Source organism: Streptomyces sp. NPDC048639, assembly GCF_043199075.1.
GTDB lineage: Bacteria > Actinomycetota > Actinomycetes > Streptomycetales > Streptomycetaceae > Streptomyces.
Genome location: NZ_JBICVP010000007.1, coordinates 309082 through 422699 on the forward strand (window position 1 = coordinate 309082; position 113618 = coordinate 422699).

The window sequence follows — 113618 nt, forward strand, 5'->3', positions numbered from 1 at the left end:
GGCACGGATCGGCCTGACACACACGCCCGTTACGGGCACCTTGTCCGCCTTCACTGGTGCCGGTCCGGGTCGTTGGGGCACGGGGCCCGGACCATGGCGCAGGACCCCGCCCCGGTCCCAGGCCTCGGACCCGGCCCCCGAACCCGGCCCTCGTCACCGGGCCGTCTCCGGACGTCGGGCCGTCCTACCCGCGCGGCCCGACGTAGCTGGAGGAGGCCGAGCGGCACAGCCGGGAGATCTGCGGCTCCTCCGAGATCGACGACGAGCGGGAGCAGTCGGCAGCTGCGCGGCGCGCGGACCGTACGGCCCCGGAGCCGGACCGCGATGCCGTGCTGGAGGAGCTCGACCGGTTCGAGAGCGAGGCGCGTACGCGCGGTGTCACGCACACCTCGTTCCTCCGGATCACCGAGGTGCTGGGCGTTCCCGGTCCGGCCCGCCGCGCTGCGGGACCTGCTCATCGGGGCCCGCCCGGAGCAGTACGCGGCTCCGCCGTGGCGGTTGCGCCGGTCGGCCCGACCACCGGCGTCCACAGCCCTTGACACCCGGCGCCCCGGCTGGATTACTGGGCCGCACCCACCCGAACGGTCGGTCGGTAGGGAGCAAGGTGGTGGACCGCATGACGAACTCATCGGCCCGGTCAGGAGCCAGGGCGAGGCTCGGGGCAGCGCCGGACACCGGCGAGCTGGACGCCGCGGAGCGTATGAGCCCGGGCGAACTCCAGGACCTGCAACTCACCCGTCTGCAGGCCACGTTGCGTCATGCGTACGACCATGTGGAGCTGTACCGGCGGAAGTTCGACGAGGCAGGGATCCGGCCCGAGGACTGCCGCACGCTCGCCGACCTCGCCCGCTTCCCGTTCACCACCAAGGCCGATCTGCGGGACACCTACCCCTTCGGCATGTTCGCCGTGCCCGAGACCGAGATCCGGCGCATCCACGCCTCCAGCGGCACCACCGGCCGCCCCACCGTGGTCGGTTACACCGAGGGGGACGTGTCGGTGTGGGCCGACGTGGTGGCCCGGTCCATCCGCGCGGCCGGCGGCCGCCCGGGCCACAAGGTCCACATCAGCTATGGCTACGGCCTGTTCACCGGCGGGCTCGGGGCGCACTACGGCGCCGAGCGCCTCGGCTGTACGGTCATCCCGGCCTCCGGCGGCATGACCGCCCGCCAGGTGCAGATCATCCAGGACTTCAGGCCCGAGATCATCATGGTGACGCCCTCCTACATGCTCACGCTCCTGGACGAGTTCGAGCGCCAGGGCATCGACCCGCGCTCCACCTCCCTGCGCGTCGGCATCTTCGGCGCGGAACCGTGGACCGAGGAGATGCGCTACGAGATCGAGGAGCGGCTGGATCTGCACGCGGTGGACATCTACGGCCTCTCCGAGGTCATCGGCCCCGGTGTCGCGCAGGAGTGCGTGGAGACCAAGGACGGCCTGCACGTGTGGGAGGACCACTTCTTCCCCGAGGTCGTCGACCCGGTGACGGACGAGGTCATGTCCGGGGGCGAGAGGGGCGAACTCCTCTTCACCTCCCTCACCAAGGAGGCCATGCCGGTCATCCGCTACCGCACCCGCGACCTCACGCGGCTGCTGCCCGGCACCGCCAGACCGGCGTTCCGGCGGATCGAGAAGATCACCGGACGCTGCGACGACATGATCATCCTGCGCGGGGTGAACCTCTTCCCCAGCCAGATCGAGGAGATCCTCCTCCGTACACCCGGCGTCGCCCCGCACTTCCAGCTCCATCTGACGCGCCAGGGGCGGATGGACCACATGACCGTACGGGCCGAGGCCCGTCCCGGTGCCACACCCGAGCAGCGGGCCTCGGCGACGGCCGCGATCGTGCAGGGCATCAAGGACGGGATCGGGGTGAGCGTCGAGGTCGCGGTGGTCGAACCGGAGTCGCTGGAACGGTCGGTGGGGAAGATCCGCCGCATCGTCGACGCCCGGGGGGACTGATGCGGGGAGGACTGAGGCCGCGGGGGGACTGACGCGCGAGGGGCATGACCCCTGCGCGCGGAGACCCTGACGCCCCCGGCCCGCCTGCCTACGGCGTGCCGTGCGTTCGGCCCGCTGCGTTCGACGCGCGGTGCGTCGGTGCACGGACTCCGCCCGACGGCCCCCGCGCGCGGAGGCGGTCCGTGCCGAAGCCTCCGCACGCGTGCTCCAACAGGCAGCGACCGGGCGTCGGTTCAGGGCCGCCGGCCGGCCGACCGCCGGACGATGCGCATCGCGGTCGTCGTACGGAGGCACGGTGCCGAGTCGTACGGCGGCGCGGTGCCGAGTCGTACGGCGGCGCGGTGCCGAGTCGTACGGCGGCGGCACGGCTACGACCTCGGAGACCTGACCCTCGCTGCCTGCCGGGCCGCCGGTTTCTAGCCGACCTTCACGGTGGACGGCGGCGAGATGAACGCCGTGCCAGCCTTCGTCCGGGCGTGCCTGGGCATCGCCGTCCCTGCCGACCATGGTGGCCGAGCGCGCGGCCCCTGGACTGCGCACCACCCCGTTCGCCCGGCCCCGCCTACGACGCACCATCGCCCTCGCGCACCGTACGGATGTGGCCCCGCCGCGCGGTGCCGGTCCCTGCGCAGGTGCGGCCGACCGTACTAAGGCCCGTCCGCCCGTCCGCCCGTACGACCGGGTCAGTCGTCCGCCGCTGCGTCCGACTCCGCTTTCCCGACCGCCGACTCCGCGTCGTCGACGAGCTTCTGCATCCGTGACACGTCCGACGGCTCGCCGGCCGGAGCCGTATCACCGCTCGCGGGCGAGGACGGGGCGTCGTCCGCTCCGGACCGCTCGCCCCCGCCGCAGCCGGTGAGGAGCACCGCTGCGGCGGCCAGTGCAGGCAGTACGAGGGCGGCGGCCGTACGGTGCCGACGCGCAAGCGCGCGCATCAACTCCCGCTCCCTTCACTCCCGTTGCCCCCGGCCTTGTCACCGCTCTTGTCACCGCTCTTGTCCCCGTCCGTCCTCTTGCCGTTGTTGTTGGCGGCGCACCACGTCCGGACCTCCTTGAGGTCCTTCCGGCGCTGTTCGAGGGTCGGCACGAGCGAACGCCGGAAGGTGAGCTTGTGGTTGAGGAAGGTCTCGATCTCGCTGTGCCCGGCCTTCTTCGCGTTGGCGACACGCTTCTCCAGCCGGGCGATGGAGCCGCGCCTGGCCTCTCCGGCCCCCAGCCGGTCCAGAGCGCGGTCGAGGCGCTTGTCGATCTTCGGGGCGCGCTTGCACAGCCGCTTGGCGCCGTCGCCCTCGGGTGCGGACCGGTGCGCGCGCTTGCCGTGGTCACCGCCCCCGGATCCCGCCTCCGCGATTCCGGCTCCGGCGATCAGCACGCCGGCAGCGGTCACGGCGGTGACGGCGGTGACGGCGGTGACGGCGGTGACGGCGGTGACGGCGGCGGCAAGTGTCTTCTTCCTCCTGCCGTTCCGCGGCATCTGGCTCAGCGAATGCGTGTTCCGCGACGTACGGGATGTTCCGGGCTCGCCCGGGGTGTTCGGCGTCGTGGGCATGGCGGTCCCTCCGGTCCGGTGGGGTCGGTCGTCCATCGCCCGGAACGCTAGGAACCGTCTTTGTGGAAACCTTGTGGCCGCCCGTCGGGCTGCGGCCGGGCGGCCGTGCCGATCATCCAGTCCCGCCGCAGCGGCAGCGTCGCCTCCGCCGCCGAAGGCCCGTCGCGCAGCGGCAGGCGCACCTCGATACGGGTGCCGGCGCCCGACGGCGGGTCCAGCACCCGTATCCGCCCCCGGTGCAGCGCGATCTGCTGGGCGACCAGGGTGAGTCCGAGACCGGAACCCGGGCTGTCGGGGCGCCGCCGGAACCGCTCGAAGACCGGCCCCCGCGCCTGCGGCGGAATGCCGGGGCCGCGGTCGTCCACGGTCAGTACCGCGACCGGCCCGCCGGGCGTGGCCGGGCCCGGCTGCTCGACCGCCGCGCGCAGGACGGCTTCGACCTCGGCGGGACGGCCGTCCCGGCGGCCGTGCACCAGGGCGTTGGTGAGGAGGTTGTCCACGACGCTGCGCAGTCCGGGCTCCCAGCCGTGCACCAGCACCCCGGGCACACCGTCCACGCCGATCCGCGCCTCGGGATGGCGGCGGCGCAGGTCACCGGCGGAGGCATCGAGCACCTCGGCCAGGTCCAGCGGGCCGAAGGCCTCGGCCTCGACCAGGTCGCCGCGGCCCAGTTCGCGCAGCATGACGAGCAGGCCCAGCAGACGGGCGTGTTCGCGCCGGAGGTCGGTCACCACCTCGTCGCGCTCCTGCGCCTCCAGGCCCGGGTGGTCGGCGAGGATCTCCAGATTGGTCTGCATGCTCATCAGCGGGGTGCGCAGCTCGTGGGACGCCGCGGCCGAGAACGACCGCGCGGTGGCGAGTGCCTCCTCCGTACGTGCCGCCTGCTCGTCGTACCGCTCCAATACGGTCCGGAGCGTGCCCGCCAGGTCGTCGACCTCGCCGACGCCCGTGGGCGCGTGCCGCGGCCGGGCCGCGGAGGAGCGGGGGTCCAGCCCGCTGGTGCGCTGCTGGAGCAGGCGCAGCGGGCGGGCGGCACGGGAGGCCACGGCCCAGGCCAGAAGTCCGGACAGGGGTGCGGCGAGCAGCGCCACGGTGACCACCCGCCTGCGGACGAGGCCGAGTTGGGCCTCGCTCGCGGTGTCGGGGGAGAACAGCCACAGCGTGCCCGCGATGTTCTGCCGCGCCCCGGTCACCTCGACGGACATGACCCGCCAGCCGGCGTCCCCCGCGTGGAGGGTGACGGGTGCGGGGGCGGCCTCGGGCAGGGCCACGGACGGTTCGGGCTGCGGGCCGCCGGACGCGGTGCCCTCGGGGCCGACGAGCCGGATGCCGACGTCGAGCGCGGAGGTGTAGAGGCGGCGCTCGCGGGACTGCAGAGCCGCGGGCGGCCGGTCGTTGGCGGTGGCCCGCAGCAGCCGCCGGGCGTCCTGGGCCACGGCCGCCGCGCGCTCGCGCAGATGCGCGTCCTGCTGTCCATGCAGGTCGTCGGCGACGAGCCGGAGCAGCAGCCAGCCGGACGCCAGCACCAGCAGGGGTACGGCGACGCCCACGGCGAGCGCGATCCGTGTGGAGAGCTTCACCGGGCCTCCCCGCGTCCGGCGGCGGCGTCGCCGCCCGGCCCGTCCGGATCCCCGTCGTCGCGCAGGACGAAGCCGACGCCCCGCACCGTGTGGATGATCCGGGGCCGTCCTCCGGCTTCGAGCTTGCGCCGCAGATAGCTGACGAACGTGTCGACGGCGTCGGTGCGCACCTCGAAGTCGTAGCCCCAGACCCGGTCGAGGAGCTGGTCGCGGGTGAGCACGCTCCCGGCGTTGCGCGCGAGCGCCTCCAGCAGCTCGAACTCGCGGCGGGTGAGGATCAGTTCCACGCCGTCCAGTCGGGCTCGCCGGGCCGCCGGGTCCATGGCCAGGGCGCCGACCCGTACGCCGTCGGTGGTCCGGGGCGGGCGGCGGCGCAGCAGAGCCTGGAGCCGCAGCACCAGCTCCTGGAGCGCGAAGGGCTTGACCAGATAGTCGTCGCCGCCCGCCTGGAGCCCCGCGATCCGGTCGCCGGTCTCGTCCAGCGCCGACAGCATCAGCACCGGTACGTCGTTGCCGTCATCCCGCAGCGCGCGGCACACCTCGATCCCGCTGAGACCGGGCATCGAGATGTCGAGCACGATCACATCGGGGGGCTGGGACCGCACGCTGCCCAGCGCCGCTCGCCCGCCGTCTGCCAGGGCCACCGAGAAGCCGCGCAGCCGCAGCCCGCGCTCCAGCGACCTGCGGATCGCCGCGTCGTCGTCGACCACCAGGACGCGCCCCTGGACCTCGCTCCCGGCCATACGGTCCTCCCTCGCCGGCTGCCCCTCCGGGCGCACCATCGTGCACCACGGGGCCGTGCCCGGGGCAGGGAGGAGCCGGTACGGGTCGGGGCCGGCGGTCAGCTCCTCACGAGTTCGGCCGCACCGAACGAGACGTCGAAGCGGTCGCACCAGATGGAGACGCTGGTGTACTCGTTCAGGTCGGTGCCGGGCGGGATGCGGTAGTTCTGGTCGCCCTTGTTGCCCTTGAGCTCGCCCAGATCCTCGTGCGCGCCGTCGTCGAAGACGTGCCATCCGTCCTCGCCCTTCTTCACCGGGGCGTCGGTGAGCCAGACGTGCAGGGCCGGGCCGTCGCTGGTGTCGAGGTTCTCGAGCCGCAGGAACCGGTCGCCGTCGGCGCCCTCCAGGATCTTCACGGTGCCGCTGGTCCGGTGCTCGTGGCTGATCAGCTCGCCGGTGGCCAGTGTCCTGACGCGCTGCGGGCGGGACGACTCCTCGCCGGGCCGGGGCGCGATCTCCGTGGGCAGATCCTCCTCCACGGTCTGGCTCGTGGCCAGCTTCCACGGCTGGAACCAGTACAGCCCGAATCCCACCCCGGCCGCCCCGAGGAGCAGCACTCCGATGACCACGGGGTTGCGCAGCAGCCGCAGCAGGCGATGCATGAGTCTCTCCAGTCTCCTCCGGGGGCGGTCGAGCCCCTGGGTTCTCCTCTTGTCCGCATCAACGCCGCAGCTGCGCCGCACGGTCCCAGCCGACCGATGACGAACTTCTTACGGATCTCCTTGACTGTGACACCGTGTGAGGGCCTGCACTCGGAGACACCATGTTCACCATCGGAGATTTCGCCCGGCACGGCCGCGTGTCGATCCGGATGCTGCGCCACTACGACGCCATCGGGCTCCTGCGCCCCGCCCGCGTCGACCCTGCCGGCAACTACCGCTTCTACGCGGCCGGCCAGCTCGCGCGACTCAACCGCATCATCGCCCTCAAGGACCTCGGCTTCTCCCTCCAGCAGGTGCAGTCGATCCTCGACGAGGAGGTGAACGCGGGCGAGCTGCGCGGGATGCTGCGGCTGCGGCGCGCGCAGCTCGAGGCGGCGATGGCCGCCGACGCGCTGCGGCTGTCCCAGGTCGAGGCGAGGCTCCGGACGATCGAGAGTGAGGGACACATGCCTGCCGACGACGTCGTCATCAAGCGCATCCCGCCCGTCCGTCTCGCCGAACTGGCGGGCACGGCGGCCAGCTTCGGGCCCGAGGACATCGGCCCGGTCATCCAGCCGCTCTACGAGGAGCTGTGCCGCCGCCTCGAAGCCGCGGGCCTGACACCGGCGGGGCCGAACATCGCGTACTACGAGGACTCACCCGACGGCGGTGACGCGGTCACCGTGCACGCGGGCGTCACGGTCGCGGCGCAGCCGGAGGAGGGCCACGACTTCGCGATCGTGGACCTGCCCGCGATCGAGAGCGCCGCGACGATCGTGCACCGGGGCTCCATGGAGCGGATCATGCCGACGGCACAGACCCTGGCGCGCTGGATCGACGCCAACGGGTACCGCTCCGCCGGGTTTGCCCGCGAGCTCTATCTGAGCTGCGAAGGAGGCCCGGACCACTGGGTGACCGAGCTTCAGGAGCCGGTGGAATCGGTCTGACCGCGTGGCGGATGCGGGCGCGGGTGGCCGTACGGGTACGGGACCCTCCTAGGGGACGGTGCACGCGGCCGCCCGCCCCGGCCTGCACACCCCGCCGATCCGGCCCTGTCCGGCCGCTCATGCCCGGCCGCTCATGCCCGGCCGCACGCCCGGCCGCACACGCACGCCCGTCTACGTCCGCCCGCGCAGCACCAGCGCCCAGGTGAGCGCCCCGAGGGCCCCGGTGTTGAGGACCGCGCGGACGATGTTCCAGCGGACCCATCTCGTCTCGAACCGTTCGCGGACGGCCGCCACGTCGGCGATGCCCTCGGCGTCCCCGGCCGCGTCCAGCTCGTTGTTGAGCGGCACGTTCACCGCGAAGGTGATGACGAGCACCGCCCCGTACAGCACGAGCGCGGCCACGGTCCACGGCAGGGGCTCCCGCCCGTCCCCGGGGATGTGCAGCGCCATGGCGAGGGCCGTCAGCACGAGCGCTCCGCCGAAGGCCAGGGCGAACCAGCCGTTGAGGATCGCGGCGTTGATCTTCTGCATCGCGTCCACGAAGACCCGGTCGCCTGTCCGGCCGAGGCCGGGCATGACGGAGACGGCGAAGGCGTAGAAGAGCCCGGCCATCAGGCCCGTCGCGAGGGTGGCCGCGATCAGCGCGGCGTTCCGGGCGAGTTCCAGCATTGCTACCTCCAGCGCCCGTCCGGGCGGCTCGTCGTGGCCCCTGCCGTTGCCGTGCGGCACGGCATCCGCCGTTCAGTGAAGCGCCGCCGCCCGGGACGATCCATGGCCGAACCGTCCTCGCTCCCCGAACGTCCCTGCGCACCCCGGGGGTTGCTCAGGTGCCGTCGTCCCCCTCCGCCTGCACACGCGGCAGGATCCGGTCCAGCCAGTGCGGCATCCACCACGCGCTCTTCCCGAGCAGCGTCATGACGGCGGGTACGAGCAGCAGGCGGACGATCGTGGCGTCGACGAGCACGCTGACGGCCAGGCCCAGGCCCAGCATCTTCACCACGATGTTGGTGCTGATGATGAACGCCGCGAAGACGCTGACCATGATCAGCGCGGCGCAGGTGATCACTCGCGCGGTGATCTCCAGGGCGTGGGCGACGCTGCCGCGGCTGTCCCCGGTCCGCTCCCACGCCTCGTGGACGCGGGAGAGCAGGAACACCTCGTAGTCCATGCTCAGACCGAAGATGATCGCGAACATCATCATCGGCACATAGCTCTCGATCGGCACCGTGCCGTTGACCCCCAACTCGGGCCCGCCCCAGCCCCATTGGAAGACCGCCACCACGACGCCGTACGAGGCGCCGATCGACAGCAGGTTGAGCACGGCGGCCTTCAGGGCGACCAGGAGTCCGCGGAAGACGATCAGGATGATGATGAAGGCCAGGCCGACGACGACGGCGATGATGAGGGGAAGCCGGTCCGCGATGATGTTGCGGAAGTCGACCTGCGCGGCGGTGGTGCCGGTGACGTAGCCCTTGGCCTCGGTGCCGGAGGCGGCCTTCGGCAGGACGTCGTCGGCGAGGTGGTTGATGAGGTCGGTCGTCGCCTCGTCCTGCGGGCGCTGGTCCGGGATGACGGTGCTGAGCAGCACGTCGCCGTCGCCCGGGGTCTGGAGCGGGGAGAAGCTCGCGCTGCCGGGGACGCCGGTGAGGTTCTTCTGGACGCTGTCGGCGAGCGCGGCGCGATCGGCGTTCGGGACCTTCGACTGGTCGATGACGGCGGTCACCGGGCCGTTGGTGCCGACGCCGAAGCCGTCGGTGATCAGGTCGTAGGCGCGCCGGTCGGTGTAGCTGGTCGGGTCGGCGCCGTCGTCGATGTGCCCGAGCTGGATGGAGAACAGGGGGACGGTGAGGACGGCGAGCACGGCGATTCCGCCGCCCAGGAACCACCAGGGGCGGCGCTCGACGTGCTGTGCGTACCGGTGCCAGGTGCCCTGTGCCTCGGCCGCTCCGGCCCCGGCACCGGCCGTTCCCGTCCCGCGCGTTCCGGCGGTGGCCCCGGGCTTCGCACTCGCCGGGGCACCGGACTCGGCGACGGGCGTCCGTACCGTGAAGCGGTCGATGGCGCGGCCGATCAGACCGAGCAGCGCCGGTACGAGCGTCAGGGCCCCCAGGACGGCGGTGACCACCGTGATCGCCGCGGCCACGCCCAGCTTGCTGATGAAACTGACGCCCGAGACGGACAGCCCGGCCAGCGCGACGATGACCGTGCAGCCCGAGACCACCACCGCGTGCCCGCTGGTGGCCACCGCCCGGCCGGCGCTCACCACCGGATCCTCGCCCTCCATGACCTGCTGGCGGTGGCGGGTCAGCAGGAACAGGGCGTAGTCGATGCCGACGCCGATCCCGATCATCGTCGCCAGCGTCGGCGAGACGGAGGCGAAGGTCCACGCCGCCGCGACCAGGCCGAGGCAGCTCACGCCGACGATCACGCTGAGCAGGGCGGTCAGCAGCGGTACACCGGCGGCGATGAGACTGCCGAACCCGATGACGAGCACCACGACCGCGACGCCGAACCCGATCGCCTCGCTGAGCAGGTCGTTGGCCTTGGGCCGGGCGAGTTCACCGAGGCTGCCCCCGTACTCCACGTCGACATCCGCCTGGCGCAGCGGCTCGACCGCGCCGTCGACGTTGTCCAGGTACGAGGTCCCCAGGGCCTGGGGGTTGGTGTCCCAGCGCACGGTGATGTACGCGATCCTGCCGTCCTTCGACAGCGGCGAGGAGGGCTTGGGGCCGTCGGTGGAAGGCGCGGGCTGCGGCGGCGGCTGCGAGGAGGACGGCAGCGGGTTCTGCACGGCGATGACGTGCGGGAGCTTGGAGAGGTTGTCCACCACCTGGTCGACCTGGCTCCGGTCGTCGGTGAGCGGCTTGGCGGAGTCGTGCAGCACGATCGTGGAGCTCTGCCCGCCCAGTTGGGGAGCGTGCTCGTCCAGGACGTCGACGCCCTCCTGGGACTGGGTCCCGGGCAGGGTGAAGTTGTCGGCGTACGTGCCACCCCAGGTGCTGTTCGCGGCGTGCACTCCCCCCAGCGCGACCAGCCAGAGGACGATGACGAGGTAGTGGTGGCGTGCGCACCACTCGCCGAGTGGCCTGAGCAGCCCCCGCCGGGGCTTGTCCGGCGCCGCGGCGGCGCTGGTGTGTCTGCGCGACGGCATGGGGGTGCTCCCGAGGCTCGGTCATCCGTTTTGTGACGATAAGTCAGCTACGGACGCCCGGTGCGGCGCGACACAGGGGCCCGCGCCCTTCGCCCGGCCGCGCGGGGCCGGGCGAGGCCGCGCGGGGCCGGGCGAGGCCGCGCGGGGCCGGGCGAGGCCGCGCGGGCCGGGCGAGGCCGCGCGGGCCGGGCGAGGCCGCGCGGGCCGGGCGAGGCCGCGCGGGCCGGGCGAGGCCGGGCGAGGCCGGGCGAGGCCCGGACGCAGGGCCGGGCGGGACCGGGGCCCTGGCGAGCCGGAGCCCGGCCCGGGGCGCGGCGGTGGTCCGGCACGACTCAGCAGGGCCGCAGAACGCGGAGGTGGGAGACCTCGTACGACATGGCGGTGACGGAGGCGTCCGGCGCGGGGTGATGCCCGCCCGCGCAGACGGAGAGATTCACGATGAGGTACGCGCTCCAGCCGCGGCCCACGCCCGTACCGTCCGCGAAGACCTGTGATCCGTCGACCCACCAGACGACGGAGTCCGCCCCGAACGAGACCCGCAGGGCGACCCGGGCGCCGGGCCGGATCGCCGGGCCGGCGTGGTAGTGGCCGCCGCCGCGCACATGGTTCGACAGCTCCAGCACATCCGGGTTGTCGGGGTGGTACTCGAAGACGTCGATCTCGTTCCCGCCGTCCCGCCAGGTCCAGATCGCGGGCCAGGCCCCCTGCTCGACCGGCAGCCGGACATGGGCCTCGAGCACGTCACCGGTACGGACGGTGAACTCCTCCGCGCTGCCCTCCGTCGTCAGCAGACCGGTGCTCCAGGTGCCTTCGGGGCGGCGGGTGGCGCGGAAGACGCCGCCGCGGGAGTGGTCCGGGTCGGAGACGAGATGGTCGAGCTTGTTGTCCCCGGCGTTGGTCGGGCCTCCGTCCGGATACGCCCAGGAACGCCCGGCGACCCACTGTTCCTTCGAGCCGAAGTCGGCGGTGAGGACGGTCCGGTGGCCGTGCGGCCGCCCGTGATCGCGGTGCATGGCGCGACCTTAGGCGGGTGCGACAGCGGTCCGGCGAGCGCCGCGCGGGTGGAGCGGCGGGGTGACGGCCACCGGGGGAGGACCATACCCCTGGGTGGTATGTTCGGGAGCCCCGACCCGCGAGGGAGGCGGTCCGGTGCGCGGAGGCGGTACGGCGAAGCGAGCCGGTGTCCTGGGACACCTGCTGCTCGTCGTCGTGCTCGCCTTCTCCGTCTTCACCATGCACACCCTCGGCCATCCGGACGGGCGGTCCGGCGGGCACGAGAACGCCCCGTCCTCGCACGCGGCTGCGGCTGCGGCCGCCACCGGGCCGATGGCGATGGCCGCGCACGGGAGCGGCGAGGCGTACGGCCACCGGGCCGGACGCGACGCGGCGATGGGCGCTCACGACGCCGGACGGACAGCCGGGCAGGCAGCCGGGCTGTCAGCCGAGCAGGCCGGTGCAGGGGCCCGCGAAGGGGCAGCGCATCCCGCCGGGCCGGCGACTCCCGCGGACCCATCGAAGGCGAACGGTCCTGCCGGACACGGCATGGACCCGCTCTCGGTGTGCGTGGCCGTCCTCGGGTCGCTGCTGATCGCCGGCCTCGTCCGTGTGCTGCTCGCCCGCCGGCGTGCGTGGCGTACGACGGTCCCGGCAGCCGCCGCGGCCGCCTCGCCCGCGCCCCGCGCGCCACCTCCTCGCGCACCCCGCCTCGCGGAATTGTCCGTCCTGCGGATCTAGGCCGCCCGGCCACGCGGGCGCGCGGACACGGCATCACATGTCGCGTACCCCGTGCTCGGGTGCCGACCGTCGGTCGGCGCCCCTTCCTCGTCCGTCAACGCCCGGCTTCTGCCTGCCCCATCGGCATGCGCTGCTGCCGGCGTGCCCGGCCGAGCCGCGTCCGCGTACCCCGTCGCACCCTTCATCCGCAGACCGGACCGACACCCATGAGGTGCACCACCATGCAGGCATTCCTTCGCACACCCCGCCGTGCCCGGCGCGGCCGCCTCGCCCTCGCGGGCGCTGCCGCCGCGACGCTTCTGCTCGCCGCGTGCGGCGGCGCCGTGGACGACGCGTCGCACGGCGCCCGGCACGGGGAGCGCCCGTCCGCCGCCCCGGCGACCGGCAAGTCCGCCACCGGGACCGGCGGGTTCAACGACGCCGACGTGGCCTTCGCCCAGCAGATGATCCCGCACCACCGGCAGGCGCTGGAGATGGCGCGACTGGCCGAACGACGCGCCTCCGACCCGGAGATCGGGAAGCTGGCCGGGCGCATCGAGGACGCCCAGGGCCCCGAGATCGCGACCCTGCGGTCCTGGCTCACGGCGTGGGGCAAGCCGCAGTCGCCGGGCGGCGGCAGCGGCGCCGACCGCGGGGACATGGACCACGGAGACATGGACCACGGGGACGGCAGCGGCGCCTCCGGCATGATGGCGGCAGACGAGATGACCCGGCTGGAGAAGGCCGAGGGGGCAGGTTTCGACCGCGAGTTCGCCCGCCTGATGATCCGTCATCACGAGGGCGCCATCACGATGGCAAGGGACGAGCAGCACAACGGCCGCAGCGCGAAGGCCAAGGCCCTTGCCGCCGCCGTCGTCAAGGGCCAGTCGGCCGAGGTCGTACAGCTGAAGCGGCTCCTCGACGGGAGCTGACCCCCCTCGACCGGGGGGGCAGGTCGCTCCCCTGAAGACCGCGTCCCCCGTGAGCTCCTGGAGCTCACGGGGGACGGGTTCGGGGCATTCGGGCCCCGCGGGCTACTTCCGGTTGTAGAGCCGCATGGTGATCGTGCCGAAGACGGTGACGCAGACGGCGCCCCACCCCAGCGACCAGGCGACGTCCGCCGCGGGCCAGTCGCCGGCCATCAATCCCCGTACGGCGGAGGAGAGATGGGTGATCGGGCTGTTGTTCACGAACGCCTGCAGCCAGCCCGGCATGGTCTTCGGTTCGACGAAGATGTTGCTGAGGAAGGTCAGCGGAAAGATCACCATCATGCTGACGCCCATGACCGACTTCTCGGTGCGCAGCATCAACCCGAACATCGTCCAGATCCACGAGAACGCGAACGAGAAGACCAGCAGCAGCGCCACCCCGGCCAGGACGCCGATGACGCCGCCGTCCGGCCGGAAGCCCAGGATCAGGCCGACGCTCAGCATGACGGCGGAGGCGATGGTGTAGCGGAGCATGTCGCCCAGCAGATAGCCGACCATCGCCGAGGGGCGCCAGATCGGCAGGGTGCGGAAGCGGTCGAACACGCCTTTCTCGATATCGGTGTTGACCGAGACACCCGTGTACATCGTGATCATCACGACGCTCATGACCAGGATGCCCGGCAGCAGGAACTGCAGGTACTCGGTGGTCGATCCGGCGAGCGCGCCTCCGAAGAGGTACGTGTACATCAGCACCATCATGATCGGGAAGGCGGTGACGTCGAAGAGCTGCTCGGGGACGTGCTTGATCTTCAGCATGGCCCGCCAGCCGAAGGTGAACGACGTCGACCAGGCGCTCGGCCGCGGCGGCCGGTCCGTCGCCACCAGGACGGCGGCGAGGCTGTCGGCGGTGACGGGCGCAAGCTCTTCGGTCCGGGAGTCCGTGGTCGTCGCGGTGGTCATACTGCTGCCTCTTCCTTGGCGGCGGCCGACGAGCCTGCCGGTGAGTCCTTGGCCGTCCCGGCCGAGGCAGGGCGGTCGGTGAGGGCGAGGAAGACCTCGTCCAGACTGGGCTGCCCCAGCGAGAAGTTGTCGACGGTGATGCCGGCCCGGGCCAGCTCGGAGAGCGCGCGAGCGGCCTGCTCGGCCGCCCCCAGCCCTCCGACGGCCTCCGCGCCCGAGCCACCAGGAGCGCCCGGCGCACCGTTCGCCCCTGCCGCACCGTTCGCCCCTGCCGCACCGTTCGCCACCGCGCCCACGGCACCGACCGCGCCGCCCCCGCCGACCCGGGCCGTCAGCGCGACCGGGTCGGCCTCGAGCTGCACCTGCGCACCGAGGTGCTCCGCGAGCACCCGCTCGGCATCGGGCCGCTGCGCCGGGTCCCGGAGGCGTACGTGCACCGAGCCCGCGCCGACCGAGGCCTTCAGCTCGCCCTTGGTGCCCTCGGCGATGACCTTGCCGTGGTCGATGACGGCGATCCGCGAGGCCAACTGGTCCGCCTCGTCCAGGTACTGGGTGGTCAGCAGAACGGTGGTGCCCTGCGCGACCACGGCACGTACGACGTCCCACACCTGGTTGCGGCTGCGCGGGTCGAGGCCGGTCGTGGGCTCGTCGAGGAAGAGGAGGTCGGGGGTGTTGAGGATGGAGGCGGCGATGTCGATCCGCCGCCGCATGCCGCCCGAGTAGTTCTTGACCTGGCGGCCCGCCGCCTCCGTCAGGCCGAAGGCTTCCAGCAGTTGGGCGGCGCGCGTCCGCGCCGCGGGCTTCCGATGGCCCAGCAGGCGGCCCAGCAGGACCAGGTTCTCCGTGCCGGTCAGGTCCTCGTCGACCGACGCGTACTGCCCGGTCAGGCTCACCCGGCTGCGTACGGCGTCCGGTTCGCGCCGTACGCAGTGGCCGAACACGCGGGCCTCGCCCGCGTCCGGTCTCAGCAGGGTGGCCAGCATCTTGACGGCGGTGGTCTTTCCCGCGCCGTTGGGGCCCAGTACCCCGTACACGGTGCCCGCGGGCACCGCGAGGTCGATTCCGTCGACGGCGCGTGTCTCGCCGAAGGTCTTCACCAGTCCCGCGGTCTCGATCGCGAGCCCGGACGTGCGCTTGCTCATGGCCGTTCCGTCCTTCCACTCCTCCGTTGAACACAGAAGACCCGAGCCGGACCCAAAAGTCATCGCTCGCGACGGGATGCGTCCCGGCGCTTCTCCCGCTGCCGCCGCGCGGAGCCCAGGAGGTAGGGCACGTCGGTGACCATGACGCCCGGCATGAACAGCAGCCGGGCCTTGAGCCGCAGGGCGCTCTGGTTGTGCAGGAACTGTTCCCACCAGTGGCCCAGCACGTACTCCGGGATGAAGACGGTGACCACATCCCGCGGGCTCTCCCTGCGGATCCCGCGCACGTAGGCGAGCACGGGGCGGGAGATCTCGCGGTACGGGGAGTCCAGGACGACCAGCGGTACGCCCATGTCGTGGGCCTCCCACTCGCGCCGCAGCTCCTCGGCCTCCTCGCGGTCGACGCCGACGGTGACCGCCTGCACGCTCTGGGCGTGGATGGACAGCGCGTAGCCCACCGCCCGCAGCGTCGGGGCGTGGACCCGGGAGACGAGGACGATCGCGTGGTTGCGGGCGGGCGGCTCGGGCCCGGCGTCCGGAGCCACGCTCAGCTCCTCGGTCACGTTGTCGTAGTGCCGCCGTACGCCCTTCATGGCGAGGATGAGCAGCGGCATCGCGATCACCACGAGGTAGGCGCCGTGGGTGAACTTGGTGACCACGACGATCACGAGCACGACTGCCGTGAAGGTGGCACCCACCGCGTTGATCGTCTGGGAGTGACGCATACGGCGCCGGGCGGCGCGGTCGGTGGTCGTGGCCAGTTCCTTCTGCCAGTGCCGGACCATGCCGGTCTGGGACAGCGTGAACGAGACGAAGACGCCGACGATGTACAGCTGGATGATCGCGGTGACGCTGGCGTCGAAGGCGACGATCAGGGCGATGGCGGCGAGGGCCAGCAGGATGATGCCGTTGGAGAAGACCAGGCGGTCGCCGCGGTGGTGCAACTGGCGCGGCAGATACCGGTCCTGGGCGAGGATCGAGGCCAGCATCGGGAAGCCGTTGAAGGCCGTGTTGGCGGCGAGGATCAGGATCGCGGCGGTGGCCGCCTGCACGTAGTAGAAGAACACCTCGGCGCCGCCGAAGGACGCCCGGGCGATCTGCGCGAGCGCGGTCGGCTGGGCGGTGCCGGGGGGCAGCCCGAGCTGTGCGGGGTCGGTGGCCACGTGCACGTGGTAGTTCAGGGCCAGGGCGGTGATCCCGACGAACATGGTCACCGAGAGCAGGCCCATGATCGCGAGTGTCGTGGCGGCGTTACGGCTGCGGGGCTTGGCGAACGCGGGCACGCCGTTGCTGATCGCCTCCACGCCCGTCAGGGCCGTACAACCGGAGGCGAACGCGCGCATCGCCAGCAGGACCAGGCCGAGCCCGGCGAACGTCCCCGTCGCGTCCACGGGCAGATCGGCCGACTCGGCGCGGACGGTCTCGCCCGTGGCCAGGCGCACCGCGGCGAAGGCGAACATCAGGTAGATGCCGGCCACGAAGCCGTAGGTGGGGAACGCGAAGGCGCGGCCCGCTCTGCGGATGCCGCGCAGGTTCATCAGGGTCAGCAGCGCCACGAACCCGACCGACAGGCCCACCGCGTGGTCGGCCATGGCGGGCGCGGCCGAGGTGATCGCGGCGACCCCGGCCACGACGGACACCGCGACGGTGAGGACGTAGTCCACGAGCAGCGCGCTGGCGGCCGTCAGCGCGGCGCCCCGCCCGAGGTTCTCGGAGCTGACCACGTAGGCCCCGCCGCCGTTCGGATACGCGTGGCAGGTCTGGCGGTAGGACGCGACGACGACGATCAGCAGCGCCACGATGCCTGCGCCGACGTACCAGGTGAAGTGGAGCAGGGAGAGCCCGCCGAGCGCGAGGATCAGCAGGATCTCCTCCGTCGCGTATGCCACGGAGGAGAGCGGGTCGCTGCAGAAGATCGGCAGGGCCAGCCGCTTGGGCAGCAGGGTCTCGCCCATCCCCGTCGTGGGCAGCGGACGGCCCAGAAGGACCCTTTTGCGAAGGTCGTTCACATCAGGAGATTACGGAGGCCCGCGCCGTTCGGGGCCCGGCGATGGGCCGAATGGCCGAGGCCGGCGGGGCCCTGGCAGGGAGGCCGACGGGCGCGGGCGGCGGTGGGCGGTGGGAGCGGGACGCACAACCGGAGCCGCTGGGGCGGCAGTTGCCATGTCCGTGGCCCGGATCGCGGAAGAGGGTCGCAGGGGCGCTGATCGTTTCATGTCACCGTTTTGAGGATCCCGCCCTCGGCCCGGGCACGGTCCCGTCCACCGCGAACAGGGGCTTCCTCATGGTCGGGCCGGCTCCGCGGACCGCTCCCGGACTGCCCCGCCCGGCCGGCTCCCACGACGGAAGGCCCGATGAGGTTCGGGCCGGACGGTTCGCTGCCGCACCGCTCCGACGCCCGTCCGTGACCGCCTGTCCGTGACTGCCCGTCCGTGACCGCGGGGCCCGGCGACGGGGCCCCGGCCTACGGGGCGGCGCGCGGGTCAGAGCCAGTCGCGGCGTTTGAAGACCTGGTAGAGGCCGACACAGACCGCGGCCATCAGCAGCAGGGCGAAGGGATAGCCGAACACCCAGCTCAGCTCCGGCATGTGCTCGAAGTTCATGCCGTAGATCGTCCCGACGAGGGTCGGCGCGAAGAGAATGGCCGCCCAGGCCGAGATCTTCTTGATCTCCTCGTTCTGCGCATGGCCCGCTTCGGCCAGCAGCTTCATCTCGGCGTTCTGCTGCTGGGTGACCAGCGTGCCGTTGACGACGAGGATGTCGGCGAGCATCTGGCGGAAGCCGTCCACCCGCTCCACGACCGTCGTGGCGTGGTCGGCCACGTCGCGCAGATAGCGCTGCAGTTCCTCGTCCGTCCCGTACTTGGCGAATCCGGCCGAGAGCCCCTGGAGCATCCGGAGCAGGGGCCGGGTGGCGCGCTGGAACTCCACGACCTCCCGGGACAGTTCGTAGATACGGCGGGAGACCCGGGGGTCGCCGCCGAAGACCTCGGTCTCGATCTCGTCGATGTCGTTCTGCAGACCGGCGACCACGGGCGCGTAGCCGTCCACGACGGCGTCCAGGATCGCGTACAGGACCGCCTCGGTGCCCAGGCGCAGCAGATCGGGGTCGGCCTCCATGCGGCGGCGCACCGCGGACAGGTCGGGGGCCTCGCTGTGGCGCACGGTCAGCACGAAGTCGGGGTTGAGGAACACATGCAGCTCGCCGAAGTCGACGTCCTCGGTCTCGTCCCGGTAGCGGGCGGCGCGCAGCACGACGAACAGGGTGTCGCCGTAGCGTTCGAGCTTGGGGCGCTGGTGGGCGACGATCGCGTCCTCCACGGCCAGCTCGTGCAGTCCGAAGACCTCGGCCGCGGCGAGGAGCTGCTCCTCCGCCGGCCGGTACATCCCGATCCAGGCCATGGCGTCGGGCGCGTCGGGCAGCCGCTTGTACGCCTCGGCGAGCGAAGAGGGGGTGCTCACGCGCCGCCCGTCGCGGTACACCGCCGCGTCGACGACGCTGGACTCCGCGGGCGGTACGGGCTCCTCGTCGCGGTGCCGGGGCTCCAGCTCGTGCTCGGGCGCGGGCTCGGGACGGCGGCCGTTGCGGGACTGCGTGGCGCGCTTGTACGGGCGGAGCGCGCGGGAACGCCAGTCGGACATGGCAGACCCCTTTCCGGGCGGGACAAGGGCCGACCGGCAGAGGTGGCGAGCCGGTCAGCGCGGGCAGGGACTGGGAGGCTGGCTACTACTCATGGCGGCCTCACCTCCAGCTGTCCCTGTTGCCCGACCGGGTCGCTGCCAGGGTAGCCCCCCGGGCCGGGTGGCGCGCGCCCCGCACGCGGCGCCCGGCACCGGCAGGGCGCGGGGCCGCCTAGAGGTCGAAGATCTCACCTTCGGGCGGGGGCGGCCCGGACATGGGGTAGGCGAGGACCTTCTCGTCCTGGAGCGTGGCCCGGATCTCCCGGCGCAACTCCGCGGTGTCCTCGTGCCGGTGGACCGAGACCGCGTGCTCGGCGGCGGCGCGGACGACCTCGTCCTCTTCTCCGGAAATGGTGAGCGTGCAGTTCATGACGCTGGGGAATCTGCGGCAGTCGGCGACTTTCCTGACCATCACGACCTCCTCCTGAACCTCCTGGAGACGGCTTCTCCCCTCAGGCTAGACCCGTATGAAACGTGACATATATCCGCTCCCGGCATCGCCCCGTCCCCGCCCGGTTCATGCGGCGTCCGGCCCCATCGACCGCAGGAGCAGCAGCGCGATGTCGTCCGTACGGTGCCGGGCCGCGTGGGCGCGGGCGATGATGACGTCCGCGAGGTCCTCCAGGGGCAGGCCGACGTCGTGCGACAGCTCGTCGGCCAGACCCGACAGCGCCTCGTCCATGTCGATGCCCGGTGTCTCGATCAGCCCGTCGGTGTAGAGCGCGATGGTGGTGCCGGCGGGCATCGGGGTGTCGGCCTGCGGGAAATCACCGCCCCTCTCGATGCCCAGCAGCAGGCCGCCGGGGGCGTCCAGCGGCCGGACCCCGCCCCCGGGCGTGCACATCAGCGGGCGGGGGTGGCCGGCCCGTGCCAGCGCGGCCCGATGGTGGCGCAGGTCCAGGCGGAGGCACGCACAGCTCGCGAAGAGACCGGGGTCGAGGTCGGAGAGCAGGCGGTTGGTGGCCGCGAGGATCCGGCCCGGGTCCGCGTCCGCCGTGGCATAGGCGTGGACGGCCGTACGGATCTGGCCCATCAGCGCGGCCGCCGTGACGTTGTGGCCCTGCACATCGCCGATGACGGCGGCCACGCTGTCCGGTCCGAGGCGGATCAGGTCGTAGAAGTCGCCGCCGATGTCCATGCCCTCCGTGCCGGGCAGATAGCGCGCGGCCGCCGCCAGCCCCGGCACGCTGGGGAGGGCGTGCGGGAGGAGACCGGCCTGCAGCCCGTGGGCGACCGCCACCTTCTTGTCGTAGAGCATCGCGCGCTCCAGCGCCTGGGCGATCAGACCGCCCAGGGAGGTGAGCACGGCGCGCTCCGTGGTGGAGAAGTGGTGCGGCCGGATGTAGCCGAGGACGCAGGTGCCGATGCTCCGGCCGGAGGCGATCATCGGCAGGAACACCCAGGAGGCCATGCCGTCGTGCTGTCCGGAGCGATGCGGGAAGGCCCGGTCGAGCTGCTCCCGTGACTCGTAGAAGCCGGGCTGGCCCGCGGCGAGGGCGCGGGCACCGGCGGTGAAGGAGAACCGGGGGCTGTAGCGGTACCGCGCGATGACCTCGGGCGGATAGCCACGGTGGCCGACCAGGCGCAGTCTCCCCCGGTGCACGGTGAGCATGGCGACGGCCTGGGCACCGTACGCGGGCACGATCTCCTCGGCCACCAGGGCCACCACGTCGTCGACGGTGACCGCCTCGGTCAGGGCCGTCGCCAGGTGCAGCACGTGGTACAGCGCCCCGGTACGGGTGAGCTGCGGCAGGTCGGCCGTCACCTCCGCCCGCGGAGTTCCCGCCGCGGGCACCTCGGCCGGCGTGATGCGGACGCTGATGCCCGAGGCGTCGGGGTAGAGGTCGAAGGCCAGCCACTGGTCGGGCGGGCGCACGCCGGTGTCCGACGTGGGCCGGCCGCTGATCACCGCGGCCCGGTAACGGTCGTAGAGGGGGTCGTGCAGCCAGGGCAGCGCCTCCCAGAGCCGGCGGCCGACCAACCCGTCGACCGGGGTGCCGAGCAGCCGCGCGGCGGTGGGCGTCACCGAGGTGACACGGCCGTGGATGTCCAGCGCGCAGACGCCCTCGGGCAGGCGGGCGGCCATCAGCTCGGTGGCGGAGGGCGTGCCGGGGGCGGGGCTGGGCGGGTTGCGGATGAGCACCTCGCCGCCGTGCCCGGGCGCGCGGAGTTGCCCGGCCGTGGCGGCCCGTTCCATGGCGCGCCCCACCTCGAACGCGAGATGGCCGAGCCCTTCGCGCAGTGCGCCCGGCATGTGGTCCGGCTGGACTCCGGGCCAGAGGACGAACATCGCCCCGTGCACGCCGGGCGCGCCGTCGGCGGAGGCGGGGCGGGGGATGGGAAAGGCGGCGAGCGCGAACTCGTACGGCACGGCGAGGGCGATGCGCGGATAGCTCCGCATCATCACTTCCTCGCTGCAGACCCAGACCGTCTCGCTGCCCCGCACGGCGTCGGCCACGGGGATGGGGGCCGCGAGGCCCACGCGCTCCCACGGGCCGATGAACTCGTGCGGCAGGCCGACCATGACGACGAGCTCCAGCACGCTCTCGGCCCGGTTCAGCAGATAGAGCGCGGCGGCGTGCGCGCCCAGCGCGGAAAGCTCCCGGTGCAGGTCCTCGGCAAGACTCTCCAGGACGTCGTCATCCAGGTCGTCGCCGCCCGATGCGCCGGGAATTCGTCCCGGGCCGGCGGGCGCGAACTCCCCGCCACTCATATGGGGACGATACGCCCCTGATCGCCCGGAGGCACCCTCACGCCCGGTCCGCCCGGGACCCGGTCGGGGTCGCGCGGGACGAACCTGCCGCCCGGCTGCCCGGTCCGCCCTGTCCGCCCTGTCCGCCCTGTCCGCCCTGTCCGCCCGGGTCCCCGTCGGGGTCGCGCGGCGGAAGAGCCGGCAGCAACCCGAGCGTGAGCCATACGTAGGTGTTGGCGCCGAGGAAGGCGCCGAACCCCGTCGAGTCCCAGCGCCACAGCCGGACGACGCTGCTTGCACAGCACCGCGTACAGGCCGGCGCACAGAGCGATAGGACCGCGCCGGCCGCCGCGGAGCGCCGTGTCGGCGAGGACGGCGACGGCGGGGATCAGCCAGTCCAGGTGGTGGACCCGGGTGACGGGACCGACCAGGCAGGCGGTGAGCCCGGTCAGGGCGAAACCCGCCATGTCGTCCCCGTGCGCGGCCGCCGCCCGGGCGCGGTACGCCCAGACCGCCAGCACCGCGAGGACGCACACCAGCCACGCCGTACGGCTGGGGGCCTCCGGCTGGAGGCGGGCCAGGACGCCCTGGAGCGACTGGTTGGAGACATGGGCGAGCGAGCCGACGCGGTCGGTGTTCCACAGGGCTTCGGTCCAGAAGGTCCGGGAGGCGCGCGGGTCGCAAGGTCGGCGATCACGGTGGCGGCCGCGGCGGTTCCGGTGGGCATGGCCGCCTGCCACCGCCTTCCGGTGATCAGCAGATGGCCGATGAACAGGGCGGGCGTCAGCTTGATCGCCGTGGCCGGCCCGGTGCCGATGCCCGTGTACCGGGCGCGCCCGGTGGACAGCAGCCGGGCGTCGGCGAGGACCGGGGCGACCAGCACCAGGTTGACCATTCGGCCGCAGCGGGGCAGGTGGATGGGGGCAGCGGGGCAGGCGGTTCGGGGGCTCGGAGCGATCGCCCGGCGGGATGCGACCGCGCGGCCCGGCTCGTCGTACGGCAGTGCCGGCCGGGTCTCAACCGCCCTGCCGGACACGGTGGTTCGGGCCGGTGTCCGCCGCGTCCCGCACATCTCGCCCTGCACGCGGGCGAGGAGAGAGTGCGGGCCCCGCGCACGACATGCCGGGCACCCGGCAGGCGCGTAGCGTGACAGACGTGGACACCGCAGCCCTCGCCGGTCTGCGTGACAGCTTCGCGGGCAGCGTCCTCACGCCCGGCGACTTCTCGTACGATGACGCCCGCACGATCTTCAACGCCATGATCGGCCTCCGCCCCTCGGTGATCGCCCAGTGCGAGACCCCCGAGGACATAGCCCGGGCCATCCGCTTCGGGCGCGAACAGGACCTGGAGATCTCGGTCCGCGGCGGCGGGCACAGCGTCTCCGGCATGGCCCTCACGGACGGCGGGATCATGATCGATCTGCGCCGGATGCATGCGGCCGTCGTCGATCCCGACGCCCGTACCGTACGGATCGCGGGCGGCGCCACGATGAGCCATCTCGACCGGGCGAGCGAGCCGTTCGGCCTCGCGACGACCGGCGGGCGGGTGTCGACCACCGGGGTCGGCGGCTTCACGCTGGGCGGCGGATCCGGCTGGCTGGACCGCAGGTTCGGGCTCGCCGCCGACAACCTGCTCTCCGTCAGCCTGGTGACCGCGGACGGCAACTGGGTGCGCGCGAGCGACGACGAGAACCCGGAGCTGTTCTGGGCGCTCCACGGCGGCGGCGGCAACTTCGGGGTGGCCACGTCGTTCACGTTCCGCCTGCACCCGCTGCCCGGAGTCACGGCGATGCTCCTGCTGTGGCCGCCGGAGGCGGGGCCCGAAGTGGCCCGCGCCTACCGGGACTTCTTCGAGTCGGCCCCGGACGAGATCGGTGGCGGGCTCATCTACCTGACCGGGCCGGACGAGGAGTGGGTGCCCGGTCATCTGGTGAATCGGCTGGCCTGCGCGGTCCTCGTGGTCTACACGGGCCAGGAGGCGGAGGCGCGGACGGTTGCCGGGCCGCTGCTGAGCCTCGGCCACCAGGGCTCGATGGCCGCCGAGATGCCGTACGCCGAGCTGCAGTGCATGCTCGACGACCCGCCCGGCTACCGCAATTACTGGACCGCGGAGCATCTGAGCCGTCTCCCGGACGAGGCGGTCGACCTCTTCTGCGCACGGGCGCACGACATGATCGTCCCGTCCCCGTCCCAGCACGTCCTGTTCCCGCAGGGCGGAGCAACAGCCCGCGGGAACAAGGGCTACCCGCTCCCCTGGCGGGGCGCGGCATGGGTGGCCCACCCCTTCGGCCTCTGGGAGGACCCGGCCGACGACGCGCGGGGCAAGCAGTGGGCACGCGATGTCAGGACCGACCTCAAGCCCTGGTCCACCGGCGCGGTCTTCCTCAACTTCATCGGGGACGAGGGACGGGAGCGGGTCGTCGCCGGACTCGGCGCGGATCACGTGGACCGCCTGGAGGCGGTGAAGACCCTGTACGACCCGGACAACGTCTTCCACCGCAACCACAACATCAAGCCGCACGCGGCCTAGCCTCGGCACGTGACCTGGCCTCGAGACACGTGACCTGGCCTCGAAGAGCCTGCCCAGCCCGGCCGCCCAGCCCATGAGGCCCTCGAAGAGCGAAGGCATCAAGTCCCGCCACCACAGCGGGCGTTCACTCCCGCGGCGGCATCGCGCCGCCGTCACCGCCGCTCGGGCCGCCGCCCGTCGAGCCGCCCGAGGGGCCGGAACCGGAGGTGGCAGGTGCCGGGGCTCCGGTCGCCCCGCCCTGCAGCCGCTCCAGGTCCGAGGCCCGCACCTGGATGACGACGAGGGCGATCAGCGCGGCCAGGGCGCTCAGCGCGGCGGCGACGATGAACGCGGTGGTCACACCCGCGGTCAGCACCTGGTCGGCCCAGGGTGGTGGCAACTGTCCTGTGCGCTGGAAGAATTGGAGCTGCTCAGGGTTCGCCTCGCGCAGGAACTGCGGTACGACGTCGGTCGCCTCGTTGCGGCTGGCCGTGCCGAAGGCGGTGACCAGGATCGACAGACCGAGCGAACCGCCCACCTGCTGCGTGGCGTTGAGCACGCCGGAAGCGGCGCCCGACTCGTTCGGCGCGACGCCGGAGACCGCCATCAGTGTCAGCGAGACGAACTCCATGCCCATCCCGAAGCCGAAGAGCAGCATGGGCCCGAGGATGCTGCCGAGATACGTGCTGTCGATGTCGGTCAGCGTCAGCCACGCCAGCCCGCCCGCGGCGAAGATCCCGCCGGTCACCATGAACGGCTTGGGTCCGAATCTCGGCAGGAGCTGGGACGCGAGCCCCGCGCCGAGGGCGATGACCGCGCTGACCGGCAGGAAGGCGAGACCCGCTCTCAACGGGCTGAAATCAAGCACGTTCTGCACGAAGAGCGTCAGGAAGAAGAACATCCCGAAGATCGCCGCGGCGAGGCTGAGCATCATCCCGTACGTGCCCGCGCGGTTGCGGTCGCGGAACATCTTCAGCGGCGTGATGGGCTGCCGCGAACTCCGCTCGATGAGCAGGAAGGTGGTCAGGAGCACGACAGCCGCACCGAAGGCGGCCAGAGTCAGGGAATCCCGCCAGCCGTCCTCCGAGGCGCGTATGAACCCGTAGACGAGCGCCACCATGCCCAGCGTGGAGGTGATCGCGCCCAGGAAGTCGAAGTTGCCGGGGCGGCGTTCCGACTCGCGGATGTAGCGGGGTGCGGCGAGGGCGATCAGCACGCCGATCGGCACGTTGACGAAGAAGATCCAGCGCCAGTCGAGCCACTCGACGAGGATGCCGCCCATCAGCAGCCCGATCGCGCCACCGCCTGCCGATACGGCGGCGAAGACCCCGAACGCCCGGTTGCGCTGCGGCCCTTCGCGGAACGTGGTGGTGATCAGCGCAAGCGCGGTGGGGGAGGCGATGGCGCCGCCGACGCCCTGGAGCGAGCGGGCGGCGAGGAGCTGAGGCGCGTTCTGGGCGAGCCCGCCGAGCAGCGAGGCCAGGACGAACAGCAGCACGCCGATCATGAACATCCGTCTGCGGCCGAGGATGTCACCGGATCTTCCGCCGAGCAGCAGCAGGCCGCCGAAGGTCAGGGTGTAGGCGTTGATCACCCACGACAGGTTCTCGGTCGAGAAGTCGAGCGAGGTCTGGATGTGCGGGAGCGCGATGTTCACGATGGTGATGTCGAGCACCACCATGAGCTGGCACGAGGCGATGACGAGTAGGGCTATCCCGCTCCCCGGGCTGCGCTTCGCAGAACGGGCAGTCGCTGAAGGCATCGGCTGAGAACTCGTCATGATGGGCCTGCGCTCACCGCGGCGTTCACCCTGCGCGGCGTTCGTGAACGGTGATGTTCACATTCCGACCCTAAAACCGTCGGTCAGGCGTCACCAGTCGATCTACGAACGGGGCCGCGAACCGGGCGGCCGGGCCGCCGGATTCCCCGTCGCGAGGATCCCGCCGGCCTCACGGCGCACCGCGGTCGCCATCCCTCAAGCGCGGTCGCAGTCCCCTCAAGCGCGGTCGCAGTCCCTCAAAGCGCACTGCCGCGCTCCTCACACGCACCGCCATCGCGCACCCCTCGCGTGTGCCCCGTCCCGCAATCCCCTCGCCCGCGCCCGTCACGCGATCCCCTCAGGGCGTCGCGGACGGTGACACATGAGCACGGTACGGATGCAGACCGCCCAGCCGCGGCAGGTCGACCGTGCGCCACCCACGGGCGTACGGCGGTGCGGCCCGGTCGCCGGCCACCAGCACCACGACCGGTTGCGTACGGGCCGCCGCCGCGAGTCCGGCCCGCGTGATGGACCCGTCGTGCCCGCCCGCCTGGCGGGAGGAGCACCCCGAGCGGTAGGCGATCCGCACCGCCTCCCTCCCGGTCACCATGCACGGCGGCCGTACGCCTTCTCTGCGCAGTTCGGCGGAGATCCGCCCGACGGCCTCCCGCGTCGCGCGACTGCGGTCGACGACCCCGTGCAGCACGGCGTACTGCAGGGAGAGGTGCCCGAAGAGCACGAGTGCGACGGCCGCGGCGGCGACCGGCATGAGCAGCCGGTTCCGCAACCCCGTGACCAGCCAGACCACGCAGACCGCGACCGGCAGCGCCAGCAGCGCGTAGGAGGGAAGCAGGAAGCGCGGAGCGGCGTAGTCGAGCATGAGCAGATACGGGATCGCGAGGGAGACCGCGGTCAGCGTCGGCAGCAGCACCGTGGCCAGGCGCCGGGCGCGAGCCGCGGCAAGCAGCCCGCCCGCGGTGAGCAACGGCAGCAGGAACCACCAGGCCGTGGACGCCGGATGCTGCCACTGCACGTCGCACGGGCGGCACAGGGTCCGGCCCTCCAGCGCCCGCACATGGTGGTCGAAGGCGACATGCCAGCCCATGCCGCCCTGGATCTCGCTCGCCCTCTCCAGTCGCGCGGCGAGACCGCCGTAGCGGACATACGCCTCGACGACCCACTCCGCGCAGCCCGCGGCCGCACCCAGGACGAGCGCCACCAGCAGGGCGGGCCGCCGCCAGTCCCGTACGAACACGGCGGCGGCGGCCAGCGGCAGCGCGAGCCAGAACGCGTCGGAGAACCGCATGAGCGCGGCGAAGGCGACACCGGCGGTGAGGCCGAGGAGCGCGCGGCGGTCGGTGCGGTCCCGGGCGGCCCGCAGGAAGCAGCCGGTGGCGAGCAGCGCGGCGTAGGCCACCCACAGGTTGGGCATGACCTGCGGACCGTAGAAGAGGGTCACCCACAGCGAGGCGAACAGCGCACCGGCGAGCGCGAGCACCGGGGCGGGGATCAGCCGCCGCCACACCCAGAGGGAGAGGAAGAGCCCGGCGCCGGAGAGCACGGCCAGATACACGCGCAGGACACCGGTGGAGGCGGTCAGGATCGTGACGGGGGCGACGAGGAAGGAGATGCCGCGGGCACGGGGCGCGCTGAAGAAGGCGGTCGGTGCGTGCGGGCTGACCTGGCTGACGTACACGGTCTCGTCCCAGCCGAGTCCCTCACCGGGCACCACCAGGACGAGTTGCAGGACGGTGAAGAGGATGGCGACCCCCGCGATCCACGGCAGCGGGCTGCCGAGCGGACCGACGCGTCCCCGGGCCGACCGGGACTGCTGCTGCCGTGCTGCGGGAGCGACTTGTGCTGGCTGCATGCCGCCACGCTCGGGTGCCCGGGTCCCCGCCACCACGCGAGTGGGGGCAGTCGGCCGAACGATTCTCCCCGAACGGGCGGCCCGGCCACGGCCCGGACGAACCGGGACTGCCCGTCCTGCTGATGACGACGGGTTCCGGCGGCGTGCACGCCGTGGTGCCGCTGAACCGGACCGCACCGTTCGACGACGTCCGTGACTTCGCCGCCTCCACGGCCCGTCTGCGGGCGGACCGTCACCCCGGCCGCCTCACCACAGCAGCGCGAGGCCGCCCGAAAGGGGCGGGTCCACCTGGACGTACAGCCGAACACGTACGCGCAGACGGCCGTGGCGCGGTATGCCGTACGTGCCCTGCCCCGGGCGCTCCCGTCGCCATGCCCGTCGCACGCGAGGAAACGGCGACCCCGAACTGTCCGCGCGCCGCTGGACGATGACGACGGCGGGCGAGCGGATGGCCGGCCGCGACCGGTGGTCCCCCGGCGTCGCGCGGCCGGTCGATGCGCGCTGCGGCGCCGCCCGGACCCTATGCGGTGAGCCACGGGTATGCGGTGAGACACGGGTATCCGGTGGGACACGGGAAGCCCGCCCCCCATGAGACGGGCTTCCCGTGGTTCCGTGGTCCGGTTCTCCCCCGGCGGCTGCCGGGCGGGGTCGAACGGCGACGTCGCGGCCGGCGGTCGGACGCCGATGTCGTAGGGCCTGTCGGACGCCGCATCGCGGCGGCCCGTCAGACGCCGACTCGTGGCGGCCCGTCAGACGCCGATGTCGCAGCCGTCCTTGCGCCAGACGCTGACGACCGACGGCCGGACGATCCTGCCGGGCCCGTCGGGCCAGGTGGAGGCGGGCTTCTCAACACTCGCGCCGTCGACCTCGCCCGGATGCTGCACGGAGACCAGCACGCGCCGGTCCTGGATGATCGGCCCGCAGGTCTCCGCGCCCTTGGGGACGGTGAGGAACTGCTTGACCTCACCGCGCCGCGAGCCGGCGGTCGCGACGCCGAACAGACCGTCGTGCGAGCCCAGCGCGTTGCCGTCCGTGGAGATCCACAGGTTGCCGTGCGGGTCGAAGGTGACGTTGTCCGGGCAGGAGATCGGGCTGACCTCGCCCTTGGGGAATCCCGCGAAGTACGTGCCCGGGTCCTCCGGGTCACCGGCGACCAGGAACAGCCGCCAGGCGAAGCGGTCCGCGGACGGGTCGTCGAAGAACTCGGCCAGTTCGAGGATCTGGCCGTGCTTGTTGAGGTTGCGCGGGTTGGCCTCGTCGGCACCCGCCTTGCCCGTCTTGCCGCGGTCGGTGTTGTTGGTGAGGGCGATGTAGACGCGGCCGGTCCGCGGGCTGGGCTCGACGTCCTCGGGGCGGTCCATCTTGGTGGCGCCCGCCTTGTCGGCGGCGAGCCGGGTGAAGACGTAGACCTCGTCCGCGGTCATGCCCTCGACGTGCGAGGTGTTCCCGGTCGCCAGCGGGATCCACTCGCCGCTGCCGTCGAACTCGCCGTCGGCAGGGAGCTTGCCGGTGCCGTCGATCTCGCCGGCCGGGCTGTCGCCGGTGAGCTTGGCGACGTAGAGGGTGCCCTCGTCGAGCAGGGTGAGGTTGTGCTCGCGGGCCGCCCGGCTCGTGCCCTTCATCATCCGCTTCGAGGAGACGAACTTGTAGAAGTAGTCGAAGCGCTCGTCGTCACCCATGTAGACGACGGGGCGGCCGTCGGCGGTGAGGCGGGGCTGCGCGGCCTCGTGCTTGAAGCGGCCGAGCGCGGTGTGCTTGCGCGGGGTCGACTCCGGGTCGTACGGGTCGAGTTCGACGACCCAGCCGAAGCGGTGCGACTCGTTGGGCTCCTTCGCGGCGTCGAAGCGCCGGTCGAACCGCTCCCACTTGCGCTCGGTGGCGCCGGTGGACAGGCCGTACCGCTTGTCGGTGGCGGAGCTGCCGCCCGCGAAGTACTGGTTGAAGTTCTCCTCGCCGTGGAGCGTGGTGCCCCACGGGGTGGTGCCGCCGGCGCAGTTGTTGAGCGTGCCCAGCACCTTGGTGCCGGTCGGGTCGGCCGAGGTCTTGAGCAGGGCGCTGCCCGCGGCGGGTCCGGTGAGCCGGAACGCGCTGGTCGCGGTGAGGCGGCGGTTGAGGCGGTGCCGGGTGACCGCGGTGAGCTTGCCGCTCTTCCGCTCCTCCTGGACGACCACGACGGACAGGCCGTGCGCCGCCCACCCGATCTCCGCCTGCTCGCGCGTGGGGTTCTCGGGGTCGTAGCCCTTGAACATGAGGACTTCGTCCGTGTACTCGTGGTTGGCCACGAGCACCTGGCGGCCCGGCTCGCCGCGCAGCGGCAGCAGGCTCAGGAAGTCGTTGTTGTAGCCGAACTGTCCGGCTTGGGCCTTGGCGGTCTGCTTCTCGGGGTCAAAGGCCGGCGCCCCGCGCAGGATCGGTTCTCCCCAGCGGATGACCACGTTCTGGGCGTAGCCCTCGGGGACGGTGACGGCGTCGGTGGTGTTGGGCTCGACGGAGCCGAAGCGCAGTCCGCGCGCGGCCCTGCCGGTCGCCCCCTTGCCCCGACCGGCCGCAGGGGCGGCGCCCGGCGCAGCGGCCTGCGCCTGCGGGGCGCCGTCGACGGCGGCGGCACCGGTCGCGGCGGCCACGGTCACCACGGCACTGGCGCGCAGCACATTGCGGCGTGAGAGCGCACCGGCTATGACATCACCGGCGTACGCGTTGTCGCTGGTGTTCGGGACCTCGTGGAAGCACGCGTCACCGCAGCGGTAGCGGCAGGTCATCGCGGAACGTCCGCCCGGGTGCGAGCTGATCAACGGCAGCAGTCTGCGCACGTCTTCCCCTCCGTTTGGGCTGTCCACCGTGCGCAGCCTGCGCCGACACGATGTCGGAATATGTCCGCGGTGACGCTATGGGCGCATGTGCGCCGGGTGGAGGACTCCAGGTGAACGGAGCATGAATCCCAGGCCGACTGCACAAGTTCCCACGCCCGTACGGTCCTTGAGGAACGGCCCCTCGGCGTCTTACTCCGGGTGGCGGCAGGTGCCCACCACCTCCCTGACGTCCCCGAGATGAGGGACTAGCATCCGGGCCCATGGCCGATGACTTGGTGGTCGATCTGCGCGGCCGCGACCTGGCGGACCTTGACGCCTTCTGGGACGCGGTCGCCGAGCCGTGCGCCCTGCCCGGCTGGTTCGGCAGGAACCTCGACGCGTGGTGGGACACTGTGGAGTCCCGCGGGGTGTCACCGCTGATCGACGCGCACGGCGATCTCGTCGTACGTGCCGAGGCCGCGGGCGTCTTCGAGCCGGGAAACAGGGACGGCGAGAGACTCGTGCGGCTCTTCACGGAGGCCACGCGCGCCCGGCTGGAACTGTCTCAGTAGCCTTACGTGTCCGCGCCGGTCAGGAACGATTCCCCCACCTCGGACATTCATCGCACCGATAGCACCGATACGTGAAGGACCTCTCCCATGGGCATTCGGAGTCTGCTGCGGAATGTATTCGGCCTGTCGCGGGCGGATCGGGACGAACCGACCGTGCCCGAGGCGCGCGTCGCCGAGCCGGAGGCGCGGCCCGACGGGACGGAGGCGGCCACGTCCGGCCCGGCGGACGACACATCCGCCGCCGCGCCGTTCCCCGCCCAGCCCGCCGGGGGCACCACGAAGGCGTCGGCCGGGAAGCCGGAGCCGTCGAAGGACGCGAAGCAGCCGCCGTCGAGGACGCAGAAGGCCGCGAAGGGTGAGGACGCCGAGGCGGATTCCCTGCTCGCCGCGTTCGACGCGGCGGCGGCCAAGCCGGTGCAGAAGCAGGAGCGGGGCCGGACGGAGCCGGAGGACGGCGGCGCCGCGGACGACCGTACGACTCCCTCGTGGGCCGCCGAGGCGACGACGGAGACTGCCGGAGGCGACCGCGCGAAGGCCGACGCGGGCTCGGGCAAGGGCAAGGGCACGGCGGCCGGGGAAGCCGCCGAGGCCGAGGCCGCCCGCACCGTGGACGCCGGAGCGGCGAGCATCTCCGTACCCGCGCAGTCCGCCCCTGAGGGACAGGCGGAGCCGGGGGCGACCGAGGCGGCACGGCCGGAAGCGGCCGTACCTGCGCAGGCCAAGGCGGCGGACGAGGCTCAGTCCACCACGGTCCCGGCCCAGGCGTCGGCGAACGAGCGGGACAAGGAGCAGCGTTCGGAAGCCGCGACGGAGCCGAAGAAGGCGGACTCCGCGCCCGCGGTCGGCATCCCGCAGCAGCCGGAGCGCGACGGGGCGGCGGAGGCCAAGCCGGACTCGGAGTCCCCGGCCGCGGACGGCGATGCGGCGAAGCCCGCCAAGACGGCCAGGACCTCCAAGGCCACCAAGACCGCGAACACCGCCAAGACCGCGAAGAAGCCGGCGACGGCCGCCAGGACCACCGCCGCCAAGAAGGCGGCCGCCACCTCCGGTGACGCCAAGCCCGCCAAGCGCGCCGCCTCCCCCAAGGCCGCCTCCCCCAAGGCCGCCACCGCCAAGTCCACCGCGGCGAAGCCCGCCAAGGCGGCGGCCAAGACCGCGACCGCCGCCAAGACCGCGACCGCGGCGAAGCCCGCGGGCGATCCGGCGAAGGCCGTCGCCCTCGCCGCCGTCGAGAAGTCCGCCCCCGGACTCGCCGGCCTCCACCGTGCGGCGGCCGCCGCACTCGAAGCCCAGAAGGTCACCGGACAGCTGGCGACGGTCTACCTCGTCCTCGACCGGTCCGGCTCCATGCGCCGCTACTACAAGGACGGCACGGTCCAGCGCCTCGCCGAGCAGGCGGTCGCCCTCTCCGCGAACCTCGGCACGGGCACCGTCCCCGTCGTCTTCTTCTCCACCGACGTCGACGGCACCGCCGACGTCTCCCTCGACGCGTACGAGGGCCGGATCGAGGCGCTGCACGCTGACCTCGGCCACATGGGGCGTACGAACTACCACTGCGCCATCGAGGCCGTCCTCGCGCACCGCGAGGAGTCCGGCGCCACCGGCCCGGCGTTCGTGATCTTCCAGACGGACGGCGCCCCGACCTCCAAGGCAGCGGCGGAGAAGGCGCTCTGCGATGCGGCGAAGCTGCCTGTCTTCTGGCAGTTCGTCGGCTTCGGCGACCCGGAGGCGAAGGGCTTCGACTTCCTCCGGAAGCTCGACGACCTCACCGTCCCCGAGCGCCGCCCGGTCGCCAACGCCGCCTACACGGCTGCCGGCGAGGAGCCGCTCGAACTCGCCGACGACCAGCTGTACACACAGCTGCTCGCCGCCTTCCCGGAGTGGCTGAAGCAGACGCGTGAGGCGGGCATCCTGCGCTGACCCGCAACCGCCGCAACCGCGCCGCGAAACACGGCGCTCAGGGGCCGTCCGCGCGCAAAAGGGCGCGCGGGCGGCCCCCTGCCGTCCAGTACGATATTGACAGCCTGTAGATCAAAAACTCACTCCGCGTAACGACTTGGGAGCAGCCGGCAATGGCTCGACACCTCATCACCAGCGCCCTTCCGTACATCAACGGGATCAAGCACCTGGGCAACATGGTGGGGTCCATGCTCCCGGCAGACGTCTACGCCCGCTACCTCCGGCAGCGCGGCCACGACGTCCTCTACATCTGCGCCACCGACGAGCACGGCACCCCCGCCGAGCTGGCCGCCAAGGAAGCCGGGCTGCCCGTCGGCGAGTTCTGCGCCCAGCAGCACGAGCTGCAGAAGTCGATCTACGACGGCTTCGCGCTGGACTTCGACTACTTCGGCCGCAGTTCGTCGCCGGAGAATGTGGAGATCACCCAGCGCATCGCCCGCAGCCTCATGGAGCACGGCTTCATCGAGGAGCGCTCGATCCGCCAGGTCTTCTCCGTCACGGACGACCGCTTCCTCCCCGACCGCTACATCGTGGGCACCTGCCCGCACTGCGGCTACGACAAGGCGCGCGGCGACCAGTGCGAGAACTGCACCCGCGTCCTGGACCCGACGGACCTGATCGACGCCCGCTCCGCCGTCAGCGGCAGCAGCGACCTCGAAGTCCGCGAGACCAAGCACCTCTTCCTGCTGCAGTCGAAGCTGCAGCCCGAGGTCGAGGCGTGGCTGGAGAGCAACGGCAGCAAGGACTGGCCGACGCTCGCCTCCTCCATCGCCCACAAGTGGCTGACGGAGGGCCTCAACGACCGGGCGATCACCCGCGACCTGGACTGGGGCGTGCCCGTCCCTGCCGACACCTGGCCCGAGCTCGCCGCCGAGGGCAAGGTCTTCTACGTCTGGTTCGACGCCCCCATCGAGTACATCGGCGCGACGAAGGAGTGGGCGGACGCCGACCCGGCCGGCCGCGACTGGGAGTCGTGGTGGTACGACGCGAAGGACGTCCGCTACACCGAGTTCATGGCGAAGGACAACGTCCCGTTCCACACGGTGATGTTCCCGGCGATGCTTCTGGGCACCCGCGAGCCGTGGAAGAAGGTCGACTACGTCAAGGCCTTCAACTGGCTGAACTACTACGGCGGGAAGTTCTCCACGTCCCAGAAGCGCGGCATCTTCACGGACGCGGCGCTCGAGCTGCTGCCCGCCGACTACTGGCGCTACTTCCTGATGGCCAACGCCCCGGAGTCGGACGACACCTCCTTCTCCTGGGAGTTGTTCTCCTCCGTGGTCAACAAGGACCTCGCGGACACCCTGGGCAACTTCGTCAACCGCGTTCTGTCCTTCTCCCGCAAGCGCTTCGGCGACAACGTCCCGGAGGGCAAGGAGGCCGGGGAGGCGGAGGCCCGCCTGGGCGAGGAGATCGCGCGCCTGCTGGGCGAGTACGAAGCCCACATGGAGTCCCTCCAGTTCCGCAAGGCGGCGGCCTCGCTGCGCGCCCTGTGGAGCGCGGGCAACGCGTATCTGGAGGAGAAGGCGCCCTGGCTGGAGATCAAGACCGACCAGGACGCGGCCGCGCTCACCCTGCGTACGGCGATGAACCTGATCCATCTCTACGCGGTGGTGTCCGAGCCGTTCATCCCGGCCTCCGCCAAGGCCATGCGGTCGGCCTTCGCGCTGGAGGGCGACACCAAGCCGTGGGTGACGGCCGAGGAGGCCAAGGCGCTGTCCTCCGTCCCGGCCGGGACGGCCTTCACCGTTCCGCCGGTGCTCTTCGCGAAGATCACCGAGGACGACCTGGAGACCTACCGGGACCGCTTCGGCGGCGAGGAGACTCCGGAGGACTGATCCGGCCCCCGTACCGGATCGCTCAGGCGTACCGGATCCTCAGGACCACGCGCCCGGGCCGCCCCACCGGCGGCCCGGGCGCCGCTGTTCCCCGGAGCATCCCTCAGAAGCGACCGGCCGCGACGAAGAGGCACAGCGCCAGGATCACCAGGTTCGCCGCGACGTTCTTCGCCTCCGCCGAGCCGCGCCCGGCCGTGCGATCGGCTCGCAGCAGCGAGCCGTGGCTCGTCACGGCGCCGATCATGACGACCGAGAGGCCCACGGCGGCGACCGGGGTGAGCACCGGGGCGATGCCGGTCGCCCACGGCAGGATCAGCCCGGCGACGGCGAGCAGTTCGCACACCGCGGTCGTCCGGATCACGGCGAGCGGGAACGGTGCGACACCGGTCTGGCCCGAGGCGATCAGACGGTCCTTCGGCCAGCGGGACTTGAGCGTCCCGGAGACCAGGAAGACGACGGCGAGCACGGCTTGCGCGGTCCACAACGCGGCGTTCATGGCTGCTTCTCCCCTGATCCCCTGATCCGCTGATCCGCTGATCCCTGCCGATCCGCTGACGGCGGGGCTTCCCGGGGGAGACGGCACAGGCGCCCCGAATGTGACACGGGCGGCCGTCCCCCCCGGGGGGGGGGGGGACGACCGCCCGCGACCGAGCTGTCCGCGTTACTTCGTGGGCTTGTACGGGGTCGGCTTCGCCGGACCCTTGTAGAGGCTGAGGTGGAGCTCCTTCAGCCGGGCGTCGTCGACCTCGCTCGGCGCGCCCATCAGCAGGTCCTGCGCGTTGCCGTTCAGCGGGAACGCGATCGTCTCGCGGATGTTGGGCTCGTCCGCCAGCAGCATCACGATGCGGTCCACGCCAGGGGCGATGCCGCCGTGCGGCGGGGCGCCGAAGTGGAAGGCGCGCAGCATGCCGCCGAACTCCCGCTCCACGTCCTCCTTCGGGTACCCGGCGATGCGGAAGGCCTCGTACATGACCTCCGGCTCGTGGTTCCGGATCGCGCCGGAGGACAGCTCGACGCCGTTGCAGACGATGTCGTACTGCCAGGCCAGGATGTCCAGCGGGTCCTTGGTCTCGAGCGCCTCGAGACCGCCCTGCGGCATGGAGAACGGGTTGTGGGAGAACTCGATCTGCCCGGTGTCCTCGTTCCGCTCGAACATCGGGAAGTCGACGATCCAGCAGAAGCGGAAGACGTTCTCCTCGAACTGCCCGGTCCTGCGGGCGGCCTCGACCCGGACCGCGCCCATGATCTTGGAGACCTCGTCGAACACGCCGGCGCCGAAGAAGACTGCGGTACCCGGCTTGCCGTCGACCTCCGCGACGAGCTTCTCGGCGTCGTCCTCGGTGAGGAACTTGGCGATCGGACCGGCAAGCTTGCCGTCCTCGCCGATCCGGACCCAGGCCAGGCCCTGCGCGCCCTGCTGGACCGCGAACTCGCCCATCTGGTCGAAGAACTTCCGCGGCTGGTCACCGGTGTCCGGCACGGCCAGGGCTCGTACGTGCTTGCCCGCGAAGGCCTTGAAGCCGCTGTCGGCGAAGATGTGGGAGACGTCGACGAGTTCGAGCGGGGAGCGCAGGTCGGGCTTGTCCGAGCCGTACTTCAGCATCGCCTCGCGGAACGGGATCCGCAGGAACGGCGACGTGACGTGGCGGTCGCGACCGAACTCCTCGAAGAGCTCGGTCATGACCTTCTCGATGACCTGGAAGACGTCCTCCTGCTCGACGAAGCTCATCTCCACGTCGAGCTGGTAGAACTCGCCGGGCGAGCGGTCGGCGCGGGCGTCCTCGTCGCGGAAGCAGGGCGCGATCTGGAAGTAGCGGTCGAAGCCCGAGATCATCAGCAGCTGCTTGAACTGCTGCGGGGCCTGCGGCAGCGCGTAGAACTTGCCCGCGTGGATCCGCGAGGGGACCAGGAAGTCACGGGCGCCCTCGGGGGACGTCGCCGAGAGGATCGGGGTCGCCAGCTCGTTGAAGCCCTGCGCGGTCATCTTCTGCCGGATCGCGGAGATCACCGCGGAGCGCAGCATGATGTTGCGGTGCATGCGCTCGCGGCGCAGGTCGAGGAAGCGGTACTCCAGGCGCCGCTCCTCGTTCACCCCGTCCTCGGGGTAGACGGTGAAGGGCAGCGGTTCGGCCGTGCCGAGCACCTCGACGTCGCCCACCTCGACCTCGATCTCGCCGGTGGGCAGTTCGGGGTTGACGTTCTCGGCGCCGCGGGCGAGGACGCTGCCGTCGACCCGGAGCACGGTCTCCTTGGGGAGATGGCTCAGCTTCTCGTTGACGGGGCTGTCGGGGCGTACGACGAGCTGGACCAGGCCGTAGTGGTCGCGAAGATCGATGAAGAGGATGCCGCCCAGGTTCCGGCGATTGTGCAGCCAGCCGCTCAGCCGGACGTCGGCGCCGACGTCGGTGGCACGGAGCTCGCCGCAGGTGTGTGACCGGTACCGATGCATCGTTCATCCAAGTCGTCTGGTCGGGGTCGGTTGCCCTGGAGAAGCACCCATCAGGGACTCGTGCAAGGGTACCGGGAGCGCCGGGGCGCCCCGGCTGACGTCCGGCCGGTCGTCAAAGCCGAGGAATCCACCATAATGTGGTGCAATGCGCACCGAGGACGTCCTGTCGGCCATCGCTACCGGCCTCTGGCGCTGGAACAGCGCGTCGGGGGAGGTCTCCCTGGATGCCGAGGCCGCCCGGCTGCTCGGTCTCCCCGCGGTGCCCGTACGCCTCACCGAGTCCGCCGTCCGCTCCCGCTTCCACCCGGTGGACTGGTTGGAGATCCAGGGCGTGATCAGCCTGTCACTGGCCGAGGGCACCCTCGCCGAGGCCCGGCTGCGGATCATGTCGGACGACGGCAAGGTCCGGCGGATCGTCCGCAGCCGCTCCCGCCAGTACCTGCGCGGCGACGGCTACGAGCTGGTCGGCACCCTCCAGGAGGTCCCCGAGCCGCAGCCCGGGACCGCCTCCTCGGCCCCGCACAGCAGGGTCACCGGCGACTGGCGGCGCTCCCGCGAGGCCTTCCTGCTCGACGCCGGCCGCGCCCTGGCCGAGGCCCGCTCCACCGCCGAGGTGCTGCGGGTGGCCGCCACCCTCTCGATGCCCGGCTTCACGCCCGACGGGCTGGCCGTCTTCGGCGTCGAGGGAGACCGGCTGAAAATCATCGGTTACCACGGCTACCAGCAGGGGGACGAGGGCCCGTTCCTGCACATGTCCGTGGACACCGAGTACCCGGCGGCCGAGGTCGTACGGAACGGCCGGGCGATCTATCTGCCCAGCCCCGAGGACTACGCCAAGCGCTTCCCCTCCACCTGGCCGCTCGCCCGCCGCTTCCACCGCAAGTCCTGGGCCTTCCTCCCGCTCATCGTGGGCGGGCGCACGATGGGCGCCTGGATGGCGGCCTTCAGCTACCCGGTGGCCTTCACACCCGACGAGCGCTCGGTCCTCACCACGGTGGCCCGGATGCTCGCCCAGGCCCTCTCCCGCGCCGGCGTCCAGGAGACGGAGCGCGAACTGGCCACCGGCCTGCAGCGCAGCATGATGCCGACCGTCCAGCCGGACATCCCCGGGATGAGCGTGGCGGCACGCTACGTGCCGACGGGCGGCGGGCTCCAGGTCGGCGGTGACTGGTACGACATGATCCCGCTGCCGTCCGGCCGCATAGCCCTCGTCATCGGGGATGTCCAGGGGCACGACGTACGGGCCGCCGGCCTGATGGGCCAGCTCCGGATCGCCCTGCGCGCCTACGCGGCCGAGGGGCACCATCCCGACGCCGTGCTGTCCCGGGCATCCCGCTTCCTCGCCGGGCTGGCCGAACAGTGGCCGGACGGCGAGGACGGAGAGGGCACCGGAGGCGGGGCGGGTGCCGGCGGGGAGGGGCGCTTCGCCACCTGCCTGTACATCGAGGTGGACCCGGAGACCGGCACGCTGGACATCGCGCGGGCCGGGCACCCCGACATCGCCACCCGGATGAGCGACGGGACCATGCTCGTGCGTCCGACCGCGGGCGGGCTGCCGCTGGGCATCGAGCCGGAGGGCGACTATCCGACGACCCGGCTGACCCTGGAGCCCGGCGAGCTGATGCTGGTCTGCACCGACGGCCTGATCGAGACCGGCGGCCACGACATGGAGACCGGCTGGCAGCGGCTGCGCGAGACCATCGAGAACCACGAGGGCAGCATGGAGTCGCTCGCCGACGGGCTCGTCCAGGCCGTGCACGGCCCGTCCTCGCACCACAGCACCGGCCCGCTCGCCGACCGCCGCGAGGACGACATCGCGGTGCTGCTGCTCCGCCGGGACCCGATCGCCTTCGGCTGCGACCCGGTCGAGGGGAGTGCACCGCGGCCCCTCCGCCGTACGGTGCTGAGCGTGCCGCAGACCGAGCCCCAGCAGGTCGCGGTCGTACGCGGGCAGCTGCGGGAGCTGATGCACGACTGGGGCGACTCCGAGCAGGTGGACGCCGCGGTCCTGATGATCTCGGAGATGGCGAGCAATGTGCTCCTGCACACCGACGGCGACGCGCTGATCATCGCCGAGATCGTGGGCCGGCGGGGGGAGCGGCGCCTCCGCGTCGATGTGGCCGACCCCAGCGACGAACTGCCGCACCTCAGGCGCCCCGGTGAGATGGCCTCGTCCGGGCGCGGCCTGGTGCTGATGGAGATGCTCGCCGAGTCCTGGGGCGTCGACCCCCGCGGCGAGGGCAAGTGCACCTGGTTCGAGCTCTACGAGCCGGGCTCCGCGGAGGAGGCGTTCGAGGGCGCGGAACCGGCGGCGTAGCGGGCGCGCAGCTCGGAGATCACCCCGAAGCCGGCCGCGGACAGCGGCACCGCCAGGAGCATCCCGAGGATCCCCGCGAGGCCCGCGCCCGCGGTGATCGCGATCATCACCATCGCCGGGTGCATCTGGACCGTACGGCTCTGGATCACCGGCTGCAGCACATGCCCTTCGAGCATCTGCACGGCCAGCACCACACCCAGGACCCACAGCGCGATGACCAGCCCCCGGTCGGCCAGGGCCACCAGGATGGCGACACTGCCGGAGATGAACGCGCCCAGGTACGGGATGTACGCGCCGACGAACACCAGCGCCCCCAGCCCCAGCGCGCCCGGGACCCGCAGGATCAGCAGCCCGACGGTGATGCAGACGGCGTCGATCAGCGCGATGAACGTCGTACCGCGCATGAAGCCCTCGACGGCCCGGAACGCCCGCCGCGCCACGGCGACGATCTCCGTGCCGGCACCCCGCGGGGCTGTCGCCTTCAGCAGCTCGGCCGCCTTGTGCCCGTCGCGCAGGAAGAAGAACGTCAGGAACAGCGCCAGGACGGCGTCGGCCACCAGGTGCCCGACGAAGCTGACCCCGCTGAGCAGCCCGGATGCGGCCGTGCTGCCGTACTTCCCGGCCAGCCCCTTGGCGTTGGAGGCGAAGTCGTCGAGGGAGTCACCGGCGATGTCGAAGTGCCGGGAGAGATCCTGGGCGGCGTTCTTCAGCGAGTTGATGATGTGGTCGCCGCTCTCGATCAGGGCGCTGGCGACGATGTATCCGGCACCCCCGACGACACAGACGAGCACGGCGCAGGTGAGCAGCGCCGCCGGCGAGGCCTTCAGCCCCAGCTTGAGCAGCCGGCGGTGCAGCGGCTGGAGCAGTGCGGTGCCGAGCATCGCGAGGAGGACGGGGGTGACGGCGGCCCTGAGTTCGACACAGAGCCAGATGAAGGTGGCGGCGACGCCGGAGACGAGCAGGACGACCACGCACCAGGCCGCTGCGCGGCGGGCGCCGCGGGGAAGCAGTGCGGAGGTGCGGTCCTCGCCTGCGGGGGTGCGGTCCTGGCTCACCGCCCCAGCGGACCACGCCCCCGCGCCCGCGGCGCGCGGAGTGCCCCCGCCGCGCGCGCAATGTCCCTCCGGGGGGTGGTGTTGCCGCGCACCGCACCCCGGCGCGGGGGGCGCCCGGCCGCGGGGGCGCCCGGCCCACGAGGACGCCCGGCCGCGGGCCCGCTACGCGCCCGCGGGGATGCTGCCGAGGCGGCCCGCCTGGAAGTCCTCGAAGGCCTGGGCCAGTTCCGCGTGCGTATTCATCACGAACGGCCCGTACTGCATCATCGGCTCCCGGATCGGCAGCCCGCCCAGCAGCACCACCTCGAAGTTCGGGCTACGCGATTCCTGGGCCTCGTCCGCGCGGATCGTCAGGGTCTCCCCGTGGCCGAAGACGACGGCCTGCCCCATGCGGAAAGGCCGCCCCTCCGCGCCTGCGGTGCCGCGTCCGGACAGGCCGTAGGCGAGGGCGTTGAACTCCGGCCGCCAGGGCAGCGTCAGTTCGGCCCCGGGGCTGACGGAGGCGTGGATCATCGTGATCGGTGTGTGCGTGACGCCCGGCCCGCGGTGGCCGTCGATGTCACCGGCGATCAGCCGCAGCAGCGTCCCGCCGTCCGCCGAGGCGAGCAGTTTCACCTGGCCGCCCGCGATGTCCTGGTAGCGCGGCGGGATCATCTTGTCCTTGCGCGGCAGGTTCACCCAGAGCTGGAGTCCGTGGAAGAGCCCGCCGCTCGTCACGAGCGACTCCGGCGGCGCCTCGATGTGCAGCAGCCCGGAACCCGCGGTCATCCACTGGGTGTCGCCGCCGTTGATGGTGCCGCCACCGCCGTGCGAGTCCTGGTGCACGAACGTGCCGTCGATGAGGTACGTGACGGTCTCGAAGCCCCGGTGCGGATGCCACGGGGTCCCCTTCGGCTCACCGGGCGCGTACTCGACCTCGCCCATCTGATCCATCATGACGAACGGGTCGAGGTGCCGGTGGTCGATCCCGGCGAAGGCCCGGCGCACGGGGAAGCCCTCGCCCTCGAAGCCGCTCGGCGCCGTCGAGACGGCGAGCACGGAGCGCGGTTCGGACTCGGCCGCGGCCGATACGCGCGGCAGGTTCAGCGGGTTCTCGGCAGTCACAGCGGGCATGGCCGTCCTCCTGGGGTCTCACCGTCCAATTTAGTTGAACAGTGAACATCCAGCAATCTGCCGCCATTCCCGGAGGGGCTCCCTGGACGGACTTCCCCGAGTGACGGCCGACGCCCGAGGGCCGCGCCCGCACGGCGAAGCCCCCACCGCCACAGCGGCAGGGGCCAGGTCACAGGCCGGAGACCGTACGGCCGGCCCAGGAGGCTCAGCCGTACATGCGCCGCATCGCGAAGTCGACCATCTGCTCCACGGCCTTCGCGTCGAAGACCATCCGGTGGTCGCCCTCCATGTCGAGCACGAAGCCGTACCCCGTCGGCAGGAGGTCCAGCACCTCGGCGCCCGTGATCACGAAGTACTTCGACTCCTTGCCCGCGTAGCGCCGGAGCTCCTTGAGCGAGGTGAACATCGGGATCACCGGCTGCTGGGTGTTGTGCAGCGCCAGAAACCCCGGCCCCTCGCCCCGCGGGCAGTAGATCTTGGACGTCGAGAAGATCTGCTGGAAGTCCTCGGCCGACATCGAGCCCGTGGTGAAGGCGCGCACGGCGTCGGCCAGCGAGGGCGGCGACGGCTCGGGGTAGAGCGGCTGTTCGCCGTAGCCGCCGGGCGCCTGCTGCTGAGGGCCGGGCGGCGGCGCGGCGTACTGCTGCCCCGCGCTGGCGGTCTGGTCGTAGCCGTACATGCCCGCAAGAGTACTGAGTCACATTGAGCGGGTGAGGACTTGCTTCTTATTACTGGCCGGTAGCATCATGGGAAGCACCAACTGATACGCAGTACGTGTGACGAGGACCAAGCCTCCCGATCCCTAACGGAGCCGTCGCCATGGGGCACTACAAGTCGAATCTCCGCGACATCGAGTTCAACCTCTTCGAGGTGCTCGGCCGCGACGCCGTCTACGGCACCGGCCCGTTCGAGGAGATGGATGTCGAGACCGCCAAGAGCGTCCTTTCCGAGATAGCCCGTCTCGCCGAGAACGAGCTGTCCGACTCCTACGCCGACGCGGACCGCAACCCGCCGGTCTTCGACCCCGAGACCAACACCGCGCCCGTCCCCGACACCTTCAAGAAGAGCTACCAGGCGTACATGGACGCCGAGTGGTGGCGTCTGGGCATCCCGGAGGAGCTGGGCGGCACCACGACCCCGCGCTCGCTGCTGTGGGGCTTCGCCGAGACCATCCTCGGCTCGAACCCGGCCGTGTGGATGTACGCCTCCGGGCCCGCCTTCGCCGGCGTCCTCTTCGACGAGGGCACCGAGCAGCAGCGCCACATCGCCAAGCTCGCCGTCGAGAAGCAGTGGGGCTCGACGATGGTGCTGACCGAGCCGGACGCCGGCTCGGACGTGGGCGCCGGCCGCACCAAGGCGGTCCAGCAGGAGGACGGCTCCTGGCACATCGAGGGCGTGAAGCGCTTCATCACCTCGGGCGAGCACGACATGTCCGAGAACATCATTCACTACGTCCTGGCCCGCCCCGAGGGCGCAGGCCCCGGCACCAAGGGCCTCTCCCTCTTCCTCGTCCCGAAGTACGAGTTCGACTTCGAGACCGGTGAGCTGGGCGAGCGCAACGGCGTCTACGCCACCAACGTCGAGCACAAGATGGGCCTCAAGGCCTCGAACACGTGCGAGCTGACCTTCGGCGACCGCCACCCGGCCAAGGGCTGGCTCATCGGCGAGAAGCACGACGGCATCCGCCAGATGTTCATGATCATCGAGTTCGCGCGGATGATGGTCGGCACGAAGGCCATCGCCACCCTCTCGACCGGCTACCTCAACGCCCTGGAGTACGCCAAGGAGCGTGTGCAGGGCCCGGACCTGGCCGCCTTCACCGACAAGACGGCGCCGCGCGTCAGCATCACGCACCACCCCGACGTGCGCCGCTCGCTGATGACGCAGAAGGCGTACGCGGAGGGCATGCGCGCCCTCGTCCTCTACACGGCCAGCGTCCAGGACGAGATCATCGTCAAGGAGGCCGCGGGCGAGGACACCTCCGCCGCCACCGCCCTCAACGACCTGCTCCTGCCGATCGTGAAGGGCTACGGCTCGGAGAAGTCCTACGAGCAGCTCGCCCAGTCGCTGCAGATCTTCGGCGGCTCCGGCTATCTGCAGGAATACCCGATCGAGCAGTACATCCGGGACGCCAAGATCGACACCCTCTACGAGGGCACCACCGCCATCCAGGGCCAGGACTACTTCTTCCGGAAGATCGTCCGCAACCAGGGCCAGGCGCTGACCTCCCTCTCCGAGGAGATCAAGAAGTTCCTGGCCGACACCCCCGGCGGCGACGACCTGGCCGAGGCCCGCGAGGAGCTCGCGGCGGCGGCCGTCGACCTGGAGGCGATCGTCGGCGCGATGCTGACCGACCTCGCCGCCACGGAGAAGGACGTCAAGTCCATCTACAAGGTGGGGCTCAACACCACCCGCCTGCTGATGGCCTCCGGTGACGTGGTGGTCGGCTATCTGCTCCTCAAGGGCGCCGCGATCGCGAACGACAAGCTCGCCTCCGCCACCCCCAAGGACAAGTCCTTCTACGAGGGCAAGGTCGCGGCGGCGAAGTTCTTCGCCCGCAACGTCCTGACCGGTGTCGGGGTGCAGCGCCGTCTGGCCGAGACCATCGACCAGTCCCTGATGGAGCTGGACGAGGCCTCCTTCTGATCCGCTCCTCGAGCTGATCCGCCCGACCGCCGCCGCGGTCGCCGCGGTCCGCGCACCCCATGCGCCGGGGCCCCTGCCCTCCGTTCACCGGACGGGCAGGGGCCCCGGCGCGTTCCGCTCCTATGCTGGTCACGGAGGCAGTCCCGCTCGCCCGGCGCGAGAAGGGAGCCGCACATGACCGACCGCACCGCCGGCACCCGGCGGGCGAAGGACCGGACCAGGGACGCCGTCGCCCGGGAGTCCTGGGCCGAGGCGTACGACCTGCTGGCCGGCCTCGACCCCGCCCGGCTCGGCCCCGACGACCTCGCGGCGCTCGCAGACGCGGCCTGGTGGACCAGCCGCGTCGAGGAGTCCGTCGCCGCCCGCCTCAAGGCGTACTCCGGCTATGCCGCGGCGCACGACGACCGGCGGGCCGGCCTCAGCGCCTGGCTGCTGTTCTACGAGTACCGGCTCGCGGGCCGGGATGCCGCGTCGGCCGGGTGGCTTCGACGGGCCCGGCAGCATCTGGACGGTGAGCCGGAGTGCGCAGAGCAGTGCTACCTCGTCTGGACCGAGGCGGAGGAGGCCGCGCGCCGCGGCGCGTACGAGGAGGCCATGGCGTGCGCGGGGCGGATGGCCGGTATCGCGCGGCGCTGCGGCAGCGAGGACATGCTCGCCATGAGCCGGCAGGCGCAGGCCGGGGTGCTGCTGGCCAGGGGGCGCGTCGCCGACGGGCTCGCGCAGCTCGACGACGCGATGTGCTCGGTCATGGCCGGGGAGCTCAGCTCGTTCTTCACCGGCTGGATCTACTGCCTCGGACTGCAGCACTGCATGGCGGCCGTGGATCTCGAACGGGCCGTGGAGTGGACCGAGGCTGCGATGGAGTGGTGCGCGGCGATGCCGCGGGAGAACGCCTTCCGGGGGCTGTGCCGGGTGCACCGCGCCGAAGTTCTCGAACTCCGCGGCGCCTGGCCGGAGGCCGCCACGGAAGCAGCCCTGACCTGCGACGACCTCCTCCCCCACCTGCCGCCGGTCGCCGCCGAGGCCCTCTATCTGGCCGGGGAGATCGAGCGGCGCCGCGGAGACCCGGCCGCGGCCGAGGCGGCGTACGGCAGGGCGCACGAGCTGGGCCGCGACCCGCAGCCCGGTCTCGCCCTGCTCCGCCTGGCCCAGGGCAAGGCGGAATCCGCCGCGGCCGCCCTGCGGATCGCCCTGGCCGACGAGAGCCACGACCGCATGAGCAGGAGCCGCCTGCTGTCCGCCGAGGTCGAGCTCTCCCTCGCCCTCGGACAGCGCGACCGGGCCGAGGCGGCGGCCGGCGAGCTGGACGCCCTCGCCCGTGACTGGCAGGAGCGGCGCCGGTCCGGGACCACGGTCCTGCACGCGGCCGCCGCGGGGGCGGGTGGCGCGCTCGCGTACGCCGACCATGACCTGGAACACGCGTTGCCGCTTCTGCACCGGGCACTGGACCTGTGGATGCGGCTGGGCGTTCCGTACGAGGCGGCGCAGGTCCGTATGACACTGGGCGCCGCGGACCGGGAATCGGGGAACACCGAAGGCGCCCGGCTCGAACTGCGCGCCGCCCGGGCGGCGTTCGAGCGGCTCGGCGCGGCGCCCGATGCCCGCCGGGCAGCCGCCCTGCTCGGCGACGACCGCGCTCCGCTCCCCGGCCACCTCACGGAACGGGAGGCCGAGGTACTGCGCCTGGTCGCGGCGGGGCGCACCAACCGGTCCATCGCCGGCGAGCTGGTGATCAGCGAACACACCGTGGCCCGCCACCTCAACAACATCTTCGCGAAGCTGGACGTGTCCTCGCGCGCGGCCGCCACCGCCTACGCCTGCACGCACGGCCTGGCCTGACGGTCCCGTCCGAAGGCAGCCCGACCGGCGACGGCCTTCCCCGGCCCGGCGGGACCCGGGGCGCATCGCGCCGGGCGACCGTGGCGCCCGGGTGCTCGCCTCACCCCACCGTCGTGGATGGTCCGGATGCCCGGCACCCACCCCTGGCGCGGGAGCGATCGCGCAGTTCGTCACGCAGCAGAACGCGCCCCCAGCCATCCGCCCATGGCTGCGGGCGCGCATTCACGCGTTCATGTGTTCACGTGTTCAGGACGAGAAGCCGGGACAGTACGGGGCAGCCGCCACGCCGTCCGATGCGGTGGCAGGCCCCAGGCACCCTCGCGGGTCGCCCGTCAGCCCAGGGGGGCTCCGAAGAAGGCGTCCTTGAAGGGCGCGGCGAGGTCCTTGGCGCCGAAGGCGTAGGCGGACGTTGCCGTGAGGCCCGTCGAGGTGCCGCGCAGCAGCCAGGTCGCGCCGTTCTCGCCGTTCTCGGCGGTGGAGCCGGCGGCGAGGTCGCGGTGGCCATTGCCGTCGACGTCCAGGAGCGCGGTGCTGATGCCGAACCGGTCGTTCTCCTCGGCGGCTCCGGGAACACCGGATGTGTCCTGGTGGAAGACCTGGGCTCCGGCACCGGTGACACCGGAGGCGCTGCCGTGGAGGAGGGCGATCGAGCCGGCGTCGGCGGTGCGGCCGACGTCCTCGCCCGGGATGCCGAGCGCGATGTCGGCGTAACCGTCGCCCGTGACGTCCTCGACCGAGACCGAGGCGCCGAGCTCGTCCCGGTCCTCCTGGTGGCCGGGGAAGCCGGCCAGGTCCTGGTCGAAGTACTCCACATTCTCGTCGGACAGGCCGGAGGCCGAGCCCCACGCGACCCATGCCTCGTCCACGCCGCCGACCACGTCGTCGTAGCCGTCGCCGTTCACATCCCCCACACCGGTGCCGACCTCGCCCGTGGTGTCTCCGTTCGCCCGTTCGTAGGTGAAGCCCGAACTGCCGCCGTAGAGCACGCGGTTGCCCCACTCGCCGTCGCCGACGTAGCTCTGCTGGACGATGTCGTCCTTGCCGTCGCCATTGATGTCGCCGACCTGGCCGGACCGGATCGGGCCGGTGATCGAGTCGGGGCCGTCCTCGCAGCCGCTCTTGGTTGCGCACGAGGGGTCGTGCTCCTCATGGCCCCACCACTGGGACTTGTCCACGATGTTCTGGACGGCGGCCGGTTTCCCGGCACGGGATATGGGGCCCTTCCACAGGGTGGCCGGAGCCCCCTCGGGGTAGTCGCTGCTGGAGTACTGGCCGGTGAACAGGGCGAGGTCGACGGTGTCGTCGCCGTCGAAGTCACCGATCTGCGGCGCGCCCCCGTACCCCGCGATGTCCGTCCCGCCGGTCAGACCGGAGGCGGATCCCCAGAGGATGACCGAGCCCGCCTTGCCGCCCGCGATCACGAGGTCGCTGAAGCCGTCCTTGTCCAGATCCCCCTTGGTGAAGGTGGTTCCGAAGTACTGTTCGGCGGTCGCCGAGCCGGGTACACCGCCGGTGTCGCGGCTGATGATCTTCTTGTGGGAGGGGGAGAGCCCGTCGGCCGAGCCGTACATGACGGCCACATAGCCCGCGTTCGCCTTGTCCGACACGGCGGCGTCCGGGGCGCCGACGACCAGGTCCGCGTAACCGTCACCGTTGAAGTCGTCCTGGGCGTCCGCCGACCCTGTCGCGGCCTGGGCCGATGCACCGGTGAGAGCCCAGGCGCCCGCTCCTCCGGCAAGCAGGGCCGCCGCGGCGAGGGACGCGGTCAGCCGCGCGGAACGAGTTCTGCGTCGTTCTCGGGACATACGTTGAAGCCCTTCGAATCGGTCCGGTGCGGCACGAATACGCCGCATTCACGGAGTGCGACTCGAAAGGGGCATTACCCGTTGTACGTCCGGTTGTGAGGGATTGGTGACCATGGGGTGATGGCAGCGCGCGCCACAGCCGCCCCTCCCTCCACGTGCGTACGCGGTGGGCGCGACGCTCGCGGAGAAGCGCGGCGACCGGCCGCATGGGTCGTTCTGCCCATGCGGCGCCCCTGCGGAATGGGCCGTCCCGGCGATGAGGACGCCCGCCCGGCGCGTCTACAACGGGTGCTGTCAGCGTTCCTCCGACGCCCCGGAAAGCCGGTGCCCGCCATGACCGCCCTCACCACCCCGCTGGAAGACGCGCTGCTGGAACGCCTCCGCGGCGCCGTCCGCGGCGACATCATCGAGCCCGGCCACCCCGCCTACGACGAGGCCCGGCAGGTCTACAACGCCATGTACGACAAGCACCCGGCGGTCATCGTCCGGGCCGCCGACGCCGAAGACGCCATCGCGGTCGTGGACTTCGCCCGCGAGCAGGACCTGCTGCTCGCCGTGCGCGGCGGCAACCACAGCTTCTCGGGGCTGGGAAGCTGCGACGGCGGTGTCGTCCTGGATCTCGGCCGCATGCGGGGCATCCGGGTCGACCCCGAGGCCCGTACGGCGCTCGTCCAGGGCGGCTGCACCTGGGCGGACGTCAATCACGCCGCCCATGCCTTCGGGCTGGCCACCACGGGTGGTGTCGTGTCCAGTACCGGCGTCGGCGGCCTGACCACGGGCGGGGGCATGGGCCATCTCGCCCGCCGCTGCGGCCTGGCGTGCGACAACGTGCTCGCGGCGGATCTGGTCACCGCGGACGGACGGTTCCTCACCTGCGACGAGGAACGGCACCCGGATCTGTTCTGGGCCGTGCGCGGTGGCGGCGGCAACGTCGGGGTGGTCACCGCCTTCACCTACCGGCTGCACCCGGTGGGCGACGTCCTCGGCGGTCCGGTCTTCTATCCGCTCGACGCCGATGTGATGCGCGGATACCGGGAGTTGATCGCCGGCAGCGACGAGAACTTCAGCGCCCTGCTGGTCATCACCCTCGGACCGCCGGTGCCCTTCCTGCCCGAGCGCTGGCACGGCAGGCCGGTGTGCGGACTGGTCGTCTGCTGGACCGGACCGCCCGAGGACGACCGGCGGATCCGTGCCCGCCTGGAGGACGTCGGCCCGGTGCTCGGCAGTGCCGTCGACCGCGTGCCGTACCCGGTGATCAACACCCTCTTCGACGAGATGCTGCCCGCGGGCCTCCATCACTACGGGAAGGGGCACTTCAGCCGTGATCTGAGCGACCCGGCCATCGATGTGCACCTGTCCTACGGCGCCATGACACCGAGCCTGCAGAGCGCGACGGTGTTCTTCCCGATCGACGGCGCCTGCCACCGCATCGGGCCGGAGGAGACCGCGTTCGCCTACCGGGACGCCGCCTTCTCCACCGCCCTCTCGCCCGCCCTGACGACCCGTGCCGCCTGCGAGTCCGCCGCCGGGTGGGTGCGCGCCTACTCCGCCGCGCTCGCCCCGCACTGCCTTCGGGGCGGCTATGTGAACTTCATGGACCACGACGACGACAGCCGCGTCCGAGCCAACTACCGGCAGAACTACGACCACTTGGCGGAGATCAAGCGCCGCCACGACCCCGGCAACCTGTTCCGCCTGAACCACAACATCGCGCCATGACGTCCCGGTGTGGCCAACTGCCGTGCCACCGGGCCCTGCTCACTCCATGACGTCGCGCCGCCCCGCGACGTCATGACAAGTACCGCGTACGGGCGGCTCTCCCGTCACCGGGCCGGTCGACCGGACCGTCCCCGGCGGCCGTTACGGCGTGACGGCGAACTCCTTCAGGATCGCCTGCGCCAGTTCCTGGTCCCCTTCGGTCTTCACCTGCTCGGACACGGCCTCCAGCCTCACGCGGCCGCAGGCCAGCAGCATGTACGTCTCCCAGTCCAGGGTCAGCGTGGCCGCCGGGCCCAGCGACGGGCTGCCGTTGACGGAGGCGTTGCCCTCGGCGTCCAGCCGGACCGTCCGCATGAATTCCAGCGGACCGTGCACGTCGAAGACCACAGCCGTGTTGAGCGGCGCACCCGCGTCCTTGGCCACGACCTCGGGCAGCGCGTCCACGAGGTAGTCGCGGGCGACGACCGCGCCCGGCGAGTCGAGGTTGCCGGGCTTGCGCAGCGCACGGCGCAGATCCTGCTCGTGGACCCAGACCTCGAACGCCCGCCAGCGCAGGGCCTCTTCGAGGGTCTGCTCGACACCCAGCGGCCCGCGGACCTTCGTCCCGGGGTCACGCGTCTCGTTACGGAGCTGCCGGGAGCGGCGGATGATCGTGTACTCAAGCTCGGAGGTCATCTCCGGCGCGGTGTGGCACCGCCGTACGTCGACCGGCACCTCGGTGTAGCGGGTCAGCTCGGACGTGACGTGGTACAGGTCGCGGGGCAGGGTGTGGATCGGACGCGGATCGCCGAGCATCTCGCAGTCCACCCCGATGACATGGGAGACCACGTCGCGCACCGACCAGCCGGGGCAGGAGGTGGCGTGGTTCCACTCGCCCTCGACGAGCGGGGAGACCAGCTCGGATATGGCTTCGATGGAGTGAGTCCAGGCGTCGATGTAGGGCTGAAGAGTGGGATGGACGGTCACGGGACCCCTCGGGCGGTTGGGCGCGGGCTGGGTACTCGAGCCACTGCTCTGCAGTTAAGTTACGCTGCGCACGGGCACCCCGGCAGTGCTTTCGCCACTGATCGTAGGCCCCGTCGACCCACTGAATCGAACACCGGATGCCGAGGGTAGTGGTACTGTGCGCGCCTCGTTGCTCCAGATCGACGTGAATCCCCAGGAGTCGGTCGCGGAACGCCGTGACCGCGTCGCCGCGCTGGTCCGCGACCAGGCCGGTTCCGACCTCGTGGTGCTGCCCGAGCTGTGGACGGTCGGCGCCTTCGCGTACGAGACTTTCGACTCCGAAGCCGAGTCGGCCGCCGACGGTCCGACCGCCGAAGCGATGGCGTCGGCGGCGGCGGATGCGGGGGTCTGGCTCCACGCCGGTTCGGTCGTCGAGCGGGCCCCGGACGGCACCCTCTACAACACCTCGCTCGTCTTCGGCCCCGACGGCACCTTGCACGGCACCTACCGCAAGATCCACCGGTTCGGCTTCGACCAGGGCGAGGCCGTGATGATGGGCGGCGGGCAGGAACTCGTCACCGTCGAACTCCCGGACGCCGTCGCGGGTCTGGCCATCTGCTACGACCTCCGCTTCCCCGAGATGTTCCGGCAGCTCACCGACGCCGGTGCCACGCTGCTCGTCCTCCCCGCCGGCTGGCCCGCCCGCCGCCGCGGCCACTGGACCCTGCTGAGCCGGGCCCGCGCGATCGAGAACCAGGCGTACGTCCTGGCCTGCTGCTCCGCGGGCACCAACGGCGGTGTCGAGCAGGCCGGGCACAGCCAGGTCGTCGACCCGTGGGGCGAGGTGCTGGCCGAGGCGGGCGAGGAGGAGCAGGTCCTGACCGTGGATCTGGATCCGGGGAAGGTCGCGGCGACCCGCGAGCAGTTCCCGGTGCTGCGCGACCGCGTACTCGGCCTGGACCTGCCGAAGCGCGCCTGACGCCACCGATGCCGCGCCTGATGCGCCGCCGCCCATGCCTGCGCCCATACCTGCGCCCGCGCCCGCGCCTGATGGTCCGGGTGCACCGGATACGGGCGGTTCCGTACGGGGCGGCCACCGGTCAGCCCGGCTGCGACTCGGGTACGGGCGCGAACACGCTCCCCGTGGCCGCCTTCGCCGGGCGCCGTCCGGCCATCCGGCAGCCCACACAGTCCGGGTGCCCGCCCCTGGCCGAGAGGTCACGGACCCGCCAGTCCCATTGGTCCATGGGCCGGGGCCCCGTCGGCTTGCCCCAGCCGGCCAGGTGCAGGAACCAGGTCACCAGAGCGGCCGCGCCCGCGATCCCCAGCCCCGCCAGGACGACGGGGAGCGAGGCGGCGCAGACGCCGGCGCCCGAGACGGTCAGCCCTGTGAGCGCGATGCCCGTCCCGGTCCAGCCGGCGACCGTGTGCCCGAGATCGACATCACCGTGGACGCTCATGGCCTCTCCTCCTGTCCGTTGGTCCCTGCGCGCGTATCCGTCGGACACCACGCGCGGCAGTAAGCTCGGAGAGCGCGAATTCATCTCACGAACTAAGTAACTTAGATGCTAAGGAGAATCGGCGTGGAGGGCAAGCCCCGCCCTGCGGCCACGGCCGCCGAGGCCCTGCACCGGATGGATCAGTACGTGGCCCTCGGCATCGTCGGGCAGCACCACATCGCCCAGAAGCTGGGGGTGAGCGTCACGGACCTGACCTGCCTCGGCTTCATCCTGGAGGCCGGCGACCAGCCGCTCACCGCGGGCGACCTCGCCGAGCGCGCCAACGTCACCACCGGCGCCATCACCGGCGTACTCAACCGCCTCGAACGCGCCGGCTACGCCCGCCGCGCACCCGACCCCTCCGACCGCCGCCGTGTCCGGGTGGTCGCCGACGCGGACGCGCTCGCGCCCGTGATCACGCTGTACCAGCCGTTCTACGAGCGGCTCGACGCGCTGTTCGCCGACTACACGCCCGACGAAATCGCCGTGCTGACCGACTGGTTCACCCGGGCCGCCGGGGAGGCGCGCGCCCATCTCGCACAGGTACGGGAGACCACGGCCGACTGACCGTGCGGGCGCGCCCTCACGGGACTCGCTCACCGGGCGGGACTCAGTCGTCGAGTCCGCGCTCCCGCTCCGCCAGCCGGATCACGCACACGGCCACGGCGATGATCAGCGCCGGGTCCGCTTCCTCCCGTACGACGTCCACGGCGTAGGTGTCCCGCACCCGGAGCCACCGGCGGGAGATGTGCGCCATCAGCTCGCCCTCGTACTCGACGGCGAACTCCCGGTCCAGGATCCGGCCGCTCACATCCAGCACGGTGCCGTCCACCAGCTCGACGCGGTAGTGGTTCCGGATCAGGGAGAGGCGCTTCCTCCGGATGACCGCGAGCCGGCCGTCCCCGCGCTCGATCTGCATGGCGTCGCGCAGACTCACCATCTTCTTCCTGATGGTGACCAGTACGTTCCCTTGCGGGTCCTTCAGCTCGAAGGTCTCCCGCAGTCGCAGCGCCTTCCCGTCGACGAGGAAGACCTTGCGGCCCTGCTCGTCCTCGATCCAGTAGTCCTCGCCGATCCCGAAGATCCGGTCGCGCACCAGGTATTTCATGGCAGACCCCTTCCCGCTGCGCCGGGCGGTGCCCACCGGAATAACCCGTACGCCCGCTGTGGTTGGCTGGATTCATGTCTTCTCGCGCACGCGTCCGCGCCCCCGAGCTGACGGGGAAGGGCGGCTGGCTCAACACGGGCGGAATCGATCTCACCCTCGCCGAACTGCGAGGACGCATCGTCATCCTGGATTTCTGGACGTTCTGCTGTGTGAACTGCCTGCATGTCCTGGACGAGCTGCGGGAGCTGGAGGAGAAGCATCGCGACACCGTCGTGATCATCGGCGTCCACTCGCCGAAGTTCGTGCACGAGGCCGAGCACCGGGCCGTCGTCGACGCCGTCGAGCGCTATGAGGTGCACCACCCCGTCCTGGACGACCCCGAGCTGGCGACCTGGAAGCAGTACGCGATCCGGGCCTGGCCGACACTCGTCGTCATCGACCCCGAGGGGTACGTGGTCGCCCAGCACGCGGGCGAGGGCCACGCCCATGCCATCGCCCGGCTCGTCGAGGAGCTGGAGTCCGTCCACGCCGCCAAGGGCACGCTCCGGCGCGGCGACGGGCCGTACAGGGCGCCCGAACCGGAGCCGACCGAGCTGCGCTTCCCCGGCAAGGCGCTGCTGCTGCCCGGCGGCGGGTTCCTCGTCTCCGACACCACACGCCACCGACTCGTGGAGCTGGCGGCCGACGGCGAGAGCGTGGTCCGGCGGATCGGCGCCGGGGAGCGCGGACTCGCGGACGGCGGCCCGGAACAGGCGCGGTTCAGCGAGCCGCAGGGCCTGGCGCTGCTGCCCGACGGCTCGGTCGCGGTGGCCGACACCGTGAACCACGCCCTGCGCCGCTACGACCCCGCCACCGGCGAGGTGACCACCCTCGCGGGCACCGGGCTGCAGTGGTGGCAGGGGTCTCCGACGTCGGGTCCGGCGCGCGAGGTGAGCCTGTCCTCGCCGTGGGACGTGGCGTGGTTCGCGGACCGGCTGTGGATCGCGATGGCCGGGGTCCACCAGCTCTGGACGTACGACCCGGTGGCCGGGACGGTCGAGGCGGTTGCCGGGACGACCAACGAGGGGCTCGTCGACGGCCCGGCGGCCGAGGCCTGGTTCGCCCAGCCCTCGGGGCTCGCCGCCACCGAGGAGGGGCTCTGGGTCGCGGACTCCGAGACGTCCGCCGTCCGCCGGGTCGAGCCCGACGGCTCGGGCGGCTTCGCGGTCGTCACGGCTGTGGGCACCGGTCTCTTCGACTTCGGGCACCGGGACGGCCCGGCCGGCCAGGCTCTGCTGCAGCATCCGCTGGGGGTGACCGCGCTGCCCGACGGCTCGGTGGCCGTCAGCGACACGTACAACCACGCCCTGCGCCGCTATGATCCGGCGACCGGTGAGGTCAGCACGCTGGCCACCGATCTGCGGGAGCCCTCCGGCGCCGTGCTCGTGGACGGCGACATCGTGGTGGTCGAGTCGGCGCGCCACCGGCTGACCCGGCTGCGCCTGCCGGAGGAGGCCCTACGGGTCGATGCCGTGGCCCACCGCACCCAGCGTGCCGCGACCGATGTCGCCCCGGGGACGCTCCGTCTCGACGTGGTGTTCGAGGCGCCGACCGGGCAGAAGCTGGATGAGCGGTACGGCCCGTCGACCCGGCTGATCGTGAGCGCCTCGCCGCCGGAACTCCTGATGGAGGGCGCCGGAACGGGTACCGATCTGGCGCGGGATCTCGTCCTCGCCGATGGTGTCGCGGAGGGCGTTCTGCATGTCTCCGCGCTGGCCGCGTCCTGTGACGACGATCCGGCCAATGAGTTCCCTGCCTGCCATATGCACCAGCAGGACTGGGGTGTTCCGGTCCGGGTGACCGATTCGGGTGTGGACCGGCTGGCGCTGGTGCTGGCAGGGCTGGACGCCTGAGCCCGGCGGCTGGCCGGCCGAGTCCAGCGGCCGAGCGCCGGCGCCCCGTCCGGGACGGCGGCCACGAGCCGGGTCCGGGCCGTCCGCCGCCCGAAGCGCCGTGTCACATGAGGCGGTTGCGTTCGTCCACCTCGACGACCGGGGCGCCGGGGCCGGGCGGCTGGACCCTCCGGCGCTTGAGGATGCTCACGTAGGCAGCGAGGCCGATGAAGCCGACGACCATCATGATGAGGCCGGCCAGGTCGACGTTGACTCCCGCCATCTCCCAGTCCGTTGCGAACGTGATGATGGCCCCCACCGCGATCAGGGCGATGCACCCACCGATACCCATACTGTCCGCCTCTCACTACGACTTGACTGTTCCGGGCTGGACTCTCTTCGGGTACCCGGGCGCGGAACAGCCATGCTTCAGCGGGGTGTTGGGAGGGGTGAACGACGACGGCCGGCCCCCGGAGGGGCCGGCGAGTCGTACGGTGCGACCGGATCAGAAGGAGATGGCGTCCTTCATGTCGGTGAGCCAGTAGGTCACCTTCGCGCTGTCGTCGACGTGCGCCTTGCCGCCGGGCGCCTCCACGATCATGGGCGAGTCGGAGGTCGGGGAGCCCTCGCTGTCGGCGAGACCGACCGTGAAGTTCTCCGTCTCGCGGCCCTCGCCACCCGAACCGTCGGCGGCGGAGAGGAGCACTCCGGCGTACGCGGACTGGCCCGGGTCGAGGGTGGCGACGGCCTGCGGCTTGCTCTCCTCGACCGGCTGCAGGGTGGACTGGGCGCCCTCCTCGCCGACGAACGGGTAGTAGTGCAGGTTGCAGGCGGAGTCCGAGTTGTTGGTCGCGACCAGAACCATGTGGTTGATCGGGCTCTTGACCGCCTCCGCCTCCACCTGGATGGTCTCGGGCGAGCAGCTCCTGGTCACGGCGTCGGTCTTGGTGCTCGTGCCCGAACCGTTCGCCGCCTCGTCCTTGCCCTCGGACCCGCTGGTCCTGGCCTCGTTGCCCTGGGACTTCTGCCCCGCGCTCTGCTCGGTCGAGCTCTTCTGCGTGTCGCCCGAGGACCGGACGCCCCCGGCGTCGTTGTTGCAGGCGGTCAGCGACAGGGCCGCGGCGGCGGTCAGGCAGGCGGCGGCAACGCGCAGGGACCGGTTGCTGCGGAGGGTGCGAAGAGTGCTCGACATGTCGGATCTCCCGTTTCGAAGGTGTCGTTCGGTGACGGGAGAAACTCTGCCCGGGGCCGTTGCCGTGTCACTAACCTCCGCCTAACGCTCCGTTGACGCCGGCGGGGAACCACCCTCACCTGCTTCTTTGTCGCGCGCGAAGAGCTGCACCAAGGTGCTGATGACGTACCGGTCGGTGGCCGCCTCGTCGACCAGATGCATCTCGGCGAGCCGGTCCAGGCCGTCCCTGGCGCGTTCGGGGTCGGATCCGGCGAGCGCGGCCATCGCGAGGGCGTCCACCTCGCGGCCCGTTCCCATGGCCAGCTGGCTGAGCAGCCGGGCGTCGTCCGCGGAGAGGCGGGCCACGGAGTTGCGCAGTGCGGCGGCGATCCCGGTGTCCTCGGCGGAGAGCAGCGACAGCCGCCGCCGTTCATCGCCCAGTGCGGCGGCCAGCCGGGCGAGACGCCAGCGCGGCCGTGCCGTGAGCTGGGCGGCGGCGGCGCGCAGTGCGAGGGGGAGCCCTTCGCAGAGGGCGACCAACGCCCGTGCGGCGTCGGGCTCTTCGGCGACCCGGTCGTGGCCGAGCATCGTGCCGAGCAGGGCCACGCCCTCGTCGGTGCCGAGGACCTGCACGGGTACGGGCCGGGCGACGTCGGTGACCACCAGTCCGTCGAGCCGGCTGCGGCTGGTGACGATCGTCGCGCAGCCCGGGCCGCCGGGCAGCAACGGCCGTACCTGAGCGGAGCTGCGCGCGTTGTCGAGGACGACGAGGACGCGGCGGCGGGCGACGAGGGAGCGGTAGAGCGCGGAGGCGGCATCGGCCGAGGGCGGGATCTGCTCGGGCGGGGTTCCGAGGCCGAGCAGGAACTCCCGCAGTACGGCGGTGGGTGTGGCCTCGGCGCCTTCCCCGAAGCCTCCGAGGTCGGCGAAGAGTTGTCCGTCGGGGAACGCGGAGGCGTACCGGTGGGACCACTGCACCGCGCATGCGGTCTTGCCCACTCCGGCCGGGCCCGTGACGACAGCGATCGGGCTCTCCCCGCTCCCCGTGTCGGTGAGCCACCGCGTCAGTTCCGCGAGTTGGGTCTCCCGGCCGAGGAAGCGGGCGGGAGGGCGGGGCAGGAAGCGCGGGGCCGTGGAGCGGTCGGGGGCGCCGCCGGTGCTGCCCGTGCCTCGGGTGCCGCCGGTGCTGCCCGTGTCTACGGTGCTGTCGGTGCCGCCCGGGCCGCCGGTCGTGCCGCTGCCCGGTGAACGGCCCTGTGCGGCGGGCGCGTGGCCCTGCTGGCGAGGGATCGACGGCTGCTGCGCACGCTCCGGCGCGGGCTGTACCCGTGGATCCACCGGCCCGGAGGGCTGCTGCCGCGCCGGCGGCTGCGTACGCGCGGGCGGCTGCGTCGCCACGGCCTCGGCGCGCAGGATCTCCTCGTAGGCCCGGGTGAGCCGTTCCCCGGGGTCCACGCCCAGCTCCTCGCCCAGCAACTGCCGTGTCCGGTGGAACCAGTTGATCGCGTCCGACTGGCGGCCGCCCCGGTACAGGGCCTGCATCAGCGCGGCGACGAGCCCTTCGCGCAGAGGGTTCGCGGCCGCCTCCGCGTAGAGGATCGCAGCGGCGTGGTCGTGCTCGCCCAGCGCGCCGTGCGCCGTCGCTAGGGCGCCGACGGCCGCCAGCCGCCGTTCCTCCAAGGCGTGGGCGGCGGCGGCGAACTGCGCCCCGGAGACCGTGCCCGACAGCGCCGGCCCGCGCCACAGGCCGAGCGCCTCGCGCAGCAGGGACACCGCGTCCTGCGGGGCGGACTCCGGCCGGGCGAGTGCCATCAGTCCGCTGAACCGGTGGGCGTCGATCAGCTCTTCGGGCAGCCGCAGCAGATAGGACGAGCCGCGCGTGACGAGTTCGACGCCGTACGCCTCCGCTCCCCCTTCGGCCAACATCTGGCGCAGACGCGAGACATGGCCCTGGACGACGGTACGGGCGTGGGCGGGCGGCTCGTCCTCCCACAGCGAGCTCATGAACTGCTCGATCGTCACGGTGATGTTGGGCTGGAGCAGCAGCAGTGCGAGGACGCTCCGCCGTTTCGCGGGGCCCAGCACCAGTTCGCCTGCTCCGGTCGCGACACCGACCGGGCCGAGCAGCGAGAATTCCAACTCAGTCCTCCAGAAATGCTGACAGGGCGTTCGCCAGCAGATACGGGTCCTCGGCTCCACACAGTTCACGAGCCGAGTGCATGGAGAGGATGGCGACGCCGATGTCGACCGTGGCGATGCCGTGGCGGGCGGCGGTGATGGGCCCGATCGTGGTGCCGCAGGGCATGGCGTTGTTGGAGACGAACGCCTGCCAGGGCACACCGGCCCGTTCGCAGGCGGCGACGAAGACGGCCCGGCCGGTGCCGTCCGTCGCATAGCGCTGGTTGACGTTGACCTTGAGGATGGGGCCGCCGTTGGGCCTTGGGTGATGGCCGGGCTCATGACGCTCGGCGTAGTTGGGGTGCACGGCGTGGCCGGTGTCGGAGGAGAGGCAGACCGTCCCGGCGAAGGCCCGCGCCTTCTCCTCGTAGCCGCCGCCGCGGGCGAAGACCGACCGCTCCAGGACATTGCCGAGCAGCGGGCCGTCGGCCCCGGTGTCGGACTGGCTGCCGTTCTCCTCGTGGTCGAACGCGGCGAGGACGGGGATGTGGTTCAGGGGCGCGCCGGAGGTCGCGGCGGCGGCGAGCGCGGCCGTACCGGCGTGCACGGACAGGAGGTTGTCCATCCGCGGCCCGGCGAGGAGTTCGCGGTCGCGGCCGAGGTACGCGGACGGCTCCACGCTGTGCACCATCAGGTCCCAGCCGGCGACCTCCTCGGCGAGAACGCCCGCCTCCTCGGCGACGAAGCGGACGAGATCCCCCTCCTCCACCTTCCCCAGGCCCCAGATGGGCGTCATGTGCCGCTGCTTGTCGAGCTTGAGGCCGTCGGCGTTGACGGAGCGGTCGAGGTGGACGGCGAGCTGCGGTACGCGCAGCAGCGGCCGGTCCACGGACACGAGGACCTGCGCCCCGCCGCGCAGTGTGAGGCGGCCGGAGATGCCGAGGTCGCGGTCGAGCCAGGTGTTGAGCAGCGTCCCGCCGTAGATCTCGACGGCGATCTGGCGCCAGCCGTGCGCGCCGGTGTCGGGGATCGGCTTGACCCGCAGGTTGGGGGAGTCGGTGTGCGCGCCGACGATCCGGTAGGGCGTCTCGGGGCCCGCGCCCTCCGGCACGTACCAGGCGATGATCGCGCCCCCGCGCAGCACATACTTCCCGCCGGCCGCGGCGTCCCACGCGGCGGTCTCCTCGACCTTCCTGAAGCCTGCCTTCTCCAGCCGTTCCGCGGCGTTGGCCACGGCGTGGTAGGGCGAGGGGCTCCGGTCGAGGAAGCCGGTGAGGTCGTCGGTGTGGCCGCGGTCGAAGCGGGGCTGGGGGCTCATGCCGACAGCATAGATACGAGGCGCCCCGGGGTCTCAGGGGCGCGAGCACCGGCGTGCGCGCCCCGCGCACGGGAACACATCCGCACACGACAGCGCTCGGCAGCGCTCGGCAGCGCTCCGCAGCCGCCTCGTGCCTCACCGTCGCGAATGGTCCGCCCCGGCCGGGCGGCGTAGCATCCGCGCATGCGACCGGCCAAGTACAGCGACGAGGACCTCGAGCAGCACTCCCTGGGCCGGCGGGTGTCCGACGACGGCCAGCGGTCGGGCTTCGAGCACGACGTGGACCGGATCCTGTACTCGACACAGTGGCGGGCACTGGCCGGCAAGAGCCAGGTCGTGGCGAGCGGCGAGCTCGGCGCGTACCACACCCGCCTGACCCACTCGATGAAGGTCGCCCAGCTCGGGCGGCGCATGGCCGAGCGGCTGGAGCGGCAGTACGGCGGCCCGAACCCGGCCCTGGTCGAGGCCGCCTGCATGGCGCACGACATCGGCCACCCGCCGTTCGGGCACGCGGGCGAGACCGCGCTGCGGCGGACGATGGACGAACTGCGGTTCGCCGACGGGGTGCTGGACAGTTTCGAGGGCAACGCGCAGACGCTGCGCGTCCTGACCTTCCTCGCCGCGCACAAGTACCCCGGCCACCGCGGACTGCACCTCACCCGCGCCTGCCTGGACGCGTCGACGAAGTACCCGTGGGAGCGCGCGCCGCTCGACCAGGACCCGGCACGGCACCTGAAGTGGGGCGTCTACGTGGCGGACCGGGAGGCCTTCGCCTGGGTGCGCGCCGGCCGCACCGGCAACGCGGTGCCGGTCGAGGAGCAGGTGATGGACTGGGCCGACGACGTCACGTACGCCTGCCACGACGTGGAGGACTTCTACCGCACGGGCCTCATCCCGCTCGCCGCGCTGTTCCCGCCGCCGGGCACCGCGGGCGGCGAGACGGAACGCGAGACACGGCGCTTCCTGGACTACGTCGAGCACAAACGGGCGCGGGAGGGCGCGGAGTTCGACCGCGCGGCGGCGCGCGAGCTGATGGCGGACATCGGCAAGCGGCTGGCCGTTGCGGCTCCGTACAGCGGCAGCCACGAGGACGCGGTGGCGGTCAACCGGCGTACGGCGGACCTCATCGCGTACTTCACCCGCGGCATCGAGCTGGAGGTCGGCGGCACCGCGGCGATCCGGTACGGCGCGCGCCTGGTCATCCCGGCGGAGCGGCGCGCGGCCTGCGACCTCCTCAAGGAGCTGGTCTGGGCGTACGTCATCGACCGCCCGGCCCTGGCCACACAGCAGCACGGCAAACGGCGCATCGTCGGTGAACTCCTGCGCTGGAGCCACGAGTCACCGGAACTGCTCCCGCCCGACCGCGCGGAGGAGCTCCAGCTCCACGGGGACCCGCTGCGGGCGGCGGCCGACCATGTCGCCTCGCTCACCGAGGACCACGCCATCGCCCTGCACCAGCGGCTGTCGGGGGCGGGGCTGGGGTCGGTGAACGACAACGTGTGGCCCTGAGGCCGGGGCCGAAGTCCGGGCGGCCGAAGTCCGGGGGCCGAAGTCCGGGCGGCCGAAGTCCTGTTGCGGCCGAAGTCCTGTTGCGCCCGGAGTCCGGTGCGCCCCGGCAACTGAACCGGATACGCATCACTCGCAGGTCAGCGGGACCGGTCACACATGACGGCCGGTGCGGGAGCGCGCTCCTGAACGAATCCGCAGTGCCGGTGGAAGAAGTACGCCTTGCCCACAGCCTGGAAGAAGTTGGCGAGCGCCAGCGCCGTCCACAGGGCAACAAGGCCTCCCGTCGCGGCGATCGGTGCGGCGACAGCGGCCAGGACGCCGTAGCAGACGAAGGTCGCCACGAAGCTCGGCACCGTGCGCTTGAGGCCGATGAGGCCGAATCCGACGACCGCCTGCAGCGCGTCGGTGACGACCACGGCCAGCACCAGCGGCAGCAGGTCCGTGATCCGCGGCCGCATGTCGGCATCCCCGGTGAACAGCGGCACGACCCACGGAGCGAGGACGATCGTCAATGTCGCGATGAAACCGACGACGGCCAGCGCCAGCCACGTCCCGGCCCGAACGCTGCGACGGATCCTGCCGGCGTCTCGCTTGTCCGCGTGGTCGGAGACCAGGGGGACGGTGGCCTGACCGACCGCCACGGCCGCCGTGAAGATGAGGTTGACCAGCGAGATCCCGACGCTGTGCACCGCGGCGCTCTCCGTCCCGATCCTGGCCGCGGCGAAGGTCAGGACGCCCAGGACCGCGAACTTGACGAGTACGGTTCCGGCGAGCGGAATCCCCACGGTGCCCAACGTCCGGATCTGCTTGGCGTCCGGCCTGCCCGGGTGGAGCGGGCGGCCGGTCAGCACGGTGGAGCGTCGGAGCATCACGTGGTTGAAGGTGCTGCTGATCACGCTGGAGGCGAGCATGGCGATGCCGGCCCCGGTCAGGCCGTGACTCGGCAGTGGGCCCGGACCTCCCACCAGCAGGACGGACAGCGTGACGGACGCCGCGGTACCGAACAGTCCGGCCCGCATCACCAGTTCGGAGCGGCCGAGTGCGACCAGGACCGACGTGGACGACGAGCCGACCGCGATGGCGAGCACACTGCTCGCCAGCAGATAGGGGAAGATCCCCAGCTCGTCGAGTGTGGTGCGGGGGACCCCGGCCGCCCGGCCGATCAGGGGAACCGACGCGACCGCCGCGGCAGCGACCATACCGACGGTGGTCGCAAGCCACATTCCGCCGCGCACCACGGCCAGGAGCCGGTCGGGGTCCTCCTTGGCCGGCGTGACGAACGGCATCACGCCGCGCAGCGCACCCGCCACCGTGGCGGTGGCCGGGCTGAAGACGGCGATGGTGACGGCGAAGGCCGCGAGCGTGGCCGTGGCGTGGTTTCCGAGCAGCGCGGTGTCGACCAGAGCACCGGCCGATGCGGCGATCATCGTCAGATACAGCGGCAGTGCAGCCCCCGCAATGTCGATCCACGTACTGCGCTCGGCCTGTCCCGTCCGCTTGTCGATCACGGATTCGATCCTCACATGCGGGATCCGGCAGGTCATGGGTACCGCGAACTCCCGGGCCGGGAGACCGTTGTCGGCCTGGCTCGCGGCCGAGTGCACAAGGCGTCAGAGGCCCAGGGTGCCTCCAGCGGATTCCATCGGCGCCGGTGACACCCACCATCCGGGCACGACGTCCTGCTCCGGTTCGCAGAAGCCGTACGCCCGCATGCCCCGGACTCCCGCATGCCCCGTAATCCCGCACGCCCGGCCCCCGTTGAGACCTACGCGGGAACGTGGACGGTCTCCACGCGGCTCGCCACCACGCGTTCGCGCTCGCGCCGGTGCGCCCGCCCGCGCAGGCGCAGGATCTGGGCGAGACCGAACGCCTCCAGGACGAAGACGGACGCAAAGGCGACCGGGTAGCGGTCGCCGGTCAGATCGAGCAGGACGCCGATCGCCAGGAGCGTGACCATGGAGGCCGTGAATCCGCCCATGTTGACGATCCCGGAGGCGGTGCCCAAGCGCTCGGGCGGATTGGCCGGACGGGCGAAGTCGAAGCCGATCATCGAGGCCGGCCCGCAGCCGCCCAGCACCGCGCAGAGAGTGACCAGCAGCCAGTGCGGGGCATGTTCGCCGGGCCAGCACAGCGCCGCGCCCCAGGTGAGTGCCGTCGCCCCGACCGTACCGAGGGCCAGGGGCATACGGGCCCGGTGGTGGCGGGAGATGACCTGGCCGTAGACGAGCCCGATGACCATGTTGGACAGGACGACCAGGGTGAGGAGTTCACCGGCCGCGGCCCGGGAGAGCCCCTGCGCCTCGACCAGGAACGGCATGCCCCACAGCAGCAGGAAGACCATCGCCGGGAACTGGGTGGTGAAGTGCACCCACATCCCCAGCCGCGTGCCGGGCTCGCGCCAGGCCGCCGTGATCTGCCGCCGTACGAAGCCGGGGGTGTGGTGGCGGGGCGAGGGCTCCGGTGCGTGGCCCTCGGGGCGGTCCTTGAGGAAGAGCAGCACAAGCGTGAGGACGACCGCACCGCCCAGGGCGGAACCGGCGAACGTCGCGGTCCAGCCGATGTCGTGGAGAAGGCGGGAGAGGACGAGCGTGGAGATCAGATTGCCCGCCATGCCGAAGAGGGCGGCGATCTGCGCGATCAACGGCCCCCGGCGGGTGGGGAACCAGCGCGAGCCGAGCCGCAGCACGCTGATGAACGTCATCGCGTCGCCGCAGCCGAGGAGGGCCCGCGAGCCGAGGGCGGCGGCGTAGGTGTGGGAGAGCGCGAAACCGAGCTGGCCGGCGGTGAAGAGGACGATTCCGAGCGTCAGGACCTTCTTGGTGCCCAGCCGGTCCACGAGCAGGCCGACCGGGATCTGCATGCCCGCGTAGACCAGGAGTTGGAGGATGGAGAAGGTCGACAGGGCCGAGGCGTTGATGCCGAAGCGGTCGGCCGCGTCGAGGCCGGCGACACCGAGGCTCGTACGGTACGTGATGGCGACGAAGTAGACGGCGACACCGAGGCCCCAGACGGCGACGGCCCGGCGCCCGCCGGGTGGATCACCGGGCAGACGTATGGCCGCGGTCACCTCTGGTCACCCCACCGGTCGTCGCCCCGTACGAGGAGACGGACGCGGCTCACATGCTGGTGCACGGCCTCGGCGGCCGCGTCGGCGTCGCCGGTGCGCAGGGCCTGGAGGATCTCGGCGTGCTCGGCGATGTTCTTGGCGATCCGGTCCGGGTGCGCGTGCATGACGGCGACGCCCATCCGGAGCTGGCGGTCGCGGAGTTGGTCGTAGAGGCGGTCGAGGATCTGATTGCCCGCACTGCGGACGATCTCCGCGTGGAAGCAGCGGTCCGCCACGGCCACGGCGGACAGATCGCCCTCGGCCGCGCACCGCCGCTGCTCATCCAGCAGCTCCTCCAGGCGCGCGATCAGGCGCGGGTTCGCGGGCGCGGCCTTGCGGGCTGCGTGCTCCTCGACGAGGAGGCGGGTCTCGACGACATCGCCGATCTCCTGTGCGGAGACCGGCAGAACGAGCGCGCCCTTCTTGGGATAGAGCTTGATCAGCCCCTCCGCCTGAAGCCTCAGCAGCGCCTCGCGCACGGGTGTACGGGAGACCCCGACGGCCTCGGCGAGGCCGCCCTCGGTGAGCAGCGTCCCGCCTTCGTAACGGCGGTCGAGCACGGCCTGTTTGACGTGGTCGTAGACGCGGTCGGCGGCGGGGGGCTGCTTGGCGGGAGCGGCGGCGGAAGCCATGCGCACATCTTAGATACAACAGGTATGCGTCAGCATCGGCCGTCCGCGATACGGACGGGGATCCCTGGCGCCCACTTGTCCACAGGGCGTAACACATCGCCCACGCAGGGGTGTTGCTCAACTATCCTGATCGGGCGCGGCGGTGCTGCCGACCGCCGCCGCGACACGGGGGGACGTGAGGTGGGACATGGCCGAGAGCGGCACGCGGAGCGCGGACGACGACACGAGCGACGCCGCTCCTGACACGGACGAGGAGACGAGCGCCACGCGCGGTGCGGACGACGGCGCGGCCGGCTCCGCCCCGGAGCCCGCGGCCGACCCCCCGGCCGACCCCCCGGCCGCCCCATCGCCCGGCGATGGGGACCGGTCGAATCCGGCCCCCGGCGACCGGCCCTCCGCGTTACGCGCGCTGCGGCAGTGGCACTCCGGGCTGGGCACCTCCAACAGGCTCGCCCTGTACGGCCTGGTGTGCGCCGTGCTCGCCTATGTCACCCCGATCGGCCAGGCCGTGTACGACAGGGTGTCCCCGGAGAGTGCCATGGCCTTTCTCGTGGAACAGGCGGATTCGCCATGCTTCGCGGACTACATCCTCACGCCCGGCAATGAGCGCCTTCGCGGGGTCATGTGGTCCGCCGACCAGCGGCAGTTCCCCCGCTGGCAGAAGGAAGGGAAGGCCGTTCACGCGAACCGGCTCCAGGTCGGCGTGAACGCGCGCGGCAACGGAGAGAAGGCCGTGGCGATCCGCGACATCTCGATCTCGGTGGTGAGCCGGGGCAAGCCCGTGCGCGGCGCGTACTTCGAGGGCGGCAAATGCGGCGCGGACGGCCGGGACCTCCCCGAGTACCTCGTCGTCGACCTCGACACCCTCCCGCTGAAACAGGACGTCCCCGTCACGTACCTGCAGCACAGCGAACTGCAGAAGGACGCCCGCAAGACGGCGAAGGCACTGGGCGATCCCATCACCTTGCCGCACGACATCACCCAGGACGGCGTCTACTCCTTCTTCCTCACCGGCAGGACCAAGCGCTTCGACTGCGAGTGGGTCGCCACCATCACCTGGTGGGACGGGGAGAAGGAGCACAAGGACCGCATCGACAACGACGGCCGCCCGTTCCGCGTCTCCGCGAGCGCGACATGACGGGCGAGCGGGAGGCGGACGAGCAGAGGGCGGACGAGCAGCCTTCGGACGGTCAGCGGGCGAGCGGGGAGCGCTCGGACGGCCAACAGGCGGACGGGGAACGCTCGGACGGCCAACAGGCGGACGGGGAGCGCTCGGACGGCCAACAGGCGGACGAGGAGCCGAGGGACGGGCCGCGAACAGGAACGCCGACAGGATCACGGACGACCGGGGCACGCCTGCTGACGCCGGTGCTCCGCAAGCCGTTGCTTCGGGGCCGCTTCGTGCGCGCCGCGCTGTGCGGCATGCTCCTCGCCGAGGCCGTCGCGGTCCTGCCCGGACAGATCCGCTGGGCCGACGGGCTCGGCAGCACCACCGCCATCGCCGACTATCCGGGCGCACCGGCGGCACTGCGCCTGATCACCGTGTCGCCCACGCTGCTCTACAGCGAACGCACCGGGCTCGACGCCGCCGTCCACGAGACGCTCTGGGCCGTGCTGTTCCTCGGGCTGCTGCTGAGGACGGCACGGGCGGTCGCGCGGCGTACCGCCCACCCCTCCGTACGGTCGCTCCCCTTCTGCCTCGCGCTCATCACCTTCGCGCCGCTCGCCCATCTTCTGGCCCTCATCCTGCTCCGGCTTCCGCGGCTGGCCTTCGAACCCCACCGCCGCGCCGGCGACATGCTGGAAGTTCTCATCGACGCCCAGAAGGCCTCCGCCCATGTGATGTTCCTGGCCGCCGTGGGGAGTTGCGCGGCGATCATCGCCGCTCTCGCCGCGGTCCGCCCGGATGCACCGGCGGCCCAGGGCACCGGGCAACAGCTCCGGCAGATACTCGGCCCCGGCCACACCGTGTGGCGCCGGATCGGCGTCACCCTGCTGTTGACCTGCTGTGCCCTGCCGCTGCCGAAACTGCTCGGCTCCGGCTTCGGGGAGGCGTTGTACGAACTGTCCGCCCGCGCTCTCTGTGCCGGCGTCCCCGAGGCCGGCGGGGGCGACGGAATCGCCGCCTGCGCCGACTCTCTCGCCCTGCAGATGACCGGATCGCTGCCGGAGAACGCCGGGGGCCGGATCTCCCCGGTGCTGTTCGGGTACGCCACCGTCTACGCCCTGCTGGGGTTCGCCTGCTGCTTCGCCGCCCTCACCCTCGCGTTCCGCGTCCTGCCGGGCATGGGGCGCGGCCCGGCCGCCACGTTCCTCACCACCTGCGCCGCGTATGCGACCGGCGCTGTCGCCTACGGCGCACTGCTGGACCAGGCTCTCCTCCTGGGAGCCGGGGAACCCTCCGACATCGGGCAACTCCTCGTACCGCCAAGTGCGTTGGCGCACACTCTTCTGGCCGCGCCGCTCGTCGGCGCGCTGTTCGCCCTGGGCTCCTGGGCGAACGGGCGCCGCGGGAAGGGCCGGAGCGGCACGAACAGGAGCACGAGCAGGAGCACGAACAGGAGCAGCGGAAACGCATGACCGTACGCAACGGCGCGGGCCCGGACGCGGAAGTCCGCGTCCGGGCCCGCGCCCGTACTCCTGGTTCGCCTTACACCCAGGTCATCAGCCGCTTGGGCTGCTCCAGGACCGCGGCGATGTCCGCGAGAACCTTGGAGCCCAGCTCTCCGTCGACCAGACGGTGGTCGAAGGAGAGCGCCAGCGTGGTGACCTGGCGGGGCTTGACCTTGCCCTTGTGGACCCAGGGCTGGAGCTTGACCGCGCCGAAGGCCAGGATCGCCGACTCCCCGGGGTTGAGGATCGGAGTGCCGGTGTCGACGCCGAAGACGCCGACGTTGGTGATCGTGACCGTGCCGCCCTGCATCGCCGCGGGGGACGTCTTGCCCTCGCGGGCGGTGGACACCAAATCGCCCAGAGAAGAGGCGAGTTCGGGCAGGGTCTGGGCGTGCGCGTCCTTGATGTTGGGGACGATCAGGCCGCGCGGGGTGGCCGCGGCGATGCCCAGGTTCACGTAGTGCTTCCGCACGATCTCCTGGTTGGCCTCGTCCCAGGCCGCGTTGACCTCCGGGTTGCGGCGGATCGCCACCAGGAACGCCTTGGCGACCAGCAGCAGCGGGTTGACCCGCAGACCCGCCATGTCCGGGTCCTGCTTCAGCTCCTGGACGAGCTTCATCGTGCGGGTCACGTCCACGGTGACGAACTCCGTGACGTGCGGCGCGGTGAAGGCGCTGGAGACCATCGCCTGCGCGGTCGCCTTCCGCACGCCCTTGACCGGCACACGGGTCTCGCGCTCCCCGGCAGCGACGGCGGGCGCCGGGGCCGCGGCCGCGGTGGCCTGCACCGCGGTGGCCTGGCCGGCCGCAGACGCGGCCGGTGCGGAGTCCGTCGCGGCCATGGCCGAGGCGGCCGCCGCGTGGACGTCGTCCCGCGTGACGATCCCGTCCGGACCTGTCGGCGTGACGGCCGCCAGATCCACGCCGAGGTCCTTGGCGAGCTTGCGGACCGGCGGCTTGGCGAGCGGGCGTCCGCCCGGCACGGCCGGCGCGCTGGTCCCGGCCGTCCGTGCCCCCTGCGGGGACGCGGTCGCGGCGCCGGCGTGACCGTTCATCTCGGCCTGCAGGGCCGCGGCCGCACCGTTCTGGCCCGGTACGGCAGGAGCCTGGCCCGGCTGCTGCTTCCGCGGACGGCGCTTGGTCGACGAGGCGGCGACGCCATAGCCGACCAGGACCGGCTGGCGGCCCTCCGGCTCGTCACCGCCCTCCGAACGCGCCGGGGTGGGGGCCGGTCCCGACTCGGCCGCCTCGCGAGTGGCCTCCTCGGTCTTCGGCAGCTCGAACGCGGCGTCACCGGCCGCCGGTGCGGCCGAGCCGCCGCCGGGCGCGGTGTCCACGGAGATGATCACCGTGCCCACGTCGACCGTCGTCCCCTCGGGGAAGCGCAGTTCGTGCACGGTCCCGTCGAACGGGATGGGCAGTTCGACGGCGGCCTTGGCGGTCTCGACCTCGCAGACCACCTGCCCGTCGGTCACGGTGTCGCCCGGCTGGACGTACCACTTGAGGATTTCGGCTTCCGTCAGTCCCTCGCCGACGTCCGGCATGCGGAACTCACGGATGGGCGTGCCCCCGGAAGGATTCCGGGGGAGCGTCGTCTCGGTCATCGTCACGATCTCCTCGGCCCTCAGTACGCCAGCGCGCGGTCGACGGAGTCCAGCACCCGGTCGAGCCCCGGCAGGTATTCGTCCTCGAGCCTGGCAGGCGGGTACGGCGCGTGCATACCGCCGACCCGCAGCACGGGTGCCTCCAGATGGTAGAAGCACCGCTCGGTGATACGGGCCGCGATCTCCGCACCCGTCCCCAGGAACACCGGCGCCTCGTGGACGACGACGAGCCTGCGGGTCTTCTCCACCGACCGCTGGACGGTGTCGAAGTCGACGGGGGACATCGAGCGCAGGTCGACGACCTCCAGCGACTTGCCCTCCTCGGCCGCGGCGGCGGCCGCCTCCAGGCACACCTTCACCATCGGACCGTACGCGGCCAGGGTCAGGTCGGTGCCCTCGCGCGCGACGCGGGCGGCGTGAAGCGGGCCGGGGATCGCGGAGGTGTCGACCTCCGCCTTGTCCCAGTAGCGGCGCTTGGGCTCGAAGTAGATGACGGGGTCGTCGGACTCGATGGCCTGCTGCATCATCCAGTAGGCGTCGGCCGAATTGGACGGCGAGACGACCTTGAGCCCGGGGACGTGCGCGAACAGCGCCTCGGGCGACTCGCTGTGGTGCTCGACGGCGCCGATGCCACCGCCGTAGGGGATGCGGATGACGACCGGCATCTTGATCTTGCCCAGCGCACGGGCGTGCATCTTGGCGAGCTGCGTGACGATCTGGTCGTACGCGGGGAAGACGAAGCCGTCGAACTGGATCTCGGCGACGGGGCGGTAGCCGCGGAGCGCGAGGCCGATCGCGGTGCCGATGATGCCGGACTCGGCGAGCGGGGTGTCGATGACCCGCTCCTCGCCGAAGTCCTTCTGCAGACCGTCCGTGACGCGGAAGACGCCGCCGAGCTTGCCGACGTCCTCACCCATGACGAGGACCTTGGGGTCGGCCTCCATGGCCGTGCGCAGCGACGCGTTGATCGCCTTCGCCATCGCGAGTTTCTCGGCAGCCATGTCAGTTCCCCTCCGCGTCCGCGAACGAAGCCTGGTACGCGGCGAACTGCGCGCGCTCCTCATCGACGAGTGCGTGCCCGTCGGCGTAGACGTGCTCGAACATCGCCATCGAGTCGGGGTCGGGCATGGCGCGTACGGCCTCGCGCACGCGCTTGGCGAGCACGTCGCTCTCCTTCTCCAGCTCCGCGAAGAAGGCTTCGTCGGCGGCGCCCTCCTTCTCCAGGTGGGCCCGCAGCCGCAGGATCGGGTCCTTGGCCTCCCAGGCTGCCCGCTCCTCGTCGAGGCGGTAGCGGGTGGGGTCGTCGGAGGTGGTGTGGGCGCCCATGCGATAGGTGAACGCCTCGACGAGCGTGGGGCCCTCGCCGCTGCGCGCCCGCTCCAGGGCGGCGCGGGTGACGGCAAGGCAGGCCAGCACGTCGTTGCCGTCGACGCGGACGCCGGGGAAGCCGTAGCCCTGGGCGCGCTGGTAGAGGGGGACGCGGGTCTGCTTCTCGGTGGGCTCGGAGATCGCCCACTGGTTGTTCTGGCAGAAGAAGACGACGGGGGCGTTGTAGACCGCGGAGAAGGTGAACGCCTCGGCGACGTCGCCCTGGCTGGACGCGCCGTCGCCGAAGTAGGCGATGACGGCGGAGTCCGCGCCGTCCTTGGCCACGCCCATCGCGTAACCGGTCGCATGAAGCGTCTGCGAGCCGATCACGATCGTGTAGAGGTGGAAGTTGTTGGTGTTGGGGTCCCAGCCGCCGTGGTTGACGCCGCGGAACATGCCGAGCAGGTTCGTCGGGTCGACCCCGCGGCACCAGGCGACGCCGTGCTCGCGGTAGGTCGGGAAGACGTAGTCGTCGTCGCGCAGCGCGCGGCCCGAGCCGATCTGCGCGGCCTCCTGGCCGAGCAGCGAGGCCCACAGGCCCAGCTCGCCCTGACGCTGGAGCGCAGTGGCCTCGGCGTCGAAACGACGGGTCAGCACCATGTCCCGGTACAGAGCGCGCAGCTCCTCCTGGGACAGATCGATCGAGTAGTCGGGGTGCTCGACCCGCTCGCCTTCCGGCGTCAGCAGCTGTACGAGCTCGGGGCGGGCGTCGGCCGGCGGCTTCTTGGCGCCGGTGCGCTTGCCGCTGCTGCGACGCGGTTTCCGCGCGGCAGTGCTCTCCACGGTCACGGTTGTGCTCCTCCGTCTGTCCGGCCCCCGGGATCCGCCGGCGGCCAGTTAGGGCTCACCCGCTTCGAACGGCGCACGGGGTATGTGCGGCGCGGCCGAACCGGGCGTGACAGGTGCCCCGGACGTGGCCTGCAAGAGGCACGTTACCGAGTGCGCCACATCTCCGCGAAACCCCTCTGACCTGCGTTTTTGCTTGGATATCCAAGTAAATTGAGAGGAGTGCGGGAACAGCACTGGTCACAGCCCTGCGGGCTGCCGGGACAACCGCACGGTATCCCGGAGAACTGGGGCACGGGAAGAGTCGATGTGTGAGACTGACCCCGTGGCCGAAGGCGGAGAAACCAGGGTATTCCTGGTCGACGACCACGAGGTGGTACGACGCGGCGTGCGGGAACTGCTGTCCGTCGAGAAGGACCTCGCGGTGGTGGGAGAGGCCGGTTCCGCGGCCGAGGCCCTGGCCCGCATCCCCGCCGCCCGGCCGGACGTGGCAGTGCTGGACGTGCGCCTTCCGGACGGCAGCGGCGTCGAGGTCTGCCGCGAGATCCGTTCCCTGGATCCGTCCGTCGCCTGCCTGATGCTCACCTCGTACGCCGATGACGAGGCCCTCTTCGACGCGATCCTCGCGGGGGCGTCGGGCTATGTGCTCAAGGCGATCGGCGGCAAGGAGCTGCTCGCGGCCGTACACGACGTGGCGGCCGGGAAATCCCTGCTCGACCCGGTGGCCACCACCCGCGTCCTGGAGCGGCTGCGCGAAGGGCGCGGCACGGGCACCGGGACGGACGGGGCGCTCGGCCGGCTCACCGGGCAGGAGCGGAAGGTCCTGGAGCTGATCGCGGAGGGGCTGACCAACCGGGCCATCGGCGAGCGCCTTCACCTCGCCGAGAAGACGATCAAGAACTATGTCTCCAGCCTCCTCGCGAAACTCGGCATGGAGCGCCGTTCACAGGCCGCCGCGTACGCCGCCCGGCTGCAGGCGGAAAAACACTGAACCGGACCAGCCGTCCGCCCGCTCCCCCGCATCCGCACCGGGCCGCCGCCCACCCCTGACTCCCCCGCACCCACATCCCTGTGTGCCGGTCCGGGCACACTGCGTGACGAAGTGATCTAACATCTGGCGCGTGCCGCGCACATATGACACAACCGTCCCGCTCCGCGCGCTGCTCCGCCGGTACGAGGGCACCGGCGAGCCCCTGTCCTGCGCGCGTGTGGCCCAGGGCCTGCTCAATCGCGGCTACCAACTGGCCACCACCCGCGGCCGGTACTTCCTCAAGCACCACCTCGACGGGGACAGCAAGGCCATCGCCCACCAGCACGGCGCCATCACCCGGCTGGGCGCCCTCGGACTCCCGGTCGTCCCGCCTCTGGCCGACGCGGACGGCCGTACGGTCACGGTGATCGGCGACGCGTGCTACACCCTCCACCCCTGGATCGACGGCCGGCACCGCGACGGCGCCGAGCTGACCTGTGCACAGTCCCGCCGTCTCGGGGCACTGCTGGGACTGGTGCACACCTGCCTGGAGCGGGTGATGCAGCAGTCACCGGTCCCGGAGGCCGAGGCCCGGGTGGAGAGCGCCGACCCCACGGACACCTTCGAGGTGATCGAGGAACTGCTCGGCCTGGCGCGCGCCAACCGCCCCCGCGACAGCTTCGACGAACTCGCCGAGCACCGGCTCGTCGAACGCCGCTCCCTGCTCGAACGCCATGCCCACCAGCGCCCGGAGGCCGGCGCGGAGCCGGCCACCGGCTGGGTGCACGGCGACTTCCACCCGCTGAACCTGCTCTACCGGGGCGCCGAACCCGCCGCGATCCTCGACTGGGACCGGCTGGGCATCCAGCCCCGTGCGGAGGAGGCGGTACGCGCCGCGGTGATCTTCTTCGTACGGCCGCGGGGCACGCTGGAGCTGAGCAAGGTGCGCCCGTACGCCCGCGCGTACCGGACCGCGACCGGCGCGAGCCCCGCCGAGCTGGCGGCGGCCGTCCACCGGGTGTGGTGGGAGCGGCTGAACGACTTCTGGATGCTGCGCTGGCGCTACCAGTTGCTGGACCGGCGGGCCGATCCGCAGTTCCCGGCGGCCGCGGCGCTGTCGGTGTGGTGGACGCGCGAATACGAGGCGGTCCGCGACGCGTTCACGGGCTAGGCGCGCGTTCATCCCTGTCCGGGACGGCAGGGGCGGAAGCCCTGCGCGGTACGGTCAGTTCCCGCCGACCGGGTCCGGCAGGCTCGGGTCGGCCGAGGGCTCGCCATTGCCCCCGTCGTCCGAGCCACCGGGGTCGGGCGACTCGCTCGTGTCGTCACCGCTCCCGCTCGACGTGCCGTCCGAGGGCTCGTCGGTCGGCTCGTCGGTCGGCGACTGCGACGGCGACTGCGACGGCGTCTGGCTCGGCTGCTGCGAGGGCTCCTGGGACGGGGTGTACGAGTCCTGGCCGCCGATGTCGTCCGCCGGGTCGGTGCCCTCGGTCGCGCCCTCGTCCTCCGACTGCGACGGCTTGTTCTCCGTCTTCTCCGGGGCCGTGGTCGAGGGGTTGCCCGACTTGTTCCCGTCGGACTCCGTGCCCGCCCGGTCCAGCGCGTAGGCCGCACCGAGGATGATCGCGATCACGGCGAGCGCGGCGAACAGCCACATCTTGCCGCGGCCGCCCTTGCCCTTCCCGCCGCCCGGGCGGCGGCCGTCGAAGCCGCCGTCGTCGGGCCGGGCACCGGGCAGCATCGGGCCGCCCGCTCCGATCTGCGTGGTGCCCGTCCGGAACGCCGGGGGAGTGTCGCCGTGGCTGGGGTGCGGCAGCACGCTCGTGCCCGCCATGCCCATGGCCGGGGTGTTGGCACCGGTGTGCGCGACCGGCCCGGTGTCCCATACGCCGGTGTGGCCGCCCCGCTCCTGCAGCATCTGCAGCGCGTACTGCACCAGGCCGCGCATCTCCTCGGCGCTCTGGAAGCGGTCGTCCGGGTCCTTGGCGAGTGACCGCATGACCAGACCGTCGAGCTCCGGCGGCACGGCGTCGGCAGCCTCGGACGGGGGCACCGGGTCGTCCTGGACGTGCTGGTAGACGACCGAGAGCGGGGTCTCGCCGGTGAACGGCGGCCGCTGGGCGAGGAGTTCGTAGAGCAGGCAGCCCGTGGCGTAGAGGTCCGAGCGGTGGTCGACCGCCTTGCCGAGGGCCTGCTCGGGGGAGAGGTACTGGGGGGTGCCCATGACCATGCCGGTCTGCGTCATCGTCGACTGCGCGCCGTGCAGCGCACGGGCGATGCCGAAGTCCATGACCTTGACGGCCCCGGTATTGGTGATGATGACGTTCGCCGGCTTGATGTCCCGGTGCACGATGCCGTGGTGGTGGCTGTAGGACAGCGCCTCCAGCACACCGGAGACGATGATCAGCGCCTGGTCGGGCGGCGGTGCCTCGGCGTTGAGGAGCAGATCGCGGATCGTGCGGCCCTCGACGAGCTCCATCACGATGTACGGCACGATGCGCGGACCCACGACGTCCTCGCCGGAGTCGTAGACCGCCACCACCGCATGGTGGTTGAGGCCCGCGACCGACTGGGCCTCGCGCGTGAAGCGCGCCTTGGAGACCGGATCCTCGGCAAGATCGGAACGAAGCAGTTTCACTGCAACCGTTCGGCCCAGACGTACATCTTCCGCAGCGAAGACCTCTGCCATACCGCCGCGGCCGAGGCGATGCGTGAGACGGTAGCGGCCGTCGCCGACCAGCCCGCCGGCTCCCCACGCCTCCGGCGCTTCGGGGGTGCCCCCGCCGGTGGCATCGGGTTCGGACGGGCCCTGGGCGCGCTGCGTCTGTGCCATCAGTCCTCGCCGTCGTTTCTGTCCGCGACTGTCCGTGCGGTACTACGTCTTCCCTGAAGCACGCTACAGGGTCCGGGCCCGGCTCCGGATCGTGATGGACCGGCCATCCAACCTCCGGGGGGCGCCCCGATGCAAATCACGCCGCGGCTCGTAACCATTGAGAGACGCTTCTTGCGCATCCGGTCACGGAACGGGCATGCGGCTTGACGTGTACCGGCCCTCGGGCAGACTTGGCCGGGAATCACGGTTACGGAACGACAGCAACGGGCCGCAGCGCGAGGCCGTCGTGCCACGGGGGGAGCAGACCACATGAGCCAGGACGGCGCGCAAGGCCGTTACGAGGGCCGTTCCGTCGGTGGCGGCCGCTACCAGCTGCGCGACCTGCTCGGCGCCGGTGGCATGGCATCGGTCCACCTGTCCTACGACTCCGTCCTGGACCGGCAAGTGGCCATCAAGACGCTCCACACCGAGCTGGGCCGGGAGCCGTCCTTCCGCGAGCGGTTCCGCCGCGAGGCCCAGTCCGTGGCCAAGCTCTCGCACACCAACATCGTCTCCGTCTTCGACACCGGCGAGGACGAGATCGAGGGGGCCCTTGTCCCCTACATCGTCATGGAGTACATCGAGGGCCAGCCGCTCCGCTCGGCCCTGGACGCCGACATCGCGCAGTACGGCGCCATGCCGGCCGAGAAGGCCCTCAAGATCACCGCGGACGTCCTGGCGGCGCTCGAGGTCAGCCACGAGATGGGCCTGGTCCACCGCGACATCAAGCCGGGCAACGTGATGATGACCAAGCGCAACGTGGTCAAGGTCATGGACTTCGGCATCGCGCGCGCCATGCAGTCCGGCGTCACCTCCATGACGCAGACCGGCATGGTCGTGGGCACCCCGCAGTACCTCTCGCCCGAGCAGGCCCTCGGCCGCGGCGTGGACGCCCGGTCCGACCTCTACTCGGTGGGCATCATGCTCTTCGAGCTGCTCACCGGACGCCTGCCCTTCGACGCCGACTCACCCCTGGCCATCGCGTACGCGCATGTGCAGGAGGACCCGCCCGTCCCCTCCTCCATCAACCGGTCGGTCCCCCCGGCGGTCGACGCGCTCGTGGCGCGGGCCCTCAAGAAGAACCCCAACGAGCGCTTCCCGACGGCCGAGGCGATGCGCGACGAATGCGCACGGGTCGCCGGGAGCGGGCAGACCGGGGCGACGCCCAACGTCGTCGGCGACGGGTCCTCGGCCAACAGCGGAGCGGGGGTCGGAGCCGCCGTCTTCCCGACCGTGGACCAGGGGGCGCCACCCCCGCCGAACGTCCACACGCCCTACGCCGCACCGCAGCAGCCGGGTCAGATGGGCGGCTTCGGTCCGTCCACGCCTCCCCCGCCGCAGCACGCGATGCAGCAGCACGGTTACGCGACGCCGGGCCCGCACACCCCGGCCCCCTCGCCGTACAACAGCGGCCTGCAGACCCCGCCGCCGTACACGATCACCCCGCCGCCCCAGGGGGCGCCCCCGCGCGGCAAGAGCAATACGCCGGTGGTCGTGGGTGCGGTCCTCGCGGCACTGCTGGTGGCGGGCGGCCTGGTCAGCCTGCTCCTCATGAACAACCGTGACGGCGGCGAGCCCGAGGCCAACCCCAAGGAGACGTCCCGGACGACGCAGGGCGCGGACGGCGGCAGCGACCCGCGCGGCTCCGACACCGAACCCGATCCCGACTCGGATGACGAGGACAAGGGCGAGGACTTCAACCCGGGCGACAGGACCAAGACCATCGACCGCGAGAAGTGCACCGAGCCGAACGAGTACTGGGACGACGACAGCAAGGTCTCGGCCCCGCAGCTCCAGTACTACGACCTCACGTCCGTGAAGCAGTGCTTGAACGCGGCGGGTTGGAAGTACAGCGTGGAGTACGAGAACGAGAACACCTGGGGCAAGGACATCGTGATCCGGCAAACCCCGCTGACGGGCGACCCGTTCGACCCCGAGGACAACGACGACAAGTTCGTGCTGACGGTCTCGACGGGCAAGGCCTCCTGACCGGTCGCCGCAGGGACGCAGCACACAAAGCAGTACGGAATAGCAGTACGGCGAGGGGCCCGGCGCGCGGAGTGCGCGCCGGGCCCCTTCGTCGTCCTTGCGCCCCGCCGGGTCCGCCACGGGCGGCGGCCTCCGCCACCGCGGGCACGGGCCTCCGGCGGTCCTTCTCGGGGGGTCACGGCTCTACAGGTACGGACCCGAGCGAGCGCCTCCCTGATGCGGCTCGTCGTCGCCCTCGGGGCCCATCACGCCCGGGGGCAGCGCCCGGCGCATCTGCTCGAGCTGGGCCCTCGCCGCCATCTGCTGCGCGAAGAGTGCCGTCTGAATGCCGTGGAACAGCCCTTCGAGCCATCCGACGAGCTGGGCCTGCGCGATCCGCAGCTCGGCCTCGGTCGGAACCACGTCTTCGGTGAAGGGCAGGGACAGCCGCTCGAGCTCCTCCACGAGCTCCGGCGCGAGGCCGTCCTCCAACTCCTTCACGGAGCTGTGGTGGATCTCCTTCAGACGCACCCGGCTCGCCTCGTCGAGAGGCGCCGCCCGGACCTCCTCGAGCAGCTGCTTGATCATGCTGCCGATGCGCATGACCTTCGCGGGCTGTTCGACCATGTCCGTCAAGGGAACCTCGCGGGACTCCTCGCCGCCCTCTCCGCCTCCGGAGCCGGCGCTGCCGAGAGGCATTCCGTCCGCCCCGACGACCAGGACGTGCGGGCTCTCCTGCGACCGTTCATTCCTCGGCATCTCCATGCCGCCATTCTCTCTCACACGCGCCTGAACACGGTTCCGCCCCCGGAAACGGCCGATCCACCGCCCGGACGTGCACGGAATCCCGACTCCCGCACGCCGGGACGCGGTGCCTGGGGCTGGGAACGGGGCGCTGGGGAGTTGGAGGACGGGCGGAAGTCTCGGCGCAGGCGAAGGGCGGACGCCGGGGGCCGGACCCCGGCCTGGGGGCGGGTGGGACCTCAGTGCCGGGGAGGAACGGGACATAAACGGGGGGGGCGGGACTCCGGCGGCGCCGGGAGGACCTCAGCGCTGCCGCAGCCGGATGCCGATGTACGCGAGGCCGAGGCCCATCAGCGCCAGCCCCGTACCGATCGGCAGCACGCGCAGCATGCGCCCGGTGGGATGCGCCGACTGCTCTCCGCGCTCGTCGGCGACGGCGGTGCCGCTGCCGGGCGTCTCGTCGGACGACGGGTCGACGGGCGGCACAGCGACGTCGGTCCACTCGGATTCCGGTTCCGGGGCCTCCGGTTCGTACGGCAGTGGGGGCCGCCACGCGCCCGGCAGCTCGCTGTCGTCGTCGGGCGGGGGCTCGTCGGGCCCCGGGGTCGCGTCCGGCGGGCGCGGAGCATCGGACGGGGGGCGGGGAACGCGGGTGGGGGCATCGGACGGTGCTCCCGAGGGGACACCCGCGCCGGGCGGGGCATCGGGGTCGCGGGGTTCACGGGGTGCGTCCGGCTCTCCGTCGCCGGGCCGGGAAGGCCGGGACGGCTCGCCGGGGTCGGTGGGGGAGACGGCTTCGGGGGCGCGCCCCGGCTTCTCCCGGCCCTGACCTGCGCGACGCCCGGCGTACGGCCCGCTCCGGTCGTCATCCGCCCTGGTCACACGGGGCGGGGAGTCCCGGGACGAGCCGGGCAGAAGGAGGGGGGCGCCGGAAGGGCCCGTCGAGTGAATCCGCGGGAGCTGGGCGGCGACGGCGCCGGTTCCGCGGCCCGTGAGGAACGACGTCTGATCGCGGGCGAACACGGTGGGGGACGAGAGCATCGCGGCCCCCACCAGGAGCCCTATGGCGAGTCGCGAGCGCAGCGCTGAGGCCACGGCAGTGACCCCCTCCCGTACCGAGCGGTCAGGGTGACCATCCGATGCAGTGTTCAGAGTCACATGTCGGATGAAATCCGGCATCTCGGACGGGAGTCGGGGTCGAGGTCGAAGGGGTCGGGGTTGGGGGTTGAGGTCGGGTCGGGGTCGGGGCCGGGACGGCGGGAGTGCGACATCGGGCCATCCCGCGCATAAGGCCGTGCCCACGGCGTCGACCCGTGCCCACGGCGCCGGACCCCGGCTGCGCGTCAGACCGTGAGCAGGATCTTCCCGACATGGACGCTGCTCTCCAGCACCCGGTGCGCCTCGGCCGCGTCCCGCATCGGGACCGTACGGTCCACCACCGGCTTCACCCTCCCGGTTGCGAACTGCGGCCAGACGTGCTCGCGCACCGCCGCCACGATCGCCGCCTTCTCCGGCAGCGGCCGCCCGCGCAGCGAGGTGGCGGTCACCGCGCCGCGCTTCGCCAGCAGCGCGCCCAGGTCCAGTTCGCCCTTGCGACCTCCCTGCAGCCCGATGACGGCGATCCGGCCGTTCACGGCGAGCGCCTTCACGTTCTGCCCGAGGTACTTCGCCCCGATGATGTCGAGGACGACGTCCGCCCCGGCGCCGTCCGTGGCGTTGCGGATCTCCTGGACGAAGTCCTGCTCGCGATAGTCGATGAGGATGTCCGCACCCAACTCGCGGCAGCGCTCGAGCTTCTCCGGACCGCCCGCCGTCACCGCGACCTTGGCGCCCACGGCCTTCGCGAGCTGGATCGCCATCGTGCCGATGCCGCTTGCGCCGCCGTGCACCAGCAGCGTCTCGCCCGGCCGGAGATGGGCGACCATGAACACGTTGGACCACACCGTGCACGCCGCTTCCGGCAGCGCGGCAGCCGAGACCGGGTCCACGCCCTCCGGCACCGGCAGCAACTGGCCGGCGGGAACCACGACTTTCTCCGCATAGCCGCCGCCCGAGAGCAGTGCGCACACCTCGTCGCCGACGGACCAGCCGGATACGTGCGGGCCGAGGGCGGCGATCCGGCCGGAACACTCCAGGCCGGGATACGGGGACGAACCGGGCGGCGGGTCGTAGAAACCCTGGCGCTGGAGCACGTCGGCGCGGTTGACGGCACTCGCCGCGACCTCGACGAGGACCTCGCCCTCGCCGGGTACGGGATCCGGGACCTCGGCCCACACCAGGGCCTCGGGTCCTCCGGGTTCGGGAATGGTGATCGCGTGCATAGGCATGGCCGCGAGGCTACTCCGCCTGCCCGGCCGAGCCCCGCGGCCGTACCGCGGCCGCACAGGGGCCGTTACAGGGGCCGTTACAGGGGCCGTTACAGGGGCCGTACCGGAATCGTGCTGGGCCACGACGGGCGGGGCGCGCGACTACTCCGGGTGCCGTTCCGTGCCGTTGCCCGCCGGATTGGCGCGGATGACGGCGATGAGACGGTCGGTGGCCTGGAGCGGGCTGGCCTTCGGATCGTCGAAGCCGAGAAGCCGGTGCCCGCGCAGGACGGAGACGACGAGGTCGTCCACCTCCCGTACGGAGCGGCCGACTTCGGCCTTCACCACAGGGCGTTCGATCACGTCCAGTCCGCTGCCCTGGTGGATCAGATCCTCCAGCACGACGACGGAGCTGGGGCTGACGACGGACAGGCCGAGGAGGCGGCCGGCGGCGCTGGAGCTGGTGATCACGGCATCGGCACCGGACTGGCGCAGCAGCGGGGCGTTCTCCTCCTCACGCACCGCGGCGACGATCTTCGCGCCGCGATTGAGCTGACGGGCGGTCAGCGTCACCAGCACGGCGGTGTCGTCCCGCTGCGTGGCGATGATGACCTTGCCGGCGCGTTGCGCCTCCGCACGCTTGAGGACCTCGCTGCGGGTGCCGTCGCCGACGACGCCCACGAAACCCTCAGCGCTGGCCGCGTCGATGACCTTCTGACTCGGGTCGACGACGACGACCCTCTCCTTGGACAGCCCCTTGGCCATCAAGGTCAGCACGGCGGAGCGGCCCTTGGTGCCGAAGCCGACGACGACGGTGTGATCGCGCAAGGCGGACCTCCAGCGGTTCAGTCGCCACTGCTCGCGGGTTCGCTCGGTGAGGACCTCGAGTGTGGTTCCGACCAGGATGATCAGGAAAAGGACGCGCAGGGGCGTGATGAGCAGAACGTTGACGAGCCGTGCGCCCTCGCCGTACGGGACGATGTCGCCGTAACCGGTGGTGGAGAGCGTGACGGTCGCGTAGTAGAGGCAGTCGAGGAGGTCGACGCTGTTGTCGGCATTGTCGTGGTACTCGTCGCGCTCGGCGTACACGATGAACACCGTCGTCAGCAGGACCACGAGGGCCATCAGCAGTCGGCGGGCGACCTGGTGGAGCGGTCCGACGACCGAACGGCGGGGAAGCTGGACGCGTCCGGTGGTCTCCGGGGACCTGGCGGCGGCGTCCTGGCTGGGCAACTTCATCGGGCTGGGCCTCCGTCGCGCGGTCCAGGGGCGGGGGCGGGTCCGGGGCCGGTTCCCTGACCAGGTCCGTGGCCGGGTCCGTGGGTCCCGCTGTCGGCCGTCGCGGGGCTGATCGGACCGGCGGACAAAGGGTGTTCGGCGGACCACGGGAGGTCGAGGAACGCGACCGCGTCCCCCGGCTCCGCGCCGCCGGGCGGGATGACGGCCAGCCCGTCGGCGTTCGCGATCCCCCGGAGCATGGCCGGTCCGGTGAAGTGCAGCGGTACGGCGCGCCCGGCCCGGAGGGCGACGGGCACGAGCCGGGTGTCGTACGGATGTCCGTGCACGGCTTGAGTGACGCCGACGGTGGTGGTGTTGGTTGCGACGGTCGCCGGGTGGGGCGGGGGAGGCGGCTGGAACGGCGAGCGGGGTGCGCCGACCGCCGTTCCGATTCCCTCGGCTGCGGCCCCGGTTGCCGTGCCCGACGTGTTCCGTCCCGCGAGCGTCCGCAGGAGCGGTTCGGCGAGCGTCAGCAGCCCCGAGACGGCGGCGAGCGGGTTGCCGGGGAGACCGACGAGATGCCGTCCGGGCGCGAGCCTGGCGAGCAGCATGGGATGGCCCGGCCGTACGGCGACCCCGTCGACGAGCAGGTCGGCCCCCGCACGGCGCAGGATCGGGTGCACGTGATCGACAGGTCCGGCCGCGGTGCCGCCTGTGGTGACGACGACATCGGCGGTGGAGGCGGTGACCGCCCGGTGCAGCACGTCGGCCTCGTCGCGCAGGTGGCGGATCCCGGTCACCTCGGCGCCGAGCGCGCCGAGCCACGGGCCGAGCATCGGCCCGAGCGCGTCGCGGATCCGGCCGTCGCGCGGCAGACCCGCGTCGAGCAACTCGTCGCCGAGGACGAGGATTTCCACTCGCGGGCGCGGGAACGTCCGCGCCTCGTCATAGCCCGCGGCGGCCGCGAGGCCGAGGACGGCGGGGGTGATGACCGACCCGGCGGGCATCAGCCCGTCCCCGCTGCGGCACTCCTGCCCGCGGGGGCGGATGTCCTGCCCGGGCGCGACGGGCCCGCGGCCGGGGAGTACGTGGAGCCAGGCGTCATACGGGCGTTGGTGCCCGGCCGCGAGCGCCTCGCTGTGCGGGATCTCGCCCTGTGGGGTCTCGGAGCGCGGGTTCTCGGGGCGACGGGTCTCGGGGCGCGGGTCGGGGGAGCTCGGGTCGCCGGAGCTCAGGTCGGCGGAGCTCAGGTCGGCGGAGCTCAGGTCGGCGGAGCTCAGGTCCGGGGTGCTCGCGTCCGGGACGCTCGGGTCGGGGGAACCGGAGCGGCTCCCGGACGCACGGTGCGGGGTCCGCACCTCCCCGTGCTCGCTGCGCAGCACAGCCGTCGTACCGGCCGGGACGCGGGCGCCGGTCGCGATACGGACGGCATGGCCGTCGGGCAGCGGCGCGGGTCCGTCGTGCCCGGCGAGGATGCCGAGCCCCGGGTCCCCCGGGTCCGTCGGGTGCGCGGGGCCCGCCGGGTGGTCGGGGTCCGCTGGGTGGTCGGGGTCAGTGGTCCCGGTGCCCCCGGGGATCCGCCAGGGCCCCGGCCCGGCAACGGCCCATCCGTCCATGGCGGACGTGTCGAACGGCGGCAGATCGGTCAGGGCCACCAACGGCTCGGCCAGGACGTGGCCCAGCGCGTCGCCCAGCCGCCTTACGAGCGCGGGCAGCGGACCGGCCGCCGCCTGTGCGGCGATGTCCCTCGCCTCGTGCCAGGTCGTGGCCCGGTGGACATGACCGGAACCCTTGCCGGACGACGGCGCTGCGCGGGCGCGCCCCGAGCCGGAGAGCCGCTGCTCCACTGCTTCGTGGTCGTAGACGTCGAACGAGGGATCGTCATCCGAAGTACCGCTCCGGTCGGGCCCGTTGGCCCCATCGGATGCCCGGGATCCGCCCGCCCGGCCGGTGGCACGGTGCGGTGACGGCGAGTCGGTGGCGCCGGCAAGGCGCGTCCCCGATCGGGCGCCGGATGCGCTTCCGGTGGAGGCGGGACCGGTTGTGCGGCGGGCGTGAACGCCCGGAACGGCCGCGGTGGACGGGCCGCGGTGTCGTTCGTTGGCGATGGCCAGCGCGTCGTCGACCTCGAGAGCGTCGTCGACCTCGATCGTGTCGTCGGCGCCGAAGGGGTCGTCGGCGCCGGGCCCGCCCTCCGTCCCGGGGGTATCGCCGGTGCCGGAAGCGCCACCGGCTCGTGGCGCGCCACCGGCCGCGGCTGTCCCGTCGTGCACGGCGGAAGCCGGCCTGTCGTGCACGGCGGAGGCGATGTCGTCCCGGCGAACGGCGCGGCCGCGGCCGCGCGGACGGCCGTCGAAGGCCGGTCGCTCCACGTCCGCGAACAGGTCGCGGTCCCCGCCCGGTTCCGTCATCCCGTCGTCTTCTCCGGACCGCCGGCCGGTCCGTCGCCTGCCTCCTCGGCCCAGCGCGCGGCCAGCGCCGCGGCCTTGCGGGCGGCGGCGGCCACCTCGTCGGGGCTGCCACCGGCCCGGGCCGCCGCGTAGCCCACCAGGAAGGTGGTGAGCGGCGCCGCGGGCCTGGCCACGCCGTGCGCGGCATCGCGCGCGAGATCCAGAAGGAGACCGGTGTCGACATCCAGCTCGATGCCGAGGTCGGCCTTGACTGCGGCAATCCATTCGTCCAGCACGTTTCCATGCTCCCTGATACGGGCCCTGGCCGCGGCGACGTCCTCCCAGGTGTCGCAGTCGAAGGAGGCGGCGGCGTCGTGGCCGGGCAGGCGGTGAAGGGTGAGTTCGGAGGTGAGCAGGCGGAGGGGGAGATGGGCGAGGCTGCCGTGTTCGGCGGCGAGAAGGGCGAGTTCACGGCACAGGGGCTCGGTGCGGTATGCGGCGACGAGCGGCTGGTCGCGCCCGTCGGCATCGACGAGGACGACTCCTTCGACCGGTCGCCCATCGTGTCCTTCGGCCGGTCCCCCGTCGTGCGCGCCGCTCCCCCTGCCCGTGGCGCCCCGGCTCCCCGCGCCGTCCTGGCTCCGCGCACTGCCCGCGCCGTCCTGGCTCCGCGCACTGCCGGGGCCGCCCGCACTGGCAGGACTGCCGGGGCCGCCCGCACTACCGGGGCTGCCGGTACGGCCTGCCCCCTCACCCGGGCCTGCCCCCTCAAGCGGTGCGACGGCAGATGCATCGGCCCCGGTGCGCACGGGGCGGTCGAGTTCCGCGAGCAGTACCCGGACCGTGTCCGCCGAGAGGAACGGCAGATCGGCGGAGAGCGCGAGCACGACCGGTGCGGTCACCTGCCGGAGCCCCGCGTCGAGTGCGGCCAGCGGTCCGGCACCCGGCGGTTCCTCACGGGCCCAGCGCACGGCTCGTACGGTCGGCCGCCGGGAGCCGACCACGACCGTGACGGCCGCGTCCGCGCATGCGCCCAGCACCCGGTCCAGGAGCGGGCGCCCGCCGACGCTCAGGCCGGGCTTGTCGGCGCCGCCCAGCCGTTTGGCGGCGCCCCCGGCCAGCACCACGGCGTCGTACGCATGCGCAGTCATGCCCCTGAGTATGGCCGGGATGATCCGGAGGCAGTCCCGGGGGTGCCGGAGGTTTCCCGGGAGAACGCCGGTGCCCCCCGGCGCCTCCCGGTCATCCCGGGTGAACTCGGGTCACACCGTGCGCAGCAGCACCGCCGGCTGCTCGACGCAGTCGGCGACGTAGCGCAGGAAGCCTCCGGCCGTGCCGCCGTCGCACACCCGGTGATCGAAGGTGAACGACAGCTGGACGACCCGTCGCACCGCCAACTCGCCCTGGTGCACCCACGGCTTGGGCACGATCCGGCCGACGCCGAGCATCGCCGCCTCGGGGTGGTTGACGATCGGTGTGGAGCCGTCGACGCCGAACACGCCGTAGTTGTTGAGCGTGAACGTGCCGCCGGTCAGATCGCCGGGCGTGAGAGTGCCCGTCCTCGCGGCCTCGGTCAGCCGGGCGAACTCCTCGGTCAGCTCCACCGCACTACGGGCATGGGCGTCGCGTACGACCGGCACGACCAGGCCGCGCTCGGTCTGCGCCGCGAACCCGAGGTGCACGGCGGGCAGCCGTACGATCTCGCGCGCCTCGGTGTCGACCGTGGAGTTCAGCTCGGGGTAGCGCTCGAGCGCGGCGGTGCAGATGCGGGCCAGCAGCGCGAGCAGCGACACCTTGGTTCCGCCGGAGGCGTTCATCGCCGCCCGGGCTGCCATCAGTTCGGTGGCGTCGGCGTCGACCCAGCACGTCGCGTCGGGGATCTCCCGCCGGCTCCTGGCGAGCTTGTCGGCGACAGCGCCCCGCACCCCGCGCAGCGGGATGCGCTCCGCGCCCACGGCTCCCGCGAGTCCGCGAGCCTGCCGTTCCGCGGAGGGCGCGGAGGGGAGGGAACCGGCCCCGGTCGTCCCCTCGGAGGCGTACGGGGCGGCCACCGCGTCGGCGGCCGCGGCCATCTCACGGGCTGCCTGCTCGACATCGGCGCGAAGGATCAGGCCCTCGGGCCCGGATCCCCTCACAGCCTGCAGGTCGATGCCGTGTTCGCGCGCGATCCGCCGTACGAGCGGCGAGATGACGGCGACGGGCCCGCCCGCGGGCTGCTGCACGCCGCCCGTGTCCCCGTTTCGCCGGTCCTCACCGGGGTCGACGGGGCGGGTGGTCGCGGAAGCCTGCGCCGAGGCCCGCGGCGCGGTCGTGGGACCACGGCCCGCGGATGCGCTCGCCGCTGACGCGCCGCCCGGGGCATGGCCGGCCGCGGGGCCGGAGAACCCGCCCGACGGGCGGACGCGGCGGCGCCGTGCGGCGGGTGCGCCCGTGCCGTAGCCGACGAGGACGTTCCCCGACGTCTCCTCGGCAGGGGCGTCGTTCGCCGCGGGGGCCGCGGGCTCGATGTCCTGCGCGGCCCCCGCGGAGTCCGCTCCCACTGCGACGGTCAACAGCGGGGCCCCGACGGGCAGTTCCTTCCCTTCCTCACCGAAGCGCGCGGTGACCACGCCCCCGTAGGGACACGGCACCTCCACCGCCGCCTTGGCCGTCTCGACCTCCACGACCGGCTGGTCGACAGCCACCACATCGCCCACCTGCACCAGCCAGCGGACGATCTCGGCCTCGGTCAGCCCCTCTCCGAGGTCCGGCAGCAGGAACTCCCGCACCACAGCCATCAGCGCGCGCCTCCCGCCTCGGTCCAGTCGGCCTCCCACTGGAGCCGCGCCACCGCGTCGAGGATGCGGTCCACACCGGGCAGATGGTGCCTCTCCAGCATCGGCGGCGGGTACGGGATGTCGAACCCGGCGACGCGCAGCACGGGAGCCTCCAGATGGTGGAAACACCGCTCCGTCACCCGGGCGGCGATCTCCCCTCCGGGGCCGCCGAAGCCGGTGGACTCGTGCACCACGACCGCCCGGCCCGTCCTGCGGACGGACTCGCAGACGGTGGCGTCGTCGAACGGCACGAGGCTCCGCAGGTCCAGCACTTCGAGGTCCCAGCCCTCGGCCTGCGCCGCCTCCGCGGCCTCCAGGCACACGGGCACCGAGGGCCCGTACGTGATGAGCGTGGCGCTGCGGCCGGTGCGGCGGACCACGGCCTGCCCGATGGGCGCCACCTCCTCCGGCTCCTCGGGCGACCAGTCGGCCTTGGACCAGTAGAGCCGCTTGGGCTCGAGGAAGATCACAGGGTCGTCGGAGGCGATCGAGGCGCGCAGCAGTCCGTAGGCGTCGGCGACCGTCGCCGGGGCGACGACATGGAGGCCGGGCGTCGCCATGTAGTACGCCTCGGAGGAGTCGCTGTGGTGCTCGACGCCGCCGATGCCGCCGCCGTAGGGCACGCGGACGGTGATGGGCAGCGGCATCGCGCCCCTGGTGCGGTTGCGCATCCGCGAGACATGGCTGATGAGCTGCTCGAACGCGGGATAGGCGAAGGCGTCGAACTGCATCTCGACGACGGGCCGCAGCCCGTACATCGCCATGCCGACGGCGCTCCCGAGGATTCCGGCCTCCGCCAGGGGGGTGTCCGTGCAGCGGTCCTCGCCGAACTCCTTGGTCAGGCCGTCAGTGATCCGGAAGACGCCGCCGAGGGCGCCGACGTCCTCGCCGAGGATGTGCACGGACGGGTCCTCGGCCATGGAGTCGCGCAGCGCCCGGCCGAGGGCCTGCGCCATGGTGGCGGGCTTGCGCACGGGGGCGGCCTGCCCCGCGGTCGCTGGTGCGGTGGTCACTGCCCGGCCTTCCCTTCACCCTCGTCGTGCTCGTCGTGCGCCGCGTCCAGTTCGGCACGGAGCTGCTCCGCCTGCTCGCGGAGCTGGGCCGTCCGCTCGGCGTAGACGTGCGAGAACAGGTCCATCGGGTCCAGCACCGGGTCCTCGTTCATCCGCTCCCGCAGGTCGGCGGCCATCTTCTCGGCGGAGTCGCGCGCGGACTCGACAGTGGCGTCGTCCAGCAGCCCACGGGCGCGCATCTCGCGCTCCAGAAGGGCTATCGGGTCGTGCCGGCGCCACTCCTCGACCTCGGAGTCGGTGCGGTAGCGAGTGGCGTCGTCGGCGTTGGTGTGCGCCTCGATCCGGTAGGTGACGGCCTCCACCAGCGTCGGGCCTCCGCCGCTGCGCGCCCGGCGCACCGCCTCGCCGAGCACCTGGTGGACCGCCACCGCGTCATTGCCGTCGACGAGCCGGCCCGGCATGCCGTACCCGACCGCCTTGTGGGCGAGGGAGGGGGCCGCCGTCTGCTTGGCCAGCGGCACGGAGATCGCGAAGCCGTTGTTCTGGACGAGGAAGACGACGGGCGCCTGCCACACGGCGGCGAAGTTCAGCGCCTCGTGGAAGTCGCCCTCGCTGGTGCCGCCGTCGCCGACCAAGGCGAGCGCGACGACGTCGTCACCCTTGAGGCGGGCGGCGTGGGCGAGGCCGACGGCGTGCGGGAGCTGGGTGGCCAGCGGCGTGGACAGCGGGGCGACCCGGTGCTCACGGGGGTCGTAGCCGGTGTGCCAGTCACCGCGCAGCAGGGTGAGCGCCTGTACGGGGTCCAGGCCGCGCGCCACAGCGGCGAGCGTGTCCCGGTAGCTGGGGAAGAGCCAGTCCTGGTCGTCGAGGACGAGCGCCGCGGCGACCTCGCACGCCTCCTGGCCCGTGCTCGACGGGTAGACCGCCAACCGTCCCTGCCGTGTGAGCGCCGTCGCCTGCGTGTTGTACCTCCGGCCGCGCACCAGCTCGGCGTACAGCCGCCGGAGCAGCGCGGGGTCGGCGTCCCGTGCGGCGGGGGTCCCCAGCATGCGGTACGGCTCCGCGTCCGGCAGCAGCGGCGCGGGGTCGACCCGGGGCCGCCAGGAGGGCGGCGGGGCGGGGTGGTACGACCCCGGCTGTTCGAGGACCGTCATATCGAGCACCTCCTGGAGATCCCATGCCGGTGGGACGGGACGGGCAGGCTTCCGGTGGACGCGGTGTGGTGGGCGTCTCACCTACCGATTGTTCGGTCGTCGGCACATTTTGGCTACAGGCGGACCCAGCCTGTGGACAAACGGTTCTCCACAGCCTGAGATGAAGACAGGACGTCCATATCGGGGAGGCAGAGCGGGATGACAGCTGAACGGATGGCCGAAGAACGCAGGGTTCCACCGGCACGCCCCCTCGATGCGATCGACCGCACGATCCTCGCCATGCTGCGTACGGACGGACGCGCGTCGATACGCTCCGTGGCCGAACGCGTCCATGTCTCGCGCGCCAACGCCTACGCCCGCATCAACCGCCTGATCGAGGACGGCGTGATCCGCGGCTTCGGCGCCAGGGTCGACCAGGAACGCGCAGGTCAGGGCGCATCCGCCTACATCACTCTCAAGATCGTGCAGAACTCCTGGCGCACCGTGCGCGAGCAGCTCCAGGCACTGCCGGGAGCCGCCCACATCGCCCTGGTCAGCGGCGACTTCGACGTCCTGTTGCTGGTCCATACCGAGGACAACCGGGCGCTGCGCGAGCTGGTGCTCACGCGCATCCAGTCGATACCGGAGGTGCTGAGCACGCGCACGCTCCTGGTGTTCGAGGAGACGGATCTCTGGCCGGAGGAGTGAACCGCCGGCAGCGATGAGTTCCGCCCCGCCGCGCCGTCTATCTCTCCGAAGACCCCGAGCACACACCAGCACGCGCCGCGCGGCGAGAACTCGCGGCGAGGAGAGAGGCCACTATGTCCACGAAGATCTTCGTCAACCTGCCGGTGAAGGACCTCCCCAGGTCGAAGGACTTCTTCACCAAGATCGGCTTCTCGTTCAACCCGCAGTTCGAGGACGAGAACGCGGCCTGCATGGTCATCACCGACGACATCTACGCGATGCTGCTCGTCGAGCCCTTCTTCAAGACCTGGATCGGCAAGAAGGAGATCGCCGACGCCACGACCACTTCGGAGGCCCTGGTGGCCCTGAGCTTCGACAGCAGGGAGCAGGTCGACGAGCTGGTCACCAAGGCGCTGGCCTCGGGCGGCCAGGAGATCGGCGAGGTCAACGACCAGGGCTTCATGTACGGGCGCAGCTTCCAGGACCTGGACGGGCACATCTGGGAGGGCATCTTCATGGACATGAGCGCGATGCCGGCCGAGGCCTGAGCGCCCCGACGGCCGAACGGGCACCACCCGAAAGCCGCCCCCTCGCCGCAAGTGCTGCGCACCGCCCGTACGTCGGGGCGGTGCGCGGTGCCTTCCCGGGGCGCTTGTGCTCCATCGAGGGCGCCTCAGGTGCATACGCCGCGCCTCAGGGGTACGCGCGGCGTCTTGAGGAGGGCGCCCCGTCTTGAGGAGGTGCGCCCGCCTCGCTGTCGCCCGGCGCCTCAGGAGGTGCGCAGGCCCGCGAAGGCCATCCGGACGACCGCCTCCGCGACCTCGTCCCCGTCCTCGTCCTGGTGCCCCTCGTGGCCGGCCTGCGGCCGGTACCACTCCACGATCGAGTTGATCATTCCGAAGAGCAGCCGGGTCGCGAGCCGTACGTCGACGTCGCTCCGCAGGTCCCCGTCCGCCGCCGCCCGCTTGAGCAGTTCGGCCACCTGCTGGTCGAACTCGCGCCGTCGCTCCATCGCCCATCGCTCGGTGTCGGTGTTGCCGCGCACACGCAGCAGCAGCGTCACGTAGGGCAGTTCCGTCATCAGCACCTCGGCCGTCCGCCGCGTCACGTGCTGGAGCCGGTCGATGGCACGGCCCTGCTTGGCAGCGGGCTCCTCGAGGATCCCGAACAGCCCGTCCAGAGCGCGCGATATCGCGAGCCGGAGCAGCTCTTCCTTGCCGCGGACGTGGTGGTAGATGGACGACTTGGAGATCCCGGCGGCGCGGGAGAGGTGCTCCATCGACGTGCCGTCGTAGCCACGCTCGTTGAAGACCTCGACGGCGACCGCGAGCAGCGATTCGGGCGTGTACGTATCACGCTTGGCCATGGTCATGAGGTGAGCAGCTCCCGTTCGGCGGCCGCACGGCGGCGGATCATCTGGGACGGGGCGTAGCGGCTGCCGGAGTACGCGCTCTGCAGGTTCTCCAGCACCATCCGCACCCACCCGGGCCCGAGGTCGTCCCCCCACTGGAGCGGGCCACGGGGGTAGTTCACACCGAGCCGCATGGCGGTGTCGACGTCCTGCGGGCCCGCCACCCCGCGCGCGACGGCGTCGGCGGCGAAGTCCACGAGCATGGCGACCGTACGGGCGACGACCATGCCGGGGACGTCGTCGATCACGCTGACCTGCTTGCCCAGGGACTGGAAGAGCCCCACGGCCGCTTGCAGGGATTCGGGCGGGGCGGTGTCCGCGGAGGCGAGGGCGATGCGGCCGGCGGTGCGGTAGTCCAGTGCCAGATCGAACCGGATGCCGCCGTCATGACCGGTTGCGAGGCATCCGTCGGTGAGCGCCAGCGGGGTCCCGCCGGGCAGCTCGATGAAGCCTCCGGAGCGACGGGGCGCGGGGTCTCGGGTGACGTCGATGCCCGCCTCGGCGATCAGCTCCGGCAGCACACGCGCGGGTCCCAGGTCGCCGCGGATCACGACCGCGTCCGGGGCCTTGCAGGGCTCGGCGGTGTGCGGCGCCGGCTTCTCCTCGCCCTCGCCGTAGCCGAACCAGCCCCGGCCCGACTTGCGCCCGTGCAGGCCCGCCTGGACCAGCCGGCGCTGGGCCATGGACGGCGTGAACTTGGGGTCCCCGGAGAAGGCTTCCCAGACCGAGCGGGTGACGGCCTCGTTCACGTCCTGGCCGATGAGGTCGGTCAGTTCGAAGGGGCCCATCCGGAAGCCGCCGCTCTCGCGCAGCACCGCGTCCAGGGTGGCGGGGTCGGCGGCCCGCTCCTCATGGAGCCGGAAGGCCTCGGCGTAGAAGGGCCGGGCGACGCGGTTGACGATGAAGCCGGGGGTGTCGGAGCACCGGACCGGGGTCTTGCCCCACGCGGCCGCGGTCTCGTACGCGCGCGTGGCCGCGGCTTCGTCCGTGGCGAACCCGCTCACCACCTCCACCAGCGGGAGGAGCGGCGCGGGATTGAAGAAGTGGAGCCCCACGACGCGACCGGGGTGACGGAGGGCGCCCGCTATCTCGGTGACGGACAGCGAGGAGGTGTTGGTGGCGAGGAGGCAGTCGTCGGCGACGACCGTCTCCAGTGCCGTGAAGAGCTGCTGCTTGGCCGCGACGTCCTCGAGGATCGCCTCGACGACGAGCCGGGCCTCGGCCAGGCCCGCGACGTCCCCGACCGGATCGAGCCGGCCGCGGGCGGAATCCCGCTCCACGGGCGTGAGCCTGCCCTTCTCCACGAGCCGGTCCAGGCGAGCCATGATCGCGTCGACCGCGGTCGACGCGCGCCCGGGAGCCACGTCGTAGAGCCGCACGGGGTGCCCGGCGACGAGCGCGACCTGGGCGATTCCCTGCCCCATCGTCCCTGTGCCGACGACGCCTACGGTTCCGGTGCGGTCGATTGGCGTCATGGCCGAGATCCTCTCGTATGCGTTGTCCACAACCCCGACAGGCCCCCTTGTACCGACCGATCGTTCGGTTACTCTAACCCTGTTGCCCTTTTCCAGCCCAGCTCAACGAGGAGTTGGTCAGTCATGGCCGCCGATCTCACCGCTGTCACGCTGATCGAGAAGCACCGTCCGACACTCGACCAGGCGCTCGAGGCGATTCGGACGCGTGCCTATTGGTCTCCCCACCCGGAGCACCCGAAGGCGTACGGCGAATCCGCGCCCGGGGACGGCCAGGCCGCCTTCGAGGCGTTGCGCGGCAAGCGGCTCGGTCTCGACCAGCCCGGCACCGACGGCTGGGTCGGGGACGAGGTGTCGCCCTACGGCCCCGAGCTGGGCGTGGAGTATCCGCACCCGGACGTCGACGTACTGCTCCCCGCGATGCGTGCGGCGATGCCCTCGTGGCGCGACGCGGGCCCCGAGGTGCGGGCGATGGTGTGCCTGGAGATCCTTTCGCGGATCAACGCGCGCACCCATGAGTTCGCCCACGCCGTCATGCACACCAGCGGCCAGGCGTTCATGATGGCGTTCCAGGCGGGCGGGCCCCACGCCCAGGACCGCGGCCTGGAGGCGGTGGCCTACGCGTATGTGGAGCAGGTCCGCACCCCGGACGCGGCGGACTGGTCCAAGCCCCAGGGCAAGCGGGACCCGATCAACCTCAGCAAGCAGTTCACCGCCGTGCCGCGCGGCATCTCGCTGCTGATCGGCTGCAACACCTTCCCGACCTGGAACGGCTACCCGGGCCTGTTCGCCTCTCTGGCGACCGGGAACGCGGTGCTGGTCAAGCCGCACCCCCGCGCGGTCCTGCCGCTGGCGCTGACCGTCGCCGTCGCCCGCGAGGTGCTGGCGGAGGCGGGCTTCGACCCCAACCTGGTCGCGCTGGCCACCGAGCGGTCCGGTGAGGGCCTGGCCAAGACGCTGGCCGTGCGGCCGGAGATCAAGATCATCGACTACACCGGCTCGACCGCCTTCGGCGACTGGCTGGAGGCCAACGCCCGCCAGGCGCAGGTCTACACCGAGAAGGCCGGTGTCAACACGGTCGTCATCGACTCCACCGACGACTACAAGGGCATGCTGGGCAACCTCGCCTTCTCGCTCTCGCTCTACAGCGGCCAGATGTGCACGACCCCGCAGAACCTGCTGATCCCGCGCGAGGGCATCGGCACCGACGCGGGCCACAAGTCGTACGACGAGGTCGTCACCGACCTGGCGGGCGCGGTGCAGGGCCTCCTCGGCGACGACGCCCGCGCCAACGCGCTGCTGGGCGCGATCGTCAACCCGCAGGTGCGGGAGCGCATCGAGTCGGCCGGAGGCATCGGCGAGGTCGCGCTGGCGTCGCGCACCGTGCAGAACCCGGAATTCCCCGAGGCCACCGTCCGTACGCCGGTGATCGTCAAGCTGGACGGCGCCAAGCCCGACGACGAGGCGGCCTACCTCTCCGAGTGCTTCGGCCCGGTGTCCTTCGCGGTGGCCATGGACTCGGCGAGCGACGCGGTGGAGCTGCTGCGCCGCACCGTCCGGGAGAAGGGCGCCATGACCGTCGGTGCGTACACGACGTCGTCCGAGGTCGAGCAGCAGGTCGAGCAGGCCTGTCTGGAGGAGTGCGCCCAGCTCTCGCTGAACCTCACCGGCGGGGTGTACGTGAACCAGACCGCCGCCTTCTCGGACTTCCACGGCTCGGGCGGCAACCCGGCGGCGAACTCGGCGCTGTGCGACGGGGCCTTCGTGGCCAACCGCTTCCGCACGGTCGAGGTGCGGCGCCCGGCCTGACGCTCCCTGGGGACTCCTCGGCTCCGCGGCCGGGGAGTCCCGCTCGGAGTCCTACGGGGACTCGAGGGGGGATTCGGCGCAGGCCTCGGGAGGGGATGCGACCGGGGACTCGATGCGGGCGTGACGGCTGATCCAGGCGTGCATCGCGATGGCGGCCGCCGCGCCGGCGTTGATCGAACGGGTCGATCCGAACTGGGCGATCGAGCACACCATGGCGGCGTGCTTCCTGGCCTCTTCTGTCAGCCCCGGACCCTCCTGCCCGAACAGCAGGACGCAGCGGCGCGGCAGTTCGGTGGTCTCCAGGGGCACGGCCCCGGGGAGGTTGTCGATCCCGATGACGGGCAGACCCTCGGCGGCCGCCCAGGTGGTCAGTTCGGCCGTGTCCGGGTGGTGGCGCACATGCTGGTACCGGTCGGTGACCATGGCGCCCCGCCGGTTCCAGCGCCGCCGCCCCACGATGTGGATCTCCTTCGCCAGAAAGGCGTTGGCGGTGCGGACGACCGAGCCGATGTTGAAGTCGTGCTCCCAGTTCTCCACGGCCACATGGAAGTCGTGGCGGCGGGTGTCGAGATCGCTGACGATCGCCTCGCGCTTCCAGTAGCGGTAGCAGTCGACGACGTTGCGGCGGTCGCCGTGCTCGAGCAGGTCGGGGTCGTAGTGGTCGCCCTCGGGCCACGGCAGGGGGTGGGGGCCGACGCCGATCTCCGCCGGGGTGTAGCCGTCGTCGTACTGAGCGACCACGGCCTTCTCGTCACCGGCACCGTCCGGACCGCTCGGACGGGACGGGCCGCTCGGACGGGACGGGCCGCTCGGGCCGACGGCACTGTTCACACCGCTCATGCTGCTCACCCGACGAGGGTACGGTCGGGCGCCGGTGCATCGCCGCCCACCGTTGCCCGGTCGCGCGCGAAGGGCCGGATGTCCCGGAGCCGAGCCGCCCAGCCGCCCAGCAGGAGCAGGAAGCCCGTCGGCAGGAAGACCGCGTCCGCGGCGATCATCGCCAGGGAGAAGAAGGGCAGCCCCAGGGCGACCGCGAAGGCCGCGTGTTCGAGCATCATCACCGCGAGCAGCACATTCTTGACCCGGCGGTTCATCAGTGTGAAGGGGAACGCCACTTGCACGATCACCGTGCCGTAGGTGATGACCATCACCAGGACACCGCTGCTGCTCATCAGCTCGGAGACGGCCGGCCAGGGCGAGAAGTAGTCGAGATTGACCGGATAGTAGGCCGCGGTGCCGTCCTGCCAGCGCGAGCCCTGGATCTTGTACCAGCCGGCGGTCGCGTAGATCAGGCAGACCTCGGCGATGATCACCATCAGGGCGCCGTTGTGCGCCAGGTTGGCGATGACGTCCAGGACCGTACGTGCCTCCCGCAGGGCGGGCGACCCGTCCGGTGCGTACCGGCGGACCGTCCACCACAGGGCGTGGACGAACCACAGTCCCCAGAAGATCAGCGCCCATCCCCAGCTCACGAGATCCAGCACGGTGATCCCGGCGAGTGCCAGGCCGGTGAGGGCCCACAGGGCGATGCCGGCCACGTCCCGTCCGGGCTCGTCCGCCTCCGCTCCCCTGCGCCGCCGGCGGCGCTCGTCCAGGGACCACACCTGGCCACACCGGGTGAGGACGAGGTAGATCGCCATGAGGTGGATGACGTTGTCGCCGCCGTCGCCCATGAAGATGCTGCGGTTCTGCACCGACAGGACCCCGACCATGAAGAGCACGGACATGGTGCGGGTCCGCCAGCCGAGCAGCAGCAGGGCGCTCGCGACGACGGAGAAGAGATAGACGCACTCGAACCACAGGCGCCCGTCGGACCACATGAGCGCGGTGAACGCGTGGTTCCCGCTGATCATCTGGCGGGCCAGCGTCCAGCTCCACGGCCCGTCGGGCCCGTACATCTCGTGCCGGTGCGGCCACTCGCGGACCAGGAAGAACAGCCAGGTGAAGGAGAAGCCGATCCGGATCACGGCCGTCTGGTACGGCCCGAGCGCGCTGCCGGTGACCTGCGCGATGCCGCGGGCCAGCCGGCGCTCTGCGCGGCGCACGGGGGAGTCGGGGGAGGTCGGCATCACGGGCTGTCGGCTCCCTCGGGGAGGTCCGCCGCGGTGACCGTCCACCACGGGAAGACGCGGTGCACGGTCCGGGTGTCGATCTTCTCGTCGCTCCAGGGGGGCGGTGCGACGGGGGTGGTGGCGGAGCGGACCTGCACCCGCTCGAAGCGGCCACCCTTCGCCTCAGAGTCGAGGCGGTCCAGGACGATGCGGCGTATGTACTGCTCGGAGAGCTGGCCGCGCAGCCCGTTGGGCCGGTTCTTGGCGTCGTGCGAGCCGACGAAGAAGTCCCAGGCGCGGCGCAGCTCGTTCTGCTGCGTATGGCTCGGCAGGAGGTGGTGGCGTATCGCGTCGCCGTCCTGGGCGGACAGATCGGTCCAGTCGGTGGTGAAGATCTGGTCGTCCGCCGTCCGGACCTCGGCGCGAGCCTGAACGGCGATGTTCTGCTGGAGTGGATTGGGAGCGAAGAGCTTCCAGTTCTGCTCGAACTCCGGATAGACGTACGCGTCGATCGCCGAGCCGTGCCGCTTGGTGATCGTGTTGGACGGGGCGACGTGCAGGAAGACCATCAGGATGTGCGTGGCGGCGGCGACAGCGACCACGGCGAGCGCCACCGCGATCACTATTCGCGAGGGCAGCGAGAGCGCCGCGACACCTCCTGGTGCCGCCGTCCCGTCGTCGTCCCGCTCCATGCCGTCCTCCCACATCCCCGGACCTCCGGGGAACGGTACTCAGCGAGCCCCACCCGGCACAGCGCTCATGGAGTTATCCACAGCCTTGACACCCTACGATGCGCCACCGCACCATTGAACCGAACGATCGGTCGGTTGGTCGGTGGAACGGATGCCGGACCGCCTGCCGGACAGGTGGAGCGATTCCCGGACCGGCTGCGGGAAGGGCCGCCCGGCCTGCTGTGGAAACGGAAGTCGGGCTCGTCGATGGAGAGGGGCACCTCGTGACAACGGTGGTCGAGTCCGGGAGCGCAGGTGCTCACGAAACCGCCTTCGACGCCGCGGTGGCGGCCGAGGAGCGAATCGAGCCGCGCGACTGGATGCCGGACGCGTACCGCGCGACGCTGGTGCGGCAGATAGCCCAGCACGCCCACTCCGAGATCATCGGCATGCAGCCCGAGGCCAACTGGATCACGCGCGCCCCCTCGCTGCGGCGCAAGGCGATCCTCATGGCCAAGGTGCAGGACGAGGCGGGCCACGGGCTGTATCTGTACAGCGCCGCGGAAACTTTGGGCACGAGCCGGCAGGAGCTGCTGGACAAGCTGCACGCAGGCCGCCAGAAGTACTCCTCGATCTTCAACTACCCGACGCTGACCTGGGCCGACGTCGGCGCCATCGGCTGGCTCGTGGACGGTGCCGCGATCACCAACCAGGTGCCGCTGTGTCGCTGCTCGTACGGGCCCTACGCCCGCGCGATGGTCCGGATCTGCAAGGAGGAGTCCTTCCACCAGCGCCAGGGCTTCGAACTGCTGCTCACCCTCAGCCGCGGCACGGAAGCGCAGCACGCGATGGCGCAGGACGCCGTGGACCGGTGGTGGTGGCCGTCGCTGATGATGTTCGGCCCGCCCGACGACGAGTCCTCGCACTCGGCCCAGTCCATGGCCTGGAACATCAAGCGGCACTCCAACGACGAGCTGCGGCAGCGCTTCGTCGACATCTGCGTCCCGCAGGCCGAGGCGCTCGGCCTCACGCTCCCCGACCCGGACCTGAGGTGGAACGAGGAGCGGGGTCAGCACGACTTCGGGGCGATCGACTGGGACGAGTTCCGCGAGGTGCTCCGGGGCAACGGCCCCTGCAACGAACAGCGGATCACCCAGCGCCGGCAGGCGCACGAGGACGGCGCATGGGTGCGCGAGGCGGCGGCGGCCTACGCCGCCAAGCACGGGGAGGGGAAGGCATGAGCGGGACGAACGGGACGGCCGACTGGCCGCTGTGGGAGGTGTTCGTGCGCAGCCGCCGCGGTCTGTCGCACACCCATGCCGGGAGCCTCCACGCACCGGATGCCGAAATGGCACTGCGGAACGCCCGTGACCTCTACACCCGGAGGTCCGAGGGCGTCTCCATCTGGGTGGTCCCGTCGTCGGCGATCACCGCGTCCTCCCCCGACGAGAAGGATCCCTTCTTCGAGCCCGCGGGCGACAAGCCCTACCGGCACCCGACCTTCTACGACATCCCGGAAGGGGTGAAGCACCTGTGACCGCCGCACTCGCCCTGGGCGACGACGCCCTGGTGCTCTCGCACCGGCTGGGGGAGTGGGCCGGGCACGCGCCGCAGCTCGAGGAGGACGTGGCGCTCGCCAACATCGCCCTGGACCTCCTGGGCCAGGCCCGGGTGCTCCTGTCCATGGCGGGCGACGAGGACGAACTGGCCTACCTCCGCGAGGAGCGCGCGTTCCGCAACGTCCAGCTCGTCGAGCAGCCGAACGGCGACTTCGCGCACACCATCGCCCGCCAGTTGTACTTCTCGGTCTACCAGGAGCTGCTGTACCGGCAACTGGCGGAGGGGGACGGCCCGTTCGCGCCGCTCGCGCGGAAGGCCGTCAAGGAGGTCGCGTACCACCGCGACCACGCCGAGCACTGGACGCTGCGGCTGGGCGACGGCACCGAGGAGAGCCACACACGTATGCAGCGCGGGCTGGACGCGCTGTGGCGGTTCACCGGCGAGCTCTTCGAGCCCGTCGAGGGAGTGGACGCCGATCGGGAGTCGATGCTCCACGACTGGCTGGCGTCCGTGACGTCCGTGGTCGAGCGCGCCACTCTGACCCTGCCCAGCGGGCCGCAGACCGGGGCGTGGACCGCGGGCGCGGGCCGTGAGGGCCTGCACACCGAGTCGTTCGGGCGGATGCTCGCCGAGATGCAGCACCTCCACCGCAGCCACCCAGGAGCATCGTGGTGACCGGCCGCACCGGGACCGGTGACACCTTGGCGCGCGATGCGGCGCCGGGTGATGCCATGGCGCGCGATGCAGGGCCGGGCGACACCGCGGGCCCGACCGTCCTCGAGGAGAAGCTCCGTCAACTGGCCGGCTCGGTACCCGACCCCGAGCTGCCCATGATCACGCTCGAGGAGCTGGGTGTACTGCGCGGACTGCAGATCCTCGGCCCCGGCCGGGTGGAGGTCGAGCTGACCCCGACCTACACCGGCTGCCCGGCGATCGAGTCCATGTCGGCCGACATCGAACGGTTGCTGCACGACCACGGCATCCCGGAGGTCACGGTCCGTACGGTCCTCTCCCCTCCCTGGACCACCGACGCGATCAGCGCCGAAGGGCGCCGCAAGCTCGAGGAGTCCGGCATCGCGCCGCCGCGCCCCACCGGTGACCGCGGGCCGGTGATGGTGGAACTCGCGGTGCGCTGCCCGCAGTGCGGGTCGACCGACACCACGGTGCTCAGCCGCTTCTCCTCGACCGCGTGCAAGGCGCTGCGCCGCTGCGAGTCGTGCCGCGAACCGTTCGACCACTTCAAGGAGTTGTAGATGGCCCGCCCCGCGACCGAGATGGATCGCTCCGCCCGCCACGGCGCGTTCCATCCGCTGAGGGTGGCGGCGGTGGACCGGCTGACCGACGACTCGGTCGCCGTCACGTTCGCGGTCCCGCCCGAACTGCGCGAGACCTACCGCTTCACACCGGGGCAGCATCTCGCGCTGCGCCGGGCCGGAGGCGGTGCGGAGATCCGTCGCACCTACTCCATCTGCGGGCCGGCACAGGACCGGGACGGTCCGCAGACGCTGCGGGTGGGCGTACGGCTCGTCGAGGGCGGCGAGTTCTCGACGTTCGCGCTCAAGGAACTGGCCGTGGGCCACATTGTCGATGTCATGGCACCGGCGGGGCGGTTCGTCCTGGAGCCGGGGCCGGGGCGCTACGTGGGCGTGGTCGGCGGCAGCGGCATCACACCGGTTCTGTCGATCGTCTCGACCCTGCTGGCACGCGAACCGGAGGCCCGTTTCTGTCTGATCCGCAGTGACCGCACGGTCGCCTCGACGATGTTCCTCGAAGAAGTGGCGGACCTCAAGGACCGTTATCCCGACCGCTTTCAGCTCGTCAGCGTGCTCTCCCGCGAGGAGCAGCAGGCGGGACTGCCGTCGGGACGGCTGGATCAGGAGCGCCTCACCGGGCTGATCCGCACACTGCTGCCGATCGAGGCGGTCGACGGCTGGTATCTGTGCGGGCCCTACGGGTTGGTGCAGGGCGCCGAGCGCGCGCTGCACGCTCTCGGCGTACCACGCAAGCGGGTTCACCAGGAGATCTTCCATGTGGACGAGGGTGCGTCCGCCGCGCCCGCCCGTGCGGCGGCTCCGTCGCACGCCGCCGTGACGGCGACACTGGACGGCCGCTCCGGAAGCTGGCCCGTGCAGGACGGCGAATCCCTGCTGGAGGCGGTGCTGCGCAACCGCGCCGACGCGCCCTATGCCTGCAAGGGCGGAGTGTGCGGGACGTGCCGTGCGTTCCTGGTCTCGGGCGAGGTGCGCATGGACCGGAACTTCGCCTTGGAGGCGGAGGAGGTGGAAGCGGGCTATGTGCTGGCCTGCCAGTCCCACCCCGCCACCGAGCAGGTGGAGCTGGACTTCGACCGCTGACCCGGGCTCCGCCGGCGGCTTGGCGAGGCGGAGTGAGCAGTCCGACGAGTCCCGGTGAGCGCGCCCGGCGCCAGGGAGAGCCGTACGGATACGACCGGAGTCGGCGACACCATTCCCTATTCCTGCAACCTGTTCTACCTTGACGCCTCGTCAGAAGTGAGTGCCGGGCGTGCGGGAGGACGGGCAGTGGACTTCACCTTCACCGAGGAACAGCAGGCGGCCGTCGAGGCGGCGAAGGCGGTCTTCTCCGGAGTCGCTCCGGACGGTGTGCCGAGCCCGGCAATGACCCCGGGTGCGGTCGCGGACGACTTCGACCGGTCACTGTGGCAGACCCTTGCCCGGTCCGACCTGCTGAGCCTCGTACTCGACCCGCGTCATGGCGGAGCCGGGCTGGACCCCATCGCGCTCTGCCTCGTGCTGCGCGAGTCGGCGCGGGTCCTGGCCCGCGTCCCGCTGCTGGAGACGAGTGCGGCAGCACTCGCACTGCGGCGGTACGCCCCTACGGAACTCTGCGACGACGTGCTCCCGCGGGTGGGCCGGGGCGAACTCGTGCTGACCGTCGCCTCCAACGGCCGCACCGGACACGACGGCGCCGAACTCGCCGTCGACGCAACCCCGCACGGCGAGCAGGGGGAGGAAGGCCCGCACGGCGGCTGGACCCTGGACGGGATGCAGACAGCCGTGCCCTGGGCACAGTCAGCGGACCTCCTGGTGATACCCGCCCGCACCGGCGACGGTCGCACCGTACTCGCACTCGTCTCCCGCCTGCACGACGGGATCACGCTGGCCGACCAGATCTCCACCAGCGGCGAGCGCTACGCCGAGGTCCGACTGGACGGCGTACGGCTGACGGGACGCGACGTGCTCACCGCCGAGGGCACCTGGGAGTGGTTGTACGACCTCCTCGCCACAGGGACCTGCGCCCTCGCGCTCGGCCTCGGGGAAGCCGTGCTCGGCATGACCGGCGAATACACCAGCAAGCGCGAACAGTTCGGGCATCCGGTGGCCACGTTCCAGGCAGTCGCCGTCCAGGCGGCCGACCGGTACATCGACCTGCGGGCGATGGAGGCCACGCTCTGGCAGGCAGCCTGGCGGCTGACCGTGCAGGAGACCACCACCGTCGCCACGCGTGCGCTCCCGGCCGGCGCGGATGTCGCCGTCGCCAAGATCTGGGCCTCGGAGGGGGTACGCCGCGTGGTGCAGACCGCGCAGCATCTGCACGGCGGCTTCGGGGCGGACATCGACTACCCGCTGCACCGCTACCACGCGTGGGCCAAGCAACTCGAACTGTCCCTCGGCCCGGCGGCCGCTCATGAGGAGGCCCTCGGCGACCTGCTCGCCGCCCACCCCCTCGGCTGACGTTCTGTTCGGCTGACGTTCTGCTCAGCGGGCGCTCTGTTCGGCGGACGCTCTGCTCAGCGGACGCCTTGCTCGGGCTTTCCGCCCGCCGACCCGTCGCTCGCTCGGTAGTCGCGAACCGCGGCCACGATCAGGCAGCCGGCCCGGGGAGGAACGGGGGGAGCCGGACGCGCCGCAGGTAGTCCCGGAGATCCGGGAGGCGCGTGCACGGAGACACCCGAGCAGACGGGGAGGCTGGACGGAAGGCGGGGAGGGCGTCAACGAAGCCCCGGACAGCAGATCCGAGCAACCGCGAGCGCTCCGGGGCGACCGGGGCGGATCGGGCGATCAGACCGATCAGAGCGATCAGAGCGATCAGAGCGATCAGAGAACGAACGCCTGGTCGCCGCTGTCGGCGACCAGCGGGCGCCCGGCGGCCTCCCAGGCGAGCATGCCGCCGTCCACGTTCACCGCGTCGATGCCCTGCGCGAGCAGATACTGAGCCACCTGCGCCGACCGGCCGCCGACCCTGCACACCACGTGCACCCGGCGGTCGTCGGCGGCAGCCTCGGTCAACTCCCCGAACCGCGCTACAAGTTCGCTCATCGGCAGATGCAGCGCCCCTTCGGCATGGCCGGCCGCCCACTCGTCGTCCTCCCGGACGTCCAGCAGGAGACCGTCGGACGGAACCGTCGCGGCGTCCACCGTCGGGAGCTGGGCGAAGTGCATGGTCAGCCTCTCAGTCGCATCATCGAGCGGTCCTCATCGGGGACCGTCCCCGTCCGGACCTCGGGATCCCTGCGGTCCGGCAGCAACCGGCCGCCCGTCCTCCGAACGCTACCCAACCAGCGATGCCAGGTGGGCCTCACGCTCGGCGACCTGTGCCAAGAGCTGTTCGGCGATCTCCTCGAGCAAGCGGTCCGGATCGTCGGGCGCCATCTTGAGCATCGCTCCGATCGCGCTCGCTTCCAGCTCGGCGGCGACCCCGGCCAGCATTTCCTTGCGCTCGGCCAGCCACTCCAGCCGGGCGTACAGCTCCTCGCTCCGGCTCAGCGGGCTCTCCTCGCGCGGCGGCCCGGCCGCCCACTCCTCGGCCAGGGCACGGAGCGCCTGCTCGTCCCCGAGGCCGTACGCCTCGTTGACCCGCACGATGAACGCGCTGCGGCGCCCCTGCTCCGCCTCTTCCCGGGCCAGGTCCGGATGCGCCTGGCGTACGAGTTCGCGGTAGATCCGGCGTGCCTCCTCGCTCGGGCGGACGCGCTGCGGCGGCCGCACCGGGCGCTCGTTGAGCATGGCCGTCGCTTCGGGTGACATGCCCTCCGAGTCCATCCAGCCGTGGAAGAGCTCCTCCACACGCGGCATCGGCAGCACGAGGCCGCGCGCCTCCTTCGCCTTGCGGATGTCCTCGGGATCGCCGGTCCGGGCGGCGACCGCCTCGGCGATCTGCGCGTCCAGCTCGTCGAGTCGCGAGTACATCGGTCCGAGGCGCTGGTGATGGAGCCGCGAGAAGTTCTCCACCTCGACCCGGAAGGTCTCCACGGCGATCTCGAACTCGATCAGGGCCTGCTCGGCAGCGCGGACGGCCTTCTCCAGGCGGGCTTCCGGCCGCGCGCCGTCCGGGGACTCCGTCCGCTCGGCCTCTGCCTGCTGGGCTCCGACCTGCTCGGATCCCGGGTTCGTTTCGGCTTCCGGATTCGTCACCCGGCCAGCCTACGGGCACTACGGCACACTCCTGCGCCCGACCGCCGCATCATCCGGAAACGAGCCTTCCGCCCGAGCAAGCCGCTGCGCCCGGAGCAAGCCCTTGAGCAGGGGCGGACCCAAGGCCATTCCGGCCCCGGGCCCGCCCCGTTCAGCCCGTCCCTGGGAACGACCCCGCTGACACCCGGAACGGGCCGTCCCGCCCCAGCTCGCCGTCCCGGCCTCAGACCCCGAGCTCGGCCGCTATCCGGCCGCTGCGCACCGCGGCGACGAGCTCACCGTGATCCGCTTCCGTCCGGTCCGCGTAGGCCACCGCGAAGTCCGCCATCGCCTCGTCGAGCCTGTCCGCCTTGCCGCAGTAGCCAGCGATCAGCCGCGGATCCGCGCTGTGCGAGTGCCCACGCGCGAGGAGCGCGCCGGTCATGCGTCCGTAGTCGTCGATCTGGTCGGCGGCCAGCTCGGTGGGGTCGACACTGCCCTTGCGGTTCCGGAACTGCCGCACCTGGTACGGGCGGCCCTCGACACTGGTCCAGCCCAGCAGGATGTCACTCACCACCTGCATGACCTTCTGTCCCATCACGACCCGGCGGCCTTCGTGCGGGACCTCCGGAGCGTCGAAGCCCGCTTTCGCCAGATGGGGCAGCAGGGCCGAGGCCCGGCTCTCCTTCACCTGGAGCACGAGCGGCTCGCCCCGGTGGTCCAGCAGCAGCACCACGTACGACCGCAGGCCCACGCTGCCCGTGCCGACCACCCGGAAAGCGACGTCCTGGACGTCGTACCGCCCGAGCAGCGGCAGTCGGTCCTCGTGGATCGTCTCCAGATAGCCCGCGAGGGCCTTGGCGACCGAGGCGGCCTCGGCGTCGGGCACCCTGCGGAGTACCGGCGGAGCGTCCGTGAAGCGTCGCCGCGGGATGCCGCTCCCCTCCCCCTCGTCGTCGAGCACCGGCTCGGTCGCCTTGGCCGCGAACCGACCGCTGGTGTTGCGCCGGGCCTTCTCCGCGACGCGCTCCAGCGCGCCGACCAGGTCGTGCGCATCCGTGTGCGAGACGAGTTCCTCGTCCGCGATCGCGTTCCACGCCTCCATCACGGGGAGCTTCGCCAGCAGCCGCATCGTGCGCCGGTACGCGCCCACCGCGTCATAGGCGGCGTGGCGGCAGGCGTCCTCGTCGGCCCCGGCCTCACGGCCCGCCAGTACGAGCGATGCCGCGAGCCGCTTCAGATCCCACTCCCACGGGCCGTGCACCGTCTCGTCGAAGTCGTTGATGTCGATGACGAGACTGCCGAGGGCGTCGCCGTAGAGCCCGAAGTTGGCGGCGTGGGCGTCCCCGCAGATCTGCGCGCCGATTCCCGTGACCGGCGTGCCCGCGAGGTCGTACGCCATCAGCCCGGCCGCGCCCCGGTAGAAGGCGAAGGGCGACTCGGCCATCCGGCCCACCCGTATCGGTGTGAGCTCCGGCAGCCTGCCGGTGTTGGACTCCTCGACCGCCGTCACCGCATCCGGACGGCCCGCGTCCTGCGGAAGCTCCGCATGCTCCGAACGGTGAACCCGCTCCCGCAGCGCCTTGCCCCGCTGCTTCGGCGCGAGCGGGTCCTCGGACCACCGTGCGAAACCCGGAACCCACGGAACCCGTTCGTCAGCCGCCACCGGCCTGCCTTCCATCACCATTGCCCAGCCTCCCCCGCAGCTCCCGACTACGACTGGCCATGACCGTACCCCTGGGCCGGAACGGCTGCATGCCCTGTGGACAACTCCCGCGAAGCGCCGCTCCACCTGCACGAAATCGGCGCACACGGACCACGCACGCGGCACGCACGCCGCACGCACGCGGCATGCAACAAGCCCCGCTTCAGCGGTGAGCCGGCGCACCCCTTCAGCGGTGAGCCGGCGCTCCGGCGCCGGGCCCCCGGCGGCACCCCCGGCGGCACCCCCGCCGTCCGCTCCCAGCCGTCCGCTCCCCGCGTGCGGCCTCGGTGGGGGCCCAGGTTCCAGGACTATCCCCGGAAGCTCTCCGGGCACGAACCCGCGTCCGGGAGGTACTGCTCGGCCCAGCGGCCGAGTTCCTTGAGCGCGGGTTCCAGCGCCCGCCCCGCCTCGGTCAGCCGGTAGGCGACCCGCAGCGGCGGCCCCTCGTCCACCTCGCGCACCACGAGCCTCGCGGCACCCAGCTCGCTCAGCCGGTCGGAGAGCATCCGCTCGCTGATACCCGGGACCGCCCTCCTCAGCTCGGCGAAGTGCACCGCCCGCTGCATGAGCACGGACACGATCGGCCCGGTCCAGCGCTTTCCGAGCAGCCCGAAGACCCGGGTGATGCCCGCATCGACTTCCCTGCACTCCCGCTCGTCGCGTCCCCCGCAACCGTCCACGCCACCGTCCATGCCCTCAGAATACTGCGTCGACCTCTGCTGCTGCAGAAAAGTAAGTGACTGTGCTAATAATAGCTGCGTACGGAATTTCAATCACGTTTTCCGCAGCCGGAGGTCCACCATGCCCACGCTCCTTCACCTCGACTCGTCGGCCTTCCCCCAGGGCGGCTCCGCCTCGCGCGATGTCTCGGCCACCTTCCGCACGGCCTGGGAGGAACAGCACCCCCAGGGCAAGGTCATCTACCGCGATCTCGCCGTCGACCCGCTGCCCCATCTGGACGCCGCCGGGATCTCCGCGGCGTTCACCGACCCCGCCGAACACAGCCCCGAGCAGCGGGCGGCCTTCGCCCTGCGCACCGCCCTCGCCGAGGAGCTGGAGGAGGCCGACGCCGTCCTCATCGGTTCGCCGATGTACAACTTCACGATCCCGTCGAGCCTGAAGGCGTGGCTGGACCAGGTGATCGTGATGGGCCGGACCGCCGGTGACGCCCCGTCCGCCGCGGGCACGCCCGTCACCGTGGTCGCCAGCCGGGGCGGCGCGTACGGTCCCGGAACCCCGCGCGAGGGCTTCGAGTTCGTGCAGACCTACCTGGAGAAGGCGCTGAACGGCATGCTCGGCCTCGAGGTCGACTTCATCGTTCCGGAGCTGACCCTGGCCCGGTCGAACCCCGCGATGGCGGACCTGATCGACCTTTCCGACGCCTCGCGGACCAAGGCGCACTCGGACGCGGCGGAGAAGGCCAAGGCCCTGGCCGCCCGCCTGGCCGCCTGAACCGGAGGACACCAGGAGACTCCGGGAATCAGGTGGCTCCAGCACCAGGAAGCTCCGGGGACCGGGTGGCTCTCCAGCACCGGGAAGCTCCGGGGACCGGGTGGCTCCGGCACCGGGAAGCTCCTGAGGACACAGCGGCAGGCACCCGCAGCGCCTGCGCGGTCCGCCCCCGGAGACCCCCGAGAACCGGCCCGGTGACGCCGGGCCCGGGACTACCCCCCGAGCCCGGCGTCCCGCGCCAGCAGCGCCGCCTGTACCCGGTTCTCGCACCCGAGCTTCGCCAGGATCCGGCTGACGTACGTCTTGACCGTCGCCTCGCTCATCCGGATCCGCTCTCCCGCGTCCGCGTTGGACAGCCCCTCGCCCAGCAGCGCCAGCACTTCGAGCTCCCGCGCGGTCAGCGCCTCCAGGCGTCGCCGCGCCTCCTCGCCCCGCTTCACGGCTCGCCCCGAGGCGAGCGAGTCCACCACGTGCCGCGTGGCCCCGGGCGAGAGGTACGCGTCCCCACCCGCCGCCGCGCGTACCGCACTGATCAGTTCGGCCGGTGCCGAGTCCTTGAGCAGGAAGCCGGCGCCGCCACTGCTCAGCGCTCGCAGCACGTTCTCGCGCTCGCCGAACGTCGTGAGCACGAGCGCGCGGACGCCGGGGGCGACCCGGCTCAGCTCCGCGAGCGCCGAGAGCCCGTCCATCACCGGCATCTGGATGTCGAGGAGGGCCACGTCGACCGTGTGGGCGCGTGCCAGTTCGAGCGCTTCCCGGCCGTTCGCCGCCTCCGCGACCACGTCGATGTCGTCGGCCGAGGTGAGGATCATCCTGATGCCCGCGCGAATGAGCGGTTCGTCATCCGCGACGAGGACCCGGATCACTGCTCTCCACCCGTGATCACTGCTCTCCACCCGTTTCCATCCGTCGGAGGCGCGCCGCTCCTGACGGGATCTGCTCGCCGATCATCTAGATCTTGGCCACGTACGACCGTTTCTGGATCAGCTTTCCGTCCCGGAAGCAGAAGCGGAAGACCGGTTCGGTGTTCGGGTCGTCCGAGACCTCGGTCGACATCATGGTCAGGCAGGTCGCGCCCTTGGGGCGGGCGGGGCCCTGGTTGCCCAGACCGCCGGTCAGCAGCGCGCTGCCCTCGGGAAGCTTGTCCCGTACCTCGGCCTCCGGCTCGCCGGCTTTGATCGAACGGTAGAGCTCCGGTTCGATCATGCCGTTGCCGGCCTCCTCCATCACGGCGACCGTCCCCCACACCGCCAGCGCGCCCAGGGCCACGGCGATGAACGCGAGGATCCCGCAGCCGAGCGCCACGGCCCTGTAGCTCCGGTGCACCGGCATGCCCGCCGTCCCGTCGAGGAACGTCCCCACCGGGTACGGGTCGCCCCCGCTCTGGATCGACCCGCCCTCGGGCCAGAAGTCGACATCACCGTCACCGTGCCGGGTGACGTCGGACGGGCCCGTGCCGCGATCGGCCGCGCCCGCGGCCCCGCCGCCCCCCTGCGACGCCGCATCCGGCAGAACCGCACCCGACGCGCCTCCCCGACCGCGGCCGCCACCACCGTCTGGCCCGTACGGCAGGACACCGGCGACCCGGAAACCGCCGTCCGGTGTCGGTCCGGCGTGCACCATGCCGCCGATCAGCCGGGCCCGTTCGCTCAGCCCTACGAGACCCTGGCCGCCTCCCACCGGCACACCGTTCCGAAGGCCGCCCGCACCGGCCACGGGGACCGGCACCGCTCCGTTGGCCACCTCCACCACCAGGGAGTCCGGCTCGTACCGCAGCGCGACCGTGATGCGTGATCCCGAGGCGTACTTGTGCGCGTTCGTCAGGCCCTCCTGCGCTATCCGGTACGCCGCGTGGTCGGCCGCCGGCGCCAACGCCCGCGGCTCGCCCGACACCTGGAGCCCCACCTCGGCACCCGCCGCACGCGAGGACTCGACCAGCCCCTCGATGCCCGAGGCGGCCCGGGACGCGGGCTGCGCACCCTCCACAGGAGGAGGCGCCTCCGTACCGTCCCTGAGGATGCCGACCACCTCGCGCAGTTCGTGCATCGCGGCCACCGACGCACCGCGCAGCACCCCCACCGCCTCGCGCTGCCGGTCGGTCAGCTCGGGGTCCACCTCCAGCGCGCCGGTGTGCACGGCGATCAGCGCGAGTTGGTGGCCGAGGCTGTCGTGCATGTCCTGCGCGATCCGCTGCCGCTCGCGCATACGGGCCTGCCCGGCGATCATCGCCCGCTCGCGGAGGAGCTGGGCGTTGTGCTGCTGGAGCGTGTGCAGCAGCCTGCGGCGCTGCCGCCAGTAGCGGCTCGCCAGACCCGGCACGATCGTCGTGGCCAGGAAGATGACGGTCGAGAAGATCGCCGTCGCCACGGGCGGGAGATAGTCGGACTCGGAGTACACGCTGATCGCCACGTGCAGCACCAGGGCCGCGCTGAACGCGCCGATCGCCCGTCCGCGCGCGGCGATTCCCCGCCCCGCCGACCAGCCCGAGGCGATCAGCAGCGGCATGAACCCGCTGAGCAGGCCCGATGCCGCGCCGGTGAGCACCAGCACGCTCGCCGGCAGGATGCGGCGCAGCGGCGACAGCAGGCTCACGGTCAGCGCGGTCGCCGTGAGTTGCAGGGGACCGCCGCCCTCGAGGGCCTCCAGTGCTGCCGCGAACAGCCCCAGGACCAGGGCCAGGACGATTTCCCCGAAGATCCGCCGTGCCGGCCACTCCGCCCCTACGACCAGGCGGTTCCAGACGCCACGCACCTTCTCGCTCCCGTTCACGCCGCACACGGTAGGCAGGACTCGCCCTTCTGCACACTCCCCTTCGTCGCACCTGGATGCGACGAAAGTCGCGCGAGGACGGGGGAGGAGCCTCCGCGGACGCCAGTGGACCGCCTCGCGGAGCCCCCGGACGTACGAGCACGGGCGGTGTCGTCGCGCTCTCCTCGGCCGGCCGGGAAGCGCGCCGCGTACTCCGCGAACGCAACCCGGCGCGGGAGGCAGGGCTCCGGAGCCGCTGACCCTCGTCCGGCCGCTCGGGATCCTCGGGCCGCTCCCCCGCGGGCACCCGGCTCGTGGTGGCGGTGCCGTGCGGCGCGGTGAACAGTGCGGGTCATCGGTGGTCCAGTGCGGTTGATCGGGGTGAACGAGGTGCCGGCGAGGCCGGGTGGCCCCGCCCCGTCGAGGAGCAGTCGGCCCCGCTGTCCGTCAGGGACGCGGTCCGGTCCGTGGACGAGGCGGTGTCCTCCACAGGGCCGGAGGCCGAGGCGCATGGCTCGACCCAGTAGAACTCCCCCGCCTCGTCGTAGGCGCACAGCAGTCCGGTACTGCCGGGTGCCGGCGTCCGGCCGCTGCCGCTGCGGCGGACCGGCACGATCGCCGCGGACCCGTCCTCGGCGACGACCTCCGCGGCGACGACCCCGGTCCGGCCGGAGTCGGTATCCATCCTGCCGGGTCGGATGGTGCAGGTGAGCCCGACGAAGTCCCGCCGGGACAGCGCCGGTTCGCCGGGGAGGAACCTGGCCAGAGGCCGTACGAGGGCACGCGTGAGGCACCAGGAGAGGAAGAGAGACGCGAAGAGCAGGGCGAACTGGAGCAGATGGAACACCGAGCCCTGCGGGTTCTCCCGGCCCAGGAGCACCGAGCCGGAGAGGCTGAGGAACCAGCCGAGGACGATCAGCAGGGAGGCGGAGACCGAGACCGGCACTCCCTCCAGGCCGAGCGCGGCGGCGTCGAGGTCGGTGTCGAAGTCGTTCCGGTCGGCGAATCCGAGCAGGACCAGCAGCCAGAACCCGATGACCACGACGAGTGCCGAGGTGAACGGCACCGTGGGGAAGCCGACGGCGGTCTCCAGGATCTCGGTCATCGTCTTCCCCCCTTCGTACCCACACTCATCGCAGCGGTCGGTGCTCCCAGGGGCGGCACTGGCAACAGGTTCTTTCCGGCGCCCGGCAGCCGGTTTTCCGTCCCGCCCCCTATGCCGCATAGTGGCAGCGCGAAGACCCGGCCCGCATTGCCGTCGACCGGCAGTCTTTACGTATCCTTGATGCCGGTGGCCGCCGCCGTGGGCGGCATGGCCGGGCACTGTCAGGGCGTCAAGGGCGCGTCGGAAAGGGGGGTCCATGGCGGACCGGTCGATACCCGAGGACCATTTGACCGGCTATGCCGAAATCCTGATGGCCGCTTGCGCCACGGGCCGCAGGCTGAGCCGCGACGAACTGGAGGCCCTGCGCAGTCAGGGAGAGCGTGCGGCCGAGGCGGGCATGGGACTGCGGGCACTGGTCCGGGCTCATCTCAGCGCCGCTCGGTCGGTCGGCACCGGCCTCACGCCCGCTGCCGCCGAGCACGTACTCGCCGCGGTCGAGCAGGCGGTGGACGCCTTCGCGGAGGGCCACGAGCGGGCGCAGCGCCTGGCGGTGCGTCAGGAGGAAGCGGCGCGGCGCGAGTTCATCGACGATCTGCTGTACGGGCGCAGCGACCTCGGACGGCTCGCCGAGCGGGCCGAACGCTTCGGACTCCTCCTCTCCCATGCCCACACGGTCGCCGCCGCCCAGGGCACAGAGCCGTTCGACGACGGCTCACCCCTCACCCGCAGGATCGAGTCCTCGCTCTTCGCCCGGTTCGGTGACCGCCGCATCCTGCTCACCACGAAGGACGACCGGTTGATCTGCATCGCGCCGGCCGACGAGTCCGATGTCCTCACCTTCTTCGCCAAGCAGGCGTACGCGGCAGCGGAAGGCTGCCGGGTCGCCATCGGCCGCGCCCATGCCGGCGCCGGCGGTGTCGTCCACTCCTACGAAGAGGCGCTGAACGCCCTCGACCTGGCCCACCGCATGGGCTTCGACGGCCCGGTGCTCCACGCCGCGGACCTCCTGGTCTACCCCGTGCTCACACGGGACCGGCAGGCCATGGCCGACCTAGTGCGCAGCGTCCTCGGCCCGCTCAAGCAGGCTCGCGGCGGACCGCAGCCCCTGCTCGACACCCTCACGGTCTACTTCGACACGGGCTGCGTGGCAGCGGAGGCGGCACGGCAACTCACCCTGAGCGTACGGGCGATGACCTACCGGCTCGACCGCATCCGCCGGCTGACGGGCGCCGATCCGGGCGACCCCGTGCACCGGTACACCCTTCAGACTGCGGTCATCGGCGCACGGCTGCTGGACTGGCCCGCGCAGGAGCTCTGAGGCGGGCCGCGACGGTCCGAAAGGCCCCGCACATGTCCGCCGCCCCGCGTCGGCGCTCCCGCATGCCTCGGCCTCCTGCCTTCTGCCCGAGCGCAACGCGGTGGCCGAGGCACTGCGCCGGGCGTGGCCCACGGCCTGGCGGCGGCAAGGCGGCGGTCGGCGCCTTCGCCGGTACGCACTGTGCGGCGCGCTTCGCCCGGGCCCGCCTGCGTTCCGGACCCGGCATGGGCGGACATCCTCGCCGTCACCGTGCCGACCGGGATCGGTTTGCCCGTCGTCCTGCTCATGAGCGATTCCGGCGCGAAGCCGTCCGACCACGGACAGGATCCATGCGACCCAGCCGGGCACCACGCTTTGGTCCTCGTCGGTGAGCGCCGTTGAAGACCCGCGCCCTCGGTCCTAGGCTGGAGAGCACCTGCAGCATCTTCGTATGCGGTGGGAGGCGGTATCTGTGGCTCAGCCTCCAGACCTCGGAATCGCCCCGCTGCCCTGGACCGGCGACGACAAGGCGCTGACGCTCCACCTGAGCGGGGAACTCAGCGTGTGGACGATGCAGACGCTGCGTGACGAGGTCATCTACCGCTGCCGGAACGGTAACCGGCGCCTCCGGCTCGACCTGACCGGTGTGAGCGCATGCGAGGTGCCGACCCTGTACAGCATCATCGGTCTCATGCACGGGATGCGGGCGGCCCGGGGGTATCTGTGTCTGACCGCGCTCAGCGACTCCGTCATGCAGGCCATGGCACGCAGTGGGCTCGACCCCATGGTGCTCCTGTGGGACCTGTTCAAGGACAGCGGTCAGGCGCGCGCATGACATCACGAGCGGCGCCGCGCCTTCCGGCCCCGCTGCTCACCGCACGGCACCGCATCGCACGCACCACATCGCACGCACCGCACCACACCGCACCGCGCCGACTTCCGTAGTGTGCCGCGGTGTTCGGCGTACTCCACGGGCCCGGCCCTCCCCGCGTCACGTACGGCCCGGGGCCCGGCCGATGCGCACCTCCGCGGTCTCGGTGACCTGATCGATCTCCGAGACGCGCACCGTGACCTTCATCGTCCATGTGCCGGGCAGGGGAAGCCGCAGCTCTTCCGCTCCCCAATACCCGTGCCGGTCGGCGAGTTCGGCGTCGATGGGGCCGATGTCGTGCTCGCGCAGCGTGAAGGTGACACGGAGCTCGGGGACGATGGCCAGGCTGCCGTCGCGGCCGAAGAC

General features: G+C 71.9%; 94 protein-coding genes and 2 pseudogenes (1 of these 96 running past the window's edge). 35 read left to right on the plus strand and 61 right to left on the minus strand.

Going from position 1 to position 113618, the window contains the following annotated elements; genetic code table 11:
• Window positions 1–700 precede the first annotated feature (700 nt).
• Together paaK and ACGFNH_RS21305 are read left to right on the plus strand one after the other, a co-directional pair.
• Entirely contained in the window at window positions 701–1960 is a 1260-nt protein-coding gene (paaK, locus tag ACGFNH_RS21300) for a phenylacetate--CoA ligase PaaK (RefSeq protein WP_393656160.1), read from the plus strand.
• A gap of 345 nt (window positions 1961–2305) precedes the next feature.
• Window positions 2306–2579: pseudogene (locus ACGFNH_RS21305) on the plus strand (LysR family transcriptional regulator substrate-binding protein); the annotation flags it as partial.
• A 64-nt stretch (window positions 2580–2643) separates the two neighbouring features.
• On the opposite strand, the gene ACGFNH_RS21310 reads toward ACGFNH_RS21305, so the two are convergent.
• The 5 genes from ACGFNH_RS21310 to ACGFNH_RS21330 all read right to left on the minus strand — a co-directional run bounded on the left by ACGFNH_RS21310 (window position 2644) and on the right by ACGFNH_RS21330 (window position 6473).
• On the minus strand, window positions 2644–2895 hold the full coding sequence (locus ACGFNH_RS21310; protein ID WP_393656177.1) for a hypothetical protein: 252 nt from the start codon (window positions 2893–2895) through the stop codon (window positions 2644–2646).
• Window positions 2895–3545, minus strand: coding sequence for a hypothetical protein (locus tag ACGFNH_RS21315; protein WP_393655932.1), 651 nt, complete (start codon window positions 3543–3545; stop codon window positions 2895–2897). The genes ACGFNH_RS21310 and ACGFNH_RS21315 overlap by 1 nt, the downstream gene beginning before the upstream one ends.
• 11 nt (window positions 3546–3556) lie before the next feature.
• Entirely contained in the window at window positions 3557–5089 is a 1533-nt protein-coding gene (locus ACGFNH_RS21320; protein WP_393655934.1) for a sensor histidine kinase, read from the minus strand.
• Entirely contained in the window at window positions 5086–5832 is a 747-nt protein-coding gene (locus ACGFNH_RS21325; protein WP_393655936.1) for a response regulator transcription factor, read from the minus strand. Before ACGFNH_RS21325 ends, ACGFNH_RS21320 begins: the two co-directional genes overlap by 4 nt.
• Before the next feature lie 98 nt (window positions 5833–5930).
• On the minus strand, window positions 5931–6473 hold the full coding sequence (locus tag ACGFNH_RS21330) for a DM13 domain-containing protein (RefSeq protein WP_393655938.1): 543 nt from the start codon (window positions 6471–6473) through the stop codon (window positions 5931–5933).
• 161 nt (window positions 6474–6634) lie between these two features.
• Between ACGFNH_RS21330 and ACGFNH_RS21335 the strand changes: the two genes are divergently transcribed.
• Window positions 6635–7459, plus strand: coding sequence for a MerR family transcriptional regulator (locus ACGFNH_RS21335; protein WP_393655940.1), 825 nt, complete (start codon window positions 6635–6637; stop codon window positions 7457–7459).
• A gap of 171 nt (window positions 7460–7630) precedes the next feature.
• Here the strand turns inward: ACGFNH_RS21335 and ACGFNH_RS21340 are convergent, their stop codons facing one another.
• The 3 genes from ACGFNH_RS21340 to ACGFNH_RS21350 all read right to left on the minus strand — a co-directional run bounded on the left by ACGFNH_RS21340 (window position 7631) and on the right by ACGFNH_RS21350 (window position 11623).
• Complete coding sequence (locus tag ACGFNH_RS21340; RefSeq protein ID WP_393655942.1) at window positions 7631–8188, minus strand: DUF1772 domain-containing protein; 558 nt, start codon at window positions 8186–8188, stop codon at window positions 7631–7633.
• 94 nt (window positions 8189–8282) lie between these two features.
• Complete coding sequence (locus ACGFNH_RS21345) at window positions 8283–10610, minus strand: MMPL family transporter (RefSeq protein WP_393655944.1); 2328 nt, start codon at window positions 10608–10610, stop codon at window positions 8283–8285.
• 332 nt (window positions 10611–10942) lie between these two features.
• Window positions 10943–11623, minus strand: coding sequence for a beta-glucanase (locus ACGFNH_RS21350; protein ID WP_393655946.1), 681 nt, complete (start codon window positions 11621–11623; stop codon window positions 10943–10945).
• A 136-nt stretch (window positions 11624–11759) separates the two neighbouring features.
• Here ACGFNH_RS21350 and ACGFNH_RS21355 point away from each other — a divergent pair, with 136 nt between their 5' ends.
• A complete protein-coding gene (locus ACGFNH_RS21355) occupies window positions 11760–12344 on the plus strand; it encodes a hypothetical protein (RefSeq protein WP_393655948.1) in 585 nt (194 codons plus the stop codon).
• A gap of 221 nt (window positions 12345–12565) precedes the next feature.
• The gene (locus ACGFNH_RS21360) at window positions 12566–13255 is read left to right on the plus strand and encodes a DUF305 domain-containing protein (protein WP_393655950.1); all 690 of its coding nucleotides are present in this window, start codon (window positions 12566–12568) and stop codon (window positions 13253–13255) included.
• Window positions 13256–13357: 102 nt separating this feature from the next.
• Here ACGFNH_RS21360 and ACGFNH_RS21365 read toward each other — a convergent pair whose 3' ends face one another.
• The 8 genes and pseudogenes from ACGFNH_RS21365 to ACGFNH_RS21400 form a co-directional block, all read right to left on the minus strand.
• Entirely contained in the window at window positions 13358–14212 is an 855-nt protein-coding gene (locus ACGFNH_RS21365; protein ID WP_393655952.1) for an ABC transporter permease, read from the minus strand.
• A complete protein-coding gene (locus tag ACGFNH_RS21370) occupies window positions 14209–15354 on the minus strand; it encodes an ATP-binding cassette domain-containing protein (protein WP_393655954.1) in 1146 nt (381 codons plus the stop codon). Before ACGFNH_RS21370 ends, ACGFNH_RS21365 begins: the two co-directional genes overlap by 4 nt.
• A 59-nt stretch (window positions 15355–15413) precedes the next feature.
• Window positions 15414–17309 (minus strand): APC family permease, encoded by a 1896-nt coding sequence (locus ACGFNH_RS21375; protein ID WP_393656162.1) that lies wholly within the window; start codon window positions 17307–17309, stop codon window positions 15414–15416.
• A gap of 528 nt (window positions 17310–17837) precedes the next feature.
• A complete protein-coding gene (locus tag ACGFNH_RS21380; protein WP_393655956.1) occupies window positions 17838–18995 on the minus strand; it encodes a magnesium and cobalt transport protein CorA in 1158 nt (385 codons plus the stop codon).
• A 211-nt stretch (window positions 18996–19206) separates the two neighbouring features.
• Entirely contained in the window at window positions 19207–19446 is a 240-nt protein-coding gene (locus ACGFNH_RS21385) for a DUF1059 domain-containing protein (RefSeq protein WP_393655958.1), read from the minus strand.
• Window positions 19447–19551: 105 nt separating this feature from the next.
• A complete protein-coding gene (locus ACGFNH_RS21390) occupies window positions 19552–21747 on the minus strand; it encodes a SpoIIE family protein phosphatase (protein WP_393655960.1) in 2196 nt (731 codons plus the stop codon).
• A complete protein-coding gene (locus ACGFNH_RS21395; RefSeq protein ID WP_393655962.1) occupies window positions 21744–22466 on the minus strand; it encodes a glycosyltransferase 87 family protein in 723 nt (240 codons plus the stop codon). Before ACGFNH_RS21395 ends, ACGFNH_RS21390 begins: the two co-directional genes overlap by 4 nt.
• An 8-nt stretch (window positions 22467–22474) precedes the next feature.
• Window positions 22475–22798 (minus strand): annotated as a pseudogene (locus ACGFNH_RS21400) (glycosyltransferase family 87 protein); the annotation flags it as partial.
• Between the two features lie 47 nt (window positions 22799–22845).
• Between ACGFNH_RS21400 and ACGFNH_RS21405 the strand changes: the two are divergent.
• Window positions 22846–24255 carry an FAD-binding oxidoreductase gene (locus ACGFNH_RS21405; protein ID WP_393655964.1) on the plus strand — a complete coding sequence of 470 codons (1410 nt, stop codon included), beginning with the start codon at window positions 22846–22848 and terminating at the stop codon, window positions 24253–24255.
• 124 nt (window positions 24256–24379) lie between these two features.
• Here the strand turns inward: ACGFNH_RS21405 and ACGFNH_RS21410 are convergent, their stop codons facing one another.
• Together ACGFNH_RS21410 and ACGFNH_RS21415 are read right to left on the minus strand one after the other, a co-directional pair.
• Complete coding sequence (locus tag ACGFNH_RS21410; RefSeq protein WP_393655965.1) at window positions 24380–25996, minus strand: MFS transporter; 1617 nt, start codon at window positions 25994–25996, stop codon at window positions 24380–24382.
• Window positions 25997–26351: 355 nt separating this feature from the next.
• Window positions 26352–27863, minus strand: coding sequence for a hypothetical protein (locus tag ACGFNH_RS21415; RefSeq protein ID WP_393655966.1), 1512 nt, complete (start codon window positions 27861–27863; stop codon window positions 26352–26354).
• 122 nt (window positions 27864–27985) lie between these two features.
• Between ACGFNH_RS21415 and ACGFNH_RS21420 the strand changes: the two genes are divergently transcribed.
• Window positions 27986–28294 carry a hypothetical protein gene (locus ACGFNH_RS21420; protein WP_393655967.1) on the plus strand — a complete coding sequence of 103 codons (309 nt, stop codon included), beginning with the start codon at window positions 27986–27988 and terminating at the stop codon, window positions 28292–28294.
• Window positions 28295–28612: 318 nt separating this feature from the next.
• Here ACGFNH_RS21420 and ACGFNH_RS21425 read toward each other — a convergent pair whose 3' ends face one another.
• The gene (locus ACGFNH_RS21425; protein ID WP_393655968.1) at window positions 28613–30673 is read right to left on the minus strand and encodes a PhoX family protein; all 2061 of its coding nucleotides are present in this window, start codon (window positions 30671–30673) and stop codon (window positions 28613–28615) included.
• 260 nt (window positions 30674–30933) lie between these two features.
• On the opposite strand from ACGFNH_RS21425, the gene ACGFNH_RS21430 reads away from it, so the two are divergent.
• From ACGFNH_RS21430 to metG, 3 genes are all read left to right on the plus strand, one after another.
• Window positions 30934–31224 carry a barstar family protein gene (locus ACGFNH_RS21430; protein ID WP_393655969.1) on the plus strand — a complete coding sequence of 97 codons (291 nt, stop codon included), beginning with the start codon at window positions 30934–30936 and terminating at the stop codon, window positions 31222–31224.
• 87 nt (window positions 31225–31311) lie between these two features.
• Window positions 31312–33144, plus strand: coding sequence for a VWA domain-containing protein (locus ACGFNH_RS21435; RefSeq protein ID WP_393655970.1), 1833 nt, complete (start codon window positions 31312–31314; stop codon window positions 33142–33144).
• Window positions 33145–33296: 152 nt separating this feature from the next.
• On the plus strand, window positions 33297–35021 hold the full coding sequence (gene metG, locus ACGFNH_RS21440) for a methionine--tRNA ligase (protein ID WP_393655971.1): 1725 nt from the start codon (window positions 33297–33299) through the stop codon (window positions 35019–35021).
• Between the two features lie 103 nt (window positions 35022–35124).
• On the opposite strand, the gene ACGFNH_RS21445 is transcribed toward metG, so the two are convergent.
• Window positions 35125–35517 carry a DoxX family protein gene (locus ACGFNH_RS21445; RefSeq protein ID WP_393655972.1) on the minus strand — a complete coding sequence of 131 codons (393 nt, stop codon included), beginning with the start codon at window positions 35515–35517 and terminating at the stop codon, window positions 35125–35127.
• Between the two features lie 165 nt (window positions 35518–35682).
• Window positions 35683–37470, minus strand: coding sequence for an aspartate--tRNA ligase (gene aspS / locus ACGFNH_RS21450; protein ID WP_393655974.1), 1788 nt, complete (start codon window positions 37468–37470; stop codon window positions 35683–35685).
• A gap of 145 nt (window positions 37471–37615) precedes the next feature.
• Here aspS and ACGFNH_RS21455 point away from each other — a divergent pair, with 145 nt between their 5' ends.
• On the plus strand, window positions 37616–39787 hold the full coding sequence (locus ACGFNH_RS21455) for a SpoIIE family protein phosphatase (RefSeq protein ID WP_393655976.1): 2172 nt from the start codon (window positions 37616–37618) through the stop codon (window positions 39785–39787).
• On the opposite strand, the gene ACGFNH_RS21460 is transcribed toward ACGFNH_RS21455, so the two are convergent.
• The 3 genes from ACGFNH_RS21460 to ACGFNH_RS21470 all read right to left on the minus strand — a co-directional run bounded on the left by ACGFNH_RS21460 (window position 39733) and on the right by ACGFNH_RS21470 (window position 42634).
• Entirely contained in the window at window positions 39733–40842 is a 1110-nt protein-coding gene (locus ACGFNH_RS21460; protein WP_393655978.1) for an AI-2E family transporter, read from the minus strand. The two genes, ACGFNH_RS21455 and ACGFNH_RS21460, sit on opposite strands and share 55 nt — an antisense overlap.
• Window positions 40843–41004: 162 nt before the next feature.
• Window positions 41005–41955 (minus strand): pirin family protein, encoded by a 951-nt coding sequence (locus ACGFNH_RS21465; RefSeq protein ID WP_393655980.1) that lies wholly within the window; start codon window positions 41953–41955, stop codon window positions 41005–41007.
• Between the two features lie 205 nt (window positions 41956–42160).
• Entirely contained in the window at window positions 42161–42634 is a 474-nt protein-coding gene (locus tag ACGFNH_RS21470) for an SseB family protein (protein WP_393655982.1), read from the minus strand.
• A 140-nt stretch (window positions 42635–42774) separates the two neighbouring features.
• Between ACGFNH_RS21470 and ACGFNH_RS21475 the strand changes: the two genes are divergently transcribed.
• On the plus strand, window positions 42775–44601 hold the full coding sequence (locus ACGFNH_RS21475; protein WP_393655984.1) for an acyl-CoA dehydrogenase: 1827 nt from the start codon (window positions 42775–42777) through the stop codon (window positions 44599–44601).
• Window positions 44602–44775: 174 nt separating this feature from the next.
• Window positions 44776–46440 (plus strand): LuxR C-terminal-related transcriptional regulator, encoded by a 1665-nt coding sequence (locus tag ACGFNH_RS21480; protein ID WP_393655986.1) that lies wholly within the window; start codon window positions 44776–44778, stop codon window positions 46438–46440.
• Between the two features lie 332 nt (window positions 46441–46772).
• Here ACGFNH_RS21480 and ACGFNH_RS21485 read toward each other — a convergent pair whose 3' ends face one another.
• Window positions 46773–48245: a hypothetical protein gene (locus tag ACGFNH_RS21485; protein ID WP_393655988.1), complete on the minus strand. Its 1473-nt coding sequence runs from the start codon at window positions 48243–48245 to the stop codon at window positions 46773–46775.
• 333 nt (window positions 48246–48578) lie between these two features.
• On the opposite strand from ACGFNH_RS21485, the gene ACGFNH_RS21490 reads away from it, so the two are divergent.
• Entirely contained in the window at window positions 48579–49964 is a 1386-nt protein-coding gene (locus ACGFNH_RS21490) for an FAD-binding oxidoreductase (RefSeq protein ID WP_393655990.1), read from the plus strand.
• A 141-nt stretch (window positions 49965–50105) separates the two neighbouring features.
• On the opposite strand, the gene ACGFNH_RS21495 is transcribed toward ACGFNH_RS21490, so the two are convergent.
• Window positions 50106–50930, minus strand: a complete 825-nt coding sequence (locus ACGFNH_RS21495; protein ID WP_393655992.1) for a maleylpyruvate isomerase family mycothiol-dependent enzyme — start codon at window positions 50928–50930, stop codon at window positions 50106–50108.
• A 157-nt stretch (window positions 50931–51087) separates the two neighbouring features.
• Here ACGFNH_RS21495 and ACGFNH_RS21500 point away from each other — a divergent pair, with 157 nt between their 5' ends.
• On the plus strand, window positions 51088–51888 hold the full coding sequence (locus ACGFNH_RS21500; RefSeq protein ID WP_393655994.1) for a carbon-nitrogen family hydrolase: 801 nt from the start codon (window positions 51088–51090) through the stop codon (window positions 51886–51888).
• Between the two features lie 121 nt (window positions 51889–52009).
• Here ACGFNH_RS21500 and ACGFNH_RS21505 read toward each other — a convergent pair whose 3' ends face one another.
• Entirely contained in the window at window positions 52010–52369 is a 360-nt protein-coding gene (locus ACGFNH_RS21505) for an HGxxPAAW family protein (RefSeq protein WP_393655996.1), read from the minus strand.
• Between the two features lie 123 nt (window positions 52370–52492).
• On the opposite strand from ACGFNH_RS21505, the gene ACGFNH_RS21510 reads away from it, so the two are divergent.
• Window positions 52493–52975, plus strand: a complete 483-nt coding sequence (locus tag ACGFNH_RS21510) for a MarR family transcriptional regulator (protein WP_393655997.1) — start codon at window positions 52493–52495, stop codon at window positions 52973–52975.
• A 43-nt stretch (window positions 52976–53018) separates the two neighbouring features.
• Here the strand turns inward: ACGFNH_RS21510 and ACGFNH_RS21515 are convergent, their stop codons facing one another.
• Window positions 53019–53516, minus strand: coding sequence for an LURP-one-related/scramblase family protein (locus ACGFNH_RS21515; protein ID WP_393655999.1), 498 nt, complete (start codon window positions 53514–53516; stop codon window positions 53019–53021).
• A gap of 74 nt (window positions 53517–53590) precedes the next feature.
• Between ACGFNH_RS21515 and ACGFNH_RS21520 the strand changes: the two genes are divergently transcribed.
• The gene (locus tag ACGFNH_RS21520) at window positions 53591–55408 is read left to right on the plus strand and encodes an NHL domain-containing thioredoxin family protein (protein ID WP_393656001.1); all 1818 of its coding nucleotides are present in this window, start codon (window positions 53591–53593) and stop codon (window positions 55406–55408) included.
• Window positions 55409–55511: 103 nt separating this feature from the next.
• Here the strand turns inward: ACGFNH_RS21520 and ACGFNH_RS21525 are convergent, their stop codons facing one another.
• The 4 genes from ACGFNH_RS21525 to ACGFNH_RS21540 form a co-directional block, all read right to left on the minus strand.
• On the minus strand, window positions 55512–55739 hold the full coding sequence (locus tag ACGFNH_RS21525; RefSeq protein ID WP_360847943.1) for a hypothetical protein: 228 nt from the start codon (window positions 55737–55739) through the stop codon (window positions 55512–55514).
• A 153-nt stretch (window positions 55740–55892) separates the two neighbouring features.
• Window positions 55893–56579 (minus strand): DUF4232 domain-containing protein, encoded by a 687-nt coding sequence (locus ACGFNH_RS21530; RefSeq protein ID WP_393656004.1) that lies wholly within the window; start codon window positions 56577–56579, stop codon window positions 55893–55895.
• Between the two features lie 81 nt (window positions 56580–56660).
• Window positions 56661–58697: a BTAD domain-containing putative transcriptional regulator gene (locus tag ACGFNH_RS21535; RefSeq protein ID WP_393656005.1), complete on the minus strand. Its 2037-nt coding sequence runs from the start codon at window positions 58695–58697 to the stop codon at window positions 56661–56663.
• Window position 58698: 1 nt separating this feature from the next.
• Entirely contained in the window at window positions 58699–59994 is a 1296-nt protein-coding gene (locus ACGFNH_RS21540) for a M18 family aminopeptidase (protein WP_393656007.1), read from the minus strand.
• 183 nt (window positions 59995–60177) lie between these two features.
• Here ACGFNH_RS21540 and ACGFNH_RS21545 point away from each other — a divergent pair, with 183 nt between their 5' ends.
• The gene (locus ACGFNH_RS21545; RefSeq protein WP_393656009.1) at window positions 60178–61503 is read left to right on the plus strand and encodes a deoxyguanosinetriphosphate triphosphohydrolase family protein; all 1326 of its coding nucleotides are present in this window, start codon (window positions 60178–60180) and stop codon (window positions 61501–61503) included.
• A gap of 137 nt (window positions 61504–61640) precedes the next feature.
• Here the strand turns inward: ACGFNH_RS21545 and ACGFNH_RS21550 are convergent, their stop codons facing one another.
• From ACGFNH_RS21550 to ACGFNH_RS21560, 3 genes are all read right to left on the minus strand, one after another.
• On the minus strand, window positions 61641–63011 hold the full coding sequence (locus tag ACGFNH_RS21550) for an MATE family efflux transporter (RefSeq protein ID WP_393656011.1): 1371 nt from the start codon (window positions 63009–63011) through the stop codon (window positions 61641–61643).
• A gap of 257 nt (window positions 63012–63268) precedes the next feature.
• Window positions 63269–64570, minus strand: a complete 1302-nt coding sequence (locus ACGFNH_RS21555; protein ID WP_393656013.1) for a nitrate/nitrite transporter — start codon at window positions 64568–64570, stop codon at window positions 63269–63271.
• Complete coding sequence (locus ACGFNH_RS21560; RefSeq protein ID WP_393656015.1) at window positions 64567–65241, minus strand: GntR family transcriptional regulator; 675 nt, start codon at window positions 65239–65241, stop codon at window positions 64567–64569. Before ACGFNH_RS21560 ends, ACGFNH_RS21555 begins: the two co-directional genes overlap by 4 nt.
• 187 nt (window positions 65242–65428) lie before the next feature.
• Here ACGFNH_RS21560 and ACGFNH_RS21565 point away from each other — a divergent pair, with 187 nt between their 5' ends.
• Both ACGFNH_RS21565 and ACGFNH_RS21570 read left to right on the plus strand, forming a co-directional pair.
• Entirely contained in the window at window positions 65429–66379 is a 951-nt protein-coding gene (locus ACGFNH_RS21565; protein WP_393656017.1) for a hypothetical protein, read from the plus strand.
• The gene (locus ACGFNH_RS21570) at window positions 66376–67821 is read left to right on the plus strand and encodes a hypothetical protein (protein WP_393656019.1); all 1446 of its coding nucleotides are present in this window, start codon (window positions 66376–66378) and stop codon (window positions 67819–67821) included. The genes ACGFNH_RS21565 and ACGFNH_RS21570 overlap by 4 nt, the downstream gene beginning before the upstream one ends.
• Window positions 67822–67891: 70 nt before the next feature.
• Here ACGFNH_RS21570 and ACGFNH_RS21575 read toward each other — a convergent pair whose 3' ends face one another.
• The 3 genes from ACGFNH_RS21575 to pdhA (ACGFNH_RS21585) are packed head-to-tail and all read right to left on the minus strand — an operon-like array spanning window position 67892 to window position 71614.
• Window positions 67892–69466, minus strand: coding sequence for a dihydrolipoamide acetyltransferase family protein (locus ACGFNH_RS21575; protein ID WP_393656164.1), 1575 nt, complete (start codon window positions 69464–69466; stop codon window positions 67892–67894).
• 11 nt (window positions 69467–69477) lie between these two features.
• Window positions 69478–70458 (minus strand): alpha-ketoacid dehydrogenase subunit beta, encoded by a 981-nt coding sequence (locus ACGFNH_RS21580; RefSeq protein ID WP_393656021.1) that lies wholly within the window; start codon window positions 70456–70458, stop codon window positions 69478–69480.
• Between the two features lies 1 nt (window position 70459).
• The gene (gene pdhA / locus ACGFNH_RS21585; protein WP_393656023.1) at window positions 70460–71614 is read right to left on the minus strand and encodes a pyruvate dehydrogenase (acetyl-transferring) E1 component subunit alpha; all 1155 of its coding nucleotides are present in this window, start codon (window positions 71612–71614) and stop codon (window positions 70460–70462) included.
• 304 nt (window positions 71615–71918) lie between these two features.
• On the opposite strand from pdhA (ACGFNH_RS21585), the gene ACGFNH_RS21590 reads away from it, so the two are divergent.
• The gene (locus tag ACGFNH_RS21590) at window positions 71919–72602 is read left to right on the plus strand and encodes a response regulator (RefSeq protein ID WP_393656025.1); all 684 of its coding nucleotides are present in this window, start codon (window positions 71919–71921) and stop codon (window positions 72600–72602) included.
• A 130-nt stretch (window positions 72603–72732) separates the two neighbouring features.
• The gene (locus ACGFNH_RS21595; protein ID WP_393656027.1) at window positions 72733–73752 is read left to right on the plus strand and encodes a phosphotransferase; all 1020 of its coding nucleotides are present in this window, start codon (window positions 72733–72735) and stop codon (window positions 73750–73752) included.
• Between the two features lie 54 nt (window positions 73753–73806).
• On the opposite strand, the gene ACGFNH_RS21600 is transcribed toward ACGFNH_RS21595, so the two are convergent.
• Window positions 73807–75414 carry a protein kinase gene (locus ACGFNH_RS21600; protein WP_393656029.1) on the minus strand — a complete coding sequence of 536 codons (1608 nt, stop codon included), beginning with the start codon at window positions 75412–75414 and terminating at the stop codon, window positions 73807–73809.
• Window positions 75415–75723: 309 nt separating this feature from the next.
• Between ACGFNH_RS21600 and ACGFNH_RS21605 the strand changes: the two genes are divergently transcribed.
• Window positions 75724–77442 (plus strand): protein kinase, encoded by a 1719-nt coding sequence (locus tag ACGFNH_RS21605; protein WP_393656031.1) that lies wholly within the window; start codon window positions 75724–75726, stop codon window positions 77440–77442.
• 183 nt (window positions 77443–77625) lie between these two features.
• Here ACGFNH_RS21605 and ACGFNH_RS21610 read toward each other — a convergent pair whose 3' ends face one another.
• The 9 genes from ACGFNH_RS21610 to pdhA (ACGFNH_RS21650) all read right to left on the minus strand — a co-directional run bounded on the left by ACGFNH_RS21610 (window position 77626) and on the right by pdhA (ACGFNH_RS21650) (window position 89062).
• Window positions 77626–78186: a bacterial proteasome activator family protein gene (locus ACGFNH_RS21610; RefSeq protein WP_393656033.1), complete on the minus strand. Its 561-nt coding sequence runs from the start codon at window positions 78184–78186 to the stop codon at window positions 77626–77628.
• Between the two features lie 282 nt (window positions 78187–78468).
• Entirely contained in the window at window positions 78469–79260 is a 792-nt protein-coding gene (locus ACGFNH_RS21615; protein WP_393656035.1) for a hypothetical protein, read from the minus strand.
• A gap of 248 nt (window positions 79261–79508) precedes the next feature.
• A complete protein-coding gene (locus tag ACGFNH_RS21620; protein WP_393656166.1) occupies window positions 79509–80486 on the minus strand; it encodes an NAD(P)H-quinone oxidoreductase in 978 nt (325 codons plus the stop codon).
• 147 nt (window positions 80487–80633) lie between these two features.
• On the minus strand, window positions 80634–81710 hold the full coding sequence (locus ACGFNH_RS21625) for a potassium channel family protein (RefSeq protein WP_393656037.1): 1077 nt from the start codon (window positions 81708–81710) through the stop codon (window positions 80634–80636).
• Window positions 81707–84100: a molybdopterin-binding protein gene (locus ACGFNH_RS21630; RefSeq protein WP_393656039.1), complete on the minus strand. Its 2394-nt coding sequence runs from the start codon at window positions 84098–84100 to the stop codon at window positions 81707–81709. Before ACGFNH_RS21630 ends, ACGFNH_RS21625 begins: the two co-directional genes overlap by 4 nt.
• On the minus strand, window positions 84097–85230 hold the full coding sequence (locus tag ACGFNH_RS21635; RefSeq protein ID WP_393656041.1) for a DUF6457 domain-containing protein: 1134 nt from the start codon (window positions 85228–85230) through the stop codon (window positions 84097–84099). The genes ACGFNH_RS21630 and ACGFNH_RS21635 overlap by 4 nt, the downstream gene beginning before the upstream one ends.
• 111 nt (window positions 85231–85341) lie before the next feature.
• Window positions 85342–86856, minus strand: a complete 1515-nt coding sequence (locus ACGFNH_RS21640; protein WP_393656043.1) for a dihydrolipoamide acetyltransferase family protein — start codon at window positions 86854–86856, stop codon at window positions 85342–85344.
• Entirely contained in the window at window positions 86856–87908 is a 1053-nt protein-coding gene (locus tag ACGFNH_RS21645) for an alpha-ketoacid dehydrogenase subunit beta (RefSeq protein WP_393656045.1), read from the minus strand. The genes ACGFNH_RS21640 and ACGFNH_RS21645 overlap by 1 nt, the downstream gene beginning before the upstream one ends.
• A complete protein-coding gene (pdhA, locus tag ACGFNH_RS21650) occupies window positions 87905–89062 on the minus strand; it encodes a pyruvate dehydrogenase (acetyl-transferring) E1 component subunit alpha (protein ID WP_393656047.1) in 1158 nt (385 codons plus the stop codon). The genes ACGFNH_RS21645 and pdhA (ACGFNH_RS21650) overlap by 4 nt, the downstream gene beginning before the upstream one ends.
• 198 nt (window positions 89063–89260) lie before the next feature.
• On the opposite strand from pdhA (ACGFNH_RS21650), the gene ACGFNH_RS21655 reads away from it, so the two are divergent.
• Together ACGFNH_RS21655 and ACGFNH_RS21660 are read left to right on the plus strand one after the other, a co-directional pair.
• Window positions 89261–89749, plus strand: coding sequence for an Lrp/AsnC family transcriptional regulator (locus ACGFNH_RS21655; RefSeq protein WP_393656049.1), 489 nt, complete (start codon window positions 89261–89263; stop codon window positions 89747–89749).
• Between the two features lie 113 nt (window positions 89750–89862).
• A complete protein-coding gene (locus tag ACGFNH_RS21660) occupies window positions 89863–90276 on the plus strand; it encodes a VOC family protein (protein WP_393656051.1) in 414 nt (137 codons plus the stop codon).
• Window positions 90277–90497: 221 nt separating this feature from the next.
• Here the strand turns inward: ACGFNH_RS21660 and ACGFNH_RS21665 are convergent, their stop codons facing one another.
• Together ACGFNH_RS21665 and ACGFNH_RS21670 are read right to left on the minus strand one after the other, a co-directional pair.
• Window positions 90498–91100 (minus strand): TetR/AcrR family transcriptional regulator, encoded by a 603-nt coding sequence (locus ACGFNH_RS21665; RefSeq protein WP_393656053.1) that lies wholly within the window; start codon window positions 91098–91100, stop codon window positions 90498–90500.
• Entirely contained in the window at window positions 91097–92614 is a 1518-nt protein-coding gene (locus ACGFNH_RS21670) for a 3-hydroxyacyl-CoA dehydrogenase (RefSeq protein ID WP_393656055.1), read from the minus strand. The genes ACGFNH_RS21665 and ACGFNH_RS21670 overlap by 4 nt, the downstream gene beginning before the upstream one ends.
• 123 nt (window positions 92615–92737) lie before the next feature.
• On the opposite strand from ACGFNH_RS21670, the gene paaN reads away from it, so the two are divergent.
• Window positions 92738–94420, plus strand: a complete 1683-nt coding sequence (gene paaN, locus ACGFNH_RS21675) for a phenylacetic acid degradation protein PaaN (RefSeq protein WP_393656057.1) — start codon at window positions 92738–92740, stop codon at window positions 94418–94420.
• 51 nt (window positions 94421–94471) lie between these two features.
• On the opposite strand, the gene ACGFNH_RS21680 is transcribed toward paaN, so the two are convergent.
• From ACGFNH_RS21680 to ACGFNH_RS21690, 3 genes are read right to left on the minus strand one after another with little or no spacing between them, the layout of a single operon-like run.
• A complete protein-coding gene (locus ACGFNH_RS21680; protein WP_393656168.1) occupies window positions 94472–95260 on the minus strand; it encodes a TrmH family RNA methyltransferase in 789 nt (262 codons plus the stop codon).
• Window positions 95261–95265: 5 nt separating this feature from the next.
• Window positions 95266–96489, minus strand: coding sequence for an HTTM domain-containing protein (locus ACGFNH_RS21685; protein WP_393656169.1), 1224 nt, complete (start codon window positions 96487–96489; stop codon window positions 95266–95268).
• Window positions 96489–97163 carry a DUF5819 family protein gene (locus ACGFNH_RS21690; RefSeq protein WP_393656059.1) on the minus strand — a complete coding sequence of 225 codons (675 nt, stop codon included), beginning with the start codon at window positions 97161–97163 and terminating at the stop codon, window positions 96489–96491. The genes ACGFNH_RS21685 and ACGFNH_RS21690 overlap by 1 nt, the downstream gene beginning before the upstream one ends.
• Before the next feature lie 263 nt (window positions 97164–97426).
• On the opposite strand from ACGFNH_RS21690, the gene paaA reads away from it, so the two are divergent.
• The 6 genes from paaA (at window position 97427) to ACGFNH_RS21720 (ending at window position 102415) form a co-directional block, all read left to right on the plus strand.
• Complete coding sequence (paaA, locus tag ACGFNH_RS21695) at window positions 97427–98383, plus strand: 1,2-phenylacetyl-CoA epoxidase subunit PaaA (RefSeq protein WP_393656061.1); 957 nt, start codon at window positions 97427–97429, stop codon at window positions 98381–98383.
• Window positions 98380–98679 carry a 1,2-phenylacetyl-CoA epoxidase subunit PaaB gene (gene paaB, locus ACGFNH_RS21700; RefSeq protein WP_393656063.1) on the plus strand — a complete coding sequence of 100 codons (300 nt, stop codon included), beginning with the start codon at window positions 98380–98382 and terminating at the stop codon, window positions 98677–98679. Before paaA ends, paaB begins: the two co-directional genes overlap by 4 nt.
• Window positions 98676–99377 (plus strand): 1,2-phenylacetyl-CoA epoxidase subunit PaaC, encoded by a 702-nt coding sequence (paaC, locus tag ACGFNH_RS21705; protein ID WP_393656065.1) that lies wholly within the window; start codon window positions 98676–98678, stop codon window positions 99375–99377. Before paaB ends, paaC begins: the two co-directional genes overlap by 4 nt.
• A 56-nt stretch (window positions 99378–99433) precedes the next feature.
• The gene (paaD, locus tag ACGFNH_RS21710; RefSeq protein WP_393656171.1) at window positions 99434–99955 is read left to right on the plus strand and encodes a 1,2-phenylacetyl-CoA epoxidase subunit PaaD; all 522 of its coding nucleotides are present in this window, start codon (window positions 99434–99436) and stop codon (window positions 99953–99955) included.
• Window positions 99956–101056 carry a 2Fe-2S iron-sulfur cluster-binding protein gene (locus tag ACGFNH_RS21715; protein WP_393656067.1) on the plus strand — a complete coding sequence of 367 codons (1101 nt, stop codon included), beginning with the start codon at window positions 99956–99958 and terminating at the stop codon, window positions 101054–101056.
• A gap of 186 nt (window positions 101057–101242) precedes the next feature.
• Window positions 101243–102415 carry an acyl-CoA dehydrogenase family protein gene (locus ACGFNH_RS21720; RefSeq protein ID WP_393656069.1) on the plus strand — a complete coding sequence of 391 codons (1173 nt, stop codon included), beginning with the start codon at window positions 101243–101245 and terminating at the stop codon, window positions 102413–102415.
• 363 nt (window positions 102416–102778) lie between these two features.
• Here the strand turns inward: ACGFNH_RS21720 and ACGFNH_RS21725 are convergent, their stop codons facing one another.
• The 4 genes from ACGFNH_RS21725 to ACGFNH_RS21740 form a co-directional block, all read right to left on the minus strand.
• Complete coding sequence (locus ACGFNH_RS21725) at window positions 102779–103123, minus strand: rhodanese-like domain-containing protein (protein ID WP_393656071.1); 345 nt, start codon at window positions 103121–103123, stop codon at window positions 102779–102781.
• A 108-nt stretch (window positions 103124–103231) separates the two neighbouring features.
• The gene (locus tag ACGFNH_RS21730) at window positions 103232–104095 is read right to left on the minus strand and encodes a hypothetical protein (RefSeq protein WP_393656073.1); all 864 of its coding nucleotides are present in this window, start codon (window positions 104093–104095) and stop codon (window positions 103232–103234) included.
• A 223-nt stretch (window positions 104096–104318) separates the two neighbouring features.
• Window positions 104319–105761, minus strand: coding sequence for a DUF2252 domain-containing protein (locus tag ACGFNH_RS21735; protein ID WP_393656075.1), 1443 nt, complete (start codon window positions 105759–105761; stop codon window positions 104319–104321).
• Window positions 105762–106087: 326 nt separating this feature from the next.
• Window positions 106088–106471 (minus strand): winged helix-turn-helix transcriptional regulator, encoded by a 384-nt coding sequence (locus ACGFNH_RS21740; protein ID WP_393656077.1) that lies wholly within the window; start codon window positions 106469–106471, stop codon window positions 106088–106090.
• A 109-nt stretch (window positions 106472–106580) separates the two neighbouring features.
• On the opposite strand from ACGFNH_RS21740, the gene ACGFNH_RS21745 reads away from it, so the two are divergent.
• The gene (locus ACGFNH_RS21745; RefSeq protein ID WP_393656079.1) at window positions 106581–107231 is read left to right on the plus strand and encodes an FMN-dependent NADH-azoreductase; all 651 of its coding nucleotides are present in this window, start codon (window positions 106581–106583) and stop codon (window positions 107229–107231) included.
• Between the two features lie 212 nt (window positions 107232–107443).
• Here the strand turns inward: ACGFNH_RS21745 and ACGFNH_RS21750 are convergent, their stop codons facing one another.
• From ACGFNH_RS21750 to ACGFNH_RS21760, 3 genes are all read right to left on the minus strand, one after another.
• Window positions 107444–108097, minus strand: a complete 654-nt coding sequence (locus tag ACGFNH_RS21750) for a response regulator (RefSeq protein ID WP_393656081.1) — start codon at window positions 108095–108097, stop codon at window positions 107444–107446.
• A gap of 85 nt (window positions 108098–108182) precedes the next feature.
• Window positions 108183–110000, minus strand: coding sequence for a sensor histidine kinase (locus ACGFNH_RS21755; protein ID WP_393656083.1), 1818 nt, complete (start codon window positions 109998–110000; stop codon window positions 108183–108185).
• Between the two features lie 331 nt (window positions 110001–110331).
• Complete coding sequence (locus ACGFNH_RS21760) at window positions 110332–111084, minus strand: hypothetical protein (RefSeq protein WP_393656085.1); 753 nt, start codon at window positions 111082–111084, stop codon at window positions 110332–110334.
• 256 nt (window positions 111085–111340) lie between these two features.
• Between ACGFNH_RS21760 and ACGFNH_RS21765 the strand changes: the two genes are divergently transcribed.
• Both ACGFNH_RS21765 and ACGFNH_RS21770 read left to right on the plus strand, forming a co-directional pair.
• Window positions 111341–112402 carry a PucR family transcriptional regulator gene (locus tag ACGFNH_RS21765; protein WP_393656087.1) on the plus strand — a complete coding sequence of 354 codons (1062 nt, stop codon included), beginning with the start codon at window positions 111341–111343 and terminating at the stop codon, window positions 112400–112402.
• Between the two features lie 451 nt (window positions 112403–112853).
• A complete protein-coding gene (locus tag ACGFNH_RS21770; RefSeq protein ID WP_393656089.1) occupies window positions 112854–113216 on the plus strand; it encodes an STAS domain-containing protein in 363 nt (120 codons plus the stop codon).
• A 156-nt stretch (window positions 113217–113372) separates the two neighbouring features.
• Here ACGFNH_RS21770 and ACGFNH_RS21775 read toward each other — a convergent pair whose 3' ends face one another.
• Window positions 113373–113618, minus strand: the 3' end of a protein-coding gene (locus tag ACGFNH_RS21775; protein WP_393656091.1) for a copper resistance CopC/CopD family protein. It continues 1716 nt past the right edge of the window; the window shows 246 of its 1962 coding nt (coding positions 1717–1962); its start codon lies off the right edge, out of view; the stop codon is at window positions 113373–113375.

What these genes read in the sequence shown, in the direction of transcription:
- paaK (WP_393656160.1), top strand. Translation starts at nt 701, where the DNA reads ATGAGCCCGGGCGAACTCCAGGACCTGCAACTCACCCGTCTGCAGGCC.
- ACGFNH_RS21310 (WP_393656177.1), bottom strand. Translation starts at nt 2,895, where the DNA reads ATGCGCGCGCTTGCGCGTCGGCACCGTACGGCCGCCGCCCTCGTACTG.
- ACGFNH_RS21315 (WP_393655932.1), bottom strand. Translation starts at nt 3,545, where the DNA reads ATGGACGACCGACCCCACCGGACCGGAGGGACCGCCATGCCCACGACG.
- ACGFNH_RS21325 (WP_393655936.1), bottom strand. Translation starts at nt 5,832, where the DNA reads ATGGCCGGGAGCGAGGTCCAGGGGCGCGTCCTGGTGGTCGACGACGAC.
- ACGFNH_RS21330 (WP_393655938.1), bottom strand. Translation starts at nt 6,473, where the DNA reads ATGCATCGCCTGCTGCGGCTGCTGCGCAACCCCGTGGTCATCGGAGTG.
- ACGFNH_RS21335 (WP_393655940.1), top strand. Translation starts at nt 6,635, where the DNA reads ATGTTCACCATCGGAGATTTCGCCCGGCACGGCCGCGTGTCGATCCGG.
- ACGFNH_RS21345 (WP_393655944.1), bottom strand. Translation starts at nt 10,610, where the DNA reads ATGCCGTCGCGCAGACACACCAGCGCCGCCGCGGCGCCGGACAAGCCC.
- ACGFNH_RS21350 (WP_393655946.1), bottom strand. Translation starts at nt 11,623, where the DNA reads ATGCACCGCGATCACGGGCGGCCGCACGGCCACCGGACCGTCCTCACC.
- ACGFNH_RS21360 (WP_393655950.1), top strand. Translation starts at nt 12,566, where the DNA reads ATGCAGGCATTCCTTCGCACACCCCGCCGTGCCCGGCGCGGCCGCCTC.
- ACGFNH_RS21365 (WP_393655952.1), bottom strand. Translation starts at nt 14,212, where the DNA reads ATGACCACCGCGACGACCACGGACTCCCGGACCGAAGAGCTTGCGCCC.
- ACGFNH_RS21370 (WP_393655954.1), bottom strand. Translation starts at nt 15,354, where the DNA reads ATGAGCAAGCGCACGTCCGGGCTCGCGATCGAGACCGCGGGACTGGTG.
- ACGFNH_RS21375 (WP_393656162.1), bottom strand. Translation starts at nt 17,309, where the DNA reads ATGGGCGAGACCCTGCTGCCCAAGCGGCTGGCCCTGCCGATCTTCTGC.
- ACGFNH_RS21380 (WP_393655956.1), bottom strand. Translation starts at nt 18,995, where the DNA reads ATGTCCGACTGGCGTTCCCGCGCGCTCCGCCCGTACAAGCGCGCCACG.
- ACGFNH_RS21385 (WP_393655958.1), bottom strand. Translation starts at nt 19,446, where the DNA reads ATGGTCAGGAAAGTCGCCGACTGCCGCAGATTCCCCAGCGTCATGAAC.
- ACGFNH_RS21390 (WP_393655960.1), bottom strand. Translation starts at nt 21,747, where the DNA reads ATGAGTGGCGGGGAGTTCGCGCCCGCCGGCCCGGGACGAATTCCCGGC.
- ACGFNH_RS21405 (WP_393655964.1), top strand. Translation starts at nt 22,846, where the DNA reads ATGCCGGGCACCCGGCAGGCGCGTAGCGTGACAGACGTGGACACCGCA.
- ACGFNH_RS21410 (WP_393655965.1), bottom strand. Translation starts at nt 25,996, where the DNA reads ATGCCTTCAGCGACTGCCCGTTCTGCGAAGCGCAGCCCGGGGAGCGGG.
- ACGFNH_RS21415 (WP_393655966.1), bottom strand. Translation starts at nt 27,863, where the DNA reads ATGCAGCCAGCACAAGTCGCTCCCGCAGCACGGCAGCAGCAGTCCCGG.
- ACGFNH_RS21420 (WP_393655967.1), top strand. Translation starts at nt 27,986, where the DNA reads ATGACGACGGGTTCCGGCGGCGTGCACGCCGTGGTGCCGCTGAACCGG.
- ACGFNH_RS21430 (WP_393655969.1), top strand. Translation starts at nt 30,934, where the DNA reads ATGGCCGATGACTTGGTGGTCGATCTGCGCGGCCGCGACCTGGCGGAC.
- ACGFNH_RS21435 (WP_393655970.1), top strand. Translation starts at nt 31,312, where the DNA reads ATGGGCATTCGGAGTCTGCTGCGGAATGTATTCGGCCTGTCGCGGGCG.
- metG (WP_393655971.1), top strand. Translation starts at nt 33,297, where the DNA reads ATGGCTCGACACCTCATCACCAGCGCCCTTCCGTACATCAACGGGATC.
- ACGFNH_RS21445 (WP_393655972.1), bottom strand. Translation starts at nt 35,517, where the DNA reads ATGAACGCCGCGTTGTGGACCGCGCAAGCCGTGCTCGCCGTCGTCTTC.
- aspS (WP_393655974.1), bottom strand. Translation starts at nt 37,470, where the DNA reads ATGCATCGGTACCGGTCACACACCTGCGGCGAGCTCCGTGCCACCGAC.
- ACGFNH_RS21455 (WP_393655976.1), top strand. Translation starts at nt 37,616, where the DNA reads ATGCGCACCGAGGACGTCCTGTCGGCCATCGCTACCGGCCTCTGGCGC.
- ACGFNH_RS21465 (WP_393655980.1), bottom strand. Translation starts at nt 41,955, where the DNA reads ATGCCCGCTGTGACTGCCGAGAACCCGCTGAACCTGCCGCGCGTATCG.
- ACGFNH_RS21470 (WP_393655982.1), bottom strand. Translation starts at nt 42,634, where the DNA reads ATGTACGGCTACGACCAGACCGCCAGCGCGGGGCAGCAGTACGCCGCG.
- ACGFNH_RS21475 (WP_393655984.1), top strand. Translation starts at nt 42,775, where the DNA reads ATGGGGCACTACAAGTCGAATCTCCGCGACATCGAGTTCAACCTCTTC.
- ACGFNH_RS21480 (WP_393655986.1), top strand. Translation starts at nt 44,776, where the DNA reads ATGACCGACCGCACCGCCGGCACCCGGCGGGCGAAGGACCGGACCAGG.
- ACGFNH_RS21485 (WP_393655988.1), bottom strand. Translation starts at nt 48,245, where the DNA reads ATGTCCCGAGAACGACGCAGAACTCGTTCCGCGCGGCTGACCGCGTCC.
- ACGFNH_RS21490 (WP_393655990.1), top strand. Translation starts at nt 48,579, where the DNA reads ATGACCGCCCTCACCACCCCGCTGGAAGACGCGCTGCTGGAACGCCTC.
- ACGFNH_RS21505 (WP_393655996.1), bottom strand. Translation starts at nt 52,369, where the DNA reads ATGAGCGTCCACGGTGATGTCGATCTCGGGCACACGGTCGCCGGCTGG.
- ACGFNH_RS21515 (WP_393655999.1), bottom strand. Translation starts at nt 53,516, where the DNA reads ATGAAATACCTGGTGCGCGACCGGATCTTCGGGATCGGCGAGGACTAC.
- ACGFNH_RS21520 (WP_393656001.1), top strand. Translation starts at nt 53,591, where the DNA reads ATGTCTTCTCGCGCACGCGTCCGCGCCCCCGAGCTGACGGGGAAGGGC.
- ACGFNH_RS21525 (WP_360847943.1), bottom strand. Translation starts at nt 55,739, where the DNA reads ATGGGTATCGGTGGGTGCATCGCCCTGATCGCGGTGGGGGCCATCATC.
- ACGFNH_RS21530 (WP_393656004.1), bottom strand. Translation starts at nt 56,579, where the DNA reads ATGTCGAGCACTCTTCGCACCCTCCGCAGCAACCGGTCCCTGCGCGTT.
- ACGFNH_RS21540 (WP_393656007.1), bottom strand. Translation starts at nt 59,994, where the DNA reads ATGAGCCCCCAGCCCCGCTTCGACCGCGGCCACACCGACGACCTCACC.
- ACGFNH_RS21545 (WP_393656009.1), top strand. Translation starts at nt 60,178, where the DNA reads ATGCGACCGGCCAAGTACAGCGACGAGGACCTCGAGCAGCACTCCCTG.
- ACGFNH_RS21560 (WP_393656015.1), bottom strand. Translation starts at nt 65,241, where the DNA reads ATGGCTTCCGCCGCCGCTCCCGCCAAGCAGCCCCCCGCCGCCGACCGC.
- ACGFNH_RS21565 (WP_393656017.1), top strand. Translation starts at nt 65,429, where the DNA reads ATGGCCGAGAGCGGCACGCGGAGCGCGGACGACGACACGAGCGACGCC.
- ACGFNH_RS21570 (WP_393656019.1), top strand. Translation starts at nt 66,376, where the DNA reads ATGACGGGCGAGCGGGAGGCGGACGAGCAGAGGGCGGACGAGCAGCCT.
- ACGFNH_RS21580 (WP_393656021.1), bottom strand. Translation starts at nt 70,458, where the DNA reads ATGGCTGCCGAGAAACTCGCGATGGCGAAGGCGATCAACGCGTCGCTG.
- ACGFNH_RS21590 (WP_393656025.1), top strand. Translation starts at nt 71,919, where the DNA reads ATGTGTGAGACTGACCCCGTGGCCGAAGGCGGAGAAACCAGGGTATTC.
- ACGFNH_RS21600 (WP_393656029.1), bottom strand. Translation starts at nt 75,414, where the DNA reads ATGGCACAGACGCAGCGCGCCCAGGGCCCGTCCGAACCCGATGCCACC.
- ACGFNH_RS21605 (WP_393656031.1), top strand. Translation starts at nt 75,724, where the DNA reads ATGAGCCAGGACGGCGCGCAAGGCCGTTACGAGGGCCGTTCCGTCGGT.
- ACGFNH_RS21610 (WP_393656033.1), bottom strand. Translation starts at nt 78,186, where the DNA reads ATGGAGATGCCGAGGAATGAACGGTCGCAGGAGAGCCCGCACGTCCTG.
- ACGFNH_RS21620 (WP_393656166.1), bottom strand. Translation starts at nt 80,486, where the DNA reads ATGCACGCGATCACCATTCCCGAACCCGGAGGACCCGAGGCCCTGGTG.
- ACGFNH_RS21625 (WP_393656037.1), bottom strand. Translation starts at nt 81,710, where the DNA reads ATGAAGTTGCCCAGCCAGGACGCCGCCGCCAGGTCCCCGGAGACCACC.
- ACGFNH_RS21630 (WP_393656039.1), bottom strand. Translation starts at nt 84,100, where the DNA reads ATGACGGAACCGGGCGGGGACCGCGACCTGTTCGCGGACGTGGAGCGA.
- ACGFNH_RS21635 (WP_393656041.1), bottom strand. Translation starts at nt 85,230, where the DNA reads ATGACTGCGCATGCGTACGACGCCGTGGTGCTGGCCGGGGGCGCCGCC.
- ACGFNH_RS21640 (WP_393656043.1), bottom strand. Translation starts at nt 86,856, where the DNA reads ATGGCTGTGGTGCGGGAGTTCCTGCTGCCGGACCTCGGAGAGGGGCTG.
- pdhA (WP_393656047.1), bottom strand. Translation starts at nt 89,062, where the DNA reads ATGACGGTCCTCGAACAGCCGGGGTCGTACCACCCCGCCCCGCCGCCC.
- ACGFNH_RS21655 (WP_393656049.1), top strand. Translation starts at nt 89,261, where the DNA reads ATGACAGCTGAACGGATGGCCGAAGAACGCAGGGTTCCACCGGCACGC.
- ACGFNH_RS21660 (WP_393656051.1), top strand. Translation starts at nt 89,863, where the DNA reads ATGTCCACGAAGATCTTCGTCAACCTGCCGGTGAAGGACCTCCCCAGG.
- ACGFNH_RS21665 (WP_393656053.1), bottom strand. Translation starts at nt 91,100, where the DNA reads ATGACCATGGCCAAGCGTGATACGTACACGCCCGAATCGCTGCTCGCG.
- ACGFNH_RS21670 (WP_393656055.1), bottom strand. Translation starts at nt 92,614, where the DNA reads ATGACGCCAATCGACCGCACCGGAACCGTAGGCGTCGTCGGCACAGGG.
- paaN (WP_393656057.1), top strand. Translation starts at nt 92,738, where the DNA reads ATGGCCGCCGATCTCACCGCTGTCACGCTGATCGAGAAGCACCGTCCG.
- ACGFNH_RS21680 (WP_393656168.1), bottom strand. Translation starts at nt 95,260, where the DNA reads ATGAGCGGTGTGAACAGTGCCGTCGGCCCGAGCGGCCCGTCCCGTCCG.
- ACGFNH_RS21685 (WP_393656169.1), bottom strand. Translation starts at nt 96,489, where the DNA reads ATGCCGACCTCCCCCGACTCCCCCGTGCGCCGCGCAGAGCGCCGGCTG.
- ACGFNH_RS21690 (WP_393656059.1), bottom strand. Translation starts at nt 97,163, where the DNA reads ATGGAGCGGGACGACGACGGGACGGCGGCACCAGGAGGTGTCGCGGCG.
- paaB (WP_393656063.1), top strand. Translation starts at nt 98,380, where the DNA reads ATGAGCGGGACGAACGGGACGGCCGACTGGCCGCTGTGGGAGGTGTTC.
- paaD (WP_393656171.1), top strand. Translation starts at nt 99,434, where the DNA reads ATGGCGCGCGATGCAGGGCCGGGCGACACCGCGGGCCCGACCGTCCTC.
- ACGFNH_RS21715 (WP_393656067.1), top strand. Translation starts at nt 99,956, where the DNA reads ATGGCCCGCCCCGCGACCGAGATGGATCGCTCCGCCCGCCACGGCGCG.
- ACGFNH_RS21725 (WP_393656071.1), bottom strand. Translation starts at nt 103,123, where the DNA reads ATGCACTTCGCCCAGCTCCCGACGGTGGACGCCGCGACGGTTCCGTCC.
- ACGFNH_RS21735 (WP_393656075.1), bottom strand. Translation starts at nt 105,761, where the DNA reads ATGGTGATGGAAGGCAGGCCGGTGGCGGCTGACGAACGGGTTCCGTGG.
- ACGFNH_RS21740 (WP_393656077.1), bottom strand. Translation starts at nt 106,471, where the DNA reads ATGGACGGTGGCGTGGACGGTTGCGGGGGACGCGACGAGCGGGAGTGC.
- ACGFNH_RS21745 (WP_393656079.1), top strand. Translation starts at nt 106,581, where the DNA reads ATGCCCACGCTCCTTCACCTCGACTCGTCGGCCTTCCCCCAGGGCGGC.
- ACGFNH_RS21760 (WP_393656085.1), bottom strand. Translation starts at nt 111,084, where the DNA reads ATGACCGAGATCCTGGAGACCGCCGTCGGCTTCCCCACGGTGCCGTTC.
- ACGFNH_RS21765 (WP_393656087.1), top strand. Translation starts at nt 111,341, where the DNA reads ATGGCGGACCGGTCGATACCCGAGGACCATTTGACCGGCTATGCCGAA.